The following is a 115,343-nucleotide window of genomic DNA, read 5'->3' as shown; positions in this document are numbered from 1 at the left end:
TAAAGGTATGAAATATTGTGTATAATAGAAGGACTTACTTGTTGTAAAATTTACGACAATAAGTCCCTTTTTCATTTTATTTCTGATATAATTATTATAAGCATGGCATAAAGCATATCACATAAAAATACAAAAAGAAAATCATGGAGAGAGATATGAAATCAATAACATTGCATCGCTTATTGTTAATCAGTACCATCGTTGTTATCGTTCTGGTTATATGGTTATCCCCTATGTTTAAAAAGAACATGGTATTACCGGATTACTACCAGCAGGATTTTGAAGAAGCAGTTGTTGTACAGATTTTAAAAGAAGAATTAAGCAGTGATAAGGTTATCCAAGGTTTGGTCAATGGTCGTCAAGAAGCCATTTTAAAGGTAAAAACAGGTCAATACGCCGGTGAAATTTATAAAACCACCAATGTGCTTGATCAAGCGCACAATGTATTGTTGCAAGAGGGACTAGATGTAATTGTAGGTATACGTGAAGCCGATGATGGTCCTAGAGTCTGGGTATATAATTATAAACGCACCAATTATTTGTATATTCTTGGTGGGCTTTTTATTTTATGTTTACTTTACTTTGGAGGCAAAAAAGGGCTTGATTCCATTGTAGCATTATTGTTTACAGCTACCTTGTTTATCTTTGTCCTGCTGCCACTGATTTTTAGGGGTTACAACATTATTTTATTTTCTATTATCTGTGCCGTTGTATCCTTAGCAGTATCCTTTTTACTCATAGGAGGGTTCGGGAGAAAAACATTAGTAGCCATCTTAGGGACATTTTGTGGTATTATCGTAGCTGGAATCGTATCCTATGTGTTTAGTCGATTAACCCATATTACAGGTGTTCACTTGGACAAAGGTACACAGTTAGTCTACGTGGCACTGGATTACGGTATTAAAATTAAAGGGCTGATGTTTGCATCCATTCTCATTGGCTCATTAGGTGCTGTTATGGATGTTGCCATGTCCATTTCATCCTCTATGTATGAGATAAGTTCCTTGGATAAAGCCATCACTTTCAAAACATTATATAGAAAAGGCATGAACATTGGTAAAGATATCATGGGTACCATGGCCAATACATTAATTTTAGCCTTTATGGGAGGTTCTTTTAGCTTGATGCTCCTTATGTGGGGCTATAACATGGATTATAGGCAATTGGCTAATTTACCTTTTCTTTCCGTTGAGATTATTCAAGGTCTAGCCGGCAGTATCGGTATTGTGCTAACGGTACCCTTTACAGCATTGATGGCTTGCTTTTTATATAAGTATCGTTATTCAAAGGATTCTAATTAAATAAAAATACCATTGTAAAATATTACTTTATTTTTACATAAAATTTTCCAAAAAATAATGTCAAAACCTTCACTTTGTGATATTCTAAATACAAGGGTATAAAATAAAAGCAATTCATCTTATGGATTGTAAACAGTACATAATACCCTTCAAATATTTAAGGGAGGTCAAATTGATGGTAAAAAACAAAAAAATTGCATTAGTTTTGATGATTGTGTTGGTTTTATCCTCACTGCCATTCAATGCTTTTGCAAAGAGTTATGTCGTTCAGGAAGGCGACGTATTATGGAAGATTGCGAAGAAGTATGATATTGATTACAAAAAACTTGCGGAGTATAATCAGCTCAAAAATCCACATTTAATTTATGAAGGACAGAAGCTTGAAATTCCTGAAAAAAATAGTACAAGCAGTACAAGCGATGACCAGATTACAATTTTAGGTACAGCTGATTTACATGGTCGTATTTACGCCTATGAGTATGCGATAGATTCAGTCGATAAAGATGCTGGTTTGGCTAAAATACAAACTATTCTTAAACGTGAAAGAGATAAAGACCCTGATGCTTTAGTCATGGATGTAGGTGATACGATTCAAGATAACAGCGCAGAATTATTTAATGATTTACCTGTACATCCAATGGTTCAAGCCATGAACGAAATGGCATTTGATGTTTGGGCACTTGGTAACCATGAATTCAACTTTGAAAAATCATTAATCGACCGTAACATTGCAGCCTTTAACGGTACGGTACTCTCTGCTAATATTTACAAAGAAGGCACCGATGAACGTTATGTAGATGGTTGGAAAGTATTTGATGTAAACGGCGTTCGTGTGGCTGTTATCGGTATGATTCCTCCAAATGTACCCGTTTGGGAAGCCAGTGCACCAAGTCACTTCCAAGGTCTAGCCTTTACAGATGTAGCAGAAGAAACAGCTAAAGCCATAAAAGAGCTTGAAGGTCAATACGATGTGTTGGTAGGTGCTTATCACTTAGGACCAGATGGACAGTATGGTTATGATGGTATTGAGGCTATTGCAGAGAAATTCCCACAGTTTGATGTTATTTTTGGTGGACATGCCCATATGAAATACCAAAATGAAGTCAACGGTGTTAAGCTTATTGAGCCAGGAAAATACGGTTGGGCTTTGGCGAAAGCTACCATTGATATTCAAAAGACAGCAGATGGTTATGAAGTAACAGGCGTGAATACAGAGAATCTTGAGACCTATGAAGAAAAAGAAGATCAAGGTATAATGGATACATTTGCTTTTGTACATAACCAATCCGTAGATGATGCCAATACAGTTGTTGGAACCATTGAAGAAGATTTTGTGAAAAATGTGGATTACATCACAAATGAAGCAAGTGTAACAACCATGCCAACGACTCAAGTAGAAGATACAGCACTTATTGATTTAATCAATGAAGTACAAATGTTCTATACAGATTCAGCCATATCTTCTGCAGCAGCATTTAAGTCAGATATGAATCTTGTAAAAGGTGAATTTAAGAAAAAAGATGTAGCCAATATTTATAAATATCCAAATACATTAGTGGGTGTCAATATAACAGGTGCTAACTTAAAGGCTTACATGGAGTGGTCAGCAAGCTATTATAACACCTATACACCAGGTGATGTAACCATAAGTTTTGATCCTGAAATCCGTGGCTATAATTATGATATGTTTGCAGGGGTAACCTATGATATAGATATTTCAAAACCTGCTGGCAGCCGTATTACTAACTTAAAACTTGTTGGAGAAGACATTGTTGATGATGCCACTTATAAACTAGCCATTAATAATTATCGATTTGGTACCCTAACAAGTAATGGATGGGTAACAGATGAAGATAAATATTATGATTCATATGATTTAATGCAGGATGCTGGACGTATTCGTGATTTAATCATTAAGTACATTAAGGAAGAAAAAAATGGTGTTGCTTTACCGGTAGTGGATAATAACTGGAAGTTAATAGGTGCAGATTTGAGTCATCCTTTAAAAGAGGACATCTACAACATGATAAAAGAAGGAACCATTACGATTCCAACATCTGAAGATGGCCGAACACGTAATGTAAAGGCTGTTAATGTATATGACTTAATGGAAGAAGGTAAGTTTGAAGGCTATACCCCATTAACGATCCTTCATACCAATGATATGCACGGCTTCTTTATTGAAGGCAAATATGATGGTATGGGGGCAGCAAAATTAGCAACTTTTGTTCGTCAAATGCGTGAAGCGAATCCAAATACACTTTATATTGATGCAGGGGATGCTCTGCAAGGACATAATCTTGTGACCTTATCAAAAGGTGAAGAAGGTATTAAGGTTCTTAATGCTTTGGGAATTGATGCTATGGCAGCAGGTAATCATGAATTTGATTACGGTTCAGACCAGATGGTAAAACTTGCAGAAATGCTTGATTTTCCAATGTTAGCTGCTAATGTTGTAAAGGAAGATAATGCGTTAATTTTAGATGATTCCATGATACTGAATGTTGGTAATTTAAAAGTGGGTATCTTTGGTTTAGCAACACCTGAGACAACTTACAAATCACATCCAGACAATACAGCTGGACTAACTTTCTTAGATATCTATGAGACATCTGATAAAATGGTTAAAAAATTACAAGATCAAGGCGCTGATATCATCATTGCTGCTGCTCACATTGGTGAAGAAGGTGAGTATACGACGGATAAATTAGCTGAAAAAGTAACAGGTATTGACGTTATTGTAGATGGACATTCACATTCAACTTATGACTTTGGTCGTATGGTTAACGAGACGCTAATTGTTACTGCTGGAGAAAAAACTAGAAATGTTGGTGTTGTTGAACTCCTTATAAAAGATGGAAAAGTTGTCAAAAAGCAAGCGAGAATGTTCAAGAAAGAGCAAGCTGCAGCCTTAGAAGATGACAAAGAAATGACTGAAATTATTGCAGGGATAAAGAAAGCTAATGATACCATAACGGAAGAAGTTGTTGCAGAATCCCCAATTGAACTTGTTGGTGAAAAAGAATTGGTAAGAACAGGTAATACCAATCTAGGTAACCTATTAGCTGAAGCTTTATTAGATATTTCAAAGGCAGATGTTGCATTAACTAACGGTGGCGGAATCCGCTCATCAATCAATGCAGGACCTGTGACAAAAGGAGAAGTATTAACGGTATTGCCATATGGAAATACCGTAAGAGTTATTGAATTAACAGGTGCAGATATTATAACAGCTATTGAACATGGTATTGATTCCTATCCAGAAGCTAAAGGCGCATTTCCTCATATTGCTGGAATGACAGTGGAATTTGATGCTTCAAAAGATGCGGGTAACCGTGTGACGACATTGATGATCGGTGGAAAACCAGTCGATAAAACCAAAACGTATACTCTTGTTACCAATGATTTCCTTGTTGCAGGAGGCGATGGTTATTTGATGTTCAAAGGCAAAAAAGTCGTTGCTGAATTTGGTGCTATGGATGAAGTCTTGATAGACTTCATGAATAAACATGGTTTTGACAAAGCCCTAGAAGATGACCGTATTAAAGATATATCCGAAGCAGTGAGTGTGTTAGAGCTTCAAGTTGCTGCATAATTATAAAACGTTTAGAAATAAAAATGAAGTGGGATATGATATCTATCTCACTTCATTTTGCATGTACTACTTTCTTTGACATTATCAGTGGTTTAAATATTATGATTCAATTTAATTTGCGAACTATCATATCAATAGTGTTATCAATAAATATATTCATCTCATCCATGGTCAAATATTTGTAGTCCCTATCTAGATTATCATGTGGCGATGTGTAAAACGCTGTAATATATCTTACTTGGTTGATAATTGCATCTTCTGGATAGTAATCTAAATAGTTAGGAAAGGAAGTAATGTGTTGGAAGGTCCTGAAGAAAATACAATCTGGATGATCTCTAAAATACTTAAAATCTAAATCATACCAGTCCTTTTTTATGGTCCATATAAATGACTTATCTTCTATTAGTGGAGCATATGCTTCATGGGTTTCTTTCTTATCATTGATCATGTTACGCCACGCTCTATCTGTCAATAGATGTACATAATAACCAAGTAAAAAAGAACGTTCCTTTTTATCGGATAGAGGACTATCTAGATATTCACTATAAAACAAATCAGCTCGAAAGGTTCTATTTTCATCCATCCAGTGGCTTACCTCTTTAGAAGGCGTAAAAGAACTCCAATCTTCATTGGGTTTACCACAATCAGGTCCAATATTTCCTACTAAGAAACTCACTTCATCCAAATCTCCATACTTGTCCAATAACTTTTCTGCAATTCTTATATGTATACCCCATGTTGCCATAAATATTTCGCCTCCATTAATGACTTATAAATTCAATGTACTATCATATTATCAGAAACAACAAGGAGATTCAATTCCATCATAGAAAAGCTAGTGTCATGAATAAGAAATATAACCTAGTGAATACCCCATACTTTTCTTTGGATATAAATAACTGCACGAAACATTAAAGGCCATGCTATTATAAACAATACCATCATCAATAAGAATGTGATATCCTGTTCTTTAATAAAACTTATAACGTTTCCAACAATACCAAAAATGTACATAAACTGAGTTAGTATAACAACTCTTCTAAACCAAGTAATGCCAATTTTTTTATCATTTCTTTTTGCAAAAAAAATCTCTCTCCAAAAAAGATTGTCCAATATTTCTTTTACTTTTGGATATCGATGATATTTCATTACTGCCAAATAAATGCCTACGGTTATAATAATACCAAACAGATTTAGCATGGTAGCACCTCACAGGGCTGATATTTTTATTAATCCATAAAAATAGGTTATAGTGAATAAGGATATAATACCATTAGCATTTGTAAAAATCAAAAAATAATGCTATACAAATATAGAAAGAGAGTTTATGTATTTCAGAATGTCATTTGATTATATTGCATGCGTACCATAATAAATATAAATGAATATAATAATACATATGATGTAATCATAAAACACTTCCTCATGATTCATACATAGCTTCTATGTAAGAAATAATGTAAAGAATATGCAAATGGGGTTGACACAAACCTATAGAAACATTATAATTGATATAATTTCAATCAGTGCATCATAACGTTGAAGAGAATTAGTAAATGGGAAACTATGCAAACAGAGAGAGAATCTACCAGCTGAAAGATTCTTAGTAAAAGACCTATTGAACCTATCTCAGAGTTCTATGTGAAAGCATAGCGGTCCCTTCCGTTACCAAGGATATGAGATAAATAGATACATGTAACTTGTCTATTTAACGAGGGTGGTAACGCGACGACTTCGTCCCTTTTGGGGATGGGGTTTTTTTAATGTAGTAAGGTTGTTTGCTGGTGTTTACTTTTTATTAATTGTCGTCAAAAGCCAATGCATTGTTGATAGCTGATGGTATTGCCTTAACCAACTCAGCACAAAAAAATAATAGGAGGAATGATGATGAAAGTATCAAAATTATATGCACCAACCCTAAAAGAAAGTCCATCAGATGCAGATGTATTAAGCTATCAGATGCTTGTACGGGCAGGTATGATTCGTAAATTAAGTTCAGGGACTTACTCCTATTTGCCGTTAGGATATCGGGTCATTCGTAAAATTGAACAGATTGTTAGAGAAGAAATGGATGCCATTGATTCACAAGAGTCACTTCTTCCAATTTTATTACCAGCAGAGTTATGGAAAGAGAGTGGAAGATGGGAGAAATTTGGACCAGAAATGTTCCGATTAAAAGATAGAAACACAAGAGAGTATTGTCTTGGACCAACACATGAAGAAGCTTTCACAGACTTAATTAAAAACGAATTGAGTTCCTATAAACAGTTACCACTGAGCATCTATCAGATTCAGAATAAATACCGTGATGAAATTAGACCTCGTTTTGGACTGATTCGTGGTAAAGAGTTTATTATGAAAGACGCTTATACGTTTGACCGGGATGAAGCATCCCTAAAAGAATCCTATGCTAAAATGTGGGAAGCTTATGATCGGGTATTTGAACGTTGCGGGCTGAAAGTTATGGTTGCAGAAGGTGATTCTGGTGCTATGGGTGGTAGTGCTTCTCATGAATTTATTGCCTTTTCAGAAGTAGGTGAAACACGTCTTGTCTTCTGTCCTGCTTGTGATTATGCTTCAACAGATGAAAGTGCAGTGGTAAAACTTGCCTATGCTATTGAAGAAGATGCCATGGAAGTAGAGAAGGTGCATACACCAAAAGTGACAACCATTGAAGATCTGGAGAAATTCTTCAAAATAGAAGGGCATCGCTTTGCTAAATCTCTTGTATATAAGGTACTGGACACAATCGTTGTAGCCATGATACCAGGCAACAGAAATGTGAATGAAATCAAACTGATTAATCATCTTGGTGTTGCTGAACATGATATGCAGTTAGCCAGTGATGACGATATTAAAAGTGTACTTGGGTCTATCCCAGGATTTGTTGGTCCTATGCTGTCAGAAGAAGTGCTCACAAACGATAAGGTTCGCTTACTTGTAGACAGTCGTATCACCCAGATACCTAACTTGATTGTTGGCGCTAATGAACGTGACTATCACCTAAAAGGTGTACAGTATGGTAGAGATTTTACCGGTGAAGTGGTGGAGGATTTACTCATGGTAGAAGAACATGATGTGTGCCCTACATGTGGTAAACCACTGGCTATAGATTACGGTAATGAAGTGGGCAACATCTTTCAATTAGGTGATAAATATTCACGCTCATTACATGCAACCTTCCTAGATGAGAACGGCAAAGAGAATTACTTTGTTATGGGTTCTTATGGTATTGGTATTTCACGAACGCTTGCGGCAATCGTTGATCAGCATAGCAACGATCGAGGTATTGTATGGCCAGACAGTGTGACACCATATGGTGTGATGGTAACTGTGGTTAATACGAAAGACGCAGCTCAAGCTGAACTGGGAGAATCAATCTATACCCTTCTAAAAGATGAAGGTATTGACGTACTATTAGACGATAGGAAAATGGCTGCAGGCAAGAAATTTGCTGATGCTGACTTATTTGGTATACCTTACCGTATAACCGTTGGGCGAAAAGCAAAAGAAGGTATTGTGGAAGTGAAAGACCGTCATCTTGATGAAATGGTAGACGTCGATGTTCAAGATGTGGTTGCATTGATTAAGAGTAAATTACAATAAGGTTAAAAAGCTAATGTGGCCAAGATGACTGCATTAGCTTTTTCTCTTATTACCCTCTTTTGTTTTATGAATGTTTATTTATTGGTTTCTTGAATTTTTCGTTCCAGTAATTGCTGTATACGTTTTTTTTCTCTCAAGTATTTTTGGCGGTACAGGTAACTGGCAAGAATAAATACAATGTTTAATAGTCCCAAGGTATACCAATAACTAGGATTACGTAAAAAAGCATCATCACTTGATAAAATAAGATTCCAAAGGAATACAATAAGATTAAATACTAATGTAGGGCATACATACCTCAAAAACGGGTTTGCAAAAACTTTAGATGGCATAAAATAATCTATAATAAAGCCTATCATGATACCGATAGCAATATAATAAAAAATATCCATTCTTGCATCTGGACGTCTAATAAAAATATTGATACTAAAAAAAACAAGTCCTGTTGCAGCATACGTTATAATACGGTCAAGTAACATTTTCATGAATGCAATTCCTCCTTTTCAATGTATTAGATTCCAAAATATGCCTTAAAACGCTTATAATAAGTTCTGTTGACATCAATTTCTGTATGATTCTTCATGGTAATGTTGTATTTTTGACCAAACCAAGGGTTAATTTCGAGAATGTGTTTGATGTTAATCAATTGTGATTTATTGACACGAATAAACCCTTGTTCACCCAGCTGTTCTTCTAATTGATACAATTTCTCACTAAGCACATATTGTTGGTCTTGCGTGTGAGCAATGACTTCTTTTCCAAAAGTTTCTATGTAAAGAATGGTATTAAGGGGTAATACCTCATAGGTTTCATGGATACGTCCCATTAAAAAATCTTTTGGTTTATGATACTCAGAAATAACAAAGTCTGCATCATCTGATATGTCAAATCCGGCATTTTCTAATTGTTTTCTTAGTGTGTATTCATTTTTTTTACTACATATTAGTTTGAATTTCATCCTCTACCTCCCAATAAGGTACCTTATATGGATAATATATCACAGATAATAACAATCATAAACGGTTCTGGAACAGGTTGCTATATATTCAAATTAAGTTGCATGATAATGGACAATGAACTATTAGAAACATTGTGATAATAATTCTATTTATGATTAAATTATAAAAAGAAATAAAACTTAAATTAACCTTAAAATTTAATGAAATAAAAAATAATATAGACATAATTACGTTAAAGTGATAAAATATGTATAAAAATAACAAATTTTATTAAATAAACAGAGATATAAAACACACATCATAACATGGTGAATATATTTTATTTACATAATCAGGAAAATGAATGAAGTAGGAATTATTGCCTTTTGTAAGATATCCCATGTAAACGTGTTGAAAGGATGTTATCCAAATGAAGAATATTTCATTGAGAAAATTGTTGCTTATAATGAACCTATTATTCCTATTTATGTTAGTCATGTTTTCTAATCCAATAAATGCGGAGACTGAAGCTATTAATCATTTGCAAGAAAGATCATTAAATGACATATTACATAAAGGGCATAAGTACGTTATTGTTGGTGATAAAGGAACGATGCTCTTATCAGAAGATAGAATAGAATGGAAAACCATTGATATAAACACTGACCGTAACTTAAACGCCATTACTTGGTGGAATAATCGTTTCATTGCTGTTGGAGAAGATACGATACTGACATCTACGGATGGAAAAATGTGGGAAAAACATCCTATACATATAGAAGAAAAGTCTTTAAATCTAAGAGGTGTATATTCTAATCAAGACATGATTGTATCCGTAGGAGCAGGTTTAATCGTGACGTCAATGGATGGCCAGAACTGGAAGACGCATTTTATAGAACCCACGATGGTTTTAAATGATATTCTTTACAAAGATAATCAATTTATTGCAGTAGGGAGTATTATTATTGAGGATATAAAGAAACCACTTATCATGACTTCTACAGATGCTAACCAGTGGACAGAGGTAGTATTAGAAGATGAATGTGCTATAAATGAGATTGCTTATATAGATGGACAATATAGGGCATTAGGGGAAAACGGTCAACTATTCTTATCCATAAATGGACAAGATTGGACGAGTCAAGATGAGAAATTTATTGGTGATCGTTCACATATATATGATTTTAGAAGTCTAGCTATGGGGAACCATAAGATGTTAATGGCAGGTAAGATGTCTCATTGGATGTATACGGATGATATTCAAGGTATCGTTGTTGATATTCAGAAGGATACGATGGAAATTCATGCCATGATTAATGGATTAGAGATTAATAAGATTTACTGGGATGGAAGTGCATTTTTTACAATAGGAAGAGGTATTAATAAGAGGGATATATTTATGTCTCTTGATGGTAAACAATGGCAACTTAGTAATAAATATGATTTTTTCACCGATGTAAATCCCTCAGATTGGTTTTATGATGCCATAGCTTTTTTAAAACAAAATGGGCGAATTACTGGTTATGACAATCAATCTTTTAGACCACACCAGAAGATGTCTATTGAAGAATTTATTGTGCTTGTATTGCGAGCAATAGATGAGGATGCACATGTGTCACATGATAGACATTGGGCGTCTGATTCCATTGAGAAAGCCATTTCTTTAGGGTGGATTAAAAAAGACGATTATATAAGCAGATATAATCAGCCCATTAACCGAGAAGAAATGGTAAAAATCCTTATGAACATTATTGGACATGAAGAAACGTCCGATTTATCATCTTATAAATCATACATAAAAGATTATGATGCTATTGGTCCTGACTATCAGCCATATATTCTAAAAGCATATGCAACAGGTATTATCAAAGGCTATGAAGATGGTTATTTTAGACCACAAAAAATGGTTAGTCGTGCAGAAGCTGCAGATGTGATATATCAATTAGTAAGCTTGAAAGAACGATAGGTTTTATCTAAAGAAGTATAAGTAGTAGTAGATGGATGATAATTAATCGCGATTATTTATAAATTTATGAAGTAATGTAAGAAAGGATGAGGTTTATTCATGATGTACAATAGAAGAAAAAACGCCGTGCTTGGACTACTGTTGGCCTTGAGTTTGGTCATAACACTACCTGTTCTTGCTAGCGAGGTTAATCAAGTAGTTGAAGATGTAAATGGTCTTACAATTATTTATTATTGTGATGCTGACAATAATCTAGAAGGTGCTTTACTAGAGGATATTGAAGAAATGAAAGCAGGCATTAAACCAGGCACAAAAGTAGTGGCTCTTGTTGATAGGATTCCAAGTTATTCAAGTAATTCTACCATATTAGGAGAGAATTTTACGGATACTAGACTCTATGAAATAGCCTACGACCAACAAGCACAAACAGGTAAAGCAACTAGAATCAGCGGAGGTAGTGAATTTCCAGAAATAACAACGGTTTCTAATTTTGAAGCCAATATGGGGGATGCCAATACCCTAGCCAAATTTATTAATTTTTGTAAGGCTAATTATGGAGCTCGTCAGTATGCTTTGATTATGGCAAATCATGGTGGCGGAGTTCGGACAGAAGAGGATTCTGAAACAAACCATCTAAATAGGGCTGTGTGTTGGGATGATACCAATGGTCATGATACGCTGTATACAGGAGAAATATCCGATGTATTAGGATCAAGCCATTCAGTAGACCTTCTAGGGTATGATGCTTGCCTTATGGGCTCAGCAGAGATTGCATACCAATATCGCCCAGGAAATGGGGGCTTTGAAGCTCAAGTCATGGTTGCTTCTGCACCTACAGAATGGGGGAATGGATGGCGATACGATAACATTCTTGAAAGAATAAAAGTAACCAGTGATACCCATAATGGTGAAAATGACTTAACCATGGGAGGGCAAGAGAATTATTATTCACCCCACTCAATCACCATGTTACAGCTAGGTGGTATTATTGTAGAAGAACAGCGAGACAGTACGTCAGCACGAAATGACCAACAGTTAAGCTGTTACGATTTATCTGGTGCAGCCAATGTAAAAACATCTGTTGATGCATTTGCAAAAGCATTATATTCAGAAAATAGTAATCTTGAAAACATAAGGGGTAACATAACAGCACCAACGATCATCCATTACTATCGTCCATTTAGTTCAAATGAGCAAATAAATTATCCCTTCTTTGATTTATATGATTTAGCTAAAAAAACAAACGAAGATGACCAAAACTATAGTCAAGCTATTCGGGATAAAGCGTCAGCGGTTATGACAGCGATAGATAATCTGGTTGTGTATTCATTTGCAGGTAGTAAGTTCAATGGGTTTACAGATTCAAAAAATGGTGTATCCATCTTTTTCCCAAAAGGAGATAACAATAATTGGATATACGATAGTACAGCTCAAAAGTATGTTCAAGTGCGCCATTGGAGTCAGCAGTGGTGGTATCACCCACTTGATACGACAATTAGTATGGGTGCAGGGAACTATTATGGTAAAATTAAATGGTGTGAAGATGGTTTAAATACTGCCATCAATGAAGTAGGGAATTGGTTTGAACTGCTAGATTTTTGGTACGATACTAGTAATAGTGCTGATGGAGGATTAAATGGTTATCAATGGTAATGCATACATGTAATTATCAGAATAATTACATGATTACCTACGTATAGCAATTAATCATTTAAGTGAAAGTATTGAAAAGATTATATGAAACGTCCAGTCTTAGTTATTAGGATTAAGGCTGGACGTTTATTCATGTTAAAAGAACGGTTGCATATAGCATTAAAGGTGGAAATGGAATAAGATTGAATCATCGGTGCATAATAACAATAAACGATGTGAGCTAGCAGGTATCCTTATAGGATAGATTGGAGATAGAGACATGGGTGTTATTGCATCAATTATTTCAGGGGCATTAATGAGTATACAAGGCGTATTTAATACAAGGGTAACAGAAAGTTCCTCCATTTGGGTAACCAATTCTTTTGTCCAGATTACAGGTTTTGCAGTATGTCTGATTGCTTGGTTTTTTAGTGGTAGGGACAGTTTTAATGATTTATTTAAAGCCAGCAGCAAATGGTATCTAACGGGAGGTATACTTGGTGCTTTCATTATCTTTACGGTAGTAAAAGGGATGGCAACCCTTGGGCCATGCTATGCTGTTATGCTCATTCTCATTGCACAGTTACTGGTTGCATACACCATTGAGTTACTTGGCATATTTGGTACGGAGCAGATAGGGTTTGAGTGGAAGAAAGCCATTGGTGTGGGGATCATGGTAGTAGGGATTGTTATATTTCAGTGGGATTAATTCATATGAATATGTACCAGCATTCATAAGTAGGAATATGAAATAAGGACTAATACATGTGTGTGGGTGGTGTATTAGTTTTTTTATTACAAATTATTAATTATATATAGTATAATGAAGATAAGTGTTGATTTAATGCAAACCCTATATAAGGAGGCGTGAAGATGATGAAGTACATACATGAGAAAATGAGCCGTATCATTAGCAATATTGAAACAGTATTCATCGGTAAGACAGAAGTGGTGGAAATGCTTGTTCTAGCATTGATTTGCGGGGGACATGTGTTGATTGAAGATATTCCGGGAATGGGTAAAACAACTGTAGCAGCGGCACTTGCAAAATCAATTCATGGATCTTATAAAAGAATACAATTTACGCCTGATGTAATGCCTGCGGATATAACTGGATTTTCGATGTATAATCAAAAAATCAATGATTTTAGTTATTATGAAGGTGTGGTTATGAGTCATATTATCCTTGCAGATGAGATTAATCGAACCTCTCCAAAGACACAATCAAGCCTTTTGGAAGCAATGGAAGAGGGTAAAGTAACGGTGGATGGTCATACATATGAGTTACCTAAGCCATTTATGGTCATAGCCACACAAAATCCAATGGGCTATGTAGGTACCTATCCTTTGCCAGAAGCACAACTTGACCGTTTTTTCATTAAAACACAGATAGGTTATCCTTCACAAGAAACGGCAAAACAGATCATGCGGATTTATGAAAAAAACAATCCCATTCAACATTTATCACCTGTGGTAGAAATAGAAGAAATAATTGAAATACAAGAAAAAGTAAAAGATATCTATATATGTGAAGCATTGGTTGAGTACATATTGCATGTGGTTAATGAAACCAGAAGGCATGGAGATATAGCATTAGGAGCCAGTCCAAGATGTGCACTTCATCTTATGTTTGCAGCTAAAGTATGGGCAGCGTATTCGGGAAGAAACTATGTGGTGCCTGATGATATCAAGAAATTTTTCATTCCTGTAACGGCTCATCGGCTGGTGATGAAACAACAAGTTGTAGAGGCAAGGGGAAATGAGGAGCAAGTTCTAAAAGAGATTATTAGAAAAGTGCCTATTCCGGTGATGCAATATGAAAAAAAATAGAAGACGGTATGTGATATTACTCATCCTATCAAGTCTTTTTGTCTATACAGTACCAGGAACCATATCAGCAGTTATATTCTATATGCTTCTCATCATGCCTATATGTTCATTACTCTACACATGTTTTGCCTATGGTGTGTTTAAAGTTCAACAAGATATAGATTCCAGACATGTGCTAAAAGGGAACTCTGTTCAGTTGACATGTGCTATTTATAATGATTCACCTTTTTTATTTCCTCCTATGGCACTAAAACTCATAGGAAGCTCCCTTTTGTTTACACAAGCCATAAAAGAAGAAATGTTTATCTTAGTACCCAATTCAAAGCAAACCTTTACTTATTCCCTACATTGTAAGTATAGAGGAGCCTTTTTACTTGGAATAGATAGTGTTATGATACAAGACCCATTTAAATTATTTGCACTAAGATTTCGAGGTGTTGAGCCTATTAAAATTATGGTATACCCGCATATTGTAGCCATGCAGATTGATTTTTTAACAGAATCCCAGGAACAACATAACAATTGGAATCGTTTAGTTTTACAAGATGCTTATAGTTTATCCGAAATCAGACCTTATCAACAGGGTGATACGAAGAAAAATATTCATTGGAAAATAAGTGCTAAAATGCAGCAATGGATGATGAAAACCAAAAAAGAGGAAATTAAGAAGAAAGCCATTATATTATTAGATACAAAAAGTTTGGATGTTCCTAAGGAACGACAATTGTTTTTGGAAGATTATTGCATTGAACTTGTAGTAGGTCATGTAAAAGTATTTTTGGATCACTGGATTCCCACACGATTACTCTACCATGATTTAAAGCATTATGACCTCTTGGCAGTAAAACCTAAGGATTTCAGTGTTTTTTACAAGGAACTTGCCAAGGTAAAATATGCAATGGACAGCTCTATGACAAGTTCCATTCAAAAAGTGATAACAGAAAAACGTCGAGGTGATCATCCAGGTATGCTACATCTATTTACATTTGATTTATCAAAAGATCTGTTATCAAAACTTATTGCCATGAACAAAAGTGACATCAATGTATGCGTCCATTATATCATGGATCAATCACAACCCTATGAGGAAAAAGAAAAGAAATATCAATTGGTTAATGATATGCAAGAAAAAGGATTAATCATCAAGCATTACTTACCTTAGTCATGGTGCAGTTCGTGTCGTAAGCTTTAATGGAGGTATGATTTATGGCCCAGTATATGATGAGTTATTGTTTGAGTGTCAGCATTCTACTATCCTTAAATGATTCACTATATTATGGATATCCCATACCATATATTTGCTTCATTACATTGGGATGTTTTTTGGTTCATTGTATAAGCCAGTATCGTAAAAAACTTTTTTTGGTGACAGTACTGGGTTTATTCAGCGTGTCTGTTATAGCGGTTTTTATTCTAAGTTATAGGTTTCAATGGGATATTGTTCAACGTGGAGCTATTATTTTTCAAGAATTGTATAAATCTGTTATGGTATCCGATTATTACTTATCGCAAGAATATGTTATTTTTCCTGTTATCTTCTTATCCCTTCTTGTTACCTTCATCGTACATATTTTTACAATTAAAGTCTATAAACCGCAGGTTATCATAGGCGTAGTTTTGCTTTATTTTTTATGGGTTGAGATTGCTGGCCTTGCCTATAGTACAATTGGTTTTTTCTTTTTCTGTTTTATAAGTGTGTTGTATTATCTTGAGAGCTATATATTGAGGTATATTCGCTGGAAGGATAAAAGTCATGTAAGAAAAATCCTAAGTTGGGCAAGTGTTACGGTGATTGGTATCCTGTTAATCACTTCTAGTGTTCTACTATCACAAAATAAAACAAATCCATTAGACTGGATTGATGATGTCCTATCAGATATCCAAGATGTGTTTATGGCAAAATCTGAAAACAGTTCCTATGTGGATCAAGACACAACCGTTTCAGACCTTCATGATAAGCCTTATCATGATGAAACACTTATGATGACAGTGGAAACGGATGATATCATTTATTTAAGAGGTATGGTGTATCATACGTTAAATGGTTCCACTTGGCATGATGGCAAGCAACCTATACTAGAAGAGAAGAATGTTCAAGAAAATAGACAAGGCTTAAGGTTATTATTTGGGGAAGAGATTGAAATGAATCATTATCTCAGGCCTTCTTCGGCTATCATAAGGCCTAAAAATATAGCAACAGACAGATTATTTACCCATTTAAACACCGTTAAACTGGAAGAAGTAGACCATGCTGACGAGGGATATACATATAAGATTCAGTATGAGCAACCTCAATACGATAACCCAGAATTTATAGCGTTACTTCGTAAAAGTAAAAAAGGGTTATACAAGCAATTAAATGAAAAAGATACCATGGAATATGTTCAACGAGCAAATGAAATATATCGACAATATACAGCCCTTCCATCCAACTTAACTGATAGGGTATTGGAACTCACAGAAGGTATAACCCATGGGTATGAAGCAGATATTGATAAAGTGAGAGCCATAGAAACTTACCTATCACAAAGCTACACCTATACCCTAGAACCTGATTTGCCCTATGGTGATATGGGTATAGTGGATTATTTTCTTTTTGAATCAAAAGAAGGGTTCTGTACCCACTATGCATCAGCGATGGTGGTTATGGTAAAGGCATTGGGATTACCAGCAAGATACGTGACAGGTTATAAATTACCTTATACGGTTCCAGTAGATGATTTAGCATATTACTCAGATGCCTATTATGAAGAGTTGATGGATGAGACAACATCCTTAGATTATGGTGTTCAGACGTATTATGTACGTGATACAGATGCCCATGCCTGGGTTGAAGTATATTTTGAAGGGTTTGGATGGCTTACTTTTGAACCCACAGGTGCTTATTATGATGTGTTTCACCAATATGCCAATGGTTATCAATCCAACGAGATAGATACAACCAATGATTCAGATTTAGAAACGGATACGTATCACATTCACCCATCAACAAAAAAGGTGATGTTTTATGTGATGTTAATCATAGGCATTATTGTATTATGGCTTCCAATTATAAAGCATGTTCATCTAAGGAGAAAGTATCGACAATCGAATCATAAAGAACAATTCATCATGTTATATGATAGGATAACAGTACTATTAGACCTGCTCTATCAACCCAGGCAACCATCTGATTCAATCAGCCTCTATTTGCAGGATGCAGAAGATTATTTAGAGAATAAAAGTATTGGATTAATAAAAGGTGCATGTATACTTGAAAAAATCATGTACACAGAGGAGGAAATCCAGAAGGATGATATAGATTTTCTTGAAAGTATGTATGGTCATCTCAAAGATATAGCGAAAATCCGATTCAATAACTTAACGTATACCTGGTACAAATACACCAACAGAATCATGTGAATGAAAAAAAGCCTTGCTCATGACGCAACGTCATCATGTATACTCATCATGAAGAAAGATAACTAATTTTTTAGCGTGAGGAGAGATGATGATGACCATATCCATATCTACAGGTTTTTCTTATACCAAAAGTTACACAGAAATTCTGGACATTATAGCCGAAACAGGGTGCAAACATATTGAGCTCTTTATGAATCAGTCTTTTATTCAGGTGCCAATAGATGACATTGTAGAAGCAGTTGAGGCCCGTCATTTACAAGTAATCAGCATACACACCCCCATCTTTTTTGTGCGGGAGGTGCGAGGGGAAAGTGAAGCCTATTGGATTGAAAAATGCATTGCATATGCTGACAGGCTTGGGGCAGACATCATCATATCCCATTCTGTCCTGACAGGTCAAGGTGATGACATAAAGAATGTTGATGATGTCTATAGACAGAACTTTAAACGTTATGGTCACGGAGAGGCCTATACCCTCTGTACAGAAAATATGCCAAAGCTGCCAGTCCATAGTTTTACATCCGATAAAAAGGCATTTAAAGCGTTCATTTCCGAACATCAATACGCCGTGACTTTTGATACGTCTCATTGGTCATCTTTTGGATACGATATCATTGAAGGTTATAAAGGGATGAAGCCCCATATCAAGAACATTCATTTAAGTGATTGCCAAGATGGGCGAGAGCATTTAGCGCTAGGGAAAGGGAATCAACCCATTAAGGCATTCATACAATACTTAGTATCAGATGGCTATGAAGGTCCCATTACATTAGAGTTGGATTTTGATAACAAAGAGCGGCAGTATATACAAGATTATGATGAAGCTGTTCATGTGCTAAGACGTTGCATAACCTTCATAGAAGATAGTATGTTCAATAGCCAATAGATTTATTTACATTGACCCCTTGAACATGACGTTACGTTACGTGCTATAATGTGGTTAATGGAGGTGGTAGATGTTGGTTAAACAACCAAAGACCTATACCGTAGGAGAATTTGCGAAAAAAGCAGGAGTAACCATCCGTACCCTACGTTATTATGACAACATTAATATGTTGCAACCAACCACACATAATGACTTGGGGCATCGATTATATAGTGATTCAGACTTTCAAAAACTTCAGAAAATCATGACGTTAAAATTTGTAGGGTTTTCATTAGCAGAGATTAAAGATGTCATGGCGTCACCAGAGACCAGTATCAACGATACACTGCGTATGCAGAAACAGATCTTATATGAAAAAAAACAACACATTAACATGGTTATTGATGCGATAAATGAAACAAGCAAGATGTTGGAAGATGATGAACAAGACTTTCAATGGGAGAAATTTAACGATATCATACAGGTCATTCATATGGAAAAAGATTGGATAGCTGATTCTCGTAAACTACCCAAGCAAAATGATTGTATGCGTATTCACGAAAGATTCAGTACCAATAATTATGGTTGGCGTAAGTGGCTATACGACCAATTAGGGTATATGAAAAACTGTCACATACTTGATGTAGGTTGTGGGGAAGCGAAACTATGGTCTTATAATAGTCAGCGCTTACATGATAATATGAAGGTCTCTTTAATGGACATATCAGAAGAGGTGCTGAATCATGCACGGATGAATTTAAAAGACGATGGGAAGGTGTTTCAATTTCACTTAGGTGATGCTGAAGAGTTACCTTATGAAGATAATACATTTGATAAGGTCATAGCGGATCACATGATTTATTATGTACGCCATTTTAAGCGGGCATTATCAGAAATACATCGGGTACTTAAACCTAATGGTAAAATATATGTGTCTGCTACAGGTCAAGCTCATTTAAAGGAGTTACCAAGGTTATTATCACATTTTAATGACGATATACGTTTAACAGGGTTTTCATTAAAAAGATTTAATCTGGAAAACGGAAAAGAGCATCTAAGCAAATGGTTTCAAGATGTTCATCTTAATAAGTATGGGGATTCATTAATGGTTACAGAAGTTGAACCTTTACTACAATACATGTTATCAGCAACAGGAAACATGCGTGATATTTTAGAAGGGAAATTAATAGATGCTTTTCGAGGGTTTTTAGAAAAACGCATGGAACAAGATGGCGGCCTTCATATAACAAAAGACATAGGATTATTTATTGGAACAAAGGGCTGTCCCTGATGGGACTGCCCCTTTAAAGTATCGTTTAATCATGAACATCTTCACGTGGTTTGCCAAAATAAAAACCTTGACCATATTCAATGCCTAGTTTTTTAAGGATGTGTACCACGTTTTCATTTTCCACAAATTCAGCTATTATTTTTGCATTATAATTCTTAGCAATATACACCAGTGCATTAAGAGTTTTTAATTTCTGTTCGTCTCTTTCAACATTCAGTATAAAGGTACCATCAATTTTAATATAATCCACAGGTAGTTTGGACAATAATTCCACATGTGCATAGCCTGTCCCAAAATCATCGATAGCTAACTGAAAGCCCATTTCCCGTAGGGTGCTCAGTGATTTTATAGAGGCATCCAGATTATTAAGGGCAGCTGTTTCAGTTAACTCAAAAGTGATATGTGATGGTATGACTTTGCACTTTTTAGCTGTCTCTTGAATGTAATCAACCATCTTTTGATTGATGGATTTCCCTGATAGATTAATACTTAACCTTATGGATTTTCTTGTTTTATGCAGCTCTTTATTGTATTGGTAAAATGATTGCTGTATCATGGCTCGATCTATTTTTTCTACCATGTTTTCTTCTTCTGCAACTTTAATAAGTTTTTCAGTTGAATAGGAGTCATTTTGGTCTGCAATACGCATAAGAACTTCATGTTTATATACTTTGTTGGTTTCCAAATCAATAATAGGTTGATAATGGGGTACAAAATGGTTGTTTAAAATGGCATCCTCTAAATACATCTTTTCATTAAGTCGTTGTATCATACCTGTTATGATGTGACTATATTTAATAACGGATAAATTATCATAATCGGCTAAGTCACTGTTTTCATAAACCATATGGTTTAGTATATTGCAATCAACTTCGAAATGCTTAAGTTCATTAAGGCGATCAAGGGTAACTAAAAGTTTCTTACCACGAATATAAAGAGGTTGATCGCCTTTGATATTGACATCATCATTCAAATAACTTAAAAGCTTTCGTACATCGCTTTCGTTATAATTGTCTTTTAAAACAAACATATAATGTACCCGTGATATACGATAAAGATCAGTGTACAAGGAGCTAATTTTCTTAAAGTAATGAGATAATTGATAGAAAGTCTGGTTATCATATAAAAAATCTTTATGTCTATTACTTGACACATTAATTATTTCTACAATAAGGTAATGTTCCCGAACATAGCCTTTTCTAGCAAATTTCTTGATGCGCCGTCTAAAGGCATGTTCATTTCTTACTTCCGTGAAGTAATCCGTATATTTTATTAAGTAAATGTAGCGAAGGAATAAATAAGTAGCTACAGCTAGGCAAATAATTAAAGGAATGATGGTACGGAATATGGATTGCAATTGGTTATGCAAGAGTGTCGTATAATCAATGGTGAGGAAAGAAACACCTGGAAACACCTCTAAATAGTTATAATAGGCCATTTTATCTGTGCCATAACCAGAATACTTAATATAATATTGGTCTTTTTCAGAATTGGTGTTCACGACAGCATTGGATAGTTTTTTATAACTTTCCACATTCATCTTGGTTAATCTTCTTATAGAAGTAGAATCGATGAAGATGTTTTTACCCATTAATTCTCTATCTATGTGGTACAGGATAAAACCATCATGGGATACAAGAAATAAGTACCCATTATGTAAGTTATATCTTTCTGGGTGAACAACCCCATTAATCTGGTCAAAGTCTAGGCCGACCATTAATAATACCTCTTGATTGGACAACTCAAACTTTTTAGTCGCATAGTAAATGTTATTATTTTCAGATGTAGCTTTTACAAATCCTGTATGGGCCTTATCTTTCTGAAAATAATCCATAACGTCATCGGGATTAATCATGTGTCCTGGTACTTGTGACGTTAAATATTGGCCATCTTCAGATAGGATAACCATATCTTGAATGTAATATGACCTATTACTGGAATCTCTTAATAGCTTGTTCATATCTTGGGAAGTCATGAAAGGGTTCTTTAGCTCCTGAAGCGTATGATCAATCGTGTTAAATATTTCTAGGAAGATAGAATCATATTGGTGGGAAGCAGTATATGAAATATCTTGTAGATTACTTTTTACCTCTTCCACATACATGGAATAATTAATGTTGTAAGTAATAGAACTAGATATGACAATACCACAAAATAGTAATAGAAATGCTATTAAATACCGTATCTTTATCATGCTTATAAGTCCTTTCGAATACTTGGGTAAAAGGTACAAATGCATGATAAGAAGTGGGTGTATTAATATATATCATGTTTCGCAACCTGGCAATCATAGGTTAGACCCTTTAGACCCATAGCTTTGCGTCCTTACTTTTCAGCAAGTTTGCCCTAATTTTGATTTTAAGTAGTAATAATATACTATATTATGCAAAATATGTCAATACGATATACCTATAACATGTCTTACCATGGGTGATTCTACTGAAAAATTATGGTATAATATAAGAGAAAAAACACATAAGGGGTGTATACCATGAAATATGAAGAGGAAAAACTACTGGAGATGAATGAGCGTTTGCGTCAATGCGTTGACAGAGTCAGTGAGGCAAAAAGGTGTGATAAGTTATTAAAAAGTGCTCGACATGATTTAAATATTCTTAATAGAAGCTGGCTGACATTAAAGGAAGCATTACAAAAAGAAGAACAGGATGTTGAAAAGCTCCAAAAATTGACACTAAGTAATCTTATACATACGATTATGAACAATAAAGTAGAAAAATTAGATAAAGAGAAGCAAGAAGCACTGACAGCAAAGTTAAAATGCGATAGCGCCTATATCCAGTTAGAAGAATGTAGACATACCATTGAGCGGTTAGAAGAAAAAAGAAAGACCTTGTATGATGTAGAACAAGCTTATCAAGAAGTTCTTGATGAAAAACAAACATTTATCTCTGAGTATATGCCAGATAAGAGTGATAAGATAAAAAACATGATGGATGAGGTAGCTACATTATCCAGTCAATTAAAAGAAGTTGACGAAGCCGTGCAAGCAGGTCATATGGCATTAAGTGAAGTAAAAGGTGCAGTAAGTGCCCTTCAATCTGCTAAAAACTGGGGCACATGGGATATGTTAGGAGGCGGGATAATAGCTACCGTGGCCAAACATGGCCGTATGGAAGAAGCTCAGAGCTGTATCTACCGTATGCAGAATAATATTAGGCGTTTTTCAAGAGAATTACAAGATATCGATATGTACATGGCAGAAAGTGATTTAGATATAGGTTCATTTTTAAAGTTTGCGGATTATTTCTTTGATGGTTTCTTCGTGGATTGGGCTGTTCAATCAAAAATAAACAATGCACTAGATCATGTCATGGATATTCGGAGCCGCATTGAAGGTATACAGGGTAATCTAAGGGATAAACATGAGGACTTAACGGAGAAAGTAGAGACATTAGAGGGTAAGATAAAAGAACTGATTGCCAGTGCTTAATCACGTAAAATAATAAGGGGCTGTTTGTTCCAGTATGACGTATTTATGAATAAGATCATACTGGAAAAAACAGCCTCTATTATGATTATATGTTATTTAAATCATCCAACCAAACCTGAGCCACAGCATCACTTGGCATACGTAAGTCACCTCGAGGTGATAAGCATATAGAGCCAACTTTTGGACCATCTGGGAAACAGGAACGTTTAAATTGATGCATAAAGAATCGTTTATAGAAAACTTGCATCCAATGTTTAATGGTACTATCCGAATACTTACCTTGAAAACTCTGAACAGCTAATCGGTATATTTTACTTGGTGAAAAACCAAAGCGCAGTACATGATATAAGATAAAATCATGTAATTCATAAGGACCTACGGTTTCTTCCGTTTTTTGCTTAATTTGACCTGTTTTAGGATCAGGTGGCAGTAGTTCTGGGCTTACAGGGGTATCCAGTATATCCATTAAAACCCCTTTTGCGTTTTCACCAACTTTATAATCTGTAACCCATTGTACCAGATAACGTACAAGGGTTTTGGGTATGGTTGTATTGACACTGTACATGGCCATATGATCCCCGTTATAGGTAGCCCAGCCTAGAGCCATTTCCGATAAGTCCCCCGTACCGATAACGATACCATTTTCTGCGTTAGAAAGGTCCATCAGGATTTGTGTCCTTTCTCTTGCTTGAACATTTTCAAAGGTAATATCATGAACAGCAGGGTCATGGTTAATGTCTTTAAAATGCTGCATACACGCATCTTTTATGGAGATCTCTCGAATGGTAACCCCCAGATGTTTCATCAGTTCAATAGCATTATTATACGTACGGTCTGTGGTACCAAAACCAGGCATGGTAACTCCCAATATATTTTTTCTGTCTTTACCTAATAGATCATAAGTCATGGCACATACAAGAAGGGCTAAAGTGGAATCAAGTCCACCTGAAATCCCCAATATCACTTTTTCACAACCTATGTGGTCGATACGTTTAGCAAGTCCTAAGGTTTGGATAGAGAATATTTCTTCACACCTTGCGCTTCGTTTGCGAGGGTTGCTTGGTACGAATGGTTGTGGGTCAATAAACCGTTTTATAGGGTCTTGGGTTGTTAGAGGCATATCAAAGGGTACATAAGTATAGGGGGTCTGAAAGTGTGCAGCGAGATGATTGGAATAAGTCGTCATTCGCATACGATCATGCATAAGACGTTCTAAGTCTACATCGGAATAAACCAAAGTTGTTTTTAGTTGAAAACGCTCATTTTCATTTAATTTTGTACCATTTTCATAGATTAAACACTGACCACCATAGACTAAATCCGTGGTGGATTCACCAAATCCTGCTGATGCATAGGCATATGCCGTAATGGTTTTTGCAGATTGTGAGGCCACTAAGGATTTTCTGTAAGAACTTTTACCAACCAGATCATTACTGGCTGAGGGGTTAAGAATAAGCGTTGCACCGTTGATGGCATGGAGGGTACTGGGTGGCAATGGGGACCAAAGGTCTTCGCATATTTCAATGCCAATACATAAATGATGCATCTGATGATGTCTAAATAAAATTGATGTGCCAAAGGGTACCATGTCATCCCCAACTTTAATGGTATCTTCTAGTAATGTTTCACTGGAGGCAAACCAACGAGCTTCATAAAATTCATTGTAGTTTGGGAGATAGGTTTTGGGTACGATACCCAATATATGCCCATTGTAAACAGCAGCTGCACAGTTATAGAGTCCATGTTTATAACGTAAGGGTAACCCAACAACAAATAGTATATCCTTGTTATGGGAGTAGTCTTTTAATTCGATGAGTTTTGCCATACTGCTTGTGATGAGTGCTTCTTGAAAAAATAGATCAGCACATGTATAGCCTGTGATGCATAGTTCTGGTAGTATAAGAACCGATATACCCTTTGATTGTGCATCATCCACCAAGTGCTTAATCTGTTGCGTATTATAAGTCACATCGGCAACTTTTGTAGCTGGTGAACCTGTGCCGACACGTATAAAACCATTATTAATCATGTTTATCACTCCAGTTTTTATCGTAATATATGTGTAACATGACGATGTTATAATAATGAATAACGTTATCATGAATCCGCTTTGCGGGACGAGGTGTAAACCTCATTTTATGTTTTACTGGTTTATTTTACCACAATTTGTCCAGTGTATACACACAAAATATTATATTTTTGTTAAATGCATTGTCAATAAGCCAAACTTTAGGTACAATAAATAATAGGTTTTTAGTAAAACCTTCAGAAAGATGACTTGATAAAATTAGGAGGAAGACATATATGTCTGAAATGGTAAGGATGAAAAAGCAAAAAAACATTGCTTTAGTAGCCCATGATAACCGAAAGAAAGATTTGGTGGAGTGGGTTGTAAAAAATAAAAAGAAGTTAGCAGAACATTTTTTATATGGAACAGGTACAACAGGTAACATCATAGCCAAAGAAACGAATCTACCTGTTAGACGATATAAAAGTGGTCCATTAGGCGGTGACCAACAAATTGGTTCCAGGATCATTGAAAAAGATATTGATTTTCTTGTGTTTTTTTGGGATCCGTTAGAGGCGCAGCCCCATGACCCAGATGTAAAAGCATTATTGCGTATTGCTGTTTTATATGATATTCCAGTAGCCATGAATGTGGCAACAGCAGATTTTATGTTTAGTTCAAAACTAATGGATCAGGAATATAACCGCTATATCATTGATTATGGCACACGTATTAAAAGAAAATACTAAAGGCAGCATACGCGATAGATTGTGATAGGGGATTCATGGTTATATTTTTTCGCACATGATGTAGAACATCCGTAAGAGAGGTATAATGATGAAGCAAAAATTATTATATTATATAGCCTTTGGAACATTTGTCATCATTATGGGGATTGTATACAGTCATAAGGCAGAGCATGTAGACATCAAGATAGAAGATGATAGGGATAGCCAGCAGGAAGCGGTTACATCTATTCGTGAGCAAGAAGATCCATTAATGGTTCATGAAGAAGATGAAAAGAACACAATCATCGTGCATATATGTGGAGCTGTGAAAAACGAAGGCGTATATGAGGTTGAAGAAGGTGCCAGGGTTTTTGATGCGCTTGCATTAGCAGGAGGTTTGGTAGAAGATGCAGCTACAGACTATGTTAATTTGGCAAGAGAGATTCAGGATGGGGAACAGATTACCTTTCCAACAGAACAGCAGATAGAAGATGGCGCATTTGAAACAAAAGGAGAAGCATCTGACTACATTAATATCAACACAGCTTCAGCATCTGAACTTATGGAGCTAAGCGGTGTTGGGGAGTCAAGAGCTGAGCTTATTGTTACATATAGAAAAGAAAATGGTCCATTTCAATCCAAAGAGGATATTATGCTAGTAAGTGGTATAAAGGAAGGGTTATTTCAGAAAATTAAAGATTTCATAATAGTTAAGTGAGGTGGCTTATATGTCTAAGAGGATATTAGTGGTAGATGATGAGAAGTTAATTGTGAAAGGTATCAAATTTAGTTTAGAACAGGAAGACATGAAAGTAGATGTAGCGTATGACGGGGAAGAGGCTTATGAATTAGCTAAGGATAATGAGTATGACTTAATCGTATTAGATGTTATGCTGCCGGGCTTAGATGGCTTAAGTGTTTGCAGGCAGATACGTGAGTTTTCCAACGTGCCTATTATCATGTTAACGGCTAAGGGTGAAGATATGGATAAAATCCTTGGTCTTGAATATGGGGCTGATGATTATATGACCAAACCTTTTAACATTCTGGAATTAAAAGCTAGAATGAAAGCAGTTCTTCGAAGAATGAAAACGGACTACAATGATGGTTCATCCGAATCCGTGATTAATTCAGGAGAATTAAAAATTGATTGTGACAGTAGACGTGTGTACATGAATGACAATGAAATTAATTTAACGGCTAAGGAGTTTGACCTATTAGAGCTCTTTAGTAAGCATCCCAACAAAGTATACAGTAGAGAAAACCTATTAAATATTGTATGGGGATATGATTATCCCGGTGATGTAAGAACAGTAGATGTTCATGTGAGAAGACTAAGAGAAAAAGTAGAGCCAAATCCAAGCGAGCCCAAGTTTATTCATACTAAGTGGGGTGTTGGTTATTATTATCAGAACAAAAAAACTGTTTAGGAGCGTCCGATTTAAAATATTTGTTGCTTTTGCATTAGTAAGTATGATACCATTATTACTGCTTACCAATATTTTGTTTAACACCCTTGAGAATTATTATGTGGCTGAGAAAATAAAAACCATGCGTAGGCAAGCAAACATTATTTCGACGAATTTAACAGTAAAAGGACTGGATAAGGATAGTACAAATATCACTGAATACGCTAGTAAGCTAGAAAGCTATGAATATGAACGTATGCTGATATTAGATAAAAGAGGTTATGTGGTTTATGATTCTAACCAAAGAGATGTTGATAAAGCGTATGCCACAGAAGACGTCATCGATACCCTGAAGGGGAATACACCAACATACAGTAGCAGGGAAGAAGATATTATAAAAGTGCTTGTTCCCATTATACCAACAGATGGTAAGAAAGGCGAAGTATCAGGTGTTACGTTGTTAACAAGTACGTATGCTGATATTACGAAAACCATTAATGAGCAAAAAAGTGTATCCTATATGATTATGATTGCGCTTTTTATACTGATTTTTATATTGAGTTATTATTTCTCAGGTATCATTACAAAGCCATTCAAAAGGTTATTGGTTAGTATTAATAAAATTACCGATGGCAACTTAGATGAGAAGATTGATATAAAAGGCAATTATGAGATTGAGGAAATTGGTACAGCCTTTAACCATATGACAGATAAGTTAGAACGTATTGACGAAACCAGACGACAGTTTGTTGCTAACGTTTCACATGAGCTAAAAACACCACTTAGCTCAGTAAAAGTATTGGCTGAATCCTTATTAATGCAGCCAGATGCGCCAAAAGAATTATACAAAGAGTTTTTTGAAGATATCAGTCAGGAAATTGAAAGAGAAACCATTATTATTGATGATTTACTGACTTTGGTTACTTTAGATAAAAAAGAAAATGAGTTGAATGTAAGCGAAACCAATCTCAACATATTGGTAGAATCAATTATGAAGCGATTAAAGCCTTTAGCCGATATAAAAGGTGTAGAAATGGTTTTTGAAAGTTATCGTGAAGTCATTGCAGAAGTTGATAAGACAAAGATAGCCCTAGCCATTACAAACTTAATTGAAAATGCTATTAAATACAATAAAGAATACGGGTCCATTATGGTAAAGTTGAATTCTGATTATAAAAATGCACGTTTGACAGTTGAAGATACAGGTATTGGTATACCAGAAGATAGCGTGAACAAAGTATTTCAGCGATTTTACCGAGTTGATAAAACACGTTCGAGGGAAACAGGGGGTACAGGGCTTGGATTATCGATTACACACCAAGCTATATTAATGCATCAAGGATTTGTTCGATGTAGTAGTCAGGTCGGTATCGGTACAACTTTTGAGATGAGTATTCCACTCAGACGGCCACTTGCAGAAAAGAATGAATCCTAGAATTTCACTGGAGGTGTTATAATTGGGGAAAATTATTCGTATTTGTTTTTTGTGTTTGTTCATACTGATGTTAATCACCGGGTGTGGTAATAAAAAAACAGAAAGCACAGATAAAACGCCTGATTTAAAAACAGAAATGATTACATTAAAGAGTAGTAATGATAATAAATGGATTGAAAAAGAGGTTACTATTCAGAGTGTAGGAAAAGAAGAAGTTGTTAGGGAAATATTTGCATTCCTACAAAATGGTATTGAAGACCAAGATGTAGTAAGTACCATACCAACCGATATTGTTCTGAAAGATGTAGCTTTTGACGGGGCACAAGTGAATCTTAACTTCTCTGAAGACTATAATAAGATGGAAGCAAGTGATGAAACAATCTGTCGTACTTCTCTAGCCAGTTCACTGACAAATTTAAGTTACATTGATGCTGTGAGTTTTCAAGTGAATGATATACCGTTAAAAGGTACAGATGGTAAACCCATGAGCCCTATGACGAAGGAACAATTAGTACTTGGTGATCCAGAAAAAGAACCAAAAACCGTTAGAAAAGTGATGTTATATTTTGCAACGGTAGATGCATCTGGATTGGTACCCCATGAAGTTGAAATAGAGGTTAATCCTAATGAACCATTAGAGAAGACTGTACTTAATCTTCTATTAGAAGGACCTAATAATGAAGATGAAGTAAGTACAATCCCTGAAGGCACTAAAGTTATTAGTACGTCCATCAGTGAAGGAGTATGTTATGTTGATTTTAATAATGACTTTATCACGAAACATCCTGGTGGATCTACAGGAGAAAACCTAACCATATATTCAATTGTTAATACACTTACTGAGTTGCCAGACATTAAAAAAGTCCAATTTTTAATCGAGGGAGAAAAACAAGCTGTATTTAAAGGGCACATTGCTTTTGATACGCTTTTTGAAAGAAACTTGGACATTGTTATTACAGACTAATACATTTGGGGCTGTCTGATGATATGTGAGACAGCCCTATTTTATCGCTTTGTACTATACACAGGGGGAATAAGCACATGAAACGACCAGCTATGTGGATGATAGGTTATTATCTTATTGGCCTGTGGGTAGGTTATACAGTCAAAGACTGGTATATTAGTATTGGCATATTTGCTATCATGACATGTGTGAGTGTATTGCTCTATAAGACATATTATTGGAAGCCTATTATACTGTTTCCATTGATATGTTTTTTTGCGTATCTCCATATAAATGGTCATGTAAAATCATATGAATACCCTGGAGACATGGCATCTTTCAATAGCGTAGAAAGCCAGTTGGTGGGCACTATTCAAGATATGGCAATAGAAGCAGGAGAAGGTCATTTGCTGCTAGATGTGTCTGAGATAACAGTGGGAAATAAGACATATAAAAAGAACCTTCGCATAAAAGTGTATGGTAGTGGCCTTCAGGATGTTAGCATCGGTCATAGGGTTCGTGTGACAGGAAAGCTCATTAAATTATGGCCTTCTGAAAACCCCGGTGGGTTTAATGAAAAGCTGTATTATAACATAAGGGGCATTCATTATAAATGTTACATGAAGAGCTATCAATTAGAGGACGATGGAGCAGGCTATATTAGCCGTATTCCATATACCATTAGGAGAGGCTTATACAACCTAAGGTATAGAGCCACGACTATTTATGAACGGCTGCTGCCACATGAAGAAGCACAACTGATGAAAGCCATGTTATTAGGGGATAAATCCGGTATGACCAGAGAAACCAAAGATCAGTTTACGAAGGCAGGTATCGCTCATGTATTAGCCATTTCAGGCTTACATGTGGGTATCATTGGCTATGGTCTATTCCATCTTATGACGTGCTTTATTGCCAAGAAACGAGCGCTATGGCTAACCGTCTTATTTTTAGTCTTTTATTGTATGTTGACAGGTGGAAGTATTTCCACTGTTCGGGCATCTTTTATGCTAATTGTTGGTTTAATGGCATACTTATTTGGGAGAAACTATGATGTCTATTCATCCCTTGCTATAGCAGCTATGGTCCTATTAATCATCAATCCATTGTATTTATGGGATATTGGTTTTTTGTTATCTTTTTCGTCCGTTATAGGTATTGTGACCTGTTTACCAGCCCTTAATGGATTATATAATAAAAAAAACAACAGCATCATAAGTCTTGTGAATGTTAGCATAGGGGCAACCCTTGGTACATTGCCGGTCATACTCTACAATTATTATGAGATACAACTCTATGGCATTGGTGTTAATCTATTGGTTGTGCCCCTGATGACCATTGTTGTACTCATGGGATTTCTTGCTTTGCTATTGGGCTCCATATCCATGATCTTTGGTAAATTATGCATAGGAATTGTTTATTACATCTTCATGCTATACGATGTTATCACCCAGTGGGTTGGGGAACTACCTTATCATACCGTTACCATTGGACGTCCATCGTGGCCGCATTTGATATGCATCATTATCTGTATTGTACTCATTGCTATGATTAAAAACCCCAAGATTACATGGCGTCAATGGAAAAAATACATGTATGCTAATGCAATTTTTTTTGGTATTGTAACGTTGATATTAAGTATACAGCCTCGACCTTTACAGATGACACATCTAGCAATCGGTCAAGGGGACAGTACCGTTATCATAACACCGAGTAAACATGCTTTTGTTGTTGATGGTGGTGGCAATAGAAAGAAAGATCCTTTAGCGCCAGATACAGGGTATTATACCGTAAGACCTTTTTTAAAATACCATGGTATAAGTCACATAGAAAGTATCGTCATGACCCATAGTGATCAAGACCATGTAGGCGGACTTATTGAATTAATGGACTATTTTACCGTAAAGCGACTAATTGTGCCCTATGGTTACAAGGATAAAAAAGATGAGGACATGCTCTTGAATAAACTCCTGGCTAAAGCTTCTCAAAAGCACGTACCTATTAGTTATATGCAGACAGGGGATGTGTTAGATGTAGGAGAGGTTTCAATGGAAGCCATATATCCCACTAAGAATACCCAACGTTATAAAAACAATAATGCCTATTCTTTAGTTCTTGCAATTGATTATAGAGGATTTCGCAGTTTATTGACAGGTGATATTGAGGAAGAAGCAGAAGAATTACTGCATCAAAAGCTTGCAGATAGCTTACAGAGTGATATAATAAAAGTACCCCACCATGGTTCAAGGACCTCTTCCTCAGAAAAGTTTGTTCATCATGTTAATCCTGCCATAGCAATTATAAGTGCTGGCAGAGATAATGTTTATGGACATCCTCATCAAGACATCATAGACAGGTACAAAGAGTTGGGTGTATCTCTCTATCATACTGCTGAAGATGGCGCAGTGATGATAAAAACAGATGGTTATCATATGGGTATTCGAACCCATATGACAAAACGGGAGGATTATTATCCATTAGCCCTTCATATTAAGAAAAAATGAAATAGATACAATTACGGAAGGAAATATGTCCATGAAAAAGCGATTAGCACTCTTTACATCCGTCTTGGCTGGTATAGCCGGTTTAGGTTATTATTTTTCACAGAAGGTTATACGTAATACGTATACACAGGATGATGATGAAGAGCAACGATTACAATATAAAAATTTAGTAGACGATCATCAAGGTAAAAAAATTGAACTGGTGTCTGATTATGGCTATAAACTCATTGGACATGCTTTTTGTCAAGATTCACAGGAGAAAAAGTTTATGGTTGTTGTTCACGGTGTCACATGTTCAAAAGAATATGGGCATGGGTATATTGCACTTTTCTTAAAGATGGGATATAATGTCATAGCCATGGATAGTCGGTATCACGGTGAAAGTGGTGGACATGATATATCCTATGGCTATTATGAGCGATATGACCTACAAAAGATTATGGCTTATATAAAAGATACATATGGGAACGATAGTCATATTGGCATCCATGGTGTTTCCATGGGAGCTGGTATTGCATTGATGTACGCAGGTTCTATAGAGGATGGAGCAGATTTTTATATTGTGGATTGTCCTTACAGTGATTTTTATGAGGAAGCAAGGTATCGTGTCCAATATGATTTCAAACATGTGCCAAGCTTTGCTAGGAAGTTTATCGTTGGTATTGGTGATATGGCCATACGGCTTCGGTCAGGGTTTTCATTAAAAGATGTAAGACCCATAGATCATGTCCATAAGATAACATCCCCTATCCTGTTTATTAATACAAAAGAAGACATGTATATCCCACCTGAGATGTCTCAAGAACTATATGATAAAAAAAGAGATAGCAAACATATGTATTGGGTAGAAAAAGGCGGTCATGCCATGGCCTATACAGAAGACCCAGAAATGTACCAACAAGAGATTGAAAGATTTATTACAAAGTATGTGGAAAAGAACAATAAAAAACAGGAGTAATCGAGCATGAAGGAATTGAAGAAGCAATTACAAGATGGTGTGTTTCATAATGTATACCTGTTTTATGGTGAAGAAAAATACTTATTAGATATGTATTTGGAGAAGCTAACCAAGGAATTATTAGTGGGTGGCGATGCAACCATGAATTATGATTTTTTTGATAAAAGTTCCATGCATGTGGATAAATTTTTCTACGCATGTGAGACGTTGCCTTTTTTTGCAGATAGACGCGTCGTCGTTGTACGGGATGTAAAACTGTTCAAGTCAAAAAATAAAGATGTGGATGAGATTGCAGAACGTATAACAGATATTCCGGAATCAACCACCGTTATTTTTATTGAAGAAGAAGTGGATAAACGGAGTAAATTATTTAAACTTATTAAAAAACAAGGTCATGCAGCAAGTTTTGAGTTACTATCGGAAAACGATCTTATTAAATGGATAGGTCAGAAACTGCATACCTCTGGTAAAAAAATAGAGAGAAGTACAGCACTGCATTTTGTCAAAACCGTAGGCACAGATATGGCTACGGTAGAGCATGAGTTAGATAAGCTAACCATGTATAACCTGGATGAAGAGGTGATTACACAAGCGTCTGTCAATGCCATATGCACCCGAACCATTGAAAATAAAATTTTTGAACTGGTAGGCGCCATGGGACACAATAAGCGAGAGAGGGCCTTATTATTATACCATGATATGTTGACGGCAAAAGAACCTCCTGGAAGAATACTCTTTATGTTGATTCGTCAATTTCGACTTATTCTTCAAAGTAAACTGCTTAACCAAAAAGGACTAAGCGAACGGGATATAGCAAGCCGTATAAAGGTAGCACCCTTTGTCGTTCGAGAATGCCAAAGGCAAGGAAAACAAATGAGTGTGGACCGTTTAAAAGGTGCTTTGGGTGATTGTTTAGAAGCGGATAGTCATATTAAAACAGGTAGGCTTGATCCTAAAATTGGTGTAGAAATGATTATCATGAAATATAGTTAAAGAAATATAGACCATGTATCTTAGCTTATATGAAAGGTGGGATACATGGTCTATTTTTATTGTTTATTTATCTTTAGGCATGGATTCAATAGGATAAAGCTTAATTTTTTTCGTGCCAAAATTAAGCAATTAATAACAAGATAGCCCATAGAAAAATGAGAATAAGCCTTTTATAATGAGATAATAACACGATAGTTACTGGAACATCTACATGTCACGGGACAACTTCTATACACTTATCTTACGTATTTTTTCTTACTCTTTACACCTTAAGTTGACAATTTTATTTACCTAACCAAGGACATATAGCTTAGCATTAAAAGCATAGGCTAAAACAAGTTAAAACCCTAAAATAAGGAGGTATGATATGATTTTATTAAAAAAGAAATGGAGAGGCATTATCCCATTGCTTTTAAGTATTGCTCTTATGTTATCATGGACAGTTTTACCCTCATGGGCAGCAGCAACAGGTATTCCTGGAACACCAGCTCTTACCCATGATAATTGGGATAAAGATGGTCAATACACAATAACCATGAATATGTGGTGGGGGAATAATGGGACGTCATGGAAACTCTATGAAAATGATGTGTTAATCCATTCAGATGATCTTCTTGATAATTCTCCCAATGCTCAGACAAGGTCATTATCATTTACAGGGAAGGAGAATGGTACCTATACCTATATGTGTGAACTCATCAATGCTTTTGGAACAACAACAAGTGCTGCATTAGCTGTTGAGGTTAATGCTGGTTCTGGAGGAAGCAGTGATGATCCACCTGCTAAACCGTTAATCTCTGTCCTGGGTGACCCATATGGTGGACTAGATTTTGATATTAAATGGCATATTCATAGTGGGCAGGTGGCTGATAGCTGGGAACTCTATGAGCGTCATGGTGACACGTTTCAGAAAATAGCAGGCCCAGAGAATGTAGATTTTACTGTTTATCCTCAGACAGCCTCACATAAAATTGAAGATAAAACCTATGGTGTTTATCATTATAAGGTAAAAGTATTTAATGAGGATACATACACATGGAGTGATGAAGTAAGCCGAGTTGTTGGAGGTGCAAGCACCATATCCATTGATCCTACAACCATTGATAAGGATAAACAAGCCCTTCAATTCACTCAGAATCAAGGTACTTACACGTATTCTCTTCGTTGTGCTTCAGTAGCTAACCCTAGCTTTACAGCGGTGACTAATAATTCATCCATCATCGACTGCTCGGTTAATCAGACATCACTTACAGTCAATGGTCTAAAAGCAGGACGGGCTTCTATAAAAATTACTGAAACGTCTTCAGGTGAAGTGCGCTATGTGGGTGTTCGAGTAAAAACAGTCGGTGGGCAACTTCCTGGTATGCCTGATTATCTTGCAATTGGTTCAGTAGGAACCAATGTGACCAGAGACTTAGATTATGTCAAGGATTTTCAACCAGGGGATAAAAACAAGAGAATGGATATACGCTATATCTATCTAAATGGTGAACCGGATTCTTGGGATAGAGGTGTTGATGGCTGGCAGAAATGGGGGAAAAATATAAAAGGCGACCGAGCCATTACTTATATCCGTGAAAATAGAAAACTGGGTATTATTCCTTTTTTTGTGTACTATACCATTTGTGGTGCTAATGAAAGTTATGTGACCGATCTTAATAATATACAGGATGATCAATACCTGGGTTATTATTTTAATGATCTAAAATTTACACTGGATACCATCTTGCGTGAAGCTGGGGATGATTTAGTAGGGATGATTTTTGAACCGGATTTTATAGGCTATATGATGCAAAACTCAGGGTTACAGCCAAATCAGATATTTGCAAACACGAAGCTTGTTTATGAAACAGCTTATGGGGGTGAGCATGCCGTAGGCATACTTGATAGTGCTGTAGACGTTGACCCTGAGACAAATGAACCTTTTGCGGATAATATAAACGGTTTGGTCAGATGCATTAACTACATGGTGAATAAGTATAATGTAGATTATGGAACAACGATTTATTTTGGATGGCAGTTCAACACATGGTCCAATCCATATCAAGGCATACCTGCCAAAGGGCTTATGCATGTGACGGAAGATATGGGTATCACACAAGGACGAGCATTCATAAGGGATAGAGCCATTGAAACGGCTAATTATTACATAGCGGCAGGCGTAAAGAGTTTCAATGCAGATTTTATGTCCATTGATAAATATGGTCAGGATGCTGTTGCCAGAGAACCTTTTGCAGCCACGGACCCTCAAGATTCAACATGGTTCTTTAATGGGGATACTTGGAACAATTATCTTGAATATGTTAAAGCCTTACATCAGACTACATCACTTCCTGTTGTCTTATGGCAGATGCCTGTTGGGCATATAGAAAGAAGTCAAGCCATGGATCCTTATGATGGTGGGTTATTTGATGAACTGACCAATACGGAGAGTGGTGGTGCATGTTACTATGAAGACAGTACCACATCCTTTTTCTTTGGTGATGTCTTTAAACCAGGAGCAGGTAATAGGTGGCAATGGTTTAAAACCAACGAAGGTAATGACCCTCTTATTACCCATAATGGTTCGGATACCATAACATGGGGCTCTCATTTTACAGCAGCTAGAGATGCAGGTGTATGTGCAGCACTTTTTGGCGCAGGTGTTGGCAAAGCTACCCATGGAAATGTCAGTGATATTACATTAGCCACTAAGCCGGAAGACGACCATTGGTTTTTTGTGAAAACACAGCGTTATTATCAAAACCCTGTACCATTAAAATAAAAATTTAGGGACTAGGACAATAGATGTAAAAATAGACAAAATATAGCCCCTCTAAACATAGACGTTTAGAGGGGCATAAGTTACAACATGTCTTAATTATGCGTTATTAACAGTTTTTGTTAAACGAGAAATTTTTCTTGAAGCTGTACTTTTATGATAAACACCTTTTGACTTAGCTTTGTCAATGTGAGAGATTGCCTCCACTAATTGCTTTTCAGCAGTTGTCTTATCGCCAGCTTCTACTGCTGCAAGAACTTTCTTCACTTCTGTTTTCACTCTTGATTTAATTGCTTTATTTCTTAAAGTTTTTGTTTCAGTCACTTTAATTCTTTTTTTAGCTGATTTAATATTTGCCAATGAAAAAACCTCCAAAATTTTTTATAAATATTTTTGTTTCGCAGTGGGAGTTGGAAACTAAACATTTATTTACTGTCATTTTCATGACTTCAAGTCTTTGGACTATCTAAATAAATATCGCACATAAACATACCTTAGTATTTTAATACATAATTCCTTATTAGTCAATGAATATATACAAAATTATTTGGAAAAAATATTTTAGAATGACTAAACTATGGATTAGAAGGGATGTAAGGCTATGGATAGGGATCAAAAAGACCAATTAGAACAAGTAGAAGAACGTTATAACGTTAGAACAGACTTAGCCATTGAAGCAAGAGAAATGGTTGGTGAGGAAGATGTAGAGATACAAGGTGTAGAGGTTGTTGTGGATAACCTTGAAGACATTGATCTTTCCATCACCAAGGTAAATGTAATGGATGAACATGGAGCAAAAGCATTGAACAAACCTATTGGGAATTATATCACAATGGAATGTGAATTAATGAAGCAAAATGACCCAGAAGCTCATGAAGAGATTGTTCGCGAGTTAGCTAAGCAATTAACCGATCTGGTGAAGCTTAATAAAGATATGACGGTTCTCGTTGTTGGTTTAGGTAACCGTGATGTTACCCCTGATGCCTTGGGTCCAAGAGCTGTATCCAATGTACTCGTAACAAGACATTTATTTAAAGAATTTGGTGAACCCGAAGATGGAGAAGACAGCTTTAATAAAGTAACAGCCATTATACCGGGTGTTATGGGTCAAACGGGTATGGAAACATTTGAAATCATTGAAGGGCTGGTAAAAGAAATTAAGCCAAGCGTCATCATAGCCATTGATGCCCTTGCATCAAGGCGAACAAGTCGTGTTAATACCACCATACAGATTGCCGATACAGGCGTTCATCCTGGTTCGGGTGTTGGCAACCGACGAAAAGGACTGAACAAGGAATCCTTAGGTGTACCGGTTATCGCTATTGGTGTACCAACCGTTGTTGATGCAGCAACCATTGTGAACGATACCATGGAAGAATTGTTAGTGGAAATGAAGAAACAGATACCAGAAAATGCGGAAATCTGTGATATGATCAACAGCTTTAGTGAACAAGAGAAATATGGACTCATTAAAGAGGTGCTTTATCCATATGTAGGTAATATGTTTGTGACACCAAAAGAAATTGATGCTGTTATTAAACGATTAAGCAACATTATTGCATCAGCTCTGAATATCATGTTGCAACCTAAGCTGGAGTTTGATGAAATTACTAAATTTTTATCGTAAGGTGGTTATTTAGATCACATCCTAGGAATGGATGCCATAGCCATCATGAATATTAGATTTTCATTAACTGTGATAAAATTAAGGCATAAATCACCTTGTCTTACAATATATTTTAGTTAGTAGGAAAGTCTCCTACTTAATCAATTGTCATTGGGACATGTCTTATCTACCTGTGTAGCTGTTAGCACCATGAAGGTAACTCATCATGCCTTATGCACCAATAGATAAGCATGCCTAGACGATAAGATAAGGGTGATTGCATGAATAAAGCACATTTGCTGAAGAAAACGCGCAAGCTGACGTTGGTTTATATGGCAGTTCTTATTGCCATGTCAGCCTATATCATTATTAAATTAATGAGTCTGTATTTTTTTAGTGAAATTATTGACTTTAGAAATTTGATTGTATCAGAATTTGATACGTCTTTTTTTACACGTATTGTGCACTCTATTAATCCCTCGATTGCCTATTATCAAGATAGCGAACAGGTAGATACACATATGGTAAAAGACCGTATGAGCGCTTTATATGGGTATAATGTACCGCTGATGACCTTTATTATGGGTCAAGGTGATTATGTTTACGATACCGCTTCAGAGAATTATCCCAATCTACAACAACGGGATGAAAACTATGAAAATGATCTAGAACATTATGACCATAATGAAAATTTCTTTAACCTTTATACATTGGAAGAGCAAACCCCTAAAATTCATTTAACCAATGCAACGCTGGACCAACTAAGGGATTTTACAAGTTTAAAAGCCAATCTCTATACATTTGATGCCAGCATCAACCCTACCAAAAGTGATTTTCCTGTTGATAAGTTTCTCAAAACAGACATGACCATTGATAAAACGAAACCTGGACCTAAAGTGCTTATCTATCATACCCATTCACAAGAAAGTTTCTCCGACAGTAGGAAAGGTGTTAAAGAAGATACAGTAGTAGGTGTCGGCGATGAATTAGCATCTATTCTAGAGAAAACCTATAACATAGAAGTGTTACACCATCGAAAAGAATATGATATTATTAATGGTAAATTAGATCGTAATAAAGCATACCAACTGATAGAAGCACCCCTTAAGAAGCTCATTGCGGATAATCCTACCATTGAAGTGTTAATTGATATTCATCGTGATGGTGTCAAAGGAAATCTAAGATTGGTTAAAGATATTAATCATAAACCAACAGCAAACATCATGTTTTTTAACGGTTTAGCTCAGTATTCCGTCATGCCTAATCCATACGTTTCTGATAATTTAGCATTTAGTTTTCAAATGCAGTTAAAAGCCAATGAGCTTTACCCAGGTTTTACGAGAAAAATCTATTTAAAAGGGTACCGTTATAACTTACATCTTAAGCCAAAATCCCTATTAATTGAGGTAGGTGCACAAACAAGTACGGTCAGGGAAGCTAAGAATGCTATGGAACCATTAGCTAAAATATTATATGAAGTCATAAAATGAGCCCGTTAAATCGTTTTATGTAAACAAGTTACAGCTCTTTTGATTATGTTGTAAATTTATGAAATAAAGTTGCGTAAGCCTAGTTAATTATGCTATAATAACCAACAGAAAATGGACTAAGGAGGAAATCGGTCTGTGGCAGAATTTAAACAGAATAAAATAAGAAATTTTTGTATTATAGCACATATCGATCATGGTAAATCTACATTAGCAGATCGTATTATTCAATTAACTGGCTTACTAACTGAACGAGAGATGCAATCTCAGATATTAGACAATATGGACTTAGAGAGGGAACGTGGTATCACCATAAAGGCCCAATCTGTACGTCTAGTATATAGAGCAAATGATGGGGAAGAGTATGTGTTTAATCTCATAGATACCCCAGGACATGTAGACTTTAATTATGAAGTTTCTAGAAGCTTGGCTGCTTGTGAAGGCGCTATTCTTGTTGTGGATGCGGCTCAAGGGATTGAGGCACAGACCTTAGCAAATGTGTACCTTGCTCTGGAACATGACTTAGAAATCTTAACGGTTATTAATAAAATTGACTTACCAAGTGCGGAGCCTGACCGGGTAAAAGCAGAGGTAGAAGATGTCATTGGATTAGATGCGGAGGATGCTCCACTCATTTCCGCAAAAGAAAGTATTAACATTGAAGAGGTTCTTGAAAGAATTGTAACGGATATTCCTGCACCAACTGGGGATACGGATGCACCTTTAAAGGCTTTAATCTTTGATTCCTTATACGATCCTTATAAAGGCGTTATTGTATTTTGTCGTATTAAAGAGGGTAATGTTAAAAAGGGTATGAAAATACAGATGATGGCTACAGGTGCTGAGTTTGAAGTGGTTGAAGTGGGTTATTTTGGTGCCGGTCAGTTTATACCAGCCGAATCCTTACCAGCGGGTACGGTTGGGTATGTAACAGCCAGTATTAAGAATGTCCAAGATACGAAAGTGGGGGATACCATTACAGATGCGGACAACCCTATTGCAGAGCCGCTTCCAGGGTACAAAGATGTTAACCCCATGGTATTCTGTGGGATGTATCCAGCAGATGGTTCTAAGTATCAGGACCTTAGAGATGCTTTGGATAAACTTAAATTAAACGATGCTGCATTAAGGTTTGAAGCGGAGACTTCTGTAGCTTTAGGATTTGGATTCAGATGTGGATTTTTAGGTTTATTGCATTTAGAGATTGTTCAAGAACGGCTTGAACGTGAATATAATTTGGATTTGGTGACAACGGCTCCAAGTGTTATTTATAAGGTGCATAAAACCAATGGGGATGTGATTGATTTAGCCAATCCAACGGATTTACCTGATTTGGCAGAAATAAGATATATGGAAGAACCCATTGTAAAAGCGGAGGTTATGGTACCTACAGAATATATTGGTACAGTTATGGAACTGTGTCAGGAACGTCGTGGTGAATATTTTGGTATGGAATACATGGAAGAAACCAGAGCCATGTTATCCTATGAGTTACCCCTTAACGAGATTGTATATGATTTCTTTGATGCGTTAAAATCCAGGACAAGGGGTTATGCGTCTTTTGATTATGAGTTAGTGGGGTATAAGGAGTCTCAGTTGGTGAAGCTAGATATTTTGATTAATAAAGAAGTGGTGGATGCTTTATCTTTTATTGTGCATGAGGAAAAGGCTTATGAACGTGGTCGTAAGATTGCGGAGAAGTTAAAGGGTGAGATTCCTAGACATTTATTTGAAATCCCGATTCAAGCGGCTGTAGGTAATAAAGTAATCGCCCGAGAGACCATTAAGGCGATGCGTAAGGATGTTCTTGCAAAGTGTTATGGTGGGGATATTTCTAGAAAGCGTAAGCTGTTGGAGAAACAGAAAAAAGGGAAGAAGCGTATGCGGCAGGTTGGTAATGTAGAGGTGCCGCAACAGGCGTTTATGAGTGTGTTAAAATTAGATGATTAGTTTTGAGGTTAATATCAATTTGTTTGTGGGGTGTCTGGGGAGACGGTCATGGATGGGTTGGTATTAATTTTTGGTTTGTGTGGGGTTGGATTAAAGATAGGGTGTTGATAGAATTTGATGGCTGGTGAGGCTTGGTATCAATACTTTGGGGGCTAGTGGTTTTTGGAAGGTATAAGGGGTTAAGCTTTTCAGACCCGATAAACGTCCGTGTTTATAGGGTCTGCGCTCACCGTCCGTGGTTCGCTTGTCGCTTAACCCCTTATACCTTCCTGGGATGTTGACGTTGTATTGATGGAAGCCTTGGGGGTAGACGTAGGTTTTGGTAAAGCTTTTCAGACCCGATAAACGTCTGTGTTTAGTCTGCGCTCACCGTCCGTAGTTCACTTGTCGCTTAACCCCTTATGCCTTCCTGGGATGTTGACGTTGTATTGATGGAAGCCTAGGGGTAGACGTAGGTTTTGGTAAAGCTTTTCAGACCCGATAAACGTCTGTGTTTATAGGGTCTGCGCTCACCGTCCGTGGTTCGCTTGTCGCTTAACCCCTTATGGCTTCCTGGGATGTTGATGTTGTATTGATGGAAGCCTTGAGGGGTAGACGTAGGTTTTGGGAGAAGTGGATGACTATAATGTAAATACTTAAAAGGTAAAGATATTGAAATAATATAAATGTGAGATTTTCGTTAAGAAATAAGAACGAACTTGATAGATTAACTACGAGTAGGTGTTGGTGGAATGAAGGCATTAAGTTTGTATGTGCATATACCTTTTTGCAAGAGCAAGTGTCATTATTGTGATTTTTTGTCTTTTGAGAGGCATGAAGGGGATAGGGGCAGGTATGTGGATGCTTTAGTTGGTGAGATAGAGGCTTATGGGGCTTGTACGAAGGATTATGAGGTTAAGAGTGTGTTTATAGGGGGTGGGACACCGTCTATTTTGGTGAGCAAAGATTTAAAGCGAATCTTGGCTGCTATCCATAAGTATTTTTGTTTAGCGGATGATGCGGAGATTAGCATTGAGGCGAATCCGGGTACTTTAACATGGGAGAAGGTTTTGGTGTTGAAGGAGGCTGGAGTGAATCGGGTTAGCCTTGGGTTGCAGTCTTGTGAGAATCATTTGCTTAAGAAGCTTGGAAGGATTCATACGTGGGAAGAGTTTTTGGAGAGTTATGGATTGATTAGACAGGCAGGGATTGACAATGTGAATGTGGATCTGATGTTTGGTTTGCCTAATCAGAGTTTGGAAGAAGTGGAACAGGATATTAAGAAGGTTGTGGAGCTGCAACCGGAGCATGTATCTTGTTATGGTTTGATTATAGAAGAAGATACTGTTTTTTATAAGTTATATGAAAAGGGAGCATTATCGACTCATGATGAGGAGGTAGAGCGGCAGATGTATTGGCGGATTCATGACATTCTTGAAGCATATGGGTATGTGCATTATGAGATTTCCAATTATGCGAAAGAAGGTAAGGCTTGTTACCATAATAACGTCTATTGGATAGGGAAACCTTATATTGGTATGGGACTTGGAGCTTCTTCGTATTTTGAGGGCTATCGCTATCAAAATACACGTCATATGGAGAGCTATTTGGCAATGGATGGGGATATAGAAGCTATACAGGAAGATAAGCAGTTTATAGATAAGAAAATGACTGTTGAAGAGTTTATGTTTTTAGGTTTGCGTTTATTAGAGGGTATCAGTAAACGTGATTTTGTGTTGCGTTTTGGTGAGACGATAGATGTTTATTATGGTCCTATCATTGCAACGCTAGCGGGTCAAGGTTTAATGGAAGAAGATGGGGATAGGTGGAGGCTTACAAGGCAAGGTGTTGATGTGAGTAATCATGTGCTTTCTCATTTTATATTTGAATAAAATGTAAAAAAACAATTAAATTGCATAAAAATACTTGACAAATGTGGTTGTAAATGATATTTTTATTTCAAGCCATTAGCACTCAATCGAGGTGAGTGCTAACAAAAAGAAATAACTGGCAAAGAATAAAAAAGGATGGAGATATTAACAAAGCTGATTATAAGGTGGTGGACGTATTGGAATTGAATGATAGAAAGCTTAAGATTTTGCAGGCCATCATATTGGATTACTTAGAAACAGCAGAACCGGTTGGTTCCAGAACAATTTCTAAGAATTATGACTTGGGTGTGAGTCCAGCAACGATTCGTAATGAGATGTCAGACCTTGAAGAATTGGGTTTCATTCTTCAGCCTCATACGTCAGCAGGTCGTATTCCATCAGATAAAGGTTATCGTTTGTATGTGGATGAGTTAATGCATTTACATCAGAACCAGGTTGAACATGGTTTCTATATTGAACAATTATTACAACGGGTAGACCGTATCGAATCTTTACTTAAAAACATCGCCAAGATGTTAGCAAGTGAAACCAGTTATGCAACCATTGTCTCTTCGCCTCAGATTAAGAGAGCAAAGATCAAGAATATACAGCTCATCGCTATTCAAGAGAGACAATTATTAGCAGTTATTGTTACAGATGGAAATATCATTAAGAATTACATGATCCATCTAACGGAACCTATTCACCAAACGATACTGAATCGCTTAACATTTGTACTTAATGAGCATCTCTATGGCTTAACATTAGAGCAAATTAATTTGCCGCTTATTCAACAATTAAAAGATTTTGCAGGTGAAAATGCAGATGTGATTAATAAGGTGTTAGATGCCATATTTGATACCATTCAATCGGTTGATGATACAGATGTATATACGTCTGGTGCAACCAATATTTTGCGGTTTCCTGAATTTAATGATATTGACAAAGCAACGAACTTGATGCATCAATTAGAAGAAAAACAAGTGTTAAAGCAAATTATCCGTCAAGGGCTAGAGGACCAAAAGGTAAACATTAAAGTAACCATTGGTTGTGAAAATAAGCTTGATGAAATGAAAGACTGTAGTCTGGTTACAACAACTTATAAACTTGGAGGCGAAGATATTGGATTTATCGGTATCATTGGTCCCAAAAGAATGGATTATGAAAATGCCATATCTACCCTGTCAAGCTTAATGACAAAGATGGATAAAATAATAAACAAACTGAAATAAAGTATTCTAGGGAAAGGTGGCTATATAGTGGCAAACAAGGATAAAATAAGTGAAGAGCTACAAAAGGAAGAGTTGCAAGCTGAAGAACAAGTGTTGGAAGAGGAAGTAGTTGTAGTAGAAGAAGAATCTTGTGAAGAATCTTCGGAAGACATGCAAAAGGATAGTCCAAATAAGCTTGTAAAAGAGTATATGGATAGACTGCAGCGTACAATGGCTGAATTTGATAATTTCAGAAAGCGAACCATTAAAGAAAAATCCCAAATGTATGAAAATGGTGCAAAAGAAACAGTGGAAAAATTATTACCTATTGTTGATAATTTTGAGAGAGCACTGAGTAGTGTATCGGAAGAAGAGAAAGACTTACCTTTTACCCAAGGTGTAGAAATGATTTTTAAGCAACTTTTAGGAGCCCTTAATGAATTAGGGGTAGAGCCTATTGAAGCAACAGGTCAAGCATTTGATCCGAATTTACATCATGCTGTCACCCATGCTGAAGATGAGAACTTCGGTGAAAACACCGTTGCAGAAGAGTTCCAAAAAGGGTATATGTACAAAGATGCCGTACTTAGACATAGTATGGTTAAAGTTGTTAATTAGTATAATAGAAGCATACTAAGAGGATCACTAAAATGAAGTATGTGCAATTACAGTTGTGCATCTTATCATAAATGGTAATTTCATACAACATGACATACATGAAATGAAGAAGTTGCCAAGACACAATTAAAAAAATAATGTCAGTGGTACATTAGAGAATATAAAGGAGGAAATAATAATGGGTAAAATTATTGGAATTGACTTAGGTACAACAAATTCATGTGTTGCCGTTATGGAAGGTGGTAAACCAGTCGTAATCGCTAATGCAGAAGGTGTTCGAACAACACCATCCGTTGTTGCATTTACTAAAAATGGTGAGAGACTTGTAGGGGAGCCTGCTAAGCGTCAAGCAATTACGAATCCAGATAATACAGTAGCTTCCATCAAAAGACATATGGGTACTGATTTTAGGGTTAATATTGATAATAAAAAATATTCACCTCAAGAAATTTCTGCTATGACATTGCAAAAATTAAAAGCAGATGCAGAAAGTTACCTTGGAGAAAAAGTAACAGAAGCAGTTATTACTGTACCTGCTTACTTTACAGATAGCCAAAGACAGGCAACAAAAGATGCAGGTAAGATTGCAGGTCTTGAAGTAAAGCGTATTATCAATGAGCCAACAGCAGCAGCACTTGCATATGGTCTTGATAATGAACATGAGCAAAAAATCATGGTATATGACCTTGGTGGTGGAACATTTGATGTTTCCATTATTGAAATTGGCGATGGCGTTATTGAAGTATTAGCAACAAGCGGTAATAACAAGCTTGGTGGTGATGATTTCGATGAGCGTGTCATGAACCATTTAATTAAAGAATTCAAGAATGTTGAAGGAATTGATTTAACTAACGATAAAATGGCTGTTCAACGATTAAAAGAAGCTGCTGAAAAAGCTAAAAAAGAATTATCAACAGCGACAACAACGAACATTAATCTTCCATTTATCACAGCTACACAAGAAGGACCTAAGCATCTTGATATTACGTTAACAAGAGCAAAGTTTGATGAATTAACCAATGACCTTGTACAAAGTACAATGGGTCCAGTGAATACAGCATTAAAAGATTCAGGTTTATCAGCAAGTGAACTTGATAAAATATTATTAGTTGGTGGTTCTACGCGTACGCTATCTGTACAAGAAGCCGTATCAAAATTAACAGGTAAAGAGCCATTCAAAGGTATTAACCCAGATGAATGTGTTGCTATTGGTGCTTCCATTCAAGGCGGTAAATTATCAGGTGAAGCAGGTGCTGGTGACATCCTATTATTGGACGTTACACCACTATCACTTGGTATTGAAACTTTAGGTGGGGTAGCTACGAAGCTTATTGAAAGAAATACGACAATCCCAACTAAGAAGAGCCAAGTATTCTCAACAGCTGCTGATAATCAGCCTGCCGTTGACGTACACATTGTTCAAGGGGAGAGAGAGTTTGCAAAAGATAACAAAACCCTTGGAAGGTTCCAATTAGACGGTATTCCACCAGCACCAAGAGGTGTTCCTCAAATTGAAGTAACATTTGATATTGATGCCAATGGTATTGTTAACGTATCAGCAAAAGACCTTGGAACAGGTAAGACACAACACATTACCATCACAGCAAGTACAAATTTAACAGATGCTGAAATCGACAAAGCTGTTAATGAAGCTGAAAGTTTTGAAGCAGAAGATAAAAAACGTAAAGAAGCCATAGGTGTACGTAATGAAGCCGATTCACTTGTATTCCAAACAGAAAAAACAATCAATGAATTAGGCGATAAAGTGGATGCAGCTGAAAAAGAAAAAGTAGAAGCAGAAGTTGCCAAGTTAAAAGAAATTCTTGGAAAATCCACAATTGAAAACATGACAGATGACAATGTAGAAGAAATTAAAGTGGCAAAAGAAGCCCTTATGACAGTATTCCAAGAGTTGTCAGCTAAGTTATATCAACAAGCAGGTGCTGCTGGTGCTGCACCAGGTGGAGAAGGTGGACCAACACCTGAACCCGAACAACAATCAAATAATGATGATGATGTGGTTGACGCAGACTTCAAAGAAGTGTAAAATATAAAATTGTAATAAGCCAAAGACATTGGTCTTTGGCTTTTCTTAAGATGAGAGTTAACATGAAGAGTCGAGTTCTCAAAAATAACCCCACATACATATGTATTGGATGAAGAATTGGCGGTCAATACAGGATGTTGAGAAGTCGAGTTTTGTTGTGTTTAATTATATTAAAATGAGGTAGGTGGAAGTTTTGGCAGAAAAGAGAGATTATTATGAGGTCTTAGGACTAGACCGTAATGCTACAGACGCTGATATTAAGAAAGCATACCGTAAGTTAGCAAAGATGTATCACCCAGACATGAACCCTGGTGATGATTCTGTTGAGCATAAATTCAAAGAAGCAACAGAAGCATATGAGGTACTCAGTGATTCAGCTAAGCGGGGGCAGTACGATCAATTTGGTCATGCTGCATTTCAAAACGGCGGTGGAGGTGCTGGTTTTGGTGGCTTTGATTTTTCAGATGTTGGCGATATATTTGGTGATATATTTGGTGACTTTTTTGGCGGTGGGGGCAGTCGAAGGCGGAACCCTAATGCACCAACAAGAGGAGCCAGCCTGAAGACATCTGTTACACTAGAATTTGAAGAAGCAGTATTTGGTGTGGAAAAAGAGATAGAATTAACGACATCTGAATCATGTGAAGATTGTTCGGGCACAGGCGCTAAAAAAGGAACCCATCCAGAAACATGTTCTCACTGTAATGGATCGGGTCAAGTCAGATATAATCAACAGACCATGTTTGGTAACATTACAAGTGTAAAGACATGTCATACATGTAATGGAACGGGTAAAGTGATAAAAGAAAAATGTCATGCATGTCGTGGAACAGGCTTTGTAAAGAAACGTAAAACCATTTCAATAAAAGTCCCTGCTGGGATCGACAATGGGCAGAGCATTCGTGTAACAGGAAAAGGTGAACCAGGTACCAACGGTGGTCCACGTGGTGATCTACTGGTAACAGTATATGTAAAAGCCCATGAGTTTTTTGAGAGAGACGGTATGGATATATTCTATACGTTACCCATTACGTATGCTCAAGCTGTACTTGGGGCAGAATTAGAAGTACCTACCCTTGATGGCAAGGTATCTTATGAAATTAAAGAAGGTACCCAAACACATACACGTTTCCGACTAAAAGGTAAGGGTGTACCAAGTCTTCGCCATAATAAATCACGTGGGGACCAATATGTGACAGTTGTTGTGGATGTACCAAAGAAACTGAATGATAAACAAAGACAATTATTAAAGGATTTTGCAGATACATTCAGTGACCATGCACATCTTAAAGAAGGAAAGAAAAAAAAGTGGTATGATAAAGTGAAGGATGCTTTTGAATAGGTTAGATAAAAAAGGAAGTGTAACCATTGAAATGGACAGCATGTAAAATAGATATCCATCGTGAAGCCATAGAAGCCGTTACCTATATGCTAACAGAACAAGGTATACAGGGCTTTGAAGTGATGGATGGCACATTATCAACGATGGATATGGAAGAGATGTTTACGGATTATGTGGAAGAGGGGATTCTCCAAGAAGATCAAGAAGCATATGTTCGCTTCTACGTATCCGAAGAAGAGGATGTTCAAGAGATTCTTCAAATATTAGCTAAGAAATTACACGATCTCAGACAATTTGTGCAAGTAGGCTCAGGTAATATTGAAACAGAGACTGTAGATGATGAAGAGTGGTACGATAATTGGAAACAACACTACAAACCTTTTCGTATCGCGGATCATGTTGTCATTAAACCTACATGGGAAGTGTGCGAAACCATAACCGATGAAGACATTGTGGTGGAGATTGATCCAGGTATGGCTTTTGGATCTGGGACGCATGAAACAACATCCATGTGTATTGCCTTAATTCATAACAATATAAAGCCAGATGATGTCCTGCTGGATGTGGGATGTGGTAGTGGCATACTGGGTATTACAGCAGCTAAATTAGGGGCACAAAACGTTGTATGTATTGATTTAGATAAAAATGCAGTAAAAGCAGCAAAGGATAATATCATCCAAAATCATGTGGACGCAACAGTGAAGGTTTTGCATGGTAACTTACTGGAGATGTCAGATATAAAAGCCCATATCATTGTAGCTAACATTATGGCTGACGTGATTATCTTTTTATCACAATCAGTGGGTAATCATCTATTGCCAGGTGGTTTATTTATCGCTTCTGGCATTATTCTAGACAAAATAGATGAAGTGATTGAAGCACTTGAAACCAACGGTTTTACCATCTTGGAAGTAGAGCGTATGGGTGAATGGTCAGCCATTGTCGCAAAACCTCATCATAATATGGGCCAATAAACACCATGAGTAACATGTTTTCAATGCATATAATCCATTATTTTAATTAAGCAACTGGTATAAAGAGAAGGATAGATGAAAGGAAAGAGCACATGCATCGTTTTTTTGTTAATCCCAGCCAAATTGAAGAGAGCTGCATTAGAATTGTTGGAAATGACGTTAATCATATAAAAAATGTACTGCGTATGCATAAAAACGATGAAATTATAATTTGTGATGGACATGGGTCTAACTATTATTGTATAATTAATGATATTGAAAGTGATCGTATTCTGGTAGATATTAAGTCTAAAGAGTTATCAGATGCAGAACTAAAAAGTAAGATTTATCTTTTTCAAGGTTTACCCAAGCAAGAAAAAATGGCACTGATTATTCAAAAGGCAGTGGAGTTGGGTGTACACGAAATTATACCTGTAATGACATCAAGAAGTGTCGTGAAGATAAACAAGCAAAACGCTGCTAAGAAATTAGCAAGATGGAATAAAATATCCGAATCCGCTGCAAAACAGTCTGGACGAGGTATTATTCCAATGGTTAATGATGTAATGAATTATGATGAAGCATTAGTCTATGCACAGAGAATGGACACAACTATTGTTCCTTATGAAAATGCAGATAATATTAACAAAACAAAAACCTTATTAAATAGCTTAGACATGAAGAGGATAGGCGTATTTATAGGTCCAGAGGGAGGATTTAGTCTTGATGAAGTAGATAAGGCTAAGCAACAAGGTGCTAATATTATAACATTAGGTAAGAGGATACTTAGAACGGAAACAGCTGGGCTAGCAATATTGTCTTTACTAATGTTTCAACTTGAGGAGGAATAGTATGGCATTTCGAGTTTTAATTGTTGATGATGCAATTTTTATGCGAACGGTTCTAAAAAAAATGCTGGCAGACGAGAATTTTGATATTTGTGGTGAGGCGAATAATGGAAAAGAAGCCATAGTGAAAGCGAAAGAACTTCAACCAGACGTCATAACACTGGATATTACAATGCCTGAGATGGATGGGGTTACGGCTCTTCCAGAGATATTAAAGGCCAGCCCAGGTTCAAAAGTTATTATGTGTTCGGCTATGGGACAACAACCGATGGTCATAGAAGCTATTAAAAATGGTGCAAAAGATTTTATTGTTAAGCCATTTCAGAAATCAAGAGTTGTACAAGCCATTGAAAATGTAATGAAAAAATAAAAGGGGGGCTGTCTCGTTGTGAACATGAGAGACAGCCTTTTAAATGGGTTGAGTGTCCAAAAAGAATAGTTTTAAAGATACAATTGTTTGAGAAAAGGGAGAAAGGATGCCCGCATATGGAAGTATATTTAGATAATGGTGCTACGACCAAAACTTTCGATGAAGTAGTAGAAATCATGTGTAACGTTTTAAAAGAGGATTATGGTAATCCATCTTCTTTGCATCAAAAGGGTATAGATGCTGAGAATCATATTATTAAATCCAAAGAAATAATAGCCAAGATTTTGAAGGTAAATGATAAAGAAGTCTACTTTACTTCTGGAGGAACTGAAGCCAACAACTTAGCCATTTTAGGCATTGCAGATGCATATAAACGGTCAGGTAAACATATCATTACCACATCGTTGGAACATTCCTCTGTTAAGAATACCATGTTATATTTGGGGGATCATGAATATGCGTTAACCATATTGCCAGTAGATCAGTACGGACAAGTTAACTTAAAGGTGTTACAAGATACCATACGTGAGGATACTATATTGGTATCCATGATGTATGTCAATAACGAATTGGGTACGATTATACCTGTGGATAAGATAGGTGCTCTTATTAAGAATAAAAACCAAGAGACCATCTTTCATGTTGATGCCATTCAGGCTTTTGGCAAGATGGTTATATATCCCAAAAAATGGCAGATTGATCTACTTAGTATAAGTGGTCACAAGTTTCATGGACCAAAAGGTATTGGTGCACTCTATATTAATGACCGTATTAAGATTAATCCTATTTCCTATGGTGGTAATCAACAAAAAGGGATGCGTAATGGCACAGAGAATGTGCCTGGTATTGCAGCAATTGGGTGTGCTGCTAGTATGATGTATGATCAGCTAGAAGCCCATAGAACGTATTTATATGAACTTAAAAGTTATTTAGCTAAGCTACTATTAGAAGAAATAGAAGGCATTCAGATTAATGGTATGCCTGTTCTAGAAGGAGCCCCCCATATTCTTAGTGTACGTATAAAAGGTGTACGAGGAGAGGTACTCTTGCATAGCCTGGAAGAAAAAAATATCTATGTATCAACAGGTTCTGCATGTTCATCCAACAAACCTTCAAAGACAGGACCTTTGCAAGCCATTGGCTTAACCAATGAGGAAGCACTATCCACCGTAAGATTTGGATTAAGCGTCATGAATACAAAAGATGAATTGGATATTTGCGTTAAAGAACTTAAGGTGATGATACCTATGTTAAGAAAGTTTGTAAGACATTAATAATCACAGTAATCAAGGTATAAAATGGAAGGAATGGAACGATGGGTAATACAAAGAAGGCCTTTTTAGTTAAGTATGGTGAGATTGCGTTAAAAGGTAAAAATCGTTATATATTTGAAAATATTTTATCGGATCATATAAGGCGTACACTTAAACCTTGTGGCGACTTTCGTGTTAGTAAGGAACAAGGGAGAATCTTTATAGAGCCATTTGAAGATTATGATGAAGAAGAGGTGTTGGATCGCTTATCAAGGATATTTGGTATCATAGGTATATGTCCTGTTGTTGTTTTGGAAGACATGGATTTTGAACGTGTTAAGGAAGCAACTCTTTCCCATATGAAAGAGGTCTACCATGATTTTAATTTTACGTTTAAAGTAGAATCCAGAAGAGCTGATAAGAGATACCCGCTTAATTCCATGGAAATTGCTTGTGAAGTGGGCGCATACCTCCTTGATCATCTTCCCGATTTAACGGTGGATGTGAGAAAACCATCCATAAAAGTATGGGTTGAAATTAGAGGCAGAGCCTATATCTACTCAAAAATAATTAAAGGTCCAGGTGGTATGCCAGTTGGTTCAAATGGTAAGGCCATGCTCATGTTATCCGGTGGTATTGATTCACCTGTTGCAGGTTATCTTATTGCAAAAAGAGGGGTTAAGCTTGATGCTATTTACTATCACAGTCATCCATACACCAGTGAAAGAGCGAAGCAAAAAGTCGTTGATTTAGCTAAAATTGTATCCAGGTATTCAGGTAACATCAATTTGAATGTGGTGCCTTTTACGGATATTCAGCTGTACATCTATGAGCAGTGCCCTCATGAGCAGTTAACCATTATCATGCGCCGTATTATGATGATTATTGCTGAGCGAGTGGCTGAGAAAACAGGTGCATTAGCCCTTGTTACTGGTGAGAGTATAGGACAGGTAGCATCACAGACCATTCAGAGCTTAACAACGACCAATGCAGTATGTCACATGCCTGTATTTAGACCATTAATTGGTTTTGATAAGCAAGATATTGTGGATATATCGGAGCGAATAGGTACCTATGAAACGTCTATTTTACCCTACGAGGATTGTTGTACAATTTTTGTTGCCAAACATCCTGTAACAAAACCCACACTAAAATCCATCATCAGGTCCGAGAAGAGGCTTGAGAAAATTGAAGAGATGATGGAAGAAGCCATTAATGGTATTGAGCTTATTAAAGTACGCCCAGATCAGCATACAGAAGAATAAGATATAATCTATAGCAAGATAATAGACAATAAAAAATCCACTATTAAAGTGGATTTTTATGTTATAGCAAAGTTTTGCTTTAAAAATTAAAGAAACGTTCCTTATGTATTAACAATCTAATGGACGACGCTAAGTCATGCGTTTTCCATATAATAGATAAGGCAACTTAACCATTATATGCCATTAACAAAAGGAATAGGTATTCTAATTGGTTATTGATGTTGAAGGAATGGATTATTCTACAATAAATTCCTTCAAAGCGTCAGCAACTTCTGCGTAAGCTGCATCGTCATGAACGGTCAATTCGATTGGTTTGCTAAGATCTAAACTAAAGATTCCCATAATAGACTTTGCATCAATCACATAACGACCAGATACTAAATCAAAATCTGAATCGAATTTGCTAACAAAGTTTACGAAATTTTTAACCTTGTCGATTGAGTTTAAGGATACTTTGATTGTTTTCATATAATGACCCCCTTGCTTCATGTTTTTTAATACAACATTATACTAACCTGTATTGTAATATAAGTCAATAACTAATATTACCAAAAAAAGTAAACCAAATTAGGTGCTTTTAGTCAAAGCACTGATAATATAAACAAAAAAAATCTATTTTATTGTGAGGTATTAATATGAAAAAACAGCTCATACGCTAGGCTGACCTAAATACGAATTAACCTCGTTTGATAATAATATCTCTTGAAAGCAATTTATCTATAATTGATATAACTCCAAACTAAGCTATGTAAAGATTGTAGGTTTAGTTAAGGTTGTCCAAAAAGACAACCCTAAAACTAGTCTTTTAAGCTAACGTCTAATGTTAGTTTGTATAATGGTGGTATAGTCGTGAGTATTTGTGCACCTGCATCGACAATTATTCTTGGATCAGCAGGGTTTTGATTAATTTGAATTGTTATAACTTCTCCAAATGTAGCTTTAGCACTAACTTTAGTTTCCATTCATTTCACCGCCTTTATGTTTTTGCTATATTATATTCACAAATGATAGAAATGGTACAAGCTTTATGAAATAAAACTAAAATTGTATATACACAGAAGTTAATCTATGCTATATTGCTCATCATCAAATGTATGATATTTACCTAATAGATCATCACCATATTTATTACTTAGTACCAGGTCTAAAAAATAAATATAATTCAAATAATAGTGCAATAATTTAAAATATAGGCGTTATAGGCATAAAATAAGCCAGTATGAGCCATCCAGTTTTACTAAAATCATGTAATCTTTTAACTGAAAGCATAATAATGCATATCATTAAGGAAGAAAAAATATTGAGTTGATTACTTAGCTAGGGTGTGGTAGATTATATGTTGTGCTGAACATAGGAGGAATTAACCTTATGAAAGATATAAAAGAAGAAAAAGTTGATTTAAGACTTAGTCATGATGCGTTTTATAAAAAATATGGGCGTAAAAAAATCGTATCTACGTATACATTAGGCTGTAAAGTCAATCAATATGAAACGGAAGCCATGGAAGAACTTTTTGAAGAATCCGGTTATGCCATTGGGAATTTTTCAGATGCAGCTGATATCTATGTGGTTAATACATGCACCGTCACCAATATTGCCGACAAAAAATCAAGACAGATGCTGTCAAAAGCTAGGAAAAAAAATCAAGAGGCAGTTATTGTTGCAGTAGGGTGCTATGCGCAAGTAGCAGGTGAGAAGTTGCAAGCTGATCATCATATTGACCTTGTCATTGGCAGTAATCATAAGAATAAAGTTGTTGAGCTTGTAGAATCCTATCTTTTAGATGGTCACCCCATACAAGTTATCGAAGATATTGGTCAAACAACAGACTATGAAGATATATGGATTACCAAAGTCAGTGATAAAACAAGAGCTTATATTAAGATACAAGATGGCTGCAATCAATTCTGCTCTTATTGTATTATTCCTTATACGAGAGGTCGAATAAGAAGCCGGGAAATTGGTGACATTATTAAGGAAGTCAAGACCCTTGCTCAGAATGGTTACCATGAGGTGGTTTTAACAGGTATTCATATTGGGTCTTATGGTAAAGATCAAGATGACCATGTCACGCTATTAGGCCTATTAAATAGCCTTCATACCATTGAAGGCATCCAACGCATACGCCTTGGCTCACTGGAACCTAATTTGATTACGGCTGATTTTATGGCAGGTTTGGTACAATTAAATAAGGTATGCCCTCATTTTCATTTATCATTACAAAGCGGATGTGATGCGGTTCTTAAGCGTATGAATAGAAAATACTCAACCAGTGAATATGCTGAGAAGGTAGGGCTCATTAGAAAGACGTATGCTAATCCATCCATAACAACAGATATTATCGTTGGTTTTCCAGGTGAAACAGAAGGGGAATTTCAGGAAACCCTTGATTTTATAAAACACATACAGTTTAGTCATATTCATGTCTTCAAATACTCCATGCGAGAGGGAACACCAGCAGCTGACAGAACAGATCAAATCGATGCTGCTGTCAAAGCAAAAAGGAGTCAAACCATTATAGCATGTCAAGATAAGATTACACGCAGTTTTTTAGAAACGCTTATGAATAAGGACTATCATGTACTTTACGAAGAAAAAATAGTGGTAGATGATACATTCTATTATTATGGATTTACGGATAATTATATAAAAGTGAAAACAGCAAGCCCCACCAATATTCAGAATAAGCTGTTATCCACACGCATTATAGCTATTCAAGAGAACATGTTGATTGGCGAAATATAGCAATAATCATCTATATATAAAGAAATAGAGCAATATTTTTCGTATTATGGTTAGCATTAGATTAAAATCATGTTACAGAGCATTTTTTAATTGTATTTTATTGGCATATATATTAATATATAGTAAAAGGTAGTTATAGGTCTTTCAACCTAAAGAAATTTACGATACAATTGTAGAAGTTAGGATGTGATATGTGTGAAGGATATTAATAGTACTCAATTTTTTAAGAAATATAAAAAGGAACCAGAAGATGCTAACGAAGTGTTGGTAAGTGTTTACAATGCTCTTACAGAAAAAGGATATAATCCAATACATCAGATAGTAGGCTACATTTTGTCAGGTGATCCTACATATATCACTAGCCACAAAAATGCTAGAAGTAAGATTAGTAAAATAGAACGTGATGAGTTGTTGGAAGAATTAGTTAAAAATTATATAGACAATAACTGCAAGTAGAAGTATAATAGTGTAGTACATGATGACTGTAGAGAGCATTCTGTCTACAGTTTTTTGTGTGTTATAGATAGGAATAAATAACTAGTCTTATAGAGTTAAGACTTATATGGTATGAGGATGTAAAAGTGTGCATGGAGCACACTCTTGTTGTCTGCTTTTATAATTATTAATTTTATAAAAAGAAATATAGAACTTATACGATTTATGTGAAAAAGAGATGGTTATATAGGGTTATGAGTATAAAGGTAAGTCATTGTTGGTATCATTTTAATGTATAATCAGTATTGGATGTGATAGCATGCGTGTTTTAGGTTTAGATTATGGGAGCAAAACAGTGGGAGTAGCCGTCAGTGATCCATTGGGCTGGACAGCTCAAGGCATTGAAACAATCCATCGAAAAGAAGAAAATAATCTAAAATCTACAATTACAAGATTAACTGAGATTATAAATGAGTATAATATAGAAAAGATTGTATTAGGGCTACCAAAAAATATGAACAATACTTGTGGTGAGCGCGTGGACCGTACCTTATATTTTAAGGATCGGTTAATCCGGGAATTATCCCTGCCAGTTGAAACTTGGGATGAACGATTGAGTACCATGGGAGCAAAACGTTCCATGTTAGAAGCTGATTTGAGTCGAATGAAGCAAAAAAAAATAATTGACAAAATGGCTGCGGTCTATATTTTACAAGGATATTTGGATTGTAAAATGTGAGTAGGCTATATTAAGATTATATCATAAACATAATTTACCTTATTAGGAGGTGTACCATATGGAGACAATCAATTTCACCATTGAAGAAACAGGCGAACAAGTGGATTTCGCGATACTCAGTACGGCAACTCATGGGGATATAACCTATCTGTTAGTTGTAGACGAAACAGAGCTGGAATGCGATGATATGACAGCTTATGTGATTAAGGCAATTGAACAAGATGATGAGGATATTATCTATGAAATCGTTGATGACGATGCAGAATTATTACCTGTCAGTGAAAAATTAATGGATGCATTAGACGATTTCGAGATAGATATGTAGGTCTTATTGGTTAGGACATATGCACGGTATATTTGACAAAATCATCTTCCCCATTTATAATTGTTATAACTGTTTGTAATTTGACGAGGTATAGGCAAGAGATTTTGTTAAGGAATAGTATCGGGTGTTTCGATTGTACGAAAGATGTAAGTAAAAAAATGATTCAGATTGTATTGCATAAATGAGCTGATTATGACTTGTCATATAAGGACAATAAAATATCGAACCTGAACAAGTTGAATGTGTGTTACGTATAAAATCAAAAAGGTTTTTCAAGCAATAGATGCAGCGTGATGCAGGTCAATATGTATAACCAATTAAACGAATATGGGGGAATATAAGTGTCTGTAAATAGTGAAGAGTTTAGACAGTTATTAAAAGAAAAAGGATTAAAATTAACAACCCAAAGAAGAATGGTGCTGGATGTATTACAGGAAAACGAAGGACAACATCTTACTGCTGAAGAAATTCATGAGATCGTTCGTGTAAGATGTCCTGAAATTGGTTTAGCTACAGTATATAGAACAATTCAGCTCTTGCATGAGTTAAAATTAATTGATAAATTAAATTTGGACGATGGCTATATTCGTTATGAAATTGGTAAGTTTAATGATGATCATCACCATCACCACCATTTAATATGTGAGGTATGTGGAAAAGTAATTGAAGTAGAAGATGATTTGATGGAGTCTATAGAAGAGCGATTTCTTTCAAAATATAATTTTGCAGTAACTGACCACAAAGTGAAGTTCTATGGTATCTGTAAAGACTGTAAATAATGAAATGTCCGGCAGACAAAGAAAAAAAGAAAAAAATAGGGAGAAAAATTAGGAGGTGTCTATTTGACAAAGAAAGTATCAAAACTGAAAATTATACCTTTAGGCGGACTTGAGCAAATAGGTATGAACATTACTGCCTTTGAATATAACGATAATATTATTGTTGTTGACTGCGGTATTGCATTTCCAGAAGATGAAATGTTAGGAATAGACTTAGTCATTCCAGATGTAACCTATCTGAAGGATAATGTAGACAAAGTGAAAGGTATTGTCCTAACCCATGGACATGAAGATCATATAGGAGCATTGCCCTATGTTCTTCGTGATGTTAATGTGCCTGTATATGGGACAAAATTAACATTAGGACTTGTAGAAAACAAATTAAGAGAGCATAATCTACTAAAGAGTGTCAAAAGAAAATGTATTACGCCAGGACAAACAATAACATTGGGTAGCTTTAAAGTGGAGTTTATTCGCACGAATCATAGTATTGCCGATGCGGTAGCTTTAGCCATAACAACACCAGCTGGAGTGGTGATACACTCTGGTGACTTTAAAGTGGACTATACACCCATTCATGGAGAACCCATTAATTTACAGAGATTTGCAGAACTAGGACGCAAAGGTGTCTTACTTTTTATGGCAGACAGTACCAACGTAGAACGTAAAGGTTATACCATGTCTGAAAGTACAGTTGGAGAATCATTAGATGATATCTTCTTAGATTCAGAAGGAAAACGTATTATTGTTGCTACATTTGCTTCCAATGTGGATCGTGTTCAGCAAATTGTGTGGGCAGCTCAGCACTTCAATAGAAAAGTAGTTGTTGAAGGTAGGAGTATGGTCAATGTTGTAAAGACAGCTATGGAACTGGGTTACCTAAAAATGCCAGAAAATACCATGATTGGTGTTGAAGAGATTAATCGATACAAAGATGGTCAACTGGTGATTATAACAACAGGAAGTCAAGGGGAGGCAATGGCTGCATTGTCCAGAATGGCATCCTCAAATCATAGAAAAATAGAAATAAAAGCAGGAGATCGTATCATCTTTAGTTCAAAACCAATTCCAGGTAATGAAAAAACAGTGTCCCGTGTCATTGATGATTTGTATAGAAAAGGGGCAGAAGTTATATGTGAAGATACCCATGTTTCTGGTCATGCTATGCAAGAAGAGTTAAAACTATTGCATACACTTGTAAAACCTAAATACTTTATACCGGTACATGGTGAATACCGTCATCTAAAGAAACATGCTGAATTAGCGTGTAAGATGGGTATGAAGGAAGATGATGTTTTTATTTTAACAAGTGGCGATGTATTAGAACTTGATAAGTCTGGTGGTCAGATAACAGGTAGAGTACCTGCTGAACAGATCCTTGTGGACGGTTTAGGTGTAGGTGATGTTGGAAACATTGTTCTACGGGACAGACAGAAATTATCACAAGATGGTCTATTAATCGTTGTTGTTACATTACAGAAACAGACTGGACAAATATTGTGTGGACCTGATATAATATCTAGAGGATTCGTATATGTTAGGGAATCAGAAGATTTGATGTTAGAAGCTAGAAATGTTGTCAAAAATGCTTTAGAACAGTGTCACAAAAAACGTATTACAGATTGGTCAAAAATTAAAGGTGTTGTTCGGGATGCGCTTAGAGATTATCTATGGGCTAAGACGAAAAGAAGCCCAATGATTTTACCAATCATTATGGAAGTATAAACTCAACCATAAATTGTCAATAACCGCGAGAGGAAGTATTGTTGTGGATTATATAAAAGAAGCAAAGCAGTTCGTTAACAGACTTAAAGAAACGCAAGCCTATAAGGATTACCATCAGTATAAAAAAGTCATCATGTCTAATCCACAGTTACTAAAACAAGTTAACGATTATCGGAAGAAATCTTTTCAAATACAAATGGAGCATGGTGAAGGTTCTTACGACAGTTATGAAAATCTATTAAACTTGAACCAAGAATTCAAGGGGTTAATTGAAGGAACAGAAGTAAAGGCATTTTTAGAGGCTGAAACGAAGTTCTCTGAAATGATAACAGAAGTATATGATTGTATAGCCGAGGAAATGGATTTTGACCTGGATTTTCTAGAAGAAGAATAAGCAAACCTGTTTTTAAGGACAATAGTTTTAACTTTTGTTGTTGTCAATGGACGTATATGAGCGTAAGTGAACCAGAAGGGTGACAAAAATGAGTAAGAAAACGATGTTGAAAATGTTATATTTATTATCAAAGGTTATTATTTTATGTGTAGCCGTGTGGATTATCTTTTTTGTGGCTAGAGGAGTATATGATTATTCCTATAAGCTAATGTCAAAAAAGCCTGCTGAAGATATTGTGGTAAAAACAGTTGAAGTAACTGTTCCAAAAGGAGCCACATCTAAGGATATTGCCAATATATTGCATGATAATGAATTAATTAATAACACGTATTACTTTTTAGCCTACGCCAAGTTATCAGGTAAAGGCAGTAAGTTTCAATATGGTGATTATACCCTCAATACGGGTATGACAGAGGAAGAAATCGCTGAGATTTTGACAACCAATGGTGCCAAGAAAGAAACCATTAAATTCACCATTCCTGAAGGTTATACCATACAACAGATTGCTGATAAGCTACAGAAAGAAAAAATCTGTAAATCATCAGAATTTATGGCTGCTATTAATGACGTCAATTATGATTATCGCTTTTTAGAAGATCTTCCAGATCGTAATATTAAATTACAAGGTTATCTATTTCCATCAACTTATGAAGTCTATAAAGACGCATCTGCACAAGATATCGTCAGTATTATGTTAAAACAGTTTGATAAAGTTTTTAAAGATGAATACTATACACGAGCCGAAGAATTAGGTATGACAGTTGACCAGATTGTGACAATGGCATCCATCATTGAAAAAGAAGTACGGGTGGATGAGGAAAGAGAAATTGTAGCAGGTATCATCTACAATCGATTAGAAGATGGTATGAAGCTACAAATGTGTTCAACGGTTATGTACGCGTTGGATAAGAGAAGAGACCGTTTGTTATATGATGATCTAGAAATAGAGTCACCTTATAATACGTATCTATATCCTGAGTTGCCCATAGGACCAATAGCCAATCCAGGTGAGCGTTCTATAGAAGCTTCATTATACCCAACAGAATCGGATTATTTATATTTTTCACTTAGGAATCCAGAAACGGGTGAACATGAGTTTAATACAACACTCGATGCACACAACAAGGTCAAAGGTAAGTATCAAAATGAATTTTAATAACCATAAACTGCTCTACGCAATTCAATGATTTGCTAGGTGGTTATGGGATTTGGAAGATATACCGTATAAGTAGTCTCATCTTGTGATGAGAGGGGTTTTATGAAACCTTAACTTATAAGTATATCTTCCTTCCATGTTAGCTCAAATGCAAAAGGAGACGAGTTATGAGTGAAATCACGTATCCCTATATTCGGGATTACCTTAAAGCCATTCAGCCAGAGGAGGATGAACGGATACATGCCATAAGAGAAGAAGCAATAGCTGGGCATGTTCCGATCATTAAATCAGAGGTTAAGCAATTATTGCGCTTTCTCATAGCCATGCATAAACCAGTCCGTATTCTGGAGATTGGAACTGCAATAGCCTATTCATCCATTATTATGTGTGACTGTATGGGAGATCATGGGCATATTACAACCATAGAACGTAGCCAGAAGATGATAAGCCAAGCGTTGCACAACATTGAACGGACAGGTAAAAAAGAGCAGATTACGTTGTTAGAAGGTGATGCTGGTGATATCCTAAAGACACTTACTGGACCCTATGATATGATTTTTATGGATGCAGCCAAGGGACAGTATTTGACATTTTTACCTGATTGTATGCGCCTGTTAAAAGTAAATGGTTTATTGATATCGGATAATGTCCTTCAAGATGGAACCGTTGCAAAATCACGTTTTAATGTACCAAGAAGGCAAAGAACTATACACCAGCGTATGCGAGAATACTTATGGGAAATCAATCATCATCCTCAGTTGCAGACGTCCATATTACCTGTGGCTGATGGGGTTACATTAAGTTTTAAATTAGATGAAAGGCGTTGTTAAGATGAAAAAACCTGAGTTACTCATACCAGCAGGAAATCTAGAAAATTTAGAAGTAGCTGTTTTATATGGAGCAGATGCCGTTTATATTGGTGGGCAGGAGTTTGGCCTACGGGCTAAAGCTAAGAATTTTTCATTAGAACAAATGAAAGAAGGCATAGCTTTTGCCCATGCACATGGTGTGAAAGTCTATGTGACGGCTAACATTATTGCTCATAACGATGATATAGATGGGGTCTATGCATACTTTGAAGCACTAAAAGACATGAATGCAGATGCCCTGATTATTGCTGATCCTGGTATTTTAGCCATAGCTCAGGAGGTTCTTCCTAACATGGAACTACATCTAAGTACGCAGGCCAATAACACCAACTATAAAAGTGTAAGTTTCTGGCATAATCTTGGTGTTAAGCGTGTGGTTGTCGCGAGAGAGCTTTCCTTTAGAGAGATTAAGACCATATCAGATCGTACACCAGTGACCTTAGATATAGAAGCATTTGTACATGGTGCAATGTGCATTTCTTATTCGGGCCGCTGTCTTTTAAGTAATTATATGGCTGGAAGAGATGCCAATAAAGGAGCCTGTACCCATCCTTGCCGTTGGCAATATCATCTGGTAGAGGAAACACGGCCAAATGAATACATGCCTGTATTTGAAAATGACAGGGGTACGTATGTGTATAATTCTAAAGACTTGTGTATGCTGGAGTATATACCTGATTTAGTAGAGGCAGGTGTCTATAGTTTTAAGATTGAAGGTAGAATGAAGACCCAACTCTACGTGGCATCTGTTACCCGAACATACCGTCAAGCACTGGATGATTACTTAGAGAATCCAGATAAATATAAAGCTAACATACCTCAATATCTGGAGGAAATAAAAAAATGTACACATCGAAAATTTACCACAGGTTTCTATTTTCAAAAACCTGATGAAGAAGGTCAAATCTACGATTCAAACACGTATATTAGAAGCTACAAATTTATTGGTAAAGTGGTATCTTATGATGCAGATAGGCAGATGGTTACCTTACAGCAACGCTATAAATTTTCTGTAGGTGATGAAATAGAGTTTATGGATGTTCAAGGCGATAACTACTCGGTGATCGTTGAAGCAATGTGGGACGAAGATGGTCACCCACTAGACAGTGCTCCTCATCCAAAACAACATATTCAATTTAAACTTGACCGTCCTTTTCTTAAGAATACCATCGTAAGAGCCAAGAATGCGTCACCCCTAGACAACTAAAAATTAATCGTATTTTTTTTATTGGAAAGGCACTTTCTAACTATTTTTTTCATAAACTATTATGAATACATATTTAGAGGTGCTTTTTATTTTGCTATTTAACTTATTGACATTCATTATACCAGGGTTCTATTTTACAACATCTCAGTCTTTCCCGAAACCTTTATCAAGTGAAGAGGAGAAGGAGTATTTAATAAAGTGTAAGGAAGGCGATATGCAAGCGAGAAATGTATTAATCGAGAGAAACCTTCGCTTAGTTGCACACATTGTAAAAAAATACAACACATCAGAGCGGGATATGGATGATCTGATATCCATCGGGACAATCGGTCTAATTAAAGCAATAACGACTTTTAACATTGAAAAAGGTACAAGACTAGCTACTTATGCCGCCCGTTGTATAGAAAATGAGTTATTAATGATGCTCAGAAATGAAAAAAAGCACTCTAAGGAAATTTCGTTACAAGAGCCCATAGGCATTGATAAAGAGGGGAATGAAATTAGTCTAATCGATGTGATTGAAACGAAATCCGATTCCGTAGTAGATCAAGTAGACCTTAAAATGAAGATTAAACTGCTCTATCATAAGATGAAAGATGTGTTGAAGCAGAGAGAGAAAACAGTCATAGAGCTTCGATATGGCTTAAATAATGGGGTTGAGAGGACGCAGAGGGAGATTGCTTGCATGCTGGGGATATCCAGGTCTTATGTGTCGAGGATAGAGAAGAAGGCTCTGAGTAAGTTGAATAAGGAGTTTCATAATAGATAGATAGAGTAGGGCTAAACAGTAAGCAGGAGTTGTTTACTAGTTTAGCCCTATTTGGACTGTATTGTAGTGGCTATATCACTTGGGCCTTGACTCATCCACTATAGATAAAACCATAGGCCATGGCACCACAGCACAATGGAACCTATCTATAAAAAAGTATGTAGGAGAGTATAGACTAAAGATTTCCTAGGAAAATCTATTCAAAGGCTAGGTCATGTAGAATCAATGTTATTGATATAACGTGCCTAATAGATACTAATGAAGAGATTAATGAAACTATCAAATTTTCATATCTCTTAGTAAATTGAAGATGGTGTTCTATATAGATAACCTAGACAAAGGCCTTGTTAGGTATCTTTAATATTATTACAGAGTCAGAGGTAAATGAGCTTAGAGAAGAAATAAAGATGTGTCTTTTTAATGCTATGACTGAGAGGTACATCAAAAGTAATGCAGGATTGTTAGTTGAAGAAGAAAAGGAAGTACCATTTGACTTTAAAGGTAAACAGATGAGGGCTTAGGATACCAGTATAAAGTATTTCTTTTGATAATATAAACTCAACTAATAATACAATATTTGATTTTATTGTGTATGGTCTAGGAATTTTAAGCACTATGACTATAAAAGGACTAATAAACAGTAGATTGCGTATTCTTTGCTCAGGAAGACAACCACATGAATTACCTTTTTGGATAGAGGCGAAGCAACTATTAGGCGATATGGATTACAATACGATATTTAATGGAATTACTTGCAAAAATGAAGGCAATGTATATGATGCAATACCCTGTAAAGAAGTGTTGGGTGAGAATAGCAATATAGAGGTATTTAGAGATATCACAGATAATTTTTTGAGGAGATATCAAAATGAGTAAAGGTGAAATAATAAACGCGGTGTATAAAGCAAATCTAAGTAAACGAGCAACACTTGTAATCTTATATTTTCTTAAAAGAGAAAGTTGGTATCATGAAAAGGGTGGGCAGCGATCAAATTACTTTACAATATTGAAAGGTGAACTGGAGATTAAGGAAGTGAATCTGTTCGAAATAGAAAGTAAAGAACAAAGAATCATTGAGAATGAGCAGAAGGAAAAAGAAGAAAAAAGGTTTAAAATATCTGTGTTTCAGCGAGTAAAACAATCTCTCAGTGCATACTGTCATAGAGTCTATGCAATGGTGTCATACCTTGAATTATACAACTCTAAGGGTAAGGATATTGAGAAAGAAATTTTAAAGACAATAGGCATGAATCTTGCACTCTAGCATATTGTGTTAACTGATAAAAAAGTATAGTATCTGAGAATTAGTTACAAAAATTTGGATATAGTTATTGACTAAGTAAATAAATAGGATTATAAAAAATATTGACTAAGTCAATAAAAATGAAATGGGAGGGGAATACTTGATAGGATTAGAATTTATTCTTTGGTTATATAATATGCAGCACGTTGAGTTGGCTGAACACTTAGGAATTAAGAAACAGAATATTAACATGTGGGTTAAGAGAAGACAAAATATTCCTAAAAAGTATCTCCCAGTATTGGAAGAACTATTTGTAATAGATCGAGAAGTTTTCTCTAGAGAGTTAGATGAGATTGAAAAGCTTGAAATACAAAAGGAGAAACTTAAGAATGACTTAGAACCTGTAATCACAAGACATGATAAACGATACAAATCAGGAGCAGTAAGTGACCTTGTAGATATTCCTATATATGATAAAGAGGAAATCAATATCATTGAAAGGGATATTGAAAAAGCAAAGTTGGTTACAAGGTTTAAAAGAAGCGATAGATATAGTAGATAATAATCCATATATGGATACCTTCAAGCTGATGGTTGAACTGATGAAGAAAGCTCAGCATGAATCCATTCTTCATAAGTCAATTGAAGCTTTGTCCCATTATCTTGAAGTATTACCTGAAAGTATAAACAGTGACGAAGTACAAGAAGAATTTGAAACAGAAATTTTTGAAATCTTTGATGATTATAATTATTAAATAAGGGAGGCTATTTAAATGGCGACAACAGGAAACATAGGATTTGAAGAAACACTATGGAAAGCAGCAGATAAACTAAGAGGAAGCATGGATTCTAGTGAATATAAGCACGTTGTACATGGTCTTATATTCTTAAAATATATCTCAGATAAATTTGAAACTAAATACGAAGCATTGATGGATGAAGGTGAAGGTTTTGAAGAAGACCGTGATGAATATGAAGCGGAAAATATTTTCTGGGTTCCTAAAGAAGCTAGATGGAGCTTTATCATGGACAATGGATCTTATTTCCACTATTAAGCTTCACCAAAACGGTGAAAAAGATTTACTGGGACGAGTTTATGAGTATTTCCTAGGCCAGTTTGCTTCAGCTGAAGGCAAAGGCGGTGGAGAATTTTATACTCCTACAAGTATTGTTAAAGACTTTAGTTGAAATGTTAGAGCCATATCGAGGCAGAACTTATGATCCAGCTTGTGGATCAGGTGGCATGTTTGTTCAAAGTGAAAAGTTCGTAGAAGAGCACCAAGGTAAGGTAGAGAACCTATCAATTTATGGTCAAGAAATCAATTCAACAACATGGAAACTTTGTAAAATGAATCTTGCTATTAGAGGACTTGATGCAAACCTTGGAGATCACCATGCAGATACGTTCCATAACGATATGCATAAAACATTAAAAGCTGATTATATAATTGCTAATCCACCTTTTAATATTAGTGATTGGGGTGGAAATCATTTAACGGATGATGTTCGCTGGAGATATGGAACACCACCAGCTGGAAATGCAAACTATGCATGGTTGCAGCATATGGTATATCATTTAGGACCAAATGGATCAGCAGGAATTGTACTTGCCAATGGTTCTCTTAGTTCAAATACTTCTAACGAGGGTGAAATTAGAAAAAATTTACTTGAAGTAGATTTGATAGATGCAATCGTTGCGTTACCTGACAAGTTATTCTATTCAACAGGGATACCAGTTTCTCTTTGGATTCTTAATAGAAACAAAGAAAATAACCCTAGCTACAGAAGCAGAAAGCATGAAGTTTTATTTATTGATGCAAGAAATCTTGACTTGAATTATCAACCCTGTTACAATGTTAACATGGAAGCAACTGCCAAAAACTGCATATAGAAAGCCATCAAAGGCTCTGTAACTTTAACTAGTTATGGAGTCTTTTTTTGTACCCAATTTAAATAACCACATTTATATGTGGTTATTTTATAGGTGGATTTCACACTTCTATTGCTTTTTGGCAAGGAGAGGAGTTGAGATCATGTCAGTAAGCATACATGCTCCATTCCTTAGGTTTTGAAATGACAATAACAAATTTCAAAATACGGAGGAGGAAGCAAATGAATAAGATTATCTTATGTGATGCGTGTCAAAATTTCGGAAATGAAAAGAACTACTGTGATAGCTTTTATTCATGTTTACTTTTATTATACAAGTGCACTTTTTATAGGGGCTTTTTATTTTGGAAATTTTAATAGACAATAATGTGGACAGGGATAAATTGGTAGGTGTATAATTTATATAATATTTAAGGAGGTACTAAGATGAGTGGTAGAAGAGTTTGGGAAGTTGATTTAACGTAATAGGTCCTATTACAATTCAGAGCAGTATAAGTTTTAAGCGTGAGAAAGGTTTCGACCATCACCAGTTTTACTCTGACATTCGGTTGAAGGATTCTCAACTGGGATTGCAAGCAACAATTACAGCATATGCGGAAACTAGCGAGATAGCAGAGACGGTTGCGTATGTTTACTTTGGACATATGATAGATGTTATAGCTTTTGAGAATGATATAGCAATTAGTTTGTTTACACGCAATGGACAAGGTAATAGGAACGCAAAATATCTTACTAGGAGACGATTGGAGAAGGCTGATTTTATAGAATCATTTGAGATTGCAAGACGGCTAGAGGTAGAAGAACCGAAGTTATTGCGTGCAATTGGCTGGTATTCAAAAGGAAAGAATACAGAGAACACGTTTGATAAGTTTTTTTCTTACTGGAATGTTATAGAGATACTAGGGAAGGCGTATCATACGCAAACTGCCAGAACTCAGAAAGGTGTTAAGAATATGATATACCAATCTTTCCTAGATTATTTTGGTTCAGAGAATGAATGGAATATTCCAAATGTTTGGATTGATATTATGTACCAAAAGCGGAATGAAGTTGTTCATGGTGGACAAGATAATACAGTTGAGGCCATCAACAATTTTTCAGGTATGGTGCCTAAGTTAGAAGAGATAAGTCATCGGTTGGCTAAGAATATATTTGAGTCAAAATATAATAGAAGAGATTTCGAATATTTCGATTTCTAAGGGATAAGTTAATGGTGAGCTACCGCATATAGACGGCATATTACACTGTGTCTTTTAGAGAAAGGGAGAAATCTCTTTCAGGTGAAGAGCTTATCTATGTTGATTTTATTCTATTTGACTATTGTGGATATAGTGATGATATGTATTAAAAGAGTTTGATAGTCTTGATTAACTTGAAAGAGCAATTAAGGATGATGGTAAAGACTATAAATTTGTAAAAGATTATCATGATTTGTTAGAATGCTACGCAGAACATAGAGGTATTCCTTGTTTTAATATAAGTAATGTTAGATTAGAATGGATAGAATAAATATGAATCATTATCATATTTTATTTTTAGCCCTTCCTTGACAGTAGGGTATGTAAATTGAATTGCGAGCTAGATAGTAAATGAAAATATTAATCCTTCAGTTATTCTGGGGTGAGTAGTTTTCAACTATTGAGGATTGAATAGCTCAAGTGATAGTTAGAAATAGAATGGAACAAAGATTAGAGAATATCTTTTTGGAAGATATTTCTATGGATATAGACCACATAAAACAGCAATAAGCTTTCAAAGGGCAAAGTTTATAGAGCCTAATATTGTGGGAGTATTTGATAACATAAATCATTGTAAGCTAATAAAAGCAGTATAGTATTGTAAGTTGATTAAGAATTAAAGTTATCTGTAGTAAGAAGTGCGGTGAAAATGATATTGGCACAAAATGATATTGATTTGACATTTTTAGAGAAAAAGGATATAATATGGCAACAAAGCATTAAAGTAGTTGATTAAAGTGGTAAAGATGTCCCGTTGCAGAATTCTATTGGATGCAACATTTGTTTATAGGCACTTCTGAGACATAAACTACTAAATAAATACAAAAATAGCAAGATAGTAGTAGAGAAATAAATTCTGATAGAATTTAACGTCACTAGGTCATTAATGTCTTATGGAGGGTATATTTGAAAAAAGAACTACACTATTCAGGTGTAGTTTGTGAAGCTATGTCTTTTAAAGTAAAAGCAAATAAAGCTAGTTATAGAGGAAGGGTACGAAAGTTGACAGGATGATACTAAAACTTGTTTAACAGATGTAAATCTATGTTAGAATTATACAATGATTCACATAAAGGTTGTAAAAACTCAATGTTAAATAAAGATATATACTTAACTGTAGTAGAATATCAGTGAGGAAGGAGAATAAAGCATGATAGGAGTCATAGATTATAAAGCTGGAAATGCACCAAGTGTTCTAAATGCACTGAATAAACTTAACATAGATTCTAAGTTGATAACTTCTGAACAAGATATGAAATCAGTATCTGGTATTATATTACCTGGAGTGGGGTCAGCAAAAGCTACTATGGAATCCCTTAGGAGTATGAAAATATTAGAAAAGCTGGAAGAAATGGTAGTTGGTGAAGGGAAGCCATTTTTGGGTATTTGTATTGGTCTTCAAGTACTTTTTGAATTTAGTGAGGAAGGAGATACTAACTGTTTAGGTTGGTTGCGAGGATGTGTTAAACGATTTCCAGAATCGAGGGTACGTGTACCACATATTGGTTGGAATGGAGTTAAATTCAATTATGAACATCCAATTATATCAAAAATTAATAGCAATGAGTTTTTTTATTTTGTCAATTCATATTATGTTGTTCCTAATAATAATGATATTATTTTGGGTAGAACAAAATATGGCTTAGAATTCTGTACGATGGTTGCTCACAAAAATATATTTGCAACACAATTTCATGTTGAGAAGAGTGGATTAATAGGGCTGCAACTTTTGAAAAATTTTGCAGCAGTAGTCGGAGGTGACTTATGCTAACAAATAGACTAATTGCATGTTTTGATATAAGAAATGGTTTGGTTACAAAAGCACATAAGTTTAAAAACAATATTGATATTGGTAGCGCAGAAAATATGGCTGTCAAGATGTATGAAGATCAAATTGATGAGATTATATTTTATGACATAACAGCAAGTTCAGAGAAAAGAAAAATCGATATTGACACTGTAAAAAAGGTGGCAAAACAAGTATTTGTTCCCTTTACTGTAGGGGGGGGGATAAAAAGTCTTGATGACATGTATGAAGTATTAAAAGCTGGTGCTGAAAAAATAAGTATTGATTCAATGGCAGTACGAAATCCTAACATTATTAAGGAAGGTGCTTTAGCATTTGGGAGTCAGTGTATAGTACTTAGTATGCAGGTTAAGCGTGTAAAAAAAACTATTAGCATACCAAGTGGGTATGAAATAGCAATTGATGGAGCTAGAGTATTTACTGGTATGGATGCAGTAGAGTGGGCTAAGAAAGCACAAGGTCTTGGAGCTGGAGAAATTTGCGTTAATAGTATTGACCAAGATGGGACTCATGCTGGTTACGATATAGAAATCACATCCTTGATTAGTAGAAACGTCAATGTTCCAGTAATTGCATCTGGGGGGGCTGGAACACCACAACATCTAGTGGATGTTTTTTCGAATACAGAAGCTTCGGCTGCTATCATTAGTTCTATGCTCTATTCTCCAAAAATTGAAAGAAATTACTCTATGAAAGAGATAAAAGAAAAACTTATTCAACATAATATTTCTGTTAGACCTTGGATAATGGATTACAATATTGGATAATTAAATTACTGCAATTAATAGATTCTTCTAATGTATAAAATAATATTATGGCTGATTAAAATTGATCAAACGGAATATATTTTATTCAATTTTTGCATATGAATATATTCCTATTAGATGGGGGGGATGGATATAAAAAAAGATGAATTATACAAAATAGCGAAAATGATAACCAATTATAGTAATGGAGGACTCAAATATGATGCTTTAGGAGCTTTTAGATTTGACGGAAGCAGAATGAAATTATTTCTAAATAATGAAAAAGAAAGACAAGCTATTGAGTGTTTTTTACCAAAATTAAATTTAGATTTTTCATTGAGTAGAGGAAGACCTTATTATGAGATTAACCTGGCTCTTAAAAACTTTGATATACTTGTTAGAGTGACTGTAGAAGTTATGGACCGCTATAAGAATGAACCTAGTCTTCAAAATATGTTAAATGCATTATTGGAGAATGTCATTAATGTATTAATTGCAGTATGGTATAACATGTGGTGTAGTTGCATTGACAATTATAAATGCAATAAAAATAAAATACTATTAACCTGTTCTAAGCTAATAAGACAAATAGAAAATATTACAAGCTGTCATCTTCATGTTATGTACCCTTTTTTTGGTAGCTTAAATACAGCAAAAGTAGACTGGGATTTTATTGCAAGTATATATGAATTTGTTGAAGGAAATCACTATTTTAGGCAGTTCAGAGAATATGATAATAAGCCTAAAATAATAAATGAGATAATATATAATGAAAGTTATATTATCCATGAACATAGCATAGATACAATTCTATTCCCGCTTTATGGATCATTGACATTGGCAATTTATTATAGAACTTTTAAAGAAATGATGAGGAGCGAATATATCGTTAATAAACAAAATATGTTACTAGTTAGAGTAGGATTTCATGATTTATCTGATATTGATTTCTATTCACATGACGGTAATATATGTTGGAATAAAATTGTTCCTCAGCCTATGATAAGAGATTTATTCAGTGCCATACAAGATAAAAACGTTTTAATTATCGACGATAATATTGGGTATGGGAAAACATTAAATTTCTGTAAATATATGATTAAAAATAAAAACGGTATTGGTTATTCAAGGAGCGCTGAGACTGCTTGGCATTTATATAAAAAATGTGGTTCTACCCATGATATATCTGGTATAGTAGATTTTCCAAGTCTTAGATCGAATTTTCATCATTCAGTACAAGAATACTTGATTAAATGTTTGAGTAATATGGATTATATTAATTATAGTTCTACAATTAGCAAATATGAAAATTCTTTATCCCAGATGCTGTCAAATCTTAAGATTGCATCTGATTATGGAAATTGGAGCCAGCAACAACTCAAAAGAATGAAGAATGAGTTATACTATGCAAGACAAAATTACAATGATTTTGATTGTTATGATGAATGTAATTGTAAAAAGAAGGTGAATTCGAAATGAGATTATTACCAAAAGGTTTTGCGTTAGATAATAAAAAATGGAGAGTTAATATTGATATTTCTGATGGAAAAATAATAGGTAGGGAAGAGTCGGATATTATTAAGGACATTAATATGTTGGCCGATAATTCAGTACCTAGTTGTTTGATAGATATAGACAGATCACAAGGACGACAGTCACAAAAAAAGTTAATTATTGATTTTTTGCAGCAAAGACCTAATAAATTTTGGGTTGGGGGTGGAGTTAAATCTTTTAGTGAAATGGAGAATTTGCTTAATAAAGGTGCAAAAGGTATTATAGTAGGTTCGGCAATATTTAATAAAGATGGAGTAAACACAAGCTATATTAAAGAACTTTCTCGAAGTTTTGAAAGTGAACTATTTATTATATCAATTGATTTTTATAATGAAAAGATATGTACTAAGGGTTTTACAAATAAAACAAATATAAGTAAAGAAATAGTTCTAGAGCAGATATATGATTTATGTAAGGGAAACTGTCAGATACAAACGGTGGATATAGCATCTTCCACCAAGAGACTTCAGCCTAATTGGTGTGCCATTGAATCAATAAGGGAAAAATACCCAAAACTAGAATGGTGGTATGCTGGTAACCTTATGAGTTGGCAAGATATGATAAAAATTATGAACTTATCCGTATGTCCTACGGTAGGCAGAGCATATTTGCAAGGAAAACTTGGATTGGAATGACAATGAGATTATACTAGAAATCAAAACTATCTTTTTAGGTTACGATCACACATTCATTTGTTAATAAAATAGTGTATGTATAAACATATTATAAGAAGGAGGAAAGCGTAAAATTACTTTAAGTATGAGGACCGTTCATCTAAGGAATTTTCAAACTAACTAATTAAACATTAAATCGTTCACCATTCTAAATCATATGATAATGTAATAAGAATATGGTTTTCAAATGGCATTAATAGGTTTTTTGTGATCAGTAAAGACAATATTTGCAACAATAGTTTTTTTGTGAACATCAACACCACAACAGATAGGATAAATAAGTTTAACATATGTGAGACCTACTTCGAGGAAAACAAAATGAAATAATAACATTGACTGCCAATCAAGCTAAATCACTCTATCAGATGATATCAATGATAAGTGTGCGGGCTCAAATTCCCAATTAGTTATGTTTGTATAGATTTGAAGCATATATAAATATGCGCGTTAAAATACCATTCACCACTTCGTGTTCTATAGTATATTACTATCTCCAACTTAATTCAACTAAAAATAGGTGGTGTTGGTAACATTTAAACAAGTTATTTGTGACAGCGTTAATACGCCATAATGGAGGTAAATATGAAAAATGAATTAGCAATTTATGGAGGGAAACCTTCAGTAAGCTATACTTCACCGCATTTTAGATGGCCTGAGCTTTGTAAAGAAGGGATTGAAGCAGTTTATCAATATCTAATGGAAGGCAAGCCAATTTCGATTGCAGATGGAACGGGAATTATTGAAGAGTTAGAAGACTTAATACGTGAATATTTAAATGTAAAATATGTTCTTACGACAAACTCGGGAACCAATGCGCTACATTCGGCATATATAGCTTTAGATTTGCCTTTAGGTTCTGAAATTATTTGTCAGAATGTGACATTTCATGCAAGTATAACACCTGCAATTCATTGCGGACTTTCACCAGTGCTTGTTGATGTACAACCTGATACTGGAAATGTTGACCCTAAGTCCCTAAGGGAAGCTATTACAAAAAAGACAAAGGCGATAGTAATCAATCATACTTGGGGACATCCGGCAGAAATGGACGAAATATTACAGATTTGCATAGAGAAGGATATTAGGTTAATTGAGGATTGTTCACATGCTTTTGGTTCAACGTATAGAGGAGAAAAAGTTGGTACTTTTGGTGACATTGCTATTATAAGTATGCAAGCATCAAAGGCTATTTCAGCTGGTGAAGGGGGAATATTAGTCACTAACAATCAATTATATTATGAAAGAGCATGTTTGACTGGACATTATAGAGGGCGAAGTGAAAAAGAGGTTACGGATCCATATCTAAAAAACTTTACACATACAGGTTTTGGCTTGAAGTATAGATTACATCCTATTGCTGCTGTTATTGCTAAACATGAATTATTAAGAATAGATGAAATAATAGAAAAACGCAATCATTTATTAGGTATACTTAGTGAAGGGTTAAGACGTGCTAAAGGTATACGCCCTCCTGCAATTAGGTCATATGTAACTATGGGAAGTTTCTATGGTTATAAACCAGAATTTGTACCCAATGAGCTGTTTATAGATAATAGATTAATGAATTGTGATGAATATATAAAAATTTTGTCAGCTGAGGGTTTAGAGATTCATAGACCGTCAGTTAGACCACTAAGTGAATTTCCAATATTTCAAGACAAGAAAGCTCCTTTACAGTTTGCAAAAGATACTTGGAAACCTAGAATACATAAACCACTAGAAGGAAGTAAAGAATATTTTGAAAATAGATTGAGCTTACCTACTTTTACAAATATGAACAGTTTACCACTTGTTAAAGAGTATATTAAAGCATTTAATAAAGTATCTGATTATTTTATGCGTAATAAAACCTAGGAGTGCTATAAAATGGAAAAAAAAATGATTTTTTCAAATTATTTAGATTATGTATTGCTTAAATCAAATTCAGATGAGTTACTAAGATATGTCGGAGACTATCTTGTACCAGAGGCTGGAGATGCTGAAACCAATTGTACTTGGGAGGTAATCGCCCATCTCAAAAAAAACAAAATGGTATGCAAAGATAAAAATTTAGGGATTGCAATTAAAGGGGAGTATAATGAACAACTCTATTCATTTAAATTGGGGAAAAAAAATGTTCTTTGGAATAGTAATACAGATAGCTTTATTATTCAAGCTTCAGAGAAGAAGCTAGTGGTAGTTAATGATAATATTCAAGGATTATTCATGGATACATACAGAGCAATAAGGCAAATACTTATTTCAGGACTTTTGAACCGAGGTGCAATCATAATTCATTCATCGGGTATTATGATTAAAGATAAAGCATACATTTTTTTTGGAGGTAAAGGAGCAGGAAAAACTACATCCGTATTCCAAAACGTTTTAAAAGGTAAGGGAATAAAAAAATTTCTTGCAAACGAGAGAATATTGGCGCTCACAGTAAATAATAAAATATTAATATACGGATGGCCTGGTGTAGCTTTTGTTGGAGTAGGAACAATTATTTCGACGGTTGGACTGGAGTCATTACGAGATATACATAGCAGAGCTGGAGGCGTAGCTCTATTACTAACAGAACATAAATTACTAACAGAAGAATACCTAAATGGGTTAATCGAGTTAGGTGAAAAGGAAGCTAGTAAAAAAGTTGAGAAAGTTTGGCTTACGCCTAGTGAAATTTCTACGTTAACGGATTGCTCAATAAAAAATTATGGATTTTTAGATAAAATATTCCTGCCTCAGTTAAAGATCCAAGAAAGGAATACACAAAGAATTAGACAGATAACAGAAAATGAGCTGGAAGAACTTCTTGATGACTCAATAATTACTAATATAAATTTTTACAATGATTGGCTTGGACTAAGGAAGTTAAACCAGGATTACATAGAAAACAATATGCTTAAGGACTTACTGAGTATAGATGCATATATGATTGAGGGTTCTAATCTAATGATTGATGGCGATGAATCATGAATAAAAACTCGGAAATGGAATTGAGTAAAGAGATTTTAGATAGATTGAAAGCCATGAGACGGGAGATTGCAATAACGACAAGAGAAATAGAGCAAGAATGGGTTGAAGCGTTTCATAAAAATAGTTATATCGATTATAGTCATGTGTGTATGCCACTTAGAAAGTATTTTGATGAGGTAGGTGGTTTCAGAATTAAAGAAGAAGAGTGGAATTTATTAAGTAAGCCACAGCAAGCTTTTTTTAAGGATAGAGCTAAATGGTATAATGGATTCATTAATTTTAGGGGATATAAGTATTATTCTGCGGATCCTTGCATGTACTTATCAGATAATTGTCCTAAGCCTCATGAGTTTTGGATAAGTATTATAAAAAAAATATATACCTATAACGAGTATTTGGATATATTGGATTTTGATTTATCTTGTAAAATGATTTCCTTCCATGATTGGCTTGCATCTATTAGTTTTATAGAATGGATTTTTAATGATCTTTGTTCGATAGCTTGGACATATATGGTATTAAAAAGAAAAAGATGCAAATTATCAGTAGAAGGACTAGATGGGTTTGACAAGGTACTGGATATTCACATGGATAATATTGCTCAAGTTCTGACGAACTACTCTTATTTTATATGGAGGGAGAAGCGATTACCAAAACCAACAAAAGCTATAAATACTATTAAAAAATTTCTTAATGACCCTAGAATTATTCATTTTTGTAATGAAGTTGAGAGTTTTTTAAGAAAGAAACATGAAAAAGGATGGGTGAGATCAGTAAGAGAAGGAGATCAGTTATGGATTGTTCTTTCATCATTTGAGAAAAGATTTTTGCAAACATTAAATAACAAAAAAAATACTAATATTATGCTTTTAAGTAATGCATTTGGTGCTATACATACAGGATCAATATGGAAAAGTATGGTTAATGAATCGCAGAAAGCTTTAATAAAAACTCAACGTGTTTGGTTTTCTTTTCATGAAGATGAGATGAACAGATTTGATAATATCTTAGATTCTCTAGAAACTATTCATATATTACCCTTTGATTTAATAATTCATATTGATGATTCTATTTTTACAGGTAAGACTCATAAAATGTTAGTTGATAGTATAGGAGAGACAAACGCTTCAATTTGTATTGCCCCGCTAACATTTGATATAGGTACTGTATACAATCATCCAAATGAAATGCTGATAGATGGAATGACGTTAAAGCAAAGACTTGATATGGTTGAAAGAATGGCAAGGAAACTTGGGGGGGGATTAGGGGTTGCTAGAAGTTATTGGGCATATAATAAAAGACTGCAATATAAAAAAACTATAACAAATACACAATATCTTTCTGTAGTAAATGGATCAGATTTACTGCTGAGAATGCTATATGAAAGATTTGAAGATGAGATATTAGATAATGAGGTGTTAGAAAACAGTGAAACGTGAATTGTTACATGAAAAAGGAGCAATACTATTTGCTCCGTACGTTTTTGAATCTAATATGAAGCTTAAAATGCTTATAACATATGGTCTTAGAAAAGATATGTGTTTTGAAGATAAACTATGGAGATCTAATAGAGATAATAGCTTAGTAGAACGTTGGTATGTAGGGGGAAAAAATAGGATAAGGATTTGTCAACTTGATTCTAATAATAAATGGGAGATTAACCAAAATGATACTTTTGATTTTCATAAAAAATTTTTAGATGTTATGGGAGCATGCTTCATAGAAAATGACTTAAACCAGTGGATTTGGTTTAGTGGTAAGGAGCATAATGGTACTTGGTCTATTTTTGTTAGTACTAGAAGAATACAAGGTGATAGATGGTCTGAACCACAAGTAGCAATTTTCCCTGATATGACTACTGATTGCCAGCATACTTATTTGCCATCAGTTTTGTATGATAATGGCTATTTTCACTTATGGTATGCAGGTAGAGATGGTAATAATAGAAGAATCCATTATGCAGTGAGTAGAGATGGCATAGAATGGATTAAAAAAGGTGTTGTTTTAGATTGTGGGGCTTTAGGAGAGTTAGATGAATACGCATGTGATTGTCCATCCGTTATTAAATATGGTAATAAGTTTATTATGGCTTATGGGGGAGGGACGGCAAGGTGTGTGATGTTAGCAACAAGTGATAACGGTTATAGATGGGAAAAGCTAGGGCCGGTTACTTTTAGAGGTGATAAAGAAGCTTTGGACTACGCATATGCTTTTTATCCATGTCTTTATGTTTCTTCTATAGATAATAGCATCGAATTATACTATTCAGGCGAAAATAGACTAGGGGAATGGTCCATACTATATTTTGGAAAAATAAATAATGATTATACTAATAAAATAGCTAAAAGCTATAAACCAGATATTAATTTTTTAAGAGATATTGACAAGGAGATAAGAAATATACCTCATAAGTATTTAAGTAAAGAAAATGATAGTAATAGTTTCGATAATGTTTACATATCTAAAAAAATTAAGCAGATTAGACCTAGTTCGACTCCTGTTTTTAGGATTTCAGATAAAGAAAATGATAGTAAAGTAGTAAAGCTTGGGCGGTCTCGCTTTTGGGTTGAAAATGAATATAGAGGGTATCTTAAACTAAAAAAATACATTACACATGTACCAATGGCATTAAGATACATTAACCAAAAACCACTTTTAATAATGCCATACATCAAGGGGAGTAACTTAGCATCTTATGCAAGTAGTAATTCAAAAAAATTTATCATTATATTGGACAATATTTTAAATAAATTCGTAAAACTAACGAAGAAAACTATAATCAAGTATTCGGAGGAAAGGATAAGTTATTCTCTTCAGACCCCAGATGTTTTGATGGGATGGCTACAGGAAGTGATAAGGCACTCAAAAGATAAAATATTCTCATATCGGCTTATAGATAATACTACAAAGGATTTGGGACCTATGTGTTATGAATTTGAATCAGCTAGAAATATATTATCATATTATCCCAAATGGGTAGCTTATTTTAGTGGAGATAATCATTTTAAGAACTTTATAGTAACAGATGATTTAAACTATTTAATGTTGGATTTTGAATTCTCGGGTTACTTAGATATTGATTATTCAGTTGCCAAATTTATTGGATCAGCAATTAAGCATCTAGGAGCTTTTGAGAACATATCTGTAAAGATATGTGATGAGCGAAAAGAAATACAGGTAAATTACAATTTTATATCTATTGAACTAAGGAATTTGTTGACTACAACTTGGCTTAAGGAACATTTTAAGGATATTCCTGTTAATTATGAAAGGGTACAAGCCTATGTGATGAGTAAACTTATATTTAGGCTTGAACCTATTTGGAAAGATGGTCAAAGTTATCAACGAGATTTAGGTATAGTTATGCTGTCTTGCGCAAGTAGACTTTTTAAACTATTAATAGGTGATGATAATGAAATATAGTAATATAAAAGCTCTTATCTTCGATCTTGATGATACGTTAATTGAAGATACTAAAGGATGGTATCTTTCTGTAGTAGATGTATGTAAGTATATTGTTAAGAAATATAAGCCAGAAGGAAATTGCAATGTTTCAGAGATGGTACAGTGTTATGAGTTTGTATCTAATAATTTATGGGATAGATATGATGAGATATTGAAACCATTAGGAGATAGCCATAAAATACGTAGTTTTGTCTGGAGAGAAACCTTAAAAAGAAAAAAAATATATTTAAATAGCAAACAAATTAATGAATTAATAAATACTTATTCGGAGCTTCGGAATAATCATGTAATCATTCAAACATATACTAGGGAATGCTTAAAAAAGTTATATATAGCAGGTATACCGATGGCAATATGTACAAATGGTGATTATAACCTTCAAAAAAATAAAATTGAAAAAGCCGGTATACAAGACTATTTTAAAGTATTAACATGTGGAATTGACATTGGAATAAGAAAGCCTGCGCCTGAGATATATAAAAGATGTATAGATGAATTAAAAGTAGATATAAATAATTGCCTTTATGTAGGAGATAGTTGGGAGTTGGACGTTTTAGGAGCTTCTTCATTAGGTATCAGTGTAGCTTGGATTTCTGACACTAAACAAAGTGATTATTCAAAATTTGTACCTAGATATAAAAGTATTAATCATTTTTTAAAAGACTTTATGAGCCACATACATTAATATAATGGACTACATTTTTTTGAAATATACTATTAGGTTAATGGTGACAGCAAATTTAAACTAAAACAGTTGTTTTAAAGCTTGTAAATTCTTCATTAAAATGACTATGCCAAGCATCGTAAGTTGGCACATCATAGTTCCAAAAAGGCGTATGCTACACATTTTAGTAGACCTATGTCTACCATGTTATAAATGATAATCAACTTTTCACGTTTGTTAGAACTTTCTACAGAAGTACGCCTTTTATAAATATCAGCCCTCTCTTTAGAATACTTGGTGTCACAGTAAAAAAGTCTATTGTCCTTAGGGAATGTATGAAAAGTACGCCCATACTTAGCACTAGAACAAGGATCGTCACAGGAGATATAAGTAGCACCACGAGCAAGAGGACAAGGCAATAGATTTAGTATGAAAAAAGCTCTAATAAAAAAAGAAGCATGAAGTTAAAGGTATCTTAAGAAAAGCCTTAAAACATCATAATCGGGTAATTCCGAGAGACTATTTAAATGATAGGAGGAGGAAGGATGGCTATTAATGATATTATCTTTAATATTGATCCATCAAAGGATTTGGAAATCATAAGGTGGAACGATTTCCAGAAGGATATCGATTTACTAGCAAATAAGATTCAAACCAATTTTGAACCTGATGTAATAGTTGGTATATTTCAGGGGGGATGGGTTGTAGCGCAGGTTTTAGCTGACTACTTTATTAAGAGCAATATCGCTGGTATTCGCGCTGTCAAAGATAAAAACATTTTAATGCCTGAAGTAATGTTTACGGATGAAACGCTTCATGAAATCAAGGATCTGCTTAATGGCGCAAAAGTTCTCCTTGTAGATGAGGTTATTGACAGTGGAAAAACGGCAAGTTTTTTTCTTGGAAAATTATATGAGTATTCTTCTCAATGTGTAAAAACAGCGTGTACTCACGTTTACATAGATTCAGTTGTTAAACCAGATTTCTTTATTCATGAATTCACATCCTACAAAAATTTTATATTTCCTTGGAGGATTAATAGAGATGCATCATGTATGGTTAATTATATATTAAGAGAAACAGATGCAGATTTGTATGAAATATTAGCAAATATAAGGAAGGTTTTTAATGTAAATGTTCAGGAAAGGGCTGTGATAAATGCACTAAAAAAGTTAGAAAATAGCATGGTTGTAGAAAATCATCAAGGTATTTGGAGGAGGATTATATGAAAAAGAATATAGATAAACAGATTCATGATTATTATGATTTAAATCCTAAGAAAGAATGGCTACGTACTCAAAAGAACTACTATTCAAATATTGAGTTTGAAATTGTACAAAGAAAAATAAAAGAACATATTGAACCCAGTAGTAAAATACTTGATCTAGGTTGTGGGACAGGTCGCCATGCTTTAGCACTAGCTAAAATGGGTCACTATGTTGGCCTTGTAGATATATCGATGCAATCTTTAAATTTTGCAGTTGAGAAATTTAAAGAACTTGGTTTAGAAAAAAATATATTACATGTTACCTGTTGCAAAGCTGAAGAATATGTACCTCAACCTGGAGAGTATTATGATAATGTATTAATTTTTGGACCGTTTTATCATATTCTTAAATTACGGGATAGAGTAGCATGCTTAAAAAATATATTATCATTCTTAAAGCCAGGTGGTAGAGTTTTTGCTATTTTTTTGACTAGATGTTCAGTTTTAAAAGATTTTCTAAAACGTGGATATTTTAATGAAACTAGAACATTATTTGAAAAGAAGTATATGCAACATGGAGAATATTATCCTTTAAATGATAAATTAGGAAATGAATATATGCCTCCAATAGTAACACATACATTAGATGAAGCAACAAAGTTATTTATTAAGAATAATTTAGAGGTCGAAACAGCAGTTGCATGTGAAAGTTATGCTGCCTTTATGAAACCATATATTGATAACATTATTAATTCAGAGGAAGAATTTAGCAATATGATTGATGTTCTTGTATTGTTTAATGGATATAATTATATAATTGATAATGCAGATCATTTTTTAGTTATAGGAAGATTTAAATAATAATGAGAGGATAAATTGATTATGTTAGAGATTGAAATGGGCATGAATCATTTAAAAATAGATTATTTAATTAAAATCGGAGGTAGTCTTCTGAAAAATATAGAGGGGTGCTATAAACTAGCATCCACTATTCAGAAATTAGGTGTCAAAAAAAGATGTCTCTTATTTCCAGGTGGAGGCGAAATTGATAACTATATTGAGCGATATAATAGAGAAGTTACTAATTATGATAAAGAAATTAAATTTAAAAGAAACATTATGCATAAGTCTACTACACTATCACTAGATCAAACAGCATTATTTTTCTCTAATTATGCTAAAAATATTATTCCTACAGATAGTTTTATGACTTCGAAATTTATATTAGAGGATAAAAATGTACCAATTATAATGCCAGCTAATCTTATTTTTTTACTAGATCCTTTTAGGCATACACACAGAATTAGTTCAGATAGCATGGCATTGTATTTTGCTCATATACTCGAGGTAAAGCATTTAATTATTCTTAAGAGTATTGATGGTATCTATAATGAGAAGGATAAAGTAATAAAAAATGTTGGAAAATCTCAGTTGATAAATATGGAACAAGACTGTTTGGATAAAACATTTCCTCTACTTGCAGAAAAGACTAATATACCTATTACAATTATAAATGGCTTAAAGCCTGATGTTTTAGAGAATTTTATATTAAAAGGAGAATTAGATTGCGGAACTTATATTATCTAGATTTTACAAATGTTCCTAAAGAGGCTATACTTGGGCATCCTATTTCAACAAGTTTATATCTTGCACCAATACTTACAGGGAAAGTTAACTGGTTCACAAATAAAGAGAAAAACACTGATATTAATTACCATAAATATAATATTCTTTCTTTAGAGGAAACATTATTAAACTTTTTAAGAGATGATGAAAATTATAATTCACATTTTATAGGTCCACTTCTAAGAAAATGGCATTATAAACTAGATTACGATAAAATATTTAAAGAATTAAATAATAATCAAACATCTGTTCTGCTATCAATTATGTACTTGTGTAACATATCTTCTAAAGAAATAGAGATACTTTGTAAGAAATATGTAAATATTAAACGACATGAGTCAAAAAAAATTTTTTATCCAAGTTACATGGAATATTTAAAAAAAGTTATAAAAAGTTATTCTAAGTTGTACATAAAAGCCAAGGATAAATTAGTAGAAATTAGAAAGGAATTCAATGTAGATCTTTATATGACCAAGAGTGATTTGAAAATTATTCCAAATAAATATAAGCAAAATTTTCTAATGGAAGATATTGCTTATAAAGTATTTAATAAATTAATTGAGATACATACCTTTTTTAAAACAAATAATATAAAATATGCTTTAGGTGGATCATTAGCGCTATTCTCTAATCATTATTTGGATACTTCGACTGATATCGATGTCATTGTAATAGGCGATTACAACGAAATTATATTTGATATATTTGCTGAAAAGTTAAACCTAAAAATTAGTAAACAATCTAATGATTATATAACCTTTAATACAAAGGATGATCTGATAACAATTGACATAGATATTAATCAGCACTATATTCAAAAAATAACTAATGATATTCATACAAAAATTTGTTTTGTAAATGTATATGGAAGAAATATTCCTACGCTTTTACCTCATGAAATAATAAGATTAAAATCAAATTATGGTCGTCTTAAAGATTTTAACATGCTTTTTAAATTCTTAGAATTTAAACGTGTTTCAATAACCACTGAAAAATTAAGCTCTTTTTTTAGAAGTGAATAAACTGGATTCAATGATAAATGATTTATATATTAATTCTATGTTAGGAGTTTTGTTATGTCAATAATTAAAGTGGAGAATTTAACTAAAATATATAAGTGTCAGAAAAGAAAAGAAGGTTTTGGCAATACCATAAAATCTCTTTTTAAAAGAGAATATGAAGAAAAAATTGCAGTCGATAATATATCTTTTGATATTGGAAAAGGAGAAATAATAGGTTTTATAGGGCCTAATGGTGCGGGTAAGTCAACAACAATAAAGATGCTTGTAGGTATACTAGTGCCTTCAAAAGGTTCAATAATTGTTAATGATTTAATACCTTATAAAAGTAGAATAGAAAATGCTAAAAAGATAGGTGTTGTTTTTGGACAAAAAACACAACTTTGGTGGGATATACCTGTATCCGAAACATTTAATCTGATGAAGTATATGTATAAAATACCTGATGAGCAATATAAAGAGAATATTACTTTTTATAGAGATATAATGGATCTAGATGAATTTAGCCATATACCTGTAAGGCAGTTAAGCTTAGGACAAAGAATGCGTGCTGATTTTTGTGCAGCATTATTACATAATCCTGAAATTATATATCTTGATGAACCTACTATTGGTTTGGATGTAGTGGTTAAAGAAAAAATAAGAGAATTTATTAAGGAGATAAATAAAGTAAGAAAAACTACTGTACTTCTAACAACTCATGATATGTCTGATATAGAAAAATTATGTTCAAGGGTAATGGTAATTGACCGTGGTAAGATGATGTATGACGGGGAATTGCAGCAACTTAAGAGTAATTATGGAACACAACAAATGATTTCGATTGAAACTGAAGGGATTATTTTGTCTAGTCAAGAGTTTTATAAATTAAATATAATCAACGCTGAGATCAAAAATAATAAAGCGTTAATAAGGTATGATAAAACATGTATTAATGCTACACAGATAATTAGTTGGATTATGAAAAGGTATAAAATAAAAGATTTCACAGATTATGAAGCTGATGTAGAAGAAATAATAAGAAATATGTACAATGAACTTAGATCGTTAAAATAAACATATGAATTTAGTGTGAAAATGATAAAAAACTCATTTTAGATGTTAATCTAAAAATCAGATCATATAATATTAAAGAATAAAGAGGTGATGTAAGAATGGGAGTGTATCTTAAGGTTATAATAAACGTTTTTTATTCAAATACAATGTATAATTTGAATACATATTTGAGCATATTTCAAAGAATCATTACTCTTTTTATTCAGATTTCTATCTGGAAAGCTTTGCTAGGAAATGCAGGTCATATAAATACTAATATTGGAAGAATAACGATTAAAGAAATGATCATATATACATTAATAAGTACATGTATATCAATTTTTATATCAAATAACGTAATATTAAGAATAGATAACAAAATAAAAACTGGTGAAATAGCAATTGATTTAATTAAACCTATTAATTTTAAGATGTTGTTGTTTTGTGAATTAATAGGAAAAAATATTTATAAAATTATTTTTCAATTAGTTCCTTTAATTCTTATTATAGCCTTAATAGGAGACATGCCCTTAATCTCCTGGAAGTTAAGCATTCTATTTATTGTGTGCTGTATAAATAGTCTAATTATTAATTTTATGATTTATTATATTCTTGGGCTTACTGGATTTTGGTATCTATCTGTTTGGCATTTAGATAGATTTATGTATGATTTAATAAGACTCTTCTCAGGAGCCTTTATTCCTCTTTGGTTTTTTCCTGATTTTTTAAATCAAATTGCAAAATATTTACCTTTTAGGTTAATTTATTTTACGCCTATTTCTATTTATATGAACAAAGTATCTAGTTATGAAACAGTTAATTTGATATTTCAACAAACACTATGGATATTGATTCTAGTTATAATTGAAAAGTTCTTATGGCATAAAGGAATAAAAAAGTTAGTTTTACAAGGAGGTTAAAATGTATTATTTAAATTTATACTCTAGATATATTATTGTTTATTTAAAAAGTAAGATAGAATACAGATTTTCATTTTTTATGGATATATTTGTGCAAATTTTTACATACATAATAAATTATGCAAGTATCTGGCTTATTTTAAATAAATTTAGTGATATTCTCGGATGGTCTTTTTATGAAATAATGTTCCTATATAATCTAAATTTATTCACTTACGGATTATGTGGTTTATTCTTTTGGTCACCTATGAGAGCCTTAGGAACTATGATTCAACAAGGGACATTTGATAGTTTATTGATAAGACCTATGAATCCATTCTTAAATTTAATTTGTAAGCAATTTAATCATGCTTTCATAGGTCATATAATTCTGGGATTAATTGTATTTTCTATTTCATTAAACAAGTTACAAATTATATGGAATTTCAAATTTATAATACTATTTATGTTGATTATCATTGGAGGTGTATTAATACAAGCATCGATGATGATTATTACAGCAAGTATAAGTTTTTGGTTTGTTAAATCAACAGCATTAACAGATACAATTATCTACGGTTTTAGAGATTTCGTGAATTATCCTATAAATATTTATAACAAATTCATAAAAATAATACTAACATTTGTTATACCATATGCTTTTGTAAACTTTTATCCTGTACAATATTTTCTGAATATAAAAGAGAATGTCGTTTATCATCAATTATTTATATATGGTACGCCATTAATTGGGATAATTACATTTGCAATGTCATTACTCATATGGAAATTCGGAATGAATAGATATCAAAGTACAGGTTCATAAAGCTTCTCAACTATACATAACTATAATTTTTTGATAAAGAGGTGTAAGGAAAAGTTAAATAGACATGTATGGTTGAAAGCAAAAAGACTAGTGTATTACACTCATTTTGACCTAACCAATGTACCGCTTCTCTTTACCACAAAATAATATTTTAAGATCTGATGTTGGTTTACATTTATTAAGATGGAGGTAAGCAAATTTCTTAGAAGCAATTGGGCAATTCCAAAGCTGACAATTATTGTTATAAGTCTTGCAACAAGCTATTTTTTTATTATAAAGGAGGAAATTAGATGATTAATTTCGAAATGACTAATGAAGAGAAAATTGTTATATTAGGAAGTAGAATTACTTTCTCTCAGAAGAATAAGGATAGTTTAAGAGAATTATGTATAAAGGATATAGATTGGTATAATGTTTTTAATATAGCTATTAAAAATAAAGTTGCTACTTTAGTTTGGTATAATTTAATGAAACTAAAATTAGAAAATAAAATACCTCATAAACTAGAAAGAATTATTTATTTCTATTATATTGGAACTAAAAAAAGAAATAAAGCGTATATAAATGATATGAAAAAAATATTAAGTATTCTACAAGAAAATAACATTTATAGCGCCCCATTAAAAGGTGGTTATCTAATTCCTAATATGTATAAAGACTATGGAATTAGGACTATAAGTGATGTAGATTGTTTGGTCAAACGTTCTGATGTAAGTCGAATTATTTCAATAATGGAATCATTAAATTACACTCAAGGAGATTATGATTATCAAAGCAATAGTATTCAACCAATTGATAGAGAAAAACAGATACTTTGGAAAATGAACATGAATAATCTATATCCATTTAAAAAGATAAGTAAATCAGAATATTTTAAGTTTATTGAGGTTGATTTTTGTTTTAGTCTTGATCTTAATTTGGATTTAAGCCCTGTTGAAGTAATGATTTCAGAGATACAAGAAGATAATGATTTTGGATTATATACTCTAAAGCCAAGCCATTTTTTTGTGCATTTATGTTGTCATTTATTTAAAGAAGCAACTAATACTATGTGGATAGTTCTTGAAAACGATTTAAATTTAATAAAATTTTGTGATGTTCGTGAATATATGCTAAATAATATGGATGAGGATATGAAGAAAGAAGCTATAGAATTTGCAAAAGATAATCATTTGGAAAAGGCAATTTATTTTACAATATATTACCTTAAAGAAATATATAATGATGGTTATGAAGATGAACTGATAGAACAATTAGAGATTAGTAATGATAGTTTTATAAATATGTATGGAGAAAGAGATTATGGGGAAGGAGTTGAGTGGAGCAAGTCATTCTGGCATAGAATTTTTGATAACAGTAATAAAGATGAGTTAAAAAAAGGTGTGAGATATTTAGAATTAGATTAGAAATAGAAAGAAGGATTACATATGAGTAAAAAAGAAATACTATTATCTTTAACAAAAAAATATGGGACACCGTTATATGCTTATGATTTATCAATAATAAGAAGGCAGATAACTACTTTAAAAGAAATTTTGCCAGTTGGTTTTTTGTTATTTTATTCTATAAAAGCAAATCCAAATCTTGGTATTACTACTTTTGTTAAGGATTATGTTACAGGAGCTGAAATAGCGTCAGAAGGTGAACTTTATACTGCTATATATTCTGGTATTAGCCCTCAACAAATAATATTTGTCGGACCTGGAAAGACCCAACAGGAATTGGAGTATGCTATAAAAAATAATATTTTATGTATAGTAGTAGAGTCTATAAGTGAACTTAAAATAATCAATAGTATTTCAAAAACAATTGGTAAAAAAACATCTATAGCTTTAAGGATTAACCCTAAAAAAGAATTGGATGGGGCTAGAATAAAAATGGGTGGTATTTCAAAACAATTTGGTATAGATGAAGAAAAGTTGGATGAAGTATTTAAAATAATGATGACTCTAGAAAATATAGAATTTGAAGGGATTCATGTATATGTAGGGACACAAATACTAGATACAGATAATATTATACAGAATTTTAGAAATATATTAGAGCTTGCAAAATCTATTCAATCTATTTACAATGTTAAACTAAAAGTAGTTGATTTTGGTGGTGGATTTGGAATTCCATACTTTTCAAAAGAAATGCCGTTAAATATAATAAGTTTAAGAGATGGACTTCAGCAGGTTTATGATAAATATAAAAAAGAATTTTCATCGAGTACTAGATTTATTGTGGAAAGTGGAAGATTTATAATGGCAGAAAGTGGATGTTATCTAACTAAAGTATTGTATAAAAAAGAATCACGAGGTAAAACATATTTAGTAACGAACGGGGGGGCTAATCACCATTCATCGGCAGCTGGAATAGGTAGATTTGTTCGGCATAATTTTCCTATAGATATTATTCAGACTCATGATAATGATTTGGTTAAAAGAGTAGATATAGTTGGACCTCTTTGTACACCCTCAGATGTTATAGCTCAAAATATCGAATTACCTGAAGCAAAAGAGGGCGACACAATTGCCATAATGAAATCTGGTGCCTACGGGCTAACAGCAAGTATGACGTATTTTTTAAGTCATAATCATCCGGCAGAAGTAGCATACGAGAAAAATAGTAGTTATTTAATTAGAGAGAGAGGAAAAAAGGAGTTCTTGATAGAAAATCAATATGTAATAGAAAATTATTGTGTAAAAAAAGGAGGAAATATGAAAAATATAGAATTAAAGGTTAAGAACATTTTGGGAAGTGTCATTCAATTTCAAACTGATATAGAAAAAATTAATGTAGAAGATGATTTGTTTAGTTTAGGAATGGATTCGATGAATATCCTTAAAGTTATAATTGAGATTGAGTCAGAGTTTGACTTTATATTTAATGATGATGAACTAACTGCTGATAACTTTAGACAAATTAAATGTATTGCTGAAAATATTGAAAGAAGGATTGAAAATGTTTGAGGCAGTTTGCTCACAAAAGAAGTTAGGTATTAGTAATTCTAATAAAGAAAATAATATATATATATGGTGGCTTAATATTGGTATCGAATCTCTTTGGAATGATAAGAAAAGCTCGATCTTACCTCAACTACAAAATAAAGGTAATTTACGTACTGTCAATAGGACTGAACAATTATGCTTTTTATTAGCTGGTCCTAATGATATTCTAATTCAACGAGAAAAACCAAATAGAATTATTATAGAAAATCTAAAAAATATTGGTATTAGTATGCCTGAAATATGGATACCTAAGAATAAGGGGAAGAATGATCAACGTCCTATATCAGAATTAATATTAAGGGATGAAGAATTACTAAAAAAAATAAGTGAATTAGACTCTATAAATGGAGAGGTAATATTAGTGCCTTATGCCATAACAAACTATGAAAAAGAGATTAGTAAGAAAACAGGCTGTAGATTATTCGGATCAACTTCAAGTATAACAGCTTGGATAAATAGCAAAGTTAATTCAAGGTTAATAACAAAAGAATTGGGACTTCCAGTAACTGAGGGATATATTTGCGATAACATTGATGATTTAAACAATTACATACATAAACTATGGAAAAATAATGGTGAATGTAAGATTGCTGTTAAAGAAGCATATGGAGCATCAGGCAAAGGAATTTTTATTATAGATAATAGAAAATCAGCCCATTTTTTGTTAAATATACTTAAAAGGAAAAGTATAAATATTTTTGAAGACATAATTGTTGAAAAGTGGTATGATACGGTACTCGATCTTAATTATCAAGTTCTTATTGATGAAGATGGTAATATTGATTATATACCACCTAAGAAACAGATTGCTCAGAATGGTCTTTACGTAGGTAGCGAATTTCCATTAAAAGATTGTTTAACAAAAGAGCAAAAGCTATTTTATGAACACTCAGCCATGAAAATTGGTAATAGGCTATGGCAGCAAGGTTATAGCGGGTTTGCAAGTATAGACTCAATAATTACTAAGGATAATGTAATATTTCCAGTAATAGAAATAAATGGACGTTTTTCTCTATCAACATATATTTCATTTCTTCCTCATATGCTTGGTGAGGATAAAATTTATATAAGTAAATATTATAATTTAAAACCAGGAGTTACCTTAATAGAAATTTGGGAACAAGTGAAAAAATATCAATATACGCAAAGAACTGGAGAAGGAATAGTAATATACTCTTTTGTAGACAGTATAAATGATAATAGTAATGGTAGGTTATTTGCTCTTTTCATATCGTTGCATAGACAAAAAATAAGTATGTATGACGAATTAATGATTTCTGTAATTTGTAATAAACAAAGCAAATAAGAATTAATATATAAGTTGTATATTTAATCTGATAGTTTATAAGGGGTTGCATTATGGAAAACTTTAAGTGGTATTATGTAGAAGAGGTCCCATATTACGTACATTGTATGCACACTCTTATTCATGAGTATTTAATAAATAATGGATATAATAGTTACCTTAGTTTATATTCAAACTTAGATATGATGGGGATACCTGTATTTGCAAAAGGAAATAATTCCTTAGAGTGTATGGTGAACATTAATGATCCCAAAAAGTTAGGTTATAAATCAAAGGAGGATTATTTAGGATCTAATATAAGTATAGATACGTGTATTGAACAAGAGGAAGGATTAAAGTTATTAAAAACTAAATTACTTAATAATAAATCAATAATTGTTAGTGGCAGTCAATATTATTTGTCGTATTCTAATAACTATAGAAATATAAAATATCTAGAAAATTATCCTCAAACTATATTTGGTATTGCTAATCATTGGATCTCCGTTTATGATATTGGGGAATCAGAAGTTTTGGTTAGGGACGCTGCATTAAACTATGTAGGTCAAATTAAGTTGAATGAATTTCTAAACTTTTGGAAAGGGGATAGGTTCATCGATGGTATAGATACGATTCCATGTGTTGATAATTTATATGTGAATGGTTATGCAGAAATCAACATTTCAGAAAGGCTCTTACCAGATTATAAGAAACTATTTCTTAAAGTATTAAAGACAATTTGTAAAGAATATCTAGAAGGAAAGGTTTTAATAGAAGATTCAATAAACTACTATTTTGGGAATTTAGCTCTTAGGGAACTTAGTAATTGTTTATCTAACATAATATCAATAAGGATGGTTAAGAAAGAATTGGAAGTGTTTGAACGTTGCTTATTAAATTCAAAATTTAGTCGGTATATTTTCAGAGATTTATTGATTGAAAGCAATGATATTCTTACATGTATGTGCTTAAATGAGGAAATAACTTTATACAATAATTTAATTGTTAAGTTGGATAATATTGTATATATGTATTCTGTCTATTTGGCAAGAGAGAGGCTAGATTTGAAAATAATGGAGATTATACTAAGTAAGGTCGAAGAACTTATCGCATTTGAAATAGTTATTTATGAAAAAATAGATAAAAAACTTAAGAATATCAATACTTTAGAACGTTAGAAGGGGACTACTATGCTTAAATATGAAAAAGAAATTAGAGAATTGCTTGCAAATAATATTCAGTTTACCAATGATTTAAACAACGTAGAAATTGATACAGGATTACAAATTATAGGACTAAATTCAGTATCATTTATTAAAACTGTTATTGATATTGAAAAAAAATTTGATATTGAATTTCCTGATGATAAGTTAAGTCTTAAAGCACTAGGAACAATACGAGATTTATGTGAGGTCCTTCAGTCAATCCTTGAAAAATTGTAAGAATTTATGATTTTAAAAGATTCAAGGATAGAGTATATAAAAAATACGGAGACTAGCTATGAAAAGTTAAGCTTAAAATAGCAAAAAACTTCATTTTTTCATTGTGGTAGTAAAGTATCTGTGAGGGTGTATCATAAGTGTTTTAGCAATAATAAAAGTATCAACCTTATCAGTCTTGGTTTTGCGAATGTTATTCTTCCGCATAGTTGAAGTTTGCATAGGGTTAATGACATACACATAATAGTTTTAGAAACAAGGAATTCAACAAGGTTGTTACCGTAATGAGCCGAAGATCCAAGACAGTGATGAGGCTACTCTTAATGGAATTTTATGGGAGATATTAGGTATATTAGTATATTATTAGAGATTGTAACAGTAAAAAAATATCACAATAATAAATTCTAATAAGAAATGATTCTTAACTAAGTGCTCCGAATTTCCTTAAAACACTATATTCTAGAGTTAGGAGGATCCAAAATTGAAGAAAATTATAAAGTATTATAGGATAGGGAGAGATTGTTTTTATCAAAATATATCTGTGCTTCTTGAAAATAAAAATAAACTATCATATGCATTCAAATATTTGAATAATGATTTTTTGTATAATAAAGAGATATTTAGTAGATTTAAAAATAAAGAGACCGTTGATAGTTTTATAAATAAAGATAATGAATTAGCATTAATAAAAGGGATAGATTCCTATTATTTAGAAGAGATCAATACATTTAGAAAAGCAACTTCAAATAACTTTTTTAAGCTTATAATCCATAAAAATGAAGGGGGTATATTAGAAATACAAGATATAATTACAAGAAATGGTCCATTAATGTTTTATTGTGATCCATATTATTTAAGGGCTTTTAATGAGGAAAGAAAAATTAATGTGAATCATCATTATTCAAAACACTTATCAATAATCAAAGATATTAACCCAGGGAGAAATACATGTCAAATAATAGATAAATTCTATAACTTTGAGGGGGAAGTATTAATTGACGATTATTGGAAATGTTCTAATTCAGACTATATACAAAATAATTTAAGAGGAATTGCTTATTCAATATCTTTGAAGGAAGATAATAAAAGCGAATCGAAAAGAATACAAGAAAACTTGCATTTACAATTAAAAAACCTAAAGAAAAAATTTATAATAATTAAAGGTAAGAAATACCTTAAAAATCTATATGCAGTTGAAGCATTAATTAATGATTTGGAAGAGATCATACAAATTATCATAGATCAAAAAGGCAAATATGCACCACAATTTTTTATACAACTATTACAACCAACTATGCAAGAAAAATTGAGTTTTCATGATCTAATGAGCTACGTAAAGACAAAATTAAATAATCTTGAGTTAGATAGATTATTGGATGAATTAAAGATACTTTCAACATTATGGATTACTATAGATTACTTATGTGATAAATGTTACTTAACAGGTTATAATCTTAAAGATTATAGTGAAAGAATAAAGCGACTTCTACATAAAATATACTATCAAGAAGAACGAGTAGAGCTTGAACTACTTGAATTAAGAAATGAGCTATAATTATATATATGTCAATGAGTTTATGCACATGACTAATTTACCTGATAGATTATATCAAACTATTAATTTAACGAGAATAGGGATTAGTGGTGAATACTTATCAAAATTAATTGCAAAAATGATAAGAGGTGTTTTCAAAGAAACAAAAATATTTTATTACTTATAGTTTAATCGAAGTAGCGTCACGTGTCACTTATCTAATTTATTATAAACTTGACACCTTTCCTGAAGCAGTTGGTATAGCATTAATGAAGATAGAAATAAGGGGAGTCAATGAATATTTTGTTGAAATAGAGGAATGCATAGTTAACCAAGTTACTATGAAACCTCGGAGCATAATGAAAAGGTATTATAATAATAACAAATGTATGTTTGAGAGATGGGTGGTTATTGACAGGTAACTTAGGAGATATTGACTCAAATGTATACCTCTATATAGAGGAAGAATAGATTATATGATTATAAGAGCGGTTTGAATATATCCCACTGGAGAAGAAGTTTGTTTAGATGGTAAATTTATACATAAGGTATTAAAGTGTTAAAGTCATTTTGGAAAATTTGTCTTTTGCTAATCACTCTATATTCAACAAAAAGGTAAATATGCGTCAAAATTTATTTTTAAGATGATACAAGAACTAACGTTAGAAAGATTAGGCTATATGAATATCGTGAAATATATGCGGAGCTTTCTTTCTTTTAGTGTAATTCTCTGATGTAAAAATTTTAAAGGACTATATGAGAAATAGCTTGAATGGATAATGCCAAAGATCAGTGCTTTCTACTAGGATGAGAGTGATTGAATGTAATGAAAAATTTCTATTGATAAATGAGATCATGATTTATGAAAAACAAGAAAAATTATAGAATATATCTAATGTTAACTACAGGTTAATATAGAAGATATCAAAATGATTTGTTCAGCTTAGAAATTGACTCCTAAATATATTAAGAATAATAATTGAAATTGAGTCATAATATGGATTTACTTACGTTCGATTAATAGAACAATTATTTAGGACTTTCAGTCCTTAGCAGTTATACCATAAATTCACTTACTTAAGTAGGTGGTAGGTTTAATAGAAGGAGAATAGAATGAATAATCGATTTGACAAAAATACGTTCGATATTGAGCAATACGATAATGCTAGAATAATGATTAATAATGATTCGTATATACAAGTGTTAGAAGTTGTGGCGGATGATAATAGAAATAGAGAAGTTGCATATTTAGGGAATAAAGTTGAACTTATTATAACTAATGAGATTAGAAATAAGATTGAAAAATTGATGATAGAGAAAGAAGTGACCATGTATATGGTCTTTTTAACGTTAATCAAGATATTGCTTTCAAGATATAATTTACAGAAAGATATTTTAATAAGAACACATCAAGGAGGAAAAGGCCTTTCAGAAGTTAAAGAGTTAGCAGGAATGAGTAAGTGGGGAGTAATTAAAAATAACATTAATCATATAAAAAGTTTTATTTATAATCTAGGTGAAGTACGAGACACATTACTGAAAGTAGTTGATAATCAAGATAAAAATGATAAGGTTATTCAGGATGAAAGAAATGATCTTATTTTTTATATTGATAATAATTTTGAACATCTGAAAATAATAGTTGTTTATAATAATCAACAGTATAATGAAGAAACAGTTAGTAGAATGATAGGGCACTTAGAAAATCTAATAATTAATAGTATCAATGTTCCAGAACAATTAGTTCATGAAATAGACATGATGTCAGAAGAAGAAAGATACCAGTTGATTCATGAGTTTAATAATACGGATAGAGCATACCCTTTAGATCATAAGATATATGAAGTTTTCATGAAACAGGCAAAAAAAACACCACAGAATATTGCTGTGAAATGTGGTGATGAGGAATTAACATATGAAGAGTTAGACATTCAGAGTAATCAAGTGGCTAATATGCTAATCTCTGAAGGTGCCCAATGCGGAAATGTAGTAGGGATATTACTTGATCGAACCAGTAACTTAATTGTAAGCATATTTGGAATACTTAAGGTAGGATGTATTTATCTACCATTAGATATTGAATATCCTAAAGATCGAATAGAATATATGATTCAAGATAGTGATTGTAGCTATGTAATATATGACAACCAATCAATTTATTCTAAGAGTAGTAAGGAAGGAACTTATTTAAATATTAATGATAAGGTCAAATATCCCAATGAACATATCCATCATGGAGAAACTGAATTTTTATATATTATTTACACATCGGGTTCTACTGGTCGTCCAAAAGGTTCTTTGATTAAACAAAGTTCATTTATGAATTTATTGTTGTGGTATAAGAAATCTTTTGATATTGGAGCTGAGAGTAGTGTACTATTAATGGCCTCACCAAGTTTTGACCTAGCTCAAAAGAATCTATTAACACCTATTCTGTTTGGTAGTACATTGGTGTTGTTTAAAAAAGCTGATATGGAATATAATAACATATCTAGGATTATCTTAGAGAACAATATATCAATTATTAACACAACCCCAAGCTTGATATATCCATTAATCAGATTAAATAAAAAGAATAATTTCAAAAACATACAATCATTGAAGTATATAATCCTTGGTGGAGAATCTATTAAGATAGAAAATATACTTCCTCTACTGACTGAGAAACACATACATACGAAAATTATTAATAGCTATGGACCGACAGAGTGTACAGATATTAGTAATTATTACACTATTTGTAGCAATATATTGGAGGATGAGGATGTACCAATAGGAAAATCCATTGATAATGTTAAAACTTTTATTGTGGATGAGCATTTAAATATCCAACCAATTGGAATACAAGGTGAGATAATTATTACAGGTGTAGGTGTGAGTGCTGGCTATATAAATGACAGTGAGTTATCTAATAGTAGATTCTTTAGAATGAGAGCATACAATAACGTATTAGCATATAGAACAGGCGATATTGGCTTCTATGATAAATATGGAAATATACACTATGTGGGTAGAAGAGATAATCAAGTAAAAATAAGAGGAAATAGAATTGAGCTTAATGAAATCAATAAGCAAATTAAAAGATGTTATTCAGTGAAAGATGTTGTTTCGTTAGTCCAGAAAGAATTTGATGATGATATAATTGTATCATATATGATTACAGATAAAGAGATTAGTAGTGATATATTAGTGAATATGCTAGAATTGAAATTGCCAGTGTATATGATTCCTAATCGCTTCGTTAGAGTTGATAAGTTTCCACTTAACCCAAATGGCAAGTTAGATCTAAAAAGGTTAATGAATCTTAATTCTCCAAATAGTACTAACTATGAAGCAAGCAAATCAGTAGTAACTACTGATACTGAACAAAAGATAATGGTAATAATGGCGAAAATTCTAAAACATGACATACAGGAGGTCTCTAAAAGCTTCTTTGATATGGGGGGGAATTCACTAAAAGCCATTGAATTAATATCTAGTATCAATAAAGAATATAAAACATCAATTACAGTAACGGATATATTCAAAAATCCTACAGTATCTATGATGAGTAAGGTTTTGAAAAATAACAGTAAATCTTATAATCAGATCACTAAAATAGGACAACAAGAGTATTATCAATGTTCATCTTCCCAAAGAAGAATCTATGCGATGGAGCAATTAACTGAAAAAAGCATAGGTTATAATATTCCAATAATTTATAGATTAAAGGGTAGACTTGATGTTCAAAAGATGGAGAGTGTAGTCAATCAACTATTAAATAGACACGAAATACTTAAAGCTAACTTTGATGATGAAACAGGTAACGTATTTTATTGTATTGCTAAAAATAGGGAATTAGTTATTGAAGAGGCATATCAAGAAAATTCTAGTGAGTATGATTACGTAATTAATAACTTTATTAGACCTTTTGATTTAACCAAAGATTTACTAATAAGAGTAAGTGTTCTACATACTAAGAAAGATGAAAGCATATTGGTATTTGATATACACCATATAATATTTGATGGTATATCGCAATCCATATTCTTCAAAGAACTTTCACAGTTATATAATCGACAAGTATTAGAAAGAGCACCAGAGTTATCATATGCGGATTATGCCCAATGGGAGATAGATAGAACAGATAGTGACCTTAAGAAACAAGAAACATATTGGTTAAAGGAATTCTCTCAGAATATACCAGTAATGGAATTAGAGACCGATTATAAGAAAATTAGAAAATTAGAATCTATAGGTGATGAAGTAAGCATTATACTATCTCAAGAAATTAAAAATAAGCTTGAGAAATTTATGTTAGATAATGAAGTAACAATGTATATGATTTTCTTAGCTGTATCAAATATATTACTTTCAAGATATAGCTCTCAAGAGGAGTTAATAGTAGGAACTCCTGTAGCAGGAAGAAGAAAGCAAGAATTTAAAGATATAATTGGAGTATTTGTTAATACAGTGGTAATTAAAAATACAATTAATGATAAAGAAGATTTTATTAATTATGTGAAACAGGTGAAAGAAAAAGTACTAGAAGCAATTGACAATCAAGATTATCCTTTTGATAAATTGGTAGATAAGCTTAATATAAATAGACAAGTTAACAGGAATCCTTTGTTTGATGTAATGTTCACATATCAAGAAGAATGTAATGCTTTTCATTTATATGGAATGGATGTAGAGAAATTAGAATATCAAGCTCAAACCTCTAAATTTGATATATCAATTAATGTTAAAATGTGTGCCGCTCATATTGATATTAAGATAGTTTATAACACACAATTATACAAAAGAGATACTATTGATAGGATGATAAGGCATTATAGAAATCTAGTGATGAATTTTATTGAGTCACCTAATCAACCGATACATGATATAGAAATGATGTCTGAAGAAGAACGGAACCAGTTGATGGGTGCACTCAATAGTACGGAAAAAAAATATCCTCTACAAGATAAAGTGCATGAAGTGGTGAGGAGGCATGCTAAGAAAACACCTAATAATATTGCTATCAAATGTGGTGATGATAGCTTAACCTATGAAGAATTAGATCAACAAAGCAATCAAGTTGCAAATATGTTAGTAAACAATGGGGCCAGAAATAGTGATGTAGTTGCTATATTACTAGATCGTACTAGTAATTTAATCGTTAGTATTATAGGAATACTTAAGGCGGGTTGTACGTATTTGCCATTAGATATTGAATATCCAATATCTAGAATTGAATATATGATTAAAGATTGTTGCTGTCAATACGTATTATATGATATGCAAATGGATATTAATATGGATGAAATTAAACCTTTAGATGTCAGACTTGCATGGATGTATGATTCCAGATTTAATATAGTTTCTAATAATTCAGATGCATACATAATATATACGTCGGGTTCAACAGGAAATCCAAAAGGCGTTATTATAAGTCATTTAAATCTGATTAATTTTTCCTATGGAATTGTTGAGTCACTGGATATTAAGCAACATCATATTTTTCTATGTTCAACCACAGTCTCCTTTGATATTTTTTTCTTGGAGTCTGTTATGCCACTCATGATTGGTGCAACAACCTTTATTGCAAAACGGGATGAACAGCATGTACCAGAACATATTGTGAATATAGTAAACAACAATAGAATTAATATTGTACAGATGACGCCATCAAAACTAAGGTTAATAATGAATGATAGACAAGACTATTCTTGGCTAGATAAAATTGATAAATTGTTAATAGGTGGCGAAGAATTACCAACTGATTTAGCAGAGAGAGTTATTAAGAATAGTAATGTAGACTTATATAATCTATATGGACCAACAGAAGCAACAATATGGGCAACATTTAATCATGTAAACAAGTCACATAATTATAATATTGGTAAGCCACTACCGAATGTAAAGTGTTTTATTGTTGATAAAAGGCATAGTCTAGTACCTATTGGAGTTCCAGGGGAATTGCTAATAGCTGGAGATAATACCTCTGTAGGTTATCTAAATAGAGAACAGTTAACGAATGAAAAGTTCATAGATACTATATTCTATCATGAAAAAACATATATGACGGGAGATAAAGTAAAGTTAAACGCCGATGGTACAATAGATTTTATTGGTAGAATGGATAACCAGATTAAATATAATGGTTATAGAATAGAACTTGAGGAAATAGAATATACCCTATTGCAAATGGATAAAGTATGTGATGCTTATGTATTAATTTTTAAAGATGAACTAACTGCATGTATAGCTCTAAGTGAAAGTGATATAGAGCTGTTTGACATAAGAGATTACTTACTAAAGCATTTACCTAATTATATGATTCCTAATAATATAGTAATGTTTGATAAGATTCCAACTACCTTGAATGGGAAACGAAACAGAAGGAAACTTGAAGTTATATTAAACGAAAGAGCATTAGAATCCTCAATACATAATACAATTGCACCAGTAAATAACTATGAAGAATATGTATACAATTGTTTCAGTGAAATATTAGGAATTGATAATTTTAGTACCCTTGCAAGTTTCTTCTCATTGGGTGGAGAATCAATAAAAGTGCTGACATTGGTTACTAGATTATCTAGTAAATATGATATTTCTGTGTTTGATATATATAAGTATCAATGTGTGAAAAATATTGCTCTATACTTAAGTAAGAAGAGTGAATGCAGGCAAATAACTAAGCGTATTGATTATTTATTACAAGCACAGGCAATGCATCAGCATATGACCCATGAGAATAAAGATATGGATTATATTAGTAGGGCATCCCAGATGGTGTCACAAATGATTGGTAAACGAAAACCATATAATAATATATTATTAACAGGTTCCACAGGCTTTCTAGGGGTATATTTATTAAATGAATTGCTTAATAGAACAAATAATAATATCTATTTGATTATACGAGGAGAAACTAAGAGTCAAGCAGTAGATAGAATTCATAAGAATTATTCTTACTATTTTAAGAGTAATGACTTAGTGGAATACAGAGGAAGAATTCACTATATCAATGGAGATTTATCTAAGGATATGTTTATGCTTGATACCACAACATATAATAGATTATTAAGTACTATTGATTGTATTATTAATTCAGCTGCGAAGGTGAAACATTTTGGTAATTATGAAGAGTTTTATTCAGCCAATGTGAAGAGTGTTGAGAACATCATTGAATTTGCAAAGGTAAATAGAATTGATATAAAACATATATCTACAATGAGTGTTGGAGATAAGCATTACAATAACAATGATTATTTTAATGAATATAGTAACGTAATGCCAACATCTTATAATTATTATACTAAGTCCAAGCAGCATGCAGAGTATCTGCTGAATCAAGCTCAAGATAGCGGGATTAATTGTACCATATATAGAGTAGGCAATCTAGTACCTAGTTATGGAATACCAAAACGGCAAATGAATTATACAGAAAATATATTTCATTTATTTATTGATAATCTTATTAAAATGAAGAAAGTCCCTAATATTGAATTAGATTTATATGACTTTTCATTCATAGATACTGTTTCTAGATTTATTATATCAACATATGACAAAACCCAATTTAATGAATCTAAATTCCATGTATACAATTTTAACAAAGTATCAATGAAAAGATTAGGGCAGGTATATCATTTAGATATTCTTAATCAAGATATGTTTTTAGAGTGGGTAACTGCCAATATCCAAGCAAAAGAAGATGGAATAGATGTAGGACCATTTCTTCATTATTTTGGCGCATTGGAAACTACAGATTTTGAATTAAATAGATATGAACACTATTTCACCAAAAGAGTAATGGAAGAATTAGAAATAGAATGGCCTAAGCTGGATGAAGATTACTATACACGATATTTGGAAATGAGAAAATCAAGAGAAGAAGATATTATGAAAGATAAATTGGATATTGAACCAAATGCTAATAAAATACTAATGTTGTTATTACCATTTTGGACTCCACTTATTCCTCCATTAGGCATATCTTCATTGAAGAGTTTTTTAAAGTCTCATACATATGATGTTAAGACTAAGGACTTGAATGTTTATGACGGCATATGGGAAATATATCATCAATATCTTAATATATTAAAAGGATGTGTTCCCAAAGAGAAACAAGGTAATTTCTATAACATAGGGAATAATGTGTTAGGTAGTCACCTAATGGCTTATCTTAATAAATTAAATGAAAAAGAGTATACTCATTTAATGAAAAAAGTTATCTATCAGCACTATTTTATTGATGTCAATGATGAATTGATATATGAATTAGAAGAGTTGATTATAGAATTCTATGATATATTAGAGGAATATACTGTAGATATAATGGAATCAGAGCAACCATCAGTAGTAGGAATTTCCGTATATACAGGAACATTCGCCCCTTCTATGTTTGTATTTGAATTGATTAAGAGAAAGTACGAAGATGTAGTAACAGTAATGGGGGGAGGTATATTTTCAAGCCAACTAGCTATTAACTCTCCCAACTTTGATTATTTTCTTGAGAGAAGTAAGTATATCGATAAGATTATTGTCGGTGAGGGAGAGAATCTTTTTCTGAAATTACTGCAAAATAGTTTAGACACAGAGAAAAAGGTATATACATTAGGAGATATTAATCATGCAGTGTTAGATATTACAAATGCTCAGTTACCAGACTATACTGATTTTGACTTGGACAAATATATGTTAGTGCCTTCTTTTACATCTAGGAGTTGCCCTTTCCAATGTAGTTTCTGTTCAGAAACCGTACTATGGGGGAAATATAGGAAGAAAACATCCAAACGAATAACCAATGAATTGTCTATTTTATACCAAAAACATGGTTATCAACTATTCTTATTAAGTGATTCGTTACTGAATCCAATTATTAATAGTTTAGCACATGAACTGATAGATAATGGATTGTCATTCTATTGGGACGGTTATTTAAGGGCAGATAGTGAGGTATGTAATCATGAAAACACCATGTTATGGAGAAAAGCAGGATTTTATCGAGCTAGGTTAGGCATAGAAAGTGGTTCTCAGAAAGTATTAGATTTAATGAATAAGAAAATTACACCAGATAGAATTAAGTTAGCAATTAGTAATCTTGCTAAAGCAGGTATTAAGACCACTACCTATTGGGTAATTGGTTACCCAGGTGAATCAGAGGAAGACTTTCAACAAACCTTACAAATAATTGAAGATATGAAAGATGATATCTATGAAGCTGATTGCAATCCTTTTAATTATTATCTATCTGGACAAGTTGGCTCTGATGAATTCTCTAAAAAGTATAATGTGGAATTACTCTACCCTGAAATAGCAAAAGAGCTACTCATTACACAGACATGGATACTTGATTGTGAACCCAATCGAGAAGAAATATATAGTAGAGTATCAAGGTTTATGGCTCATTGTAAGAGACTTGGCATACCGAATCCATATTCTTCTATAGAAATAAATGAAGCCGATAAGAGGTGGAGTAGATTACATAAAAATGCAGTACCACCTCTTTTAGAATTTAAAGATAAAAATATTTTTATCTCAGAGAATAAAACCGTAAAAAAATATGAGCCCATTAATAACATAATTCAAGATGATGGTGAATTTGGATTCTAATAGCAATGATTAAAAGAAATACGAAGGTTGGTGAGAGACATGCATTATAATAAAACACATACATATTCTAATGACACTAATGAACGAATGTATTGGTTAAAGACATTAGAAGGGAAATTAGTAAAAAGTATTTTTCCTTATGATTATCATCATAATACTGATATAGAGGATAAGTATGATACTATAAAATTCCAGATTCCTAGAGAAGTATCTTCTGAATTAATAAAACTAAGTAACGGCTCCAATTATAGACTATATATGATTCTATTATCAGCAGTATATCTCTTATTAGATAGATATACCGATAATAAAGATATTATAATAGGTTCTACAGTCTACCGACAAGAGGACAAAAAAGAATACATTAATACCATAATACCACTAAGAATTAAATTAAAGGATAATATGATTTATAGAGAACTGTTATTACAGATTCAGCAGACATTAAATGAAAGTATACTTAATCAGAATTATGATATTAATCAGATTCTATATGAATTAAATATCCCTTATGGGAGTCAAAGAGAGTATCCCTTATTTGACACCATTGTACTTTTAGATAATATTCATGATCCGCACTATGTTGACCATATTCATTGTAATACTAGAATAATCTTCAAAGAAATTAATCATCAAATCCAATGTGAGATTCGGTATAATATTTTGAAATATGAGAAATCAACAATTAACAGGATAATGAATGGTTTACTCATATTGTATAAAAATATTAAGGCTAATATTAATCATAATATCAATATTATTGATATTATAGGCGAGGAAGAGAAAGAAAGGATTCTATTAGAGTTCAATCAAACAAAATTAGAATATAGGCAGAATGTAGTCATTCAAGAGATATTTGAAGAACAAGTAAAGAAGAATCCTAATAATATATGTCTTAGATATAAAGATAAGAAGTTAACCTATGAAGAATTGAATCATAAATCAAACCAATTAGCTAGGATCTTGAGAGAAAAAGGCGTAAAGAGTAATAGGGTTGTAGCTATAATGACTCAAGAATCACTAGAGATGGTTATAGGCATAATGAGTATACTAAAAGCTGGTGGAGCATATTTGCCTATTGATCCAGAACATCCAAGAGATAGAATTGAGTATATGTTACAGGATAGTAATGCCCATATTATATTGATACAACAAGAAGAAAGAATAAATGTGAACTATTCAGGTGAGATTATCTCATTGGATAACCAAGAGCTTTTTTGTGGTGATTCAAATAATATACCTAATGAAAACAAACCAGATGATCTGGCGTATATTATATATACATCAGGTAGTACAGGAAAGCCCAAAGGTGTCATGATTGAACATACAAGTGTAATCAACCTCATAGAAGGGTTATACCAACGTATATATAGAGAATATGATAAGCCACTTAATATAAGTCTCTTATCCCCATGTATATTTGATGCTTCGGTAAAACAAATATTTGGTGCCTTATTACAAGGTCATTGCCTATGCTTAATCCCAAAAGAGGATAAATTACAATCAAATACACTTATAGAATTCTATAAGAGTAATAAAATTAATATCTCTGATGGCACACCTACATTTATAAAATTATTAATTGAATATATTGCAAATAAGAATGAAAGATTACCCATTAAACAATTTATTATAGGGGGTGAAACATTAGCGATTAACACAGTAGAACAATTATTTGAGATTTTTGGAGAAATTAAAGTCACGAATGTATACGGACCAACAGAGTGTTGTGTTGACTCAACAACGTTTACTCTGACAAAGGATACTGTTAGATCATTAAGGAAATTACCTATCGGAACCCCAATGCCTAATGTATATATACATATTACTAATGAGGAAAACACATCACTTCAGCCAATAGGAGTAGCGGGAGAGATATGTATTAGTGGTGTAGGTGTTGCTAGAGGATATGTAAACAATGAAGAGCTTACAAGAGAGAAGTTTGTCAATAATCTTTTTGAAGGTGGACCTACATTATATAAAACTGGAGATATAGGTAGGTGGTTGCCCGATGGCAGTATAGAATTTATAGAGAGAAGAGATCAACAAATAAAACTACGAGGTTATCGAATAGAATTAAGCGAAATCGAAAATCAAGTAACGAGTTATGAATCCATCATATCTTCAGCGATAAAAGTAATAGAGAATGATGATAGTAACAGATTTATCTGCGCATATATTGTATCGAAAGATGTTATTAATATCAATCACTTAGATAAATATCTAAGTGGGAAATTACCGAAATATATGGTTCCAGCATATATATTGCAGATAGATAGAATTCCTTTAACAAGTAATGGGAAAATAGATTATGCTAGATTGCCAGATCCTCACAGAGATAGTAACATCTGCCAGCAACCAGAAAATGAAACAGAAAAAATAATATATGAAATATGGCAGGATGTATTAGGCGTATCCCAAATAGGTGTAAACGATAACTTTTTTAGTTTGGGAGGTTACTCTCTATCAGCTGCAAAGATTATAACTCAAATTCATCAAAGGCTACACGTTGAAATTTCATTAAAAATAATATTTGAGAAGACTACCATTAAAGAATTAGCACATTATATCATAGGTGAGCAGTATAGCACATACTCAAATATAAGTAAAACGGAAATTAATGAGTATTATCATGCATCATCAGCACAAAAAAGAATGTACATATTAAGCAGTATCGATAGTATTGGAACGAGTTATAACGTAACTGTACCTCTAGTTATCAAAGGGAAGCTACAATATAATAGAGTTCAGTCTGTTCTTGAGAAATTAGTTAAGAGACATGATAGCTTAAGAACATCATTTCATGATATTAATGGAAAGATCATGCAGAAGATCAATGATGATGTAATACTTGATATTGTCTATCAAGAAAAGAATTCTAATGATATTGATAGTATGATAGCTAGCTTCAAGAAACCGTTTTATTTGAATAAAGCTCCAATCATTCGAGTGTGTTTAGTGAAAATAGAAGAAAGAAAACACATCATGTTAATAGTTACCCATCATATTGTTATAGATGGTATATCAATATATATCTTATTGAATGAATTTATAAAAATGTATCAAGATATTCCATTAGATGATATAAGAATACAATATAAAGATTTTACAGCTTGGCAGAATACAATGTTAAACTCTGTAAAACTAAAAAAACAAGAACGATATTGGTTAGACAAGCTAAGTGATGACATTCCATATCTAAACCTATCCACAGATTACCATAGACCTTCGGAGCAAAGTTTCAGAGGCGATAGAATTCAGTTTTGTTTTGATGTAGAGAAATATCATAAAATAAAGAGATTTGCCCAAGAAACAGGAACTACAGAATATATGGTGATGCTAGCAGGATTCAATATATTGCTATCAAAGTATAGCGGACAAGAAGAGATATTATTAGGAACACCTGTTTCGGGAAGAGTCCATGGAGACTTGGATAATCTCGTGGGTATGTTTGTCAATACGGTTATTATGATTAATCAACCTATATCTGATCTAACATTTAAAACTTTTTTACAAGAAGTTAAAACAAATTGTTTACATGCATTTGAAAACCAAGATTATCAATTTGAAACTCTCGTGGAAAAATTAAATCTAGAAAGAGATATAAGTAGAAATCCAATATTTGATGTTCTCTTTGTCATGCAGAACATGGATATATCATTAGAAGAAGATCCTTGCTTGCAGTATGAACTATTAGATTTTAAGGATAATATAACGAAATTTGATCTAATTTTAGAAATTAAAAAAATAGAAGAAACCTTATGCTGTAATTTTCTATATTGTACTGATCTGTTTAGAGAAGATACCATAAATACAATGATTGAACATTTTTCAAATATTCTAGATTCTGTACTTGAAGCCCCTGATATTCATATCTCAGATATTGATATGTTATCATGTAAGGAAAGGTATAAACTAATAAATGAATATAATAACACTGAAATAGAGTGTCCAATGAATAAGATGGTTCACCAGTTATTTGAAGAGCAAGTTCAAAAAACACCTAATAATGTTGCAATAGAGTATAAGGATGAATGTTTAACTTATAATGAACTAAATGAAAAAGCTAATAGTCTTGCAGAATTATTAAGAGGAAAAGGACTAACTAACGAAAGCATTGTTGGGGTATTAGTGGAGAACTCAATAGAGCTAGTTATTGGAATGATGGCGATCTTAAAGTCTGGGGGAATATATCTTCCTATTGATCCTAAGTATCCAACTGAAAGAATAGAGAGTGTATTAATAGATAGCAAGACGAGCGTTCTCTTAACTCAAGAGACATCAGTTAAACAAGTGAATTTCCAAGGTAATATTATCAATATTGAGGATGAAGAATTGTATGTGGGAAATAAATCTAATCTGAATAGTATTAATAAACCAAATGATCTATCGTATATCATATATACCTCAGGGTCTACAGGGAAATCAAAAGGAGTCATGGTAAGTCATAAGTCACTTACTAACTTATGTTATTGGTATACTCAAGAGTATGAAATGAGAAGTGCTACTAAGAATATGCTATTAGTTTCAATATCATTTGATGCCTCAGTTAAGAATATACTTGGACCATTGATTTCAGGTGGGAGTGTGATATTGCCGCCTTCTGATTATTACGATCCTAATACGATGTTACAGATGATAAAAAATAAATGTGTTACAATGATTAACTGCGTTCCTAACGCTTTCTATCCTATATTAGACTTAGCAAGTATTAATGGATATGCCGATTTGGTAAGCTTGGAATATCTCTTATTAGGTGGAGAAGAGATGATAATATCAAAGTTAAAAGGATGGCTTAATAACCCTAATTGTAATTGTACATTATTCAATCTATATGGTCCTACTGAATGTACAGATATATCATCAATCTATAGAGTAGATAAGTGTAACTTGAGGGAAATGAATAGCATACCTATTGGTAAGCCAATTAACAATGTAAAAATCTATATAATGGGCAAAGATAATTCTTTGCAACCTATAGGAATTCCAGGAGAACTATGTATAGGCGGGGTAGGTGTTGCAAGTGGTTATTTAAATAGGACAGAATTAACCGAGATAAATTTTGTAGAGAATCCATTTTGTCCTGGACAAAAAATATATAAGACCGGAGATTTAGTAAAAAGACTTTCAGATGGTAATATTGAATTTTTAGGAAGGATAGATTATCAAGTTAAAATAAGAGGATATAGAATTGAAATCGGTGAAATCGAATCACAATTATTAGAGCATGATTCTATCAATCAGGTAATTATTGTTGCTAGAGATGATAACAATGATAATAAATATCTTGTGGCATATTTCACGGCTCAACAAGAATTAAGCACTATACAATTAAGAGAGTATTTAAGTAAGACACTACCTAACTATATGATACCGTCATATTTTATACAGCTTGACAAGATGCCACTCTCTCCTAATGGTAAAGTAGATGTAAAAAAGTTACCACAAGAAATGAATCAATTATCAAGTGGAATAGATTATATAGAACCTAGGAACATAGATGAAAAGAAGATGTTAGAATTATGGGAAGGTATACTTGGGGTTAGCAGAATTAGTATCTATGATGATTTTTTTAATATTGGGGGACATTCATTAAAAGCTGTTCACTTAATATCAAGCATACAAAAGGAATTTGACGTAGAGATATCTCTTAATGATGTATTTAAGAAATCTACTATAATAGAACTTGTTCATTATTTAAAAGAGCAAGAGAAAAAGAAGTATATACCAATTGAGATAGTAGAAGAAAGAGAATACTATGAATTGAGCTCCGCCCAAAAAAGAATATTTACTGCAAACTATTTCTTAGGAGAAAATTCAACAGGGTATAACGTACCTTTCGGTTTAATGCTAGATGGGTATGTAGATTATAAAAAGGTTAAAAGTGTATTTCTAGAATTAATAAAACGTCATGATTGTTTACGAGCCTCTTTTGACTTCGTAGATGGTCATATTATGCAGAAATTTAATGAAACCGTAGACTTTATGATCGAGCAGTTTGATTTAATGAATCAAAATAGTATATCTAGAGAGAGAGTTATAGAGGATTTTATTAGACCTTTTGACCTGAATACTGCACCACTTATACGCATTGGATTAGTCAAGGTAGCAGAAGAAAAAGAACTACTTATTGTGGATGTTCATCATATCATCTTTGATGGAATATCCCAGGAAATATTATTGAAGGAATTTAAGATTCTCTATCAAGGTGGCAGTTTGCCTGTTGAAAGGATAAAATATAAAGATTATATTGGGTGGCAGGAAAAGCTTGTAGATTCAGATATTCTAAAAAAACAAAGGGCGTTCTGGCTAACTCAGTTCAGTGGAGATATACCAATACTTGACTTACCTTCTGATTATGAAAGACCTACAGACCAGAGTTTTCGAGGGGATATAGTCGAATTACAACTGAGTCAAGAAATTACAGCTGAGATAAGGGAGATTGCTAAAGAAGCAGGGGCAACTATCTATATGATACTACTCGCAGGGGTGAATATTTTGTTAACAAAATATAGTGGACAAGAAGATATAATCATTGGAAGCCCTGCCACAGGAAGGACTCATCCAGACTTTCATCATATCATAGGTATGTTTGTAAATACACTTGCAATAAGAAATAGACCTAATGCCGAGAAGAATTTTTCAGAGTTCTTACAAGAAGTTAGAGACAATACATTACAAGCTCTTGATAATCAAAATTATCAATTTGAAACACTTGTGGAAGAATTGAGTATTGAAATGGATTTTAGCAGAACCCCCGTATTTAACGTTATGTTTAGTTATTTAAGTGTAGCTGAAAAGGATTATCATATTGAAAATTTGGACTGTAAGGAGTACAAAATTAATATGAAAGCTACAAAATTTGATATAACTATTGTAGTAAAAGAGTATAAAAATGATATACATATTGATTTAAACTATTGTATAGATATATTTAAAAAAGAAACTATTGAACAAATGGCAATGAACTTAAGAGAAATTATGCAGCAAGTATTGAAGAATATCCATATCAAAATTAAGTATATTGAATTGCTATAATAGAATACTGGACATGTTAAACTTTTATTTAGATTATTTTTCTATTGCTTAAAGTATTTGATTAATTTTATATATCTTTTATCAGTACGACCGTAGATATGACCTGTGTCTACTATATTGACACAAATTCAAGCTATATTTTGTAGATTAGATTAAAGGAGATGAGTTTATTAAGTTATTTGCAATCAATATTTCATCAGTTAATCAGAATGTAATTAGGAAAATAGAGATTCTTTTAGGTAAAAAAATAATCATTAAATCAAGAAGGTATATTCACAAGGAAGATCAATATAGGTTTTTGTTTGGAAGATTAATAGAATGCTATCTGATTAATAAAATCTGTCTAAACAATGAGAGTATACCGAATATCTGTAGCAATGAATATGGAAAACCTTTTATAGATAGCAGATTTAGATTTCAATATAGCATATCGCATTCGGATAGATGGGTTGTATGTGTAATTAATGATCAACCAATTGGAATCGATATTGAGAGGATTAAACCAATTGACTTAAGAATTGTAGATAGATTTTTTTCTAAGAGCGAACAAAAATTTCTCGCTGAAAGTAATATTAATGAAAGGCTTGAAAGATTTTATACTATTTGGACACTTAAGGAAAGTTATATAAAAGCAGTAGGTAAAGGATTGTTCTTGCCCTTAGATTCATTTAGTGTGAAGAAAACAAGAGAAGAAATATATGAAGTCGAATGCAATAATGAGGATCATGAATTTTATTTAGCTACATACAAACGATTTCCTTATTTTATTATTTCTGTCTGTTCTAAGAGAAGAGATAAGTTTAACAAAGTAGAAGTTTTAGATTTCTACCATGTGTACCAATATCTAATGAACAAAAAAGAAGTGTCTAAATAAGGAAGGGTATTAATGAAGTTATAAAACTTATTAAATAAATGAAATACTAATCTCCCAGCTATGGTGGAGATTAGAGTAAATAGTAGTGTTACGTATGCTATTAATAAGCCTCCTATGATAAAATCAAGTTTATCACATACTAGATGAAATGCAATATCACATTGTATTTATACCAAAGTATAGACTAAAGTTTTATATGGACAAATAAAAGCAGCTGTGAGGGAGATACTTAAAAGATTATGAGAACCTATAAACGAGTTGAAATAATTGAAGGAGCGATATGCCAAGAGCATGTAAATTTATGCGTAAGTATAATGACAAAATAAATAGTTTATCAGAATTTGTAGGATATATATAAGGAAAGAGTACTTTAATGATATTTGACAAGCATCCTTTTTTAGCCCTACCTTGACAGTTAGGGTATGTTTCGAGGATAGAGAAAAAGGCTCTGAGTAAGTTGAATAAGGAGTTTAATAATAGATGACGATAGTAGGGCTAAACAGTTAACAGAGGTTGCTTATATGTTTAGCCCTAATTTAATGTAGACGTTAAAGTCATTTTCATTACAGACAAATATAAACTTCAATAATAAGAGTTATAAACTATCAAAAATAGATAAACTTGAATATTATATTTATAGATAGGATAGAAAATCATGGAGGTGGAATAAATAGTGCCAATTAGTATGAAGACAGACAGTCTCAAGGACACTATTCATAAAAGTTATATAACAATTCCACTAACCTTTATACCTAATAAAGGGCAAGTGGATACAAAAGCTAAATTTTATGTTAATGGGGCAGGTTATGGGTTTTACTTTACTCCTGAAGAAGCGGTGCTAAGCTTTACATCCCAGAACACGACGGAGTCTAATACTACAATCAATGGCATAGCATTAGCACTAAGATTTATAGATAGTAATCCAGATGTGGAGATATATGGTTTGGATCAAGCAGCTGGTAAGGTTAACTATTTTAGGGGTAAAAATGAATCAGAATGGATGACCAACCTTCCAACTTACGAAAAAATTATCTATAAAGAATTATGGAAGGGGATAGATCTGGTATTTTATGGCAAGAACCATACACTAAAATATAATTTTGTCCTACACCCTGGTGCTGCTGTTGAAGATATTAAGCTTGCCTATAAAGGTTCAAAGGGCATATCTCTAGATGATAGAGGTAATCTACAAGTTCATCATGATCTGGGTATACTAATAGATGAGTGCCCTATAAGTTATCAAGAGATTCATGGAGAAATAATAGATATAGAGAGTTGTTTTGAAATCATAGAACAAGAAAACATTGATGATTATTTTAGATTTGAAGTTAGTAATTACAATGAAGACGATACGCTTGTCATAGATCCTGGACTTGTATTCTCTACTTTCTTAGGTGCTTTGGTAGTTGATGCTGGTACGAATGAGTCGAATAAGCTTGGGATTGAAGTCGATAGAAAAGGTGATGTTTATGTAGCTGGAGGGACGGTTTCACCAACATTTCCCATAACATTAGGTGCTTTTGAAGAAAACTTCCCTAGTCTTGATACCAATAATACATCAGCCTATATAACCAAATTATGGTCAGATGGCTCTGGACTTATATATTCTACCTTCATTGGTGGGAGTGATATTGATGAGGCTAGAAGTATTGCAATCGATAGCATGGGTAATGCTTATGTGATAGGTGAAACGAATTCGCCAGATTTCCCAACTACACTAGGTGCTTTCCAAGAAGATTTTCCTGGCTTAGATGATTCATCAGCTTTTATAGCAAAACTAAATCCCGACGGTACATCACTTATTTACTCCACTTTCTTAGGTGGTAGTGATGATGATGAAGGAACCGATATTGCTGTGGATAATAAAGGTAATGCCTATGTGGTAGGAGAGACTAATTCGTCTGATTTTCCAACAACGCAGGGGGCTTTCCAACAGAAATTTTTAAGTATTCTTGAAGATGATTTGCCTGAACAAAATGGCGACATAGAACTTCAACAAAGCTTTAGTGACGTTGTATTTGTAGCAAAACTAAACCCTGATGGCTCTAACCTTGTGTATTCTACCTTCTTAGGCGGAAGTGATGATGATGAAGGTCATGGTATAGCCGTCGATCATATGGGTAATGCCTATGTGACTGGTGAAACGAATTCGCCAGATTTTCCAACAACACTAGGTGCTTTTCAA

General features: G+C 33.5%; 89 protein-coding genes, 1 riboswitch and 1 other annotated feature (1 of these 91 running past the window's edge). Of the genes, 78 read left to right on the top strand and 11 right to left on the bottom strand.

Annotated features, from left to right (window positions below):
• Window positions 1–155 precede the first annotated feature (155 nt).
• On the top strand, window positions 156–1,301 hold the full coding sequence (locus tag HZI73_RS17135; RefSeq protein ID WP_212694594.1) for a YibE/F family protein: 1,146 nt from the start codon (window positions 156–158) through the stop codon (window positions 1,299–1,301).
• Window positions 1,302–1,476: 175 nt separating this feature from the next.
• Window positions 1,477–4,896: a 5'-nucleotidase C-terminal domain-containing protein gene (locus HZI73_RS17130; protein ID WP_212694593.1), complete on the top strand. Its 3,420-nt coding sequence runs from the start codon at window positions 1,477–1,479 to the stop codon at window positions 4,894–4,896.
• 106 nt (window positions 4,897–5,002) lie between these two features.
• On the opposite strand, the gene HZI73_RS17125 is transcribed toward HZI73_RS17130, so the two are convergent.
• Window positions 5,003–5,641 carry a zinc dependent phospholipase C family protein gene (locus HZI73_RS17125; RefSeq protein WP_212694592.1) on the bottom strand — a complete coding sequence of 213 codons (639 nt, stop codon included), beginning with the start codon at window positions 5,639–5,641 and terminating at the stop codon, window positions 5,003–5,005.
• Window positions 5,642–5,757: 116 nt separating this feature from the next.
• A complete protein-coding gene (locus HZI73_RS17120) occupies window positions 5,758–6,096 on the bottom strand; it encodes a hypothetical protein (protein WP_212694591.1) in 339 nt (112 codons plus the stop codon).
• Between the two features lie 330 nt (window positions 6,097–6,426).
• Window positions 6,427–6,641 (top strand) — a binding site (T-box leader).
• Between the two features lie 142 nt (window positions 6,642–6,783).
• On the opposite strand from HZI73_RS17120, the gene HZI73_RS17115 reads away from it, so the two are divergent.
• Complete coding sequence (locus tag HZI73_RS17115) at window positions 6,784–8,502, top strand: proline--tRNA ligase (protein ID WP_212694590.1); 1,719 nt, start codon at window positions 6,784–6,786, stop codon at window positions 8,500–8,502.
• Between the two features lie 74 nt (window positions 8,503–8,576).
• Here HZI73_RS17115 and HZI73_RS17110 read toward each other — a convergent pair whose 3' ends face one another.
• Together HZI73_RS17110 and HZI73_RS17105 are read right to left on the bottom strand one after the other, a co-directional pair.
• Entirely contained in the window at window positions 8,577–8,987 is a 411-nt protein-coding gene (locus HZI73_RS17110; protein WP_212694589.1) for a hypothetical protein, read from the bottom strand.
• A gap of 26 nt (window positions 8,988–9,013) precedes the next feature.
• A complete protein-coding gene (locus HZI73_RS17105; protein ID WP_212694588.1) occupies window positions 9,014–9,460 on the bottom strand; it encodes a LytTR family DNA-binding domain-containing protein in 447 nt (148 codons plus the stop codon).
• Window positions 9,461–9,870: 410 nt separating this feature from the next.
• Here HZI73_RS17105 and HZI73_RS17100 point away from each other — a divergent pair, with 410 nt between their 5' ends.
• The 8 genes from HZI73_RS17100 to HZI73_RS17065 all read left to right on the top strand — a co-directional run bounded on the left by HZI73_RS17100 (window position 9,871) and on the right by HZI73_RS17065 (window position 20,426).
• Window positions 9,871–11,406 carry an S-layer homology domain-containing protein gene (locus tag HZI73_RS17100; RefSeq protein ID WP_212694587.1) on the top strand — a complete coding sequence of 512 codons (1,536 nt, stop codon included), beginning with the start codon at window positions 9,871–9,873 and terminating at the stop codon, window positions 11,404–11,406.
• A 99-nt stretch (window positions 11,407–11,505) separates the two neighbouring features.
• Window positions 11,506–13,059 carry a clostripain gene (gene cloSI / locus HZI73_RS17095; RefSeq protein ID WP_246552196.1) on the top strand — a complete coding sequence of 518 codons (1,554 nt, stop codon included), beginning with the start codon at window positions 11,506–11,508 and terminating at the stop codon, window positions 13,057–13,059.
• A 259-nt stretch (window positions 13,060–13,318) separates the two neighbouring features.
• Window positions 13,319–13,747: a DMT family transporter gene (locus HZI73_RS17090; protein ID WP_212694586.1), complete on the top strand. Its 429-nt coding sequence runs from the start codon at window positions 13,319–13,321 to the stop codon at window positions 13,745–13,747.
• A gap of 164 nt (window positions 13,748–13,911) precedes the next feature.
• Window positions 13,912–14,868 carry an AAA family ATPase gene (locus tag HZI73_RS17085; protein WP_330619564.1) on the top strand — a complete coding sequence of 319 codons (957 nt, stop codon included), beginning with the start codon at window positions 13,912–13,914 and terminating at the stop codon, window positions 14,866–14,868.
• Window positions 14,855–16,030: a DUF58 domain-containing protein gene (locus HZI73_RS17080; RefSeq protein WP_212694585.1), complete on the top strand. Its 1,176-nt coding sequence runs from the start codon at window positions 14,855–14,857 to the stop codon at window positions 16,028–16,030. Before HZI73_RS17085 ends, HZI73_RS17080 begins: the two co-directional genes overlap by 14 nt.
• A gap of 44 nt (window positions 16,031–16,074) precedes the next feature.
• Window positions 16,075–18,270 carry a transglutaminase-like domain-containing protein gene (locus HZI73_RS17075; RefSeq protein WP_212694584.1) on the top strand — a complete coding sequence of 732 codons (2,196 nt, stop codon included), beginning with the start codon at window positions 16,075–16,077 and terminating at the stop codon, window positions 18,268–18,270.
• 85 nt (window positions 18,271–18,355) lie between these two features.
• Window positions 18,356–19,156 carry a sugar phosphate isomerase/epimerase family protein gene (locus tag HZI73_RS17070; protein WP_212694583.1) on the top strand — a complete coding sequence of 267 codons (801 nt, stop codon included), beginning with the start codon at window positions 18,356–18,358 and terminating at the stop codon, window positions 19,154–19,156.
• Window positions 19,157–19,226: 70 nt separating this feature from the next.
• Window positions 19,227–20,426: a MerR family transcriptional regulator gene (locus HZI73_RS17065; RefSeq protein WP_212694582.1), complete on the top strand. Its 1,200-nt coding sequence runs from the start codon at window positions 19,227–19,229 to the stop codon at window positions 20,424–20,426.
• 25 nt (window positions 20,427–20,451) lie between these two features.
• On the opposite strand, the gene HZI73_RS17060 is transcribed toward HZI73_RS17065, so the two are convergent.
• The gene (locus HZI73_RS17060) at window positions 20,452–22,620 is read right to left on the bottom strand and encodes an EAL domain-containing protein (RefSeq protein WP_212694581.1); all 2,169 of its coding nucleotides are present in this window, start codon (window positions 22,618–22,620) and stop codon (window positions 20,452–20,454) included.
• Between the two features lie 77 nt (window positions 22,621–22,697).
• A riboswitch (cyclic di-GMP riboswitch) is annotated at window positions 22,698–22,782 on the bottom strand.
• Between the two features lie 135 nt (window positions 22,783–22,917).
• Between HZI73_RS17060 and HZI73_RS17055 the strand changes: the two genes are divergently transcribed.
• Window positions 22,918–23,877, top strand: coding sequence for a coiled-coil domain-containing protein (locus HZI73_RS17055; RefSeq protein WP_212694580.1), 960 nt, complete (start codon window positions 22,918–22,920; stop codon window positions 23,875–23,877).
• 85 nt (window positions 23,878–23,962) lie between these two features.
• Here the strand turns inward: HZI73_RS17055 and HZI73_RS17050 are convergent, their stop codons facing one another.
• Window positions 23,963–25,906, bottom strand: coding sequence for an NAD(+) synthase (locus HZI73_RS17050; RefSeq protein WP_246552195.1), 1,944 nt, complete (start codon window positions 25,904–25,906; stop codon window positions 23,963–23,965).
• A gap of 275 nt (window positions 25,907–26,181) precedes the next feature.
• On the opposite strand from HZI73_RS17050, the gene HZI73_RS17045 reads away from it, so the two are divergent.
• From HZI73_RS17045 to HZI73_RS17005, 9 genes are all read left to right on the top strand, one after another.
• Window positions 26,182–26,634 (top strand): methylglyoxal synthase, encoded by a 453-nt coding sequence (locus HZI73_RS17045; RefSeq protein WP_212694579.1) that lies wholly within the window; start codon window positions 26,182–26,184, stop codon window positions 26,632–26,634.
• A gap of 85 nt (window positions 26,635–26,719) precedes the next feature.
• On the top strand, window positions 26,720–27,331 hold the full coding sequence (locus tag HZI73_RS17040; RefSeq protein ID WP_212694578.1) for a helix-hairpin-helix domain-containing protein: 612 nt from the start codon (window positions 26,720–26,722) through the stop codon (window positions 27,329–27,331).
• Between the two features lie 10 nt (window positions 27,332–27,341).
• Window positions 27,342–28,043 carry a response regulator transcription factor gene (locus HZI73_RS17035; protein WP_212694577.1) on the top strand — a complete coding sequence of 234 codons (702 nt, stop codon included), beginning with the start codon at window positions 27,342–27,344 and terminating at the stop codon, window positions 28,041–28,043.
• 43 nt (window positions 28,044–28,086) lie between these two features.
• Window positions 28,087–29,457 carry a sensor histidine kinase gene (locus HZI73_RS17030; protein ID WP_212694576.1) on the top strand — a complete coding sequence of 457 codons (1,371 nt, stop codon included), beginning with the start codon at window positions 28,087–28,089 and terminating at the stop codon, window positions 29,455–29,457.
• A gap of 22 nt (window positions 29,458–29,479) precedes the next feature.
• Window positions 29,480–30,421 carry a GerMN domain-containing protein gene (locus HZI73_RS17025; protein ID WP_212694575.1) on the top strand — a complete coding sequence of 314 codons (942 nt, stop codon included), beginning with the start codon at window positions 29,480–29,482 and terminating at the stop codon, window positions 30,419–30,421.
• Between the two features lie 77 nt (window positions 30,422–30,498).
• Window positions 30,499–32,904 (top strand): DNA internalization-related competence protein ComEC/Rec2, encoded by a 2,406-nt coding sequence (locus HZI73_RS17020; protein WP_212694574.1) that lies wholly within the window; start codon window positions 30,499–30,501, stop codon window positions 32,902–32,904.
• A gap of 31 nt (window positions 32,905–32,935) precedes the next feature.
• Window positions 32,936–33,862, top strand: a complete 927-nt coding sequence (locus HZI73_RS17015) for an alpha/beta hydrolase (protein WP_212694573.1) — start codon at window positions 32,936–32,938, stop codon at window positions 33,860–33,862.
• A 6-nt stretch (window positions 33,863–33,868) separates the two neighbouring features.
• Window positions 33,869–34,855, top strand: a complete 987-nt coding sequence (holA, locus tag HZI73_RS17010; protein WP_212694572.1) for a DNA polymerase III subunit delta — start codon at window positions 33,869–33,871, stop codon at window positions 34,853–34,855.
• A gap of 367 nt (window positions 34,856–35,222) precedes the next feature.
• The gene (locus tag HZI73_RS17005; protein ID WP_212694571.1) at window positions 35,223–37,619 is read left to right on the top strand and encodes a chitinase N-terminal domain-containing protein; all 2,397 of its coding nucleotides are present in this window, start codon (window positions 35,223–35,225) and stop codon (window positions 37,617–37,619) included.
• 96 nt (window positions 37,620–37,715) lie between these two features.
• Here HZI73_RS17005 and rpsT read toward each other — a convergent pair whose 3' ends face one another.
• Window positions 37,716–37,976 (bottom strand): 30S ribosomal protein S20, encoded by a 261-nt coding sequence (rpsT, locus tag HZI73_RS17000; RefSeq protein WP_246552194.1) that lies wholly within the window; start codon window positions 37,974–37,976, stop codon window positions 37,716–37,718.
• A 241-nt stretch (window positions 37,977–38,217) separates the two neighbouring features.
• Between rpsT and gpr the strand changes: the two genes are divergently transcribed.
• The 13 genes from gpr to thiI all read left to right on the top strand — a co-directional run bounded on the left by gpr (window position 38,218) and on the right by thiI (window position 54,416).
• Window positions 38,218–39,243 (top strand): GPR endopeptidase, encoded by a 1,026-nt coding sequence (gene gpr, locus HZI73_RS16995; protein WP_212694569.1) that lies wholly within the window; start codon window positions 38,218–38,220, stop codon window positions 39,241–39,243.
• A gap of 260 nt (window positions 39,244–39,503) precedes the next feature.
• The gene (gene spoIIP / locus HZI73_RS16990; RefSeq protein ID WP_212694568.1) at window positions 39,504–40,712 is read left to right on the top strand and encodes a stage II sporulation protein P; all 1,209 of its coding nucleotides are present in this window, start codon (window positions 39,504–39,506) and stop codon (window positions 40,710–40,712) included.
• Window positions 40,713–40,847: 135 nt separating this feature from the next.
• Window positions 40,848–42,659 carry a translation elongation factor 4 gene (gene lepA / locus HZI73_RS16985; protein ID WP_212694567.1) on the top strand — a complete coding sequence of 604 codons (1,812 nt, stop codon included), beginning with the start codon at window positions 40,848–40,850 and terminating at the stop codon, window positions 42,657–42,659.
• A gap of 731 nt (window positions 42,660–43,390) precedes the next feature.
• Entirely contained in the window at window positions 43,391–44,530 is a 1,140-nt protein-coding gene (hemW, locus tag HZI73_RS16980) for a radical SAM family heme chaperone HemW (RefSeq protein WP_212694566.1), read from the top strand.
• Between the two features lie 95 nt (window positions 44,531–44,625).
• Window positions 44,626–45,741: a heat-inducible transcriptional repressor HrcA gene (gene hrcA, locus HZI73_RS16975; RefSeq protein WP_330619563.1), complete on the top strand. Its 1,116-nt coding sequence runs from the start codon at window positions 44,626–44,628 to the stop codon at window positions 45,739–45,741.
• Between the two features lie 27 nt (window positions 45,742–45,768).
• A complete protein-coding gene (gene grpE, locus HZI73_RS16970; RefSeq protein ID WP_246552193.1) occupies window positions 45,769–46,338 on the top strand; it encodes a nucleotide exchange factor GrpE in 570 nt (189 codons plus the stop codon).
• 178 nt (window positions 46,339–46,516) lie between these two features.
• The gene (dnaK, locus tag HZI73_RS16965) at window positions 46,517–48,385 is read left to right on the top strand and encodes a molecular chaperone DnaK (RefSeq protein WP_212694565.1); all 1,869 of its coding nucleotides are present in this window, start codon (window positions 46,517–46,519) and stop codon (window positions 48,383–48,385) included.
• 193 nt (window positions 48,386–48,578) lie between these two features.
• The gene (gene dnaJ, locus HZI73_RS16960; protein WP_212694564.1) at window positions 48,579–49,727 is read left to right on the top strand and encodes a molecular chaperone DnaJ; all 1,149 of its coding nucleotides are present in this window, start codon (window positions 48,579–48,581) and stop codon (window positions 49,725–49,727) included.
• Window positions 49,728–49,753: 26 nt separating this feature from the next.
• Complete coding sequence (gene prmA / locus HZI73_RS16955) at window positions 49,754–50,701, top strand: 50S ribosomal protein L11 methyltransferase (RefSeq protein WP_212694563.1); 948 nt, start codon at window positions 49,754–49,756, stop codon at window positions 50,699–50,701.
• Window positions 50,702–50,793: 92 nt separating this feature from the next.
• Window positions 50,794–51,531 (top strand): 16S rRNA (uracil(1498)-N(3))-methyltransferase, encoded by a 738-nt coding sequence (locus HZI73_RS16950; RefSeq protein ID WP_212694562.1) that lies wholly within the window; start codon window positions 50,794–50,796, stop codon window positions 51,529–51,531.
• Window position 51,532: 1 nt separating this feature from the next.
• Window positions 51,533–51,898 carry a response regulator gene (locus HZI73_RS16945; RefSeq protein WP_212694561.1) on the top strand — a complete coding sequence of 122 codons (366 nt, stop codon included), beginning with the start codon at window positions 51,533–51,535 and terminating at the stop codon, window positions 51,896–51,898.
• Between the two features lie 116 nt (window positions 51,899–52,014).
• Window positions 52,015–53,172, top strand: coding sequence for a cysteine desulfurase family protein (locus HZI73_RS16940; RefSeq protein WP_212694560.1), 1,158 nt, complete (start codon window positions 52,015–52,017; stop codon window positions 53,170–53,172).
• A 41-nt stretch (window positions 53,173–53,213) separates the two neighbouring features.
• Window positions 53,214–54,416: a tRNA uracil 4-sulfurtransferase ThiI gene (gene thiI, locus HZI73_RS16935; RefSeq protein WP_212694559.1), complete on the top strand. Its 1,203-nt coding sequence runs from the start codon at window positions 53,214–53,216 to the stop codon at window positions 54,414–54,416.
• Window positions 54,417–54,650: 234 nt separating this feature from the next.
• On the opposite strand, the gene HZI73_RS16930 is transcribed toward thiI, so the two are convergent.
• The 3 genes from HZI73_RS16930 to HZI73_RS26890 form a co-directional block, all read right to left on the bottom strand.
• Window positions 54,651–54,884, bottom strand: a complete 234-nt coding sequence (locus HZI73_RS16930; protein WP_212694558.1) for an HPr family phosphocarrier protein — start codon at window positions 54,882–54,884, stop codon at window positions 54,651–54,653.
• Window positions 54,885–55,213: 329 nt separating this feature from the next.
• Entirely contained in the window at window positions 55,214–55,378 is a 165-nt protein-coding gene (locus HZI73_RS16925; protein ID WP_212694557.1) for a hypothetical protein, read from the bottom strand.
• 220 nt (window positions 55,379–55,598) lie between these two features.
• On the bottom strand, window positions 55,599–55,700 hold the full coding sequence (locus HZI73_RS26890) for a DUF805 domain-containing protein (RefSeq protein WP_212694556.1): 102 nt from the start codon (window positions 55,698–55,700) through the stop codon (window positions 55,599–55,601).
• A gap of 84 nt (window positions 55,701–55,784) precedes the next feature.
• Here HZI73_RS26890 and mtaB point away from each other — a divergent pair, with 84 nt between their 5' ends.
• The 39 genes from mtaB (at window position 55,785) to HZI73_RS16735 (ending at window position 94,127) form a co-directional block, all read left to right on the top strand.
• Window positions 55,785–57,161 (top strand): tRNA (N(6)-L-threonylcarbamoyladenosine(37)-C(2))-methylthiotransferase MtaB, encoded by a 1,377-nt coding sequence (mtaB, locus tag HZI73_RS16915; protein ID WP_212694555.1) that lies wholly within the window; start codon window positions 55,785–55,787, stop codon window positions 57,159–57,161.
• A gap of 195 nt (window positions 57,162–57,356) precedes the next feature.
• A complete protein-coding gene (locus HZI73_RS16910; RefSeq protein ID WP_212694554.1) occupies window positions 57,357–57,617 on the top strand; it encodes an IreB family regulatory phosphoprotein in 261 nt (86 codons plus the stop codon).
• A 298-nt stretch (window positions 57,618–57,915) separates the two neighbouring features.
• Window positions 57,916–58,335 carry a Holliday junction resolvase RuvX gene (gene ruvX, locus HZI73_RS16905; RefSeq protein ID WP_212694553.1) on the top strand — a complete coding sequence of 140 codons (420 nt, stop codon included), beginning with the start codon at window positions 57,916–57,918 and terminating at the stop codon, window positions 58,333–58,335.
• 58 nt (window positions 58,336–58,393) lie between these two features.
• Window positions 58,394–58,660, top strand: coding sequence for a DUF1292 domain-containing protein (locus HZI73_RS16900; protein ID WP_212694552.1), 267 nt, complete (start codon window positions 58,394–58,396; stop codon window positions 58,658–58,660).
• A 341-nt stretch (window positions 58,661–59,001) separates the two neighbouring features.
• On the top strand, window positions 59,002–59,439 hold the full coding sequence (locus HZI73_RS16895) for a Fur family transcriptional regulator (protein ID WP_212694551.1): 438 nt from the start codon (window positions 59,002–59,004) through the stop codon (window positions 59,437–59,439).
• A 63-nt stretch (window positions 59,440–59,502) separates the two neighbouring features.
• Window positions 59,503–61,164 (top strand): ribonuclease J, encoded by a 1,662-nt coding sequence (locus HZI73_RS16890; RefSeq protein WP_281418804.1) that lies wholly within the window; start codon window positions 59,503–59,505, stop codon window positions 61,162–61,164.
• 43 nt (window positions 61,165–61,207) lie between these two features.
• Window positions 61,208–61,558 carry a YlbF family regulator gene (locus HZI73_RS16885; RefSeq protein WP_212694550.1) on the top strand — a complete coding sequence of 117 codons (351 nt, stop codon included), beginning with the start codon at window positions 61,208–61,210 and terminating at the stop codon, window positions 61,556–61,558.
• 88 nt (window positions 61,559–61,646) lie between these two features.
• Window positions 61,647–62,714 carry an endolytic transglycosylase MltG gene (gene mltG, locus HZI73_RS16880; RefSeq protein WP_212694549.1) on the top strand — a complete coding sequence of 356 codons (1,068 nt, stop codon included), beginning with the start codon at window positions 61,647–61,649 and terminating at the stop codon, window positions 62,712–62,714.
• A 167-nt stretch (window positions 62,715–62,881) separates the two neighbouring features.
• Window positions 62,882–63,544 (top strand): O-methyltransferase, encoded by a 663-nt coding sequence (locus HZI73_RS16875; protein ID WP_212694548.1) that lies wholly within the window; start codon window positions 62,882–62,884, stop codon window positions 63,542–63,544.
• Between the two features lies 1 nt (window position 63,545).
• Complete coding sequence (locus tag HZI73_RS16870; protein WP_212698840.1) at window positions 63,546–64,790, top strand: peptidase U32 family protein; 1,245 nt, start codon at window positions 63,546–63,548, stop codon at window positions 64,788–64,790.
• Window positions 64,791–64,851: 61 nt separating this feature from the next.
• Window positions 64,852–65,559 carry an RNA polymerase sporulation sigma factor SigK gene (sigK, locus tag HZI73_RS16865; RefSeq protein WP_212694547.1) on the top strand — a complete coding sequence of 236 codons (708 nt, stop codon included), beginning with the start codon at window positions 64,852–64,854 and terminating at the stop codon, window positions 65,557–65,559.
• A gap of 868 nt (window positions 65,560–66,427) precedes the next feature.
• Window positions 66,428–66,823 carry a hypothetical protein gene (locus HZI73_RS16860; protein WP_212694546.1) on the top strand — a complete coding sequence of 132 codons (396 nt, stop codon included), beginning with the start codon at window positions 66,428–66,430 and terminating at the stop codon, window positions 66,821–66,823.
• 139 nt (window positions 66,824–66,962) lie between these two features.
• Window positions 66,963–67,364 carry a YdaS family helix-turn-helix protein gene (locus HZI73_RS16855; RefSeq protein ID WP_212694545.1) on the top strand — a complete coding sequence of 134 codons (402 nt, stop codon included), beginning with the start codon at window positions 66,963–66,965 and terminating at the stop codon, window positions 67,362–67,364.
• A gap of 10 nt (window positions 67,365–67,374) precedes the next feature.
• Entirely contained in the window at window positions 67,375–67,557 is a 183-nt protein-coding gene (locus HZI73_RS16850) for a hypothetical protein (RefSeq protein ID WP_212694544.1), read from the top strand.
• An 18-nt stretch (window positions 67,558–67,575) separates the two neighbouring features.
• On the top strand, window positions 67,576–67,857 hold the full coding sequence (locus HZI73_RS26955) for a type I restriction-modification system subunit M N-terminal domain-containing protein (RefSeq protein WP_330619559.1): 282 nt from the start codon (window positions 67,576–67,578) through the stop codon (window positions 67,855–67,857).
• On the top strand, window positions 67,739–67,990 hold the full coding sequence (locus tag HZI73_RS26950) for an N-6 DNA methylase (protein WP_456300852.1): 252 nt from the start codon (window positions 67,739–67,741) through the stop codon (window positions 67,988–67,990). The genes HZI73_RS26955 and HZI73_RS26950 overlap by 119 nt, the downstream gene beginning before the upstream one ends.
• Window position 67,991: 1 nt before the next feature.
• Window positions 67,992–68,693: an N-6 DNA methylase gene (locus tag HZI73_RS26945; RefSeq protein WP_330619557.1), complete on the top strand. Its 702-nt coding sequence runs from the start codon at window positions 67,992–67,994 to the stop codon at window positions 68,691–68,693.
• Between the two features lie 547 nt (window positions 68,694–69,240).
• Window positions 69,241–69,891 carry a methylamine utilization protein MauJ gene (locus tag HZI73_RS16840; RefSeq protein ID WP_212694543.1) on the top strand — a complete coding sequence of 217 codons (651 nt, stop codon included), beginning with the start codon at window positions 69,241–69,243 and terminating at the stop codon, window positions 69,889–69,891.
• A gap of 1,189 nt (window positions 69,892–71,080) precedes the next feature.
• On the top strand, window positions 71,081–71,701 hold the full coding sequence (gene hisH, locus HZI73_RS16835) for an imidazole glycerol phosphate synthase subunit HisH (RefSeq protein ID WP_212694542.1): 621 nt from the start codon (window positions 71,081–71,083) through the stop codon (window positions 71,699–71,701).
• Complete coding sequence (gene hisF, locus HZI73_RS16830; RefSeq protein ID WP_212694541.1) at window positions 71,695–72,504, top strand: imidazole glycerol phosphate synthase subunit HisF; 810 nt, start codon at window positions 71,695–71,697, stop codon at window positions 72,502–72,504. Before hisH ends, hisF begins: the two co-directional genes overlap by 7 nt.
• Window positions 72,505–72,630: 126 nt before the next feature.
• Window positions 72,631–73,962: a hypothetical protein gene (locus tag HZI73_RS16825; protein ID WP_212694540.1), complete on the top strand. Its 1,332-nt coding sequence runs from the start codon at window positions 72,631–72,633 to the stop codon at window positions 73,960–73,962.
• Entirely contained in the window at window positions 73,959–74,672 is a 714-nt protein-coding gene (locus HZI73_RS16820; RefSeq protein ID WP_212694539.1) for a HisA/HisF-related TIM barrel protein, read from the top strand. The genes HZI73_RS16825 and HZI73_RS16820 overlap by 4 nt, the downstream gene beginning before the upstream one ends.
• 621 nt (window positions 74,673–75,293) lie before the next feature.
• Entirely contained in the window at window positions 75,294–76,565 is a 1,272-nt protein-coding gene (locus HZI73_RS16815) for a DegT/DnrJ/EryC1/StrS aminotransferase family protein (protein WP_212694538.1), read from the top strand.
• 12 nt (window positions 76,566–76,577) lie between these two features.
• Window positions 76,578–77,666, top strand: coding sequence for a hypothetical protein (locus HZI73_RS16810; protein WP_212694537.1), 1,089 nt, complete (start codon window positions 76,578–76,580; stop codon window positions 77,664–77,666).
• Window positions 77,663–79,105 carry a hypothetical protein gene (locus HZI73_RS16805; RefSeq protein WP_212694536.1) on the top strand — a complete coding sequence of 481 codons (1,443 nt, stop codon included), beginning with the start codon at window positions 77,663–77,665 and terminating at the stop codon, window positions 79,103–79,105. The genes HZI73_RS16810 and HZI73_RS16805 overlap by 4 nt, the downstream gene beginning before the upstream one ends.
• Window positions 79,095–81,089, top strand: a complete 1,995-nt coding sequence (locus HZI73_RS16800; RefSeq protein ID WP_212694535.1) for a glycoside hydrolase family protein — start codon at window positions 79,095–79,097, stop codon at window positions 81,087–81,089. Before HZI73_RS16805 ends, HZI73_RS16800 begins: the two co-directional genes overlap by 11 nt.
• Window positions 81,079–81,816, top strand: coding sequence for an HAD family hydrolase (locus tag HZI73_RS16795; protein ID WP_212694534.1), 738 nt, complete (start codon window positions 81,079–81,081; stop codon window positions 81,814–81,816). The genes HZI73_RS16800 and HZI73_RS16795 overlap by 11 nt, the downstream gene beginning before the upstream one ends.
• Window positions 81,817–82,340: 524 nt before the next feature.
• Window positions 82,341–83,024, top strand: a complete 684-nt coding sequence (locus HZI73_RS16790; RefSeq protein WP_212694533.1) for a phosphoribosyltransferase — start codon at window positions 82,341–82,343, stop codon at window positions 83,022–83,024.
• Complete coding sequence (locus tag HZI73_RS16785) at window positions 83,021–83,863, top strand: class I SAM-dependent methyltransferase (protein WP_212694532.1); 843 nt, start codon at window positions 83,021–83,023, stop codon at window positions 83,861–83,863. Before HZI73_RS16790 ends, HZI73_RS16785 begins: the two co-directional genes overlap by 4 nt.
• Before the next feature lie 21 nt (window positions 83,864–83,884).
• Window positions 83,885–84,589 carry an amino acid kinase family protein gene (locus HZI73_RS16780; RefSeq protein ID WP_212694531.1) on the top strand — a complete coding sequence of 235 codons (705 nt, stop codon included), beginning with the start codon at window positions 83,885–83,887 and terminating at the stop codon, window positions 84,587–84,589.
• The gene (locus HZI73_RS16775; RefSeq protein WP_212694530.1) at window positions 84,568–85,650 is read left to right on the top strand and encodes a hypothetical protein; all 1,083 of its coding nucleotides are present in this window, start codon (window positions 84,568–84,570) and stop codon (window positions 85,648–85,650) included. Before HZI73_RS16780 ends, HZI73_RS16775 begins: the two co-directional genes overlap by 22 nt.
• 54 nt (window positions 85,651–85,704) lie before the next feature.
• The gene (locus tag HZI73_RS16770) at window positions 85,705–86,703 is read left to right on the top strand and encodes an ABC transporter ATP-binding protein (RefSeq protein ID WP_212694529.1); all 999 of its coding nucleotides are present in this window, start codon (window positions 85,705–85,707) and stop codon (window positions 86,701–86,703) included.
• A 155-nt stretch (window positions 86,704–86,858) separates the two neighbouring features.
• Entirely contained in the window at window positions 86,859–87,602 is a 744-nt protein-coding gene (locus HZI73_RS16765) for an ABC transporter permease (protein ID WP_212694528.1), read from the top strand.
• Window position 87,603: 1 nt separating this feature from the next.
• Window positions 87,604–88,407, top strand: coding sequence for an ABC transporter permease (locus HZI73_RS16760; protein ID WP_212694527.1), 804 nt, complete (start codon window positions 87,604–87,606; stop codon window positions 88,405–88,407).
• A 290-nt stretch (window positions 88,408–88,697) separates the two neighbouring features.
• Window positions 88,698–89,813 (top strand): nucleotidyltransferase family protein, encoded by a 1,116-nt coding sequence (locus HZI73_RS16755; protein WP_212694526.1) that lies wholly within the window; start codon window positions 88,698–88,700, stop codon window positions 89,811–89,813.
• Between the two features lie 21 nt (window positions 89,814–89,834).
• On the top strand, window positions 89,835–91,361 hold the full coding sequence (gene lysA, locus HZI73_RS16750; protein ID WP_212694525.1) for a diaminopimelate decarboxylase: 1,527 nt from the start codon (window positions 89,835–89,837) through the stop codon (window positions 91,359–91,361).
• On the top strand, window positions 91,354–92,706 hold the full coding sequence (locus HZI73_RS16745; RefSeq protein ID WP_212694524.1) for an ATP-binding protein: 1,353 nt from the start codon (window positions 91,354–91,356) through the stop codon (window positions 92,704–92,706). Before lysA ends, HZI73_RS16745 begins: the two co-directional genes overlap by 8 nt.
• Before the next feature lie 53 nt (window positions 92,707–92,759).
• Window positions 92,760–93,863 carry a hypothetical protein gene (locus HZI73_RS16740; RefSeq protein ID WP_212694523.1) on the top strand — a complete coding sequence of 368 codons (1,104 nt, stop codon included), beginning with the start codon at window positions 92,760–92,762 and terminating at the stop codon, window positions 93,861–93,863.
• 12 nt (window positions 93,864–93,875) lie between these two features.
• Window positions 93,876–94,127: a phosphopantetheine-binding protein gene (locus tag HZI73_RS16735; protein WP_212694522.1), complete on the top strand. Its 252-nt coding sequence runs from the start codon at window positions 93,876–93,878 to the stop codon at window positions 94,125–94,127.
• A 90-nt stretch (window positions 94,128–94,217) separates the two neighbouring features.
• Here HZI73_RS16735 and HZI73_RS26825 read toward each other — a convergent pair whose 3' ends face one another.
• A complete protein-coding gene (locus HZI73_RS26825; RefSeq protein WP_246552191.1) occupies window positions 94,218–94,331 on the bottom strand; it encodes an IS110 family transposase in 114 nt (37 codons plus the stop codon).
• 274 nt (window positions 94,332–94,605) lie between these two features.
• On the opposite strand from HZI73_RS26825, the gene HZI73_RS16725 reads away from it, so the two are divergent.
• The 5 genes from HZI73_RS16725 to HZI73_RS16705 all read left to right on the top strand — a co-directional run.
• Window positions 94,606–95,679 carry a hypothetical protein gene (locus tag HZI73_RS16725; RefSeq protein WP_212694521.1) on the top strand — a complete coding sequence of 358 codons (1,074 nt, stop codon included), beginning with the start codon at window positions 94,606–94,608 and terminating at the stop codon, window positions 95,677–95,679.
• A gap of 1,092 nt (window positions 95,680–96,771) precedes the next feature.
• Entirely contained in the window at window positions 96,772–105,246 is an 8,475-nt protein-coding gene (locus HZI73_RS16720) for a non-ribosomal peptide synthetase (protein ID WP_212694520.1), read from the top strand.
• 39 nt (window positions 105,247–105,285) lie between these two features.
• Complete coding sequence (locus tag HZI73_RS16715; protein WP_212694519.1) at window positions 105,286–112,284, top strand: non-ribosomal peptide synthetase; 6,999 nt, start codon at window positions 105,286–105,288, stop codon at window positions 112,282–112,284.
• Between the two features lie 298 nt (window positions 112,285–112,582).
• On the top strand, window positions 112,583–113,158 hold the full coding sequence (locus HZI73_RS16710; protein WP_212694518.1) for a 4'-phosphopantetheinyl transferase family protein: 576 nt from the start codon (window positions 112,583–112,585) through the stop codon (window positions 113,156–113,158).
• A 673-nt stretch (window positions 113,159–113,831) separates the two neighbouring features.
• Window positions 113,832–115,343, top strand: the 5' portion of a protein-coding gene (locus tag HZI73_RS16705; RefSeq protein ID WP_212694517.1) for a DUF7948 domain-containing protein. The gene runs 690 nt beyond the window's last position; 1,512 of the gene's 2,202 nt are visible here — the first part of the coding sequence; it begins with the start codon at window positions 113,832–113,834; its stop codon lies off the right edge, out of view.

It is taken from the genome of Vallitalea pronyensis (assembly GCF_018141445.1).
Lineage (GTDB): Bacteria > Bacillota > Clostridia > Lachnospirales > Vallitaleaceae > Vallitalea > Vallitalea pronyensis.
The sequence above is the reverse complement of the archived record's forward strand: the minus strand, read 5'-3'. Positions and strand labels throughout refer to the sequence as shown.

Excerpts from the sequence above, each read along its gene's own strand:
- HZI73_RS17065 (WP_212694582.1), top strand. The coding sequence starts at position 19,227 with ATGTTGGTTAAACAACCAAAGACCTATACCGTAGGAGAATTTGCGAAA.
- dnaK (WP_212694565.1), top strand. The coding sequence starts at position 46,517 with ATGGGTAAAATTATTGGAATTGACTTAGGTACAACAAATTCATGTGTT.
- HZI73_RS16940 (WP_212694560.1), top strand. The coding sequence starts at position 52,015 with ATGGAAGTATATTTAGATAATGGTGCTACGACCAAAACTTTCGATGAA.
- HZI73_RS16850 (WP_212694544.1), top strand. The coding sequence starts at position 67,375 with ATGGATACCTTCAAGCTGATGGTTGAACTGATGAAGAAAGCTCAGCAT.
- HZI73_RS16945 (WP_212694561.1), top strand. The coding sequence starts at position 51,533 with ATGGCATTTCGAGTTTTAATTGTTGATGATGCAATTTTTATGCGAACG.
- holA (WP_212694572.1), top strand. The coding sequence starts at position 33,869 with ATGAAGGAATTGAAGAAGCAATTACAAGATGGTGTGTTTCATAATGTA.
- HZI73_RS26950 (WP_456300852.1), top strand. The coding sequence starts at position 67,739 with ATGAAGGTGAAGGTTTTGAAGAAGACCGTGATGAATATGAAGCGGAAA.
- HZI73_RS16715 (WP_212694519.1), top strand. The coding sequence starts at position 105,286 with ATGCATTATAATAAAACACATACATATTCTAATGACACTAATGAACGA.
- HZI73_RS17035 (WP_212694577.1), top strand. The coding sequence starts at position 27,342 with ATGTCTAAGAGGATATTAGTGGTAGATGATGAGAAGTTAATTGTGAAA.
- HZI73_RS17050 (WP_246552195.1), bottom strand. The coding sequence starts at position 25,906 with ATGATTAATAATGGTTTTATACGTGTCGGCACAGGTTCACCAGCTACA.
- HZI73_RS17015 (WP_212694573.1), top strand. The coding sequence starts at position 32,936 with ATGAAAAAGCGATTAGCACTCTTTACATCCGTCTTGGCTGGTATAGCC.
- HZI73_RS17075 (WP_212694584.1), top strand. The coding sequence starts at position 16,075 with ATGGCCCAGTATATGATGAGTTATTGTTTGAGTGTCAGCATTCTACTA.
- HZI73_RS16770 (WP_212694529.1), top strand. The coding sequence starts at position 85,705 with ATGTCAATAATTAAAGTGGAGAATTTAACTAAAATATATAAGTGTCAG.
- HZI73_RS17115 (WP_212694590.1), top strand. The coding sequence starts at position 6,784 with ATGAAAGTATCAAAATTATATGCACCAACCCTAAAAGAAAGTCCATCA.
- HZI73_RS17080 (WP_212694585.1), top strand. The coding sequence starts at position 14,855 with ATGAAAAAAAATAGAAGACGGTATGTGATATTACTCATCCTATCAAGT.
- HZI73_RS17120 (WP_212694591.1), bottom strand. The coding sequence starts at position 6,096 with ATGCTAAATCTGTTTGGTATTATTATAACCGTAGGCATTTATTTGGCA.
- mtaB (WP_212694555.1), top strand. The coding sequence starts at position 55,785 with ATGAAAGATATAAAAGAAGAAAAAGTTGATTTAAGACTTAGTCATGAT.
- HZI73_RS26945 (WP_330619557.1), top strand. The coding sequence starts at position 67,992 with ATGTTAGAGCCATATCGAGGCAGAACTTATGATCCAGCTTGTGGATCA.
- lysA (WP_212694525.1), top strand. The coding sequence starts at position 89,835 with ATGAGTAAAAAAGAAATACTATTATCTTTAACAAAAAAATATGGGACA.
- HZI73_RS17070 (WP_212694583.1), top strand. The coding sequence starts at position 18,356 with ATGATGATGACCATATCCATATCTACAGGTTTTTCTTATACCAAAAGT.
- HZI73_RS17060 (WP_212694581.1), bottom strand. The coding sequence starts at position 22,620 with ATGATAAAGATACGGTATTTAATAGCATTTCTATTACTATTTTGTGGT.
- HZI73_RS16820 (WP_212694539.1), top strand. The coding sequence starts at position 73,959 with ATGAGATTATTACCAAAAGGTTTTGCGTTAGATAATAAAAAATGGAGA.
- HZI73_RS16825 (WP_212694540.1), top strand. The coding sequence starts at position 72,631 with ATGGATATAAAAAAAGATGAATTATACAAAATAGCGAAAATGATAACC.
- HZI73_RS17085 (WP_330619564.1), top strand. The coding sequence starts at position 13,912 with ATGATGAAGTACATACATGAGAAAATGAGCCGTATCATTAGCAATATT.
- HZI73_RS17105 (WP_212694588.1), bottom strand. The coding sequence starts at position 9,460 with ATGAAATTCAAACTAATATGTAGTAAAAAAAATGAATACACACTAAGA.
- HZI73_RS16875 (WP_212694548.1), top strand. The coding sequence starts at position 62,882 with ATGAGTGAAATCACGTATCCCTATATTCGGGATTACCTTAAAGCCATT.
- sigK (WP_212694547.1), top strand. The coding sequence starts at position 64,852 with ATGAATACATATTTAGAGGTGCTTTTTATTTTGCTATTTAACTTATTG.
- HZI73_RS16735 (WP_212694522.1), top strand. The coding sequence starts at position 93,876 with ATGCTTAAATATGAAAAAGAAATTAGAGAATTGCTTGCAAATAATATT.
- HZI73_RS17040 (WP_212694578.1), top strand. The coding sequence starts at position 26,720 with ATGATGAAGCAAAAATTATTATATTATATAGCCTTTGGAACATTTGTC.
- ruvX (WP_212694553.1), top strand. The coding sequence starts at position 57,916 with ATGCGTGTTTTAGGTTTAGATTATGGGAGCAAAACAGTGGGAGTAGCC.
- HZI73_RS16745 (WP_212694524.1), top strand. The coding sequence starts at position 91,354 with ATGTTTGAGGCAGTTTGCTCACAAAAGAAGTTAGGTATTAGTAATTCT.
- HZI73_RS16780 (WP_212694531.1), top strand. The coding sequence starts at position 83,885 with ATGTTAGAGATTGAAATGGGCATGAATCATTTAAAAATAGATTATTTA.
- HZI73_RS17110 (WP_212694589.1), bottom strand. The coding sequence starts at position 8,987 with ATGAAAATGTTACTTGACCGTATTATAACGTATGCTGCAACAGGACTT.
- HZI73_RS17030 (WP_212694576.1), top strand. The coding sequence starts at position 28,087 with ATGATACCATTATTACTGCTTACCAATATTTTGTTTAACACCCTTGAG.
- HZI73_RS16810 (WP_212694537.1), top strand. The coding sequence starts at position 76,578 with ATGGAAAAAAAAATGATTTTTTCAAATTATTTAGATTATGTATTGCTT.
- HZI73_RS16805 (WP_212694536.1), top strand. The coding sequence starts at position 77,663 with ATGAATAAAAACTCGGAAATGGAATTGAGTAAAGAGATTTTAGATAGA.
- HZI73_RS16870 (WP_212698840.1), top strand. The coding sequence starts at position 63,546 with ATGAAAAAACCTGAGTTACTCATACCAGCAGGAAATCTAGAAAATTTA.
- HZI73_RS26825 (WP_246552191.1), bottom strand. The coding sequence starts at position 94,331 with ATGCGGAAGAATAACATTCGCAAAACCAAGACTGATAAGGTTGATACT.
- gpr (WP_212694569.1), top strand. The coding sequence starts at position 38,218 with ATGGATAGGGATCAAAAAGACCAATTAGAACAAGTAGAAGAACGTTAT.
- HZI73_RS17045 (WP_212694579.1), top strand. The coding sequence starts at position 26,182 with ATGTCTGAAATGGTAAGGATGAAAAAGCAAAAAAACATTGCTTTAGTA.
- HZI73_RS26955 (WP_330619559.1), top strand. The coding sequence starts at position 67,576 with ATGGCGACAACAGGAAACATAGGATTTGAAGAAACACTATGGAAAGCA.
- HZI73_RS16785 (WP_212694532.1), top strand. The coding sequence starts at position 83,021 with ATGAAAAAGAATATAGATAAACAGATTCATGATTATTATGATTTAAAT.
- HZI73_RS16760 (WP_212694527.1), top strand. The coding sequence starts at position 87,604 with ATGTATTATTTAAATTTATACTCTAGATATATTATTGTTTATTTAAAA.
- hisH (WP_212694542.1), top strand. The coding sequence starts at position 71,081 with ATGATAGGAGTCATAGATTATAAAGCTGGAAATGCACCAAGTGTTCTA.
- HZI73_RS16930 (WP_212694558.1), bottom strand. The coding sequence starts at position 54,884 with ATGAAAACAATCAAAGTATCCTTAAACTCAATCGACAAGGTTAAAAAT.
- mltG (WP_212694549.1), top strand. The coding sequence starts at position 61,647 with ATGAGTAAGAAAACGATGTTGAAAATGTTATATTTATTATCAAAGGTT.
- cloSI (WP_246552196.1), top strand. The coding sequence starts at position 11,506 with ATGATGTACAATAGAAGAAAAAACGCCGTGCTTGGACTACTGTTGGCC.
- HZI73_RS16720 (WP_212694520.1), top strand. The coding sequence starts at position 96,772 with ATGAATAATCGATTTGACAAAAATACGTTCGATATTGAGCAATACGAT.
- HZI73_RS16925 (WP_212694557.1), bottom strand. The coding sequence starts at position 55,378 with ATGGAAACTAAAGTTAGTGCTAAAGCTACATTTGGAGAAGTTATAACA.
- HZI73_RS16795 (WP_212694534.1), top strand. The coding sequence starts at position 81,079 with ATGAAATATAGTAATATAAAAGCTCTTATCTTCGATCTTGATGATACG.
- HZI73_RS16755 (WP_212694526.1), top strand. The coding sequence starts at position 88,698 with ATGATTAATTTCGAAATGACTAATGAAGAGAAAATTGTTATATTAGGA.
- HZI73_RS26890 (WP_212694556.1), bottom strand. The coding sequence starts at position 55,700 with ATGATATGCATTATTATGCTTTCAGTTAAAAGATTACATGATTTTAGT.
- HZI73_RS17020 (WP_212694574.1), top strand. The coding sequence starts at position 30,499 with ATGAAACGACCAGCTATGTGGATGATAGGTTATTATCTTATTGGCCTG.
- thiI (WP_212694559.1), top strand. The coding sequence starts at position 53,214 with ATGGGTAATACAAAGAAGGCCTTTTTAGTTAAGTATGGTGAGATTGCG.
- HZI73_RS17135 (WP_212694594.1), top strand. The coding sequence starts at position 156 with ATGAAATCAATAACATTGCATCGCTTATTGTTAATCAGTACCATCGTT.
- spoIIP (WP_212694568.1), top strand. The coding sequence starts at position 39,504 with ATGAATAAAGCACATTTGCTGAAGAAAACGCGCAAGCTGACGTTGGTT.
- HZI73_RS17005 (WP_212694571.1), top strand. The coding sequence starts at position 35,223 with ATGATTTTATTAAAAAAGAAATGGAGAGGCATTATCCCATTGCTTTTA.
- HZI73_RS17130 (WP_212694593.1), top strand. The coding sequence starts at position 1,477 with ATGGTAAAAAACAAAAAAATTGCATTAGTTTTGATGATTGTGTTGGTT.
- HZI73_RS16815 (WP_212694538.1), top strand. The coding sequence starts at position 75,294 with ATGAAAAATGAATTAGCAATTTATGGAGGGAAACCTTCAGTAAGCTAT.
- HZI73_RS16950 (WP_212694562.1), top strand. The coding sequence starts at position 50,794 with ATGCATCGTTTTTTTGTTAATCCCAGCCAAATTGAAGAGAGCTGCATT.
- HZI73_RS17125 (WP_212694592.1), bottom strand. The coding sequence starts at position 5,641 with ATGGCAACATGGGGTATACATATAAGAATTGCAGAAAAGTTATTGGAC.
- HZI73_RS17055 (WP_212694580.1), top strand. The coding sequence starts at position 22,918 with ATGAAATATGAAGAGGAAAAACTACTGGAGATGAATGAGCGTTTGCGT.
- hemW (WP_212694566.1), top strand. The coding sequence starts at position 43,391 with ATGAAGGCATTAAGTTTGTATGTGCATATACCTTTTTGCAAGAGCAAG.
- hisF (WP_212694541.1), top strand. The coding sequence starts at position 71,695 with ATGCTAACAAATAGACTAATTGCATGTTTTGATATAAGAAATGGTTTG.
- HZI73_RS17100 (WP_212694587.1), top strand. The coding sequence starts at position 9,871 with ATGAAGAATATTTCATTGAGAAAATTGTTGCTTATAATGAACCTATTA.
- HZI73_RS16740 (WP_212694523.1), top strand. The coding sequence starts at position 92,760 with ATGGAAAACTTTAAGTGGTATTATGTAGAAGAGGTCCCATATTACGTA.
- HZI73_RS16860 (WP_212694546.1), top strand. The coding sequence starts at position 66,428 with ATGAGTAAAGGTGAAATAATAAACGCGGTGTATAAAGCAAATCTAAGT.
- HZI73_RS17090 (WP_212694586.1), top strand. The coding sequence starts at position 13,319 with ATGGGTGTTATTGCATCAATTATTTCAGGGGCATTAATGAGTATACAA.
- HZI73_RS16790 (WP_212694533.1), top strand. The coding sequence starts at position 82,341 with ATGGCTATTAATGATATTATCTTTAATATTGATCCATCAAAGGATTTG.
- HZI73_RS16900 (WP_212694552.1), top strand. The coding sequence starts at position 58,394 with ATGGAGACAATCAATTTCACCATTGAAGAAACAGGCGAACAAGTGGAT.